The sequence below is a fragment of the Streptomyces sp. NPDC057854 genome, assembly GCF_042797055.1.
GTDB lineage: Bacteria > Actinomycetota > Actinomycetes > Streptomycetales > Streptomycetaceae > Streptomyces.
On sequence record NZ_JBHVMF010000001.1, the window covers coordinates 278,711 to 360,380 of the forward strand.

73 protein-coding genes and 5 pseudogenes (1 of these 78 only partly in view) are annotated in these 81,670 nt (G+C 71.2%); 33 read left to right on the top strand and 45 right to left on the bottom strand.

Annotated elements, in window-relative coordinates:
* The 3 genes from ACFVQZ_RS01255 to ACFVQZ_RS01265 form a co-directional block, all read right to left on the bottom strand.
* Positions 1-409, bottom strand: the 5' portion of a protein-coding gene (locus ACFVQZ_RS01255; RefSeq protein ID WP_383618635.1) for a universal stress protein. The gene continues 494 nt to the left of window position 1, outside the view; 409 of the gene's 903 nt are visible here — the first part of the coding sequence; the start codon lies at positions 407-409; its stop codon lies off the left edge, out of view.
* Between the two features lie 237 nt (positions 410-646).
* Positions 647-910 (bottom strand): DUF1918 domain-containing protein, encoded by a 264-nt coding sequence (locus ACFVQZ_RS01260; protein ID WP_383618637.1) that lies wholly within the window; start codon positions 908-910, stop codon positions 647-649.
* A gap of 310 nt (positions 911-1,220) precedes the next feature.
* Positions 1,221-1,484, bottom strand: a complete 264-nt coding sequence (locus ACFVQZ_RS01265; RefSeq protein WP_030493159.1) for a metal-sensitive transcriptional regulator — start codon at positions 1,482-1,484, stop codon at positions 1,221-1,223.
* A gap of 387 nt (positions 1,485-1,871) precedes the next feature.
* Between ACFVQZ_RS01265 and ACFVQZ_RS01270 the strand changes: the two genes are divergently transcribed.
* From ACFVQZ_RS01270 to ACFVQZ_RS01305, 8 genes and pseudogenes are all read left to right on the top strand, one after another.
* Positions 1,872-3,260, top strand: coding sequence for a rhodanese-like domain-containing protein (locus ACFVQZ_RS01270; RefSeq protein ID WP_383618639.1), 1,389 nt, complete (start codon positions 1,872-1,874; stop codon positions 3,258-3,260).
* An 87-nt stretch (positions 3,261-3,347) separates the two neighbouring features.
* On the top strand, positions 3,348-3,932 hold the full coding sequence (locus ACFVQZ_RS01275) for a rhodanese-like domain-containing protein (protein WP_189947761.1): 585 nt from the start codon (positions 3,348-3,350) through the stop codon (positions 3,930-3,932).
* A 97-nt stretch (positions 3,933-4,029) separates the two neighbouring features.
* Positions 4,030-4,395: a rhodanese-like domain-containing protein gene (locus ACFVQZ_RS01280; RefSeq protein WP_383618641.1), complete on the top strand. Its 366-nt coding sequence runs from the start codon at positions 4,030-4,032 to the stop codon at positions 4,393-4,395.
* Entirely contained in the window at positions 4,392-5,135 is a 744-nt protein-coding gene (locus ACFVQZ_RS01285; RefSeq protein ID WP_383618643.1) for a sulfite exporter TauE/SafE family protein, read from the top strand. The genes ACFVQZ_RS01280 and ACFVQZ_RS01285 overlap by 4 nt, the downstream gene beginning before the upstream one ends.
* Positions 5,136-5,179: 44 nt before the next feature.
* A complete protein-coding gene (locus ACFVQZ_RS01290; protein ID WP_383618645.1) occupies positions 5,180-6,448 on the top strand; it encodes an MFS transporter in 1,269 nt (422 codons plus the stop codon).
* Between the two features lie 254 nt (positions 6,449-6,702).
* Positions 6,703-7,467: a CBS domain-containing protein gene (locus tag ACFVQZ_RS01295; protein WP_383618647.1), complete on the top strand. Its 765-nt coding sequence runs from the start codon at positions 6,703-6,705 to the stop codon at positions 7,465-7,467.
* A pseudogene (locus ACFVQZ_RS01300) lies at positions 7,467-7,730 on the top strand (CBS domain-containing protein); the annotation flags it as partial. The gene ACFVQZ_RS01295 and the pseudogene ACFVQZ_RS01300, both read left to right, overlap by 1 nt.
* A pseudogene (locus tag ACFVQZ_RS01305) lies at positions 7,729-8,472 on the top strand (DnaB-like helicase N-terminal domain-containing protein); the annotation flags it as partial. The pseudogenes ACFVQZ_RS01300 and ACFVQZ_RS01305, both read left to right, overlap by 2 nt.
* Before the next feature lie 762 nt (positions 8,473-9,234).
* Here the strand turns inward: ACFVQZ_RS01305 and ACFVQZ_RS01310 are convergent.
* Positions 9,235-9,843 (bottom strand): nucleoside triphosphate pyrophosphohydrolase, encoded by a 609-nt coding sequence (locus ACFVQZ_RS01310; RefSeq protein WP_383618649.1) that lies wholly within the window; start codon positions 9,841-9,843, stop codon positions 9,235-9,237.
* Between ACFVQZ_RS01310 and ACFVQZ_RS01315 the strand changes: the two genes are divergently transcribed.
* From ACFVQZ_RS01315 to ACFVQZ_RS01325, 3 genes and pseudogenes are all read left to right on the top strand, one after another.
* Positions 9,842-10,549: a hypothetical protein gene (locus tag ACFVQZ_RS01315; protein WP_383618651.1), complete on the top strand. Its 708-nt coding sequence runs from the start codon at positions 9,842-9,844 to the stop codon at positions 10,547-10,549. The genes ACFVQZ_RS01310 and ACFVQZ_RS01315 overlap by 2 nt on opposite strands.
* Before the next feature lie 29 nt (positions 10,550-10,578).
* Positions 10,579-10,932, top strand: a pseudogene (locus tag ACFVQZ_RS01320) (CBS domain-containing protein); the annotation flags it as partial.
* A 73-nt stretch (positions 10,933-11,005) separates the two neighbouring features.
* Positions 11,006-11,695 (top strand): response regulator, encoded by a 690-nt coding sequence (locus tag ACFVQZ_RS01325; protein WP_383618653.1) that lies wholly within the window; start codon positions 11,006-11,008, stop codon positions 11,693-11,695.
* A gap of 1 nt (position 11,696) precedes the next feature.
* Here the strand turns inward: ACFVQZ_RS01325 and ACFVQZ_RS01330 are convergent, their stop codons facing one another.
* From ACFVQZ_RS01330 to ACFVQZ_RS01345, 4 genes are read right to left on the bottom strand one after another with little or no spacing between them, the layout of a single operon-like run.
* Positions 11,697-13,460, bottom strand: a complete 1,764-nt coding sequence (locus ACFVQZ_RS01330) for a GAF domain-containing protein (RefSeq protein ID WP_383618655.1) — start codon at positions 13,458-13,460, stop codon at positions 11,697-11,699.
* A 24-nt stretch (positions 13,461-13,484) separates the two neighbouring features.
* Positions 13,485-16,106, bottom strand: a complete 2,622-nt coding sequence (locus ACFVQZ_RS01335) for a cation-translocating P-type ATPase (RefSeq protein ID WP_383618657.1) — start codon at positions 16,104-16,106, stop codon at positions 13,485-13,487.
* Between the two features lie 7 nt (positions 16,107-16,113).
* On the bottom strand, positions 16,114-16,974 hold the full coding sequence (locus ACFVQZ_RS01340) for a universal stress protein (protein ID WP_383618659.1): 861 nt from the start codon (positions 16,972-16,974) through the stop codon (positions 16,114-16,116).
* A complete protein-coding gene (locus ACFVQZ_RS01345; protein WP_383618662.1) occupies positions 16,971-17,873 on the bottom strand; it encodes a universal stress protein in 903 nt (300 codons plus the stop codon). Before ACFVQZ_RS01345 ends, ACFVQZ_RS01340 begins: the two co-directional genes overlap by 4 nt.
* A 248-nt stretch (positions 17,874-18,121) precedes the next feature.
* Between ACFVQZ_RS01345 and ACFVQZ_RS01350 the strand changes: the two genes are divergently transcribed.
* Together ACFVQZ_RS01350 and ACFVQZ_RS01355 are read left to right on the top strand one after the other, a co-directional pair.
* Positions 18,122-18,745: a CBS domain-containing protein gene (locus ACFVQZ_RS01350; protein WP_383618663.1), complete on the top strand. Its 624-nt coding sequence runs from the start codon at positions 18,122-18,124 to the stop codon at positions 18,743-18,745.
* A 22-nt stretch (positions 18,746-18,767) separates the two neighbouring features.
* A complete protein-coding gene (locus ACFVQZ_RS01355) occupies positions 18,768-19,757 on the top strand; it encodes an Acg family FMN-binding oxidoreductase (protein WP_383618665.1) in 990 nt (329 codons plus the stop codon).
* Between the two features lie 27 nt (positions 19,758-19,784).
* Here ACFVQZ_RS01355 and ACFVQZ_RS01360 read toward each other — a convergent pair whose 3' ends face one another.
* Positions 19,785-20,171: a hypothetical protein gene (locus tag ACFVQZ_RS01360; RefSeq protein WP_383618667.1), complete on the bottom strand. Its 387-nt coding sequence runs from the start codon at positions 20,169-20,171 to the stop codon at positions 19,785-19,787.
* A 20-nt stretch (positions 20,172-20,191) separates the two neighbouring features.
* Positions 20,192-20,552 (bottom strand): annotated as a pseudogene (locus tag ACFVQZ_RS01365) (alcohol dehydrogenase catalytic domain-containing protein); the annotation flags it as partial.
* Between the two features lie 174 nt (positions 20,553-20,726).
* Between ACFVQZ_RS01365 and ACFVQZ_RS01370 the strand changes: the two are divergent.
* The 5 genes from ACFVQZ_RS01370 to ACFVQZ_RS01390 all read left to right on the top strand — a co-directional run bounded on the left by ACFVQZ_RS01370 (position 20,727) and on the right by ACFVQZ_RS01390 (position 24,652).
* Positions 20,727-22,154 (top strand): MBL fold metallo-hydrolase RNA specificity domain-containing protein, encoded by a 1,428-nt coding sequence (locus tag ACFVQZ_RS01370; RefSeq protein WP_383618669.1) that lies wholly within the window; start codon positions 20,727-20,729, stop codon positions 22,152-22,154.
* Positions 22,155-22,245: 91 nt separating this feature from the next.
* Positions 22,246-22,716, top strand: coding sequence for a cyclic nucleotide-binding domain-containing protein (locus tag ACFVQZ_RS01375; protein ID WP_383618671.1), 471 nt, complete (start codon positions 22,246-22,248; stop codon positions 22,714-22,716).
* 12 nt (positions 22,717-22,728) lie between these two features.
* A complete protein-coding gene (locus ACFVQZ_RS01380; protein ID WP_383618673.1) occupies positions 22,729-23,385 on the top strand; it encodes a CBS domain-containing protein in 657 nt (218 codons plus the stop codon).
* Positions 23,382-23,996, top strand: a complete 615-nt coding sequence (locus tag ACFVQZ_RS01385; protein WP_383618675.1) for a CBS domain-containing protein — start codon at positions 23,382-23,384, stop codon at positions 23,994-23,996. Before ACFVQZ_RS01380 ends, ACFVQZ_RS01385 begins: the two co-directional genes overlap by 4 nt.
* The gene (locus ACFVQZ_RS01390) at positions 23,993-24,652 is read left to right on the top strand and encodes a DUF4389 domain-containing protein (RefSeq protein WP_383618677.1); all 660 of its coding nucleotides are present in this window, start codon (positions 23,993-23,995) and stop codon (positions 24,650-24,652) included. Before ACFVQZ_RS01385 ends, ACFVQZ_RS01390 begins: the two co-directional genes overlap by 4 nt.
* Here ACFVQZ_RS01390 and ACFVQZ_RS01395 read toward each other — a convergent pair.
* The 7 genes from ACFVQZ_RS01395 to ACFVQZ_RS01425 all read right to left on the bottom strand — a co-directional run bounded on the left by ACFVQZ_RS01395 (position 24,622) and on the right by ACFVQZ_RS01425 (position 33,912).
* On the bottom strand, positions 24,622-27,321 hold the full coding sequence (locus ACFVQZ_RS01395; protein WP_383618679.1) for a cation-translocating P-type ATPase: 2,700 nt from the start codon (positions 27,319-27,321) through the stop codon (positions 24,622-24,624). The two genes, ACFVQZ_RS01390 and ACFVQZ_RS01395, sit on opposite strands and share 31 nt — an antisense overlap.
* A 235-nt stretch (positions 27,322-27,556) precedes the next feature.
* Positions 27,557-28,093: a flavodoxin domain-containing protein gene (locus tag ACFVQZ_RS01400; RefSeq protein ID WP_383619517.1), complete on the bottom strand. Its 537-nt coding sequence runs from the start codon at positions 28,091-28,093 to the stop codon at positions 27,557-27,559.
* A 54-nt stretch (positions 28,094-28,147) separates the two neighbouring features.
* On the bottom strand, positions 28,148-28,603 hold the full coding sequence (locus ACFVQZ_RS01405; protein ID WP_383618681.1) for an Hsp20/alpha crystallin family protein: 456 nt from the start codon (positions 28,601-28,603) through the stop codon (positions 28,148-28,150).
* Positions 28,604-28,815: 212 nt separating this feature from the next.
* Positions 28,816-29,229 (bottom strand): CBS domain-containing protein, encoded by a 414-nt coding sequence (locus tag ACFVQZ_RS01410; protein WP_383618683.1) that lies wholly within the window; start codon positions 29,227-29,229, stop codon positions 28,816-28,818.
* Positions 29,230-29,469: 240 nt separating this feature from the next.
* Entirely contained in the window at positions 29,470-31,872 is a 2,403-nt protein-coding gene (gene ppsA / locus ACFVQZ_RS01415) for a phosphoenolpyruvate synthase (protein ID WP_383618685.1), read from the bottom strand.
* 169 nt (positions 31,873-32,041) lie between these two features.
* Positions 32,042-33,010: a universal stress protein gene (locus ACFVQZ_RS01420; protein ID WP_383618687.1), complete on the bottom strand. Its 969-nt coding sequence runs from the start codon at positions 33,008-33,010 to the stop codon at positions 32,042-32,044.
* On the bottom strand, positions 33,007-33,912 hold the full coding sequence (locus ACFVQZ_RS01425; protein WP_383618689.1) for a universal stress protein: 906 nt from the start codon (positions 33,910-33,912) through the stop codon (positions 33,007-33,009). Before ACFVQZ_RS01425 ends, ACFVQZ_RS01420 begins: the two co-directional genes overlap by 4 nt.
* Positions 33,913-34,136: 224 nt before the next feature.
* Between ACFVQZ_RS01425 and ACFVQZ_RS01430 the strand changes: the two genes are divergently transcribed.
* Positions 34,137-34,994, top strand: coding sequence for a universal stress protein (locus ACFVQZ_RS01430; RefSeq protein WP_383618691.1), 858 nt, complete (start codon positions 34,137-34,139; stop codon positions 34,992-34,994).
* A gap of 1,414 nt (positions 34,995-36,408) precedes the next feature.
* On the opposite strand, the gene ACFVQZ_RS01435 is transcribed toward ACFVQZ_RS01430, so the two are convergent.
* The 13 genes from ACFVQZ_RS01435 to ACFVQZ_RS01495 form a co-directional block, all read right to left on the bottom strand.
* A complete protein-coding gene (locus ACFVQZ_RS01435) occupies positions 36,409-36,819 on the bottom strand; it encodes a four-helix bundle copper-binding protein (RefSeq protein ID WP_383618693.1) in 411 nt (136 codons plus the stop codon).
* 171 nt (positions 36,820-36,990) lie between these two features.
* Positions 36,991-37,623: a DUF305 domain-containing protein gene (locus ACFVQZ_RS01440; protein WP_383618695.1), complete on the bottom strand. Its 633-nt coding sequence runs from the start codon at positions 37,621-37,623 to the stop codon at positions 36,991-36,993.
* Positions 37,624-37,717: 94 nt separating this feature from the next.
* Complete coding sequence (locus ACFVQZ_RS01445; protein ID WP_383618697.1) at positions 37,718-39,226, bottom strand: ABC transporter permease; 1,509 nt, start codon at positions 39,224-39,226, stop codon at positions 37,718-37,720.
* Positions 39,223-39,900 carry an ATP-binding cassette domain-containing protein gene (locus ACFVQZ_RS01450; protein WP_383618699.1) on the bottom strand — a complete coding sequence of 226 codons (678 nt, stop codon included), beginning with the start codon at positions 39,898-39,900 and terminating at the stop codon, positions 39,223-39,225. The genes ACFVQZ_RS01445 and ACFVQZ_RS01450 overlap by 4 nt, the downstream gene beginning before the upstream one ends.
* A 40-nt stretch (positions 39,901-39,940) precedes the next feature.
* Positions 39,941-40,519, bottom strand: a complete 579-nt coding sequence (locus ACFVQZ_RS01455) for a hypothetical protein (RefSeq protein ID WP_383618700.1) — start codon at positions 40,517-40,519, stop codon at positions 39,941-39,943.
* A 19-nt stretch (positions 40,520-40,538) separates the two neighbouring features.
* Positions 40,539-41,462 (bottom strand): zinc metalloprotease HtpX, encoded by a 924-nt coding sequence (gene htpX / locus ACFVQZ_RS01460; protein ID WP_383618702.1) that lies wholly within the window; start codon positions 41,460-41,462, stop codon positions 40,539-40,541.
* 13 nt (positions 41,463-41,475) lie between these two features.
* Entirely contained in the window at positions 41,476-41,754 is a 279-nt protein-coding gene (locus ACFVQZ_RS01465) for a hypothetical protein (RefSeq protein WP_383618704.1), read from the bottom strand.
* Positions 41,751-42,518, bottom strand: a complete 768-nt coding sequence (locus ACFVQZ_RS01470; RefSeq protein ID WP_383618706.1) for a PspA/IM30 family protein — start codon at positions 42,516-42,518, stop codon at positions 41,751-41,753. The genes ACFVQZ_RS01465 and ACFVQZ_RS01470 overlap by 4 nt, the downstream gene beginning before the upstream one ends.
* 168 nt (positions 42,519-42,686) lie before the next feature.
* The gene (locus ACFVQZ_RS01475; RefSeq protein ID WP_383618708.1) at positions 42,687-43,004 is read right to left on the bottom strand and encodes a hypothetical protein; all 318 of its coding nucleotides are present in this window, start codon (positions 43,002-43,004) and stop codon (positions 42,687-42,689) included.
* 112 nt (positions 43,005-43,116) lie between these two features.
* The gene (locus tag ACFVQZ_RS01480) at positions 43,117-43,833 is read right to left on the bottom strand and encodes a methyltransferase family protein (protein ID WP_383618710.1); all 717 of its coding nucleotides are present in this window, start codon (positions 43,831-43,833) and stop codon (positions 43,117-43,119) included.
* The gene (locus ACFVQZ_RS01485) at positions 43,833-44,105 is read right to left on the bottom strand and encodes a hypothetical protein (protein ID WP_383618712.1); all 273 of its coding nucleotides are present in this window, start codon (positions 44,103-44,105) and stop codon (positions 43,833-43,835) included. Before ACFVQZ_RS01485 ends, ACFVQZ_RS01480 begins: the two co-directional genes overlap by 1 nt.
* 41 nt (positions 44,106-44,146) lie before the next feature.
* Positions 44,147-44,392 (bottom strand): DUF2933 domain-containing protein, encoded by a 246-nt coding sequence (locus ACFVQZ_RS01490; RefSeq protein WP_383618714.1) that lies wholly within the window; start codon positions 44,390-44,392, stop codon positions 44,147-44,149.
* A gap of 60 nt (positions 44,393-44,452) precedes the next feature.
* The gene (locus ACFVQZ_RS01495; RefSeq protein ID WP_383619519.1) at positions 44,453-44,719 is read right to left on the bottom strand and encodes an SHOCT domain-containing protein; all 267 of its coding nucleotides are present in this window, start codon (positions 44,717-44,719) and stop codon (positions 44,453-44,455) included.
* A gap of 200 nt (positions 44,720-44,919) precedes the next feature.
* Between ACFVQZ_RS01495 and ACFVQZ_RS01500 the strand changes: the two genes are divergently transcribed.
* Both ACFVQZ_RS01500 and ACFVQZ_RS01505 read left to right on the top strand, forming a co-directional pair.
* Positions 44,920-47,736 carry a heavy metal translocating P-type ATPase gene (locus ACFVQZ_RS01500; protein ID WP_383618716.1) on the top strand — a complete coding sequence of 939 codons (2,817 nt, stop codon included), beginning with the start codon at positions 44,920-44,922 and terminating at the stop codon, positions 47,734-47,736.
* Complete coding sequence (locus ACFVQZ_RS01505) at positions 47,723-48,160, top strand: metal-sensing transcriptional repressor (protein WP_383618717.1); 438 nt, start codon at positions 47,723-47,725, stop codon at positions 48,158-48,160. The genes ACFVQZ_RS01500 and ACFVQZ_RS01505 overlap by 14 nt, the downstream gene beginning before the upstream one ends.
* 741 nt (positions 48,161-48,901) lie before the next feature.
* Here ACFVQZ_RS01505 and ACFVQZ_RS01510 read toward each other — a convergent pair.
* On the bottom strand, positions 48,902-49,624 hold the full coding sequence (locus ACFVQZ_RS01510) for a helix-turn-helix domain-containing protein (RefSeq protein WP_383618719.1): 723 nt from the start codon (positions 49,622-49,624) through the stop codon (positions 48,902-48,904).
* On the bottom strand, positions 49,624-50,523 hold the full coding sequence (locus tag ACFVQZ_RS01515) for a universal stress protein (protein ID WP_383618721.1): 900 nt from the start codon (positions 50,521-50,523) through the stop codon (positions 49,624-49,626). The genes ACFVQZ_RS01510 and ACFVQZ_RS01515 overlap by 1 nt, the downstream gene beginning before the upstream one ends.
* Positions 50,524-50,922: 399 nt before the next feature.
* Here ACFVQZ_RS01515 and ACFVQZ_RS01520 point away from each other — a divergent pair, with 399 nt between their 5' ends.
* Positions 50,923-51,492: a CBS domain-containing protein gene (locus ACFVQZ_RS01520; RefSeq protein WP_383619521.1), complete on the top strand. Its 570-nt coding sequence runs from the start codon at positions 50,923-50,925 to the stop codon at positions 51,490-51,492.
* 25 nt (positions 51,493-51,517) lie between these two features.
* Here ACFVQZ_RS01520 and ACFVQZ_RS01525 read toward each other — a convergent pair.
* Positions 51,518-51,697: pseudogene (locus ACFVQZ_RS01525) on the bottom strand (DUF1918 domain-containing protein); the annotation flags it as partial.
* A gap of 248 nt (positions 51,698-51,945) precedes the next feature.
* Here ACFVQZ_RS01525 and ACFVQZ_RS01530 point away from each other — a divergent pair.
* The 8 genes from ACFVQZ_RS01530 to ACFVQZ_RS01565 are packed head-to-tail and all read left to right on the top strand — an operon-like array spanning position 51,946 to position 59,626.
* Positions 51,946-52,623 carry a CBS domain-containing protein gene (locus ACFVQZ_RS01530; protein WP_383618723.1) on the top strand — a complete coding sequence of 226 codons (678 nt, stop codon included), beginning with the start codon at positions 51,946-51,948 and terminating at the stop codon, positions 52,621-52,623.
* Positions 52,620-54,422 (top strand): acetate--CoA ligase, encoded by a 1,803-nt coding sequence (acsA, locus tag ACFVQZ_RS01535; RefSeq protein ID WP_383618725.1) that lies wholly within the window; start codon positions 52,620-52,622, stop codon positions 54,420-54,422. Before ACFVQZ_RS01530 ends, acsA begins: the two co-directional genes overlap by 4 nt.
* Positions 54,422-55,486, top strand: coding sequence for a pyruvate dehydrogenase (acetyl-transferring) E1 component subunit alpha (gene pdhA / locus ACFVQZ_RS01540; protein WP_383618726.1), 1,065 nt, complete (start codon positions 54,422-54,424; stop codon positions 55,484-55,486). Before acsA ends, pdhA begins: the two co-directional genes overlap by 1 nt.
* Positions 55,483-56,493, top strand: a complete 1,011-nt coding sequence (locus tag ACFVQZ_RS01545; RefSeq protein ID WP_383618728.1) for an alpha-ketoacid dehydrogenase subunit beta — start codon at positions 55,483-55,485, stop codon at positions 56,491-56,493. The genes pdhA and ACFVQZ_RS01545 overlap by 4 nt, the downstream gene beginning before the upstream one ends.
* A gap of 1 nt (position 56,494) precedes the next feature.
* The gene (locus tag ACFVQZ_RS01550) at positions 56,495-57,829 is read left to right on the top strand and encodes a 2-oxo acid dehydrogenase subunit E2 (RefSeq protein ID WP_383618730.1); all 1,335 of its coding nucleotides are present in this window, start codon (positions 56,495-56,497) and stop codon (positions 57,827-57,829) included.
* Positions 57,826-58,095 carry a phosphopantetheine-binding protein gene (locus tag ACFVQZ_RS01555; protein WP_383618732.1) on the top strand — a complete coding sequence of 90 codons (270 nt, stop codon included), beginning with the start codon at positions 57,826-57,828 and terminating at the stop codon, positions 58,093-58,095. The genes ACFVQZ_RS01550 and ACFVQZ_RS01555 overlap by 4 nt, the downstream gene beginning before the upstream one ends.
* Positions 58,095-58,775 carry a CBS domain-containing protein gene (locus tag ACFVQZ_RS01560; protein ID WP_383618734.1) on the top strand — a complete coding sequence of 227 codons (681 nt, stop codon included), beginning with the start codon at positions 58,095-58,097 and terminating at the stop codon, positions 58,773-58,775. The genes ACFVQZ_RS01555 and ACFVQZ_RS01560 overlap by 1 nt, the downstream gene beginning before the upstream one ends.
* The gene (locus ACFVQZ_RS01565) at positions 58,772-59,626 is read left to right on the top strand and encodes a universal stress protein (protein ID WP_383618737.1); all 855 of its coding nucleotides are present in this window, start codon (positions 58,772-58,774) and stop codon (positions 59,624-59,626) included. Before ACFVQZ_RS01560 ends, ACFVQZ_RS01565 begins: the two co-directional genes overlap by 4 nt.
* Positions 59,627-59,638: 12 nt before the next feature.
* Here ACFVQZ_RS01565 and fdhF read toward each other — a convergent pair whose 3' ends face one another.
* The 3 genes from fdhF to ACFVQZ_RS01580 are packed head-to-tail and all read right to left on the bottom strand — an operon-like array spanning position 59,639 to position 64,325.
* Entirely contained in the window at positions 59,639-62,332 is a 2,694-nt protein-coding gene (fdhF, locus tag ACFVQZ_RS01570) for a formate dehydrogenase subunit alpha (protein WP_383618739.1), read from the bottom strand.
* Complete coding sequence (locus ACFVQZ_RS01575; protein WP_383618741.1) at positions 62,329-64,023, bottom strand: NADH-ubiquinone oxidoreductase-F iron-sulfur binding region domain-containing protein; 1,695 nt, start codon at positions 64,021-64,023, stop codon at positions 62,329-62,331. The genes fdhF and ACFVQZ_RS01575 overlap by 4 nt, the downstream gene beginning before the upstream one ends.
* A 44-nt stretch (positions 64,024-64,067) precedes the next feature.
* Positions 64,068-64,325 (bottom strand): SHOCT domain-containing protein, encoded by a 258-nt coding sequence (locus ACFVQZ_RS01580; RefSeq protein WP_383619523.1) that lies wholly within the window; start codon positions 64,323-64,325, stop codon positions 64,068-64,070.
* Between the two features lie 236 nt (positions 64,326-64,561).
* Between ACFVQZ_RS01580 and ACFVQZ_RS01585 the strand changes: the two genes are divergently transcribed.
* The 3 genes from ACFVQZ_RS01585 (at position 64,562) to ACFVQZ_RS01595 (ending at position 69,600) form a co-directional block, all read left to right on the top strand.
* Positions 64,562-65,776: a nitrate/nitrite transporter gene (locus ACFVQZ_RS01585; protein ID WP_383618743.1), complete on the top strand. Its 1,215-nt coding sequence runs from the start codon at positions 64,562-64,564 to the stop codon at positions 65,774-65,776.
* Between the two features lie 138 nt (positions 65,777-65,914).
* Positions 65,915-66,661, top strand: coding sequence for an ABC transporter ATP-binding protein (locus ACFVQZ_RS01590; protein WP_383618745.1), 747 nt, complete (start codon positions 65,915-65,917; stop codon positions 66,659-66,661).
* Positions 66,662-66,663: 2 nt separating this feature from the next.
* The gene (locus tag ACFVQZ_RS01595) at positions 66,664-69,600 is read left to right on the top strand and encodes an ABC transporter permease (protein ID WP_383618747.1); all 2,937 of its coding nucleotides are present in this window, start codon (positions 66,664-66,666) and stop codon (positions 69,598-69,600) included.
* An 87-nt stretch (positions 69,601-69,687) separates the two neighbouring features.
* Here ACFVQZ_RS01595 and ACFVQZ_RS01600 read toward each other — a convergent pair whose 3' ends face one another.
* From ACFVQZ_RS01600 to ACFVQZ_RS01640, 9 genes are all read right to left on the bottom strand, one after another.
* Positions 69,688-70,206, bottom strand: coding sequence for a flavodoxin domain-containing protein (locus ACFVQZ_RS01600; protein WP_383618749.1), 519 nt, complete (start codon positions 70,204-70,206; stop codon positions 69,688-69,690).
* 121 nt (positions 70,207-70,327) lie between these two features.
* Positions 70,328-70,546 carry a GYD domain-containing protein gene (locus tag ACFVQZ_RS01605; protein WP_383618751.1) on the bottom strand — a complete coding sequence of 73 codons (219 nt, stop codon included), beginning with the start codon at positions 70,544-70,546 and terminating at the stop codon, positions 70,328-70,330.
* A gap of 778 nt (positions 70,547-71,324) precedes the next feature.
* Positions 71,325-71,492 carry a pirin gene (locus tag ACFVQZ_RS01610; protein ID WP_383618753.1) on the bottom strand — a complete coding sequence of 56 codons (168 nt, stop codon included), beginning with the start codon at positions 71,490-71,492 and terminating at the stop codon, positions 71,325-71,327.
* A 735-nt stretch (positions 71,493-72,227) separates the two neighbouring features.
* On the bottom strand, positions 72,228-73,832 hold the full coding sequence (locus tag ACFVQZ_RS01615; RefSeq protein ID WP_383618755.1) for a glycoside hydrolase family 13 protein: 1,605 nt from the start codon (positions 73,830-73,832) through the stop codon (positions 72,228-72,230).
* 118 nt (positions 73,833-73,950) lie between these two features.
* A complete protein-coding gene (locus ACFVQZ_RS01620) occupies positions 73,951-74,826 on the bottom strand; it encodes a carbohydrate ABC transporter permease (RefSeq protein ID WP_383618757.1) in 876 nt (291 codons plus the stop codon).
* A 15-nt stretch (positions 74,827-74,841) separates the two neighbouring features.
* Complete coding sequence (locus ACFVQZ_RS01625) at positions 74,842-75,801, bottom strand: carbohydrate ABC transporter permease (RefSeq protein WP_383618759.1); 960 nt, start codon at positions 75,799-75,801, stop codon at positions 74,842-74,844.
* 129 nt (positions 75,802-75,930) lie between these two features.
* Positions 75,931-77,349 (bottom strand): ABC transporter substrate-binding protein, encoded by a 1,419-nt coding sequence (locus ACFVQZ_RS01630; protein WP_383618761.1) that lies wholly within the window; start codon positions 77,347-77,349, stop codon positions 75,931-75,933.
* 640 nt (positions 77,350-77,989) lie between these two features.
* Positions 77,990-78,586 carry a DUF1349 domain-containing protein gene (locus ACFVQZ_RS01635; RefSeq protein WP_383618763.1) on the bottom strand — a complete coding sequence of 199 codons (597 nt, stop codon included), beginning with the start codon at positions 78,584-78,586 and terminating at the stop codon, positions 77,990-77,992.
* Between the two features lie 166 nt (positions 78,587-78,752).
* On the bottom strand, positions 78,753-81,670 hold a 2,918-nt coding region (locus tag ACFVQZ_RS01640; protein WP_383618765.1), incomplete at its 5' end, for a CARDB domain-containing protein.

Here is an 81,670-nt window from a genome sequence, read left to right on the forward strand (position 1 = left end):
CGACGACGGGGCACGACGCCCGGGCGGCGACGACGAGACCGACCGATCCCAGCAGGAGGTCGCCGAGTTCGCTGCGCCCCCGCGCGCCGACGACCACGGCCCACGCTTCCCGGCCTTCGCCGAGCAGGGCGCGGGCGGCGTCCTCGGCGGCGACGCGGGTGGTGAGGGAGAGCCCGGGCGCCCGTCGCCGGGCGCGTTCCGCGGCCTGGCCGATGATGGTGTCGGCGAGGGCCTGGCCCCACGGCCGGTCGGTGCTCCAGGGAGGCACTGCCCCCTCGTACCGTTCCCACAGTGAGGCGTACACGATCCGCAGGGGACGCCCCTGCCGTACGGCCTCGTCGACGGCCCAGTCCAGGGCCGTCAGAGCCGGATCGGAACCATCGACGCCGACTACCAGGGGGGTTTCCATCCTGCCCACCGCCTTTCGGTCACGTGAGGATCTGTCGTCACGTTCGCACCGGTGGAGGAGAGGGCGACAGGGCCGATCGGTCCACCCTGGTCCGCCCGGTCGGACCGGAGGCTGAAGACCCGTCGCCGTTCCGGCGCCGAACGCGGTGCCGGCCGCCGGTGTCCGTGCGCGCCGGTCCGTCAGGCCGACGGTGCGCCGGCCTGGCCGTGCCCGGTGTCATGGACGCCTCTGTGACTTTCATCGCCCTGGCGCGGCCGTGGGGCCGGGGCGCGAGAAATGCTGGACGCGCGCGTCCGGGCCGGGGAAGACGAGAGTGACCCTCCCGGTGTCGGACCAGCGGACATCGAAGGGCGGGCTGCCGTCCTCGTGGTGCAGTGCCACGATCTCGCCGTCCCGCCCGTCCCCGACGGTGGCACCACCGACGATCAACCGGTCGCCGACGCGGGCCCACAGACCGGCACGGGACCTCTCCGGGCCGTGCCGTGTTCCGGTGCGGTTCATGGTTTCCTCCTCCGAGCTCTGCCGCCGCGGGAGAGGGTCCCGCGGCCTCGTCGCCTTCTCCCACCCTGCGAGCACGCCGGCCGCAGTCCATAGGGGCCAACGGTCCCGGATGGGTCCCGTTCGGCACCCCTGATGAATGAGCCGGTACAACACAGCGGGACCGGTGGGGGGGGCGTCCGCCGGAGTGGCGGAGGAGAGCCGGCCGGGACGGCCGCCGCGGGGCCGCCCCGGCCGCTCGTGGTCTCCTGAGCACTTCGCCGGCTCGTCGGCCCGCGGGCGGGCGTCCCGCGCGAGAACGGCCGGTGCGCGATCACGCGAGGGTGAGGAAGAGTTTCTCCAGTTCCTCCTCGGACATGGGCGGAGTGTCGGAGTCCCCCGCGAGGCACTGCCGCATCCCGCTGGCGACGATCTTGAATCCCGCCCGGTCCAGGGCGCGGGAGACGGCTGCCAGCTGCGTCACGACGTCCTTGCAGTCGCGTCCGGCCTCGATCATCGCGATCACGGCGGCCAGCTGCCCCTGTGCTCGCTTCAGACGGTTCAGGACGGGCCGCATCGACTCTTCGTCCACCTGCATGTGGTCCTCCTTCGCTGATCCCCTCCTGATCGAGGATACCCCGAGGGGTATAGATTCGAGCCGCCGCACGACCCTGCGGACGGGAACCCCACACCCTCGCCACAGGCGACCGGCACCGCACCTCCCATACCCCCCCAGGTATTTGACAGCGAGGATCGCGACCCTTTACGGTCAAATATGTAATACCCCCTGGGGTATCAACCCTTGCGGTGAGCCGGGCGGCCACCCCGGACGCTGGTTCCGTCCGAGGCCCGGAGCCCTGGGCGATATGGAGCCGGAGCACGTCGGCTCGCGCCCGATCACCCCCGCGCACTCACCCCCGACGGGGTCGCATTCGGCCTCGAAAATACCCCCCGGGGTACATGTCGTTCTGTTCCGGAGGTTTCCGTGTTCTTCTCGCAGTACTACCTCGAATGCCTCTCCCAGGCGTCGTACATGATCGCCGACGAGACCACCGGCCGGGCCGTGGTCGTGGATCCGCGCCGGGACGTTTCGGAGTACCTGAACGACGCGGAAGCCCGCGGCTTCACCGTCGTGGGCGTCATCAACACGCACTTCCACGCCGACTTCGTCGCCGGACACCTGGAGATGGCCGCTCGGACCGGCGCGTGGATCGGCTACGGACGCCGGGCCGAGACCGAGTACGAGATCCGCAAGCTGTCCGAGGGCGACACCATCAACCTCGGCGACGTGACGCTGAAGATCATGGAGACCCCTGGTCACACACCGGAGTCGATCAGCGTGCTGGTGTACGAGCGCGCCGAGGATCCCGTCCCGTACGGCGTGCTGACCGGCGACGCGCTGTTCATCGGCGACGTCGGCCGCCCGGACCTGCTGGCCTCGGTCGGGGTGACCGCCGACGAGCTGGGTGCGATGCTGCACGACAGTGTGCAGCACAAGCTGATGGGCCTGCCCGACGCGGTACGGGTCTTCCCCGCCCACGGCGCCGGTTCCTCCTGCGGCAAGAACCTGTCCACCGAACGGCAGTCGACGATCGGCGAGCAGCGCGCCGCCAACTACGCGTGCACGCCCATGAGCGAGAAGGACTTCGTCGCGCTCGTGACCGCCGGGCAGTCCGCGGCACCGGGATACTTCGCCTACGACGCGGACCTCAACCGCCGGGAGCGGGAGCTGTTTGACCCGGCGACCGCGCCGCGGGCGCTGGACACGGCGGACTTCCTGGCCCGGCGTGCGGCGGGCGCGGTGGTGGTCGACGCGCGCGATCCGCAGGAGTTCGCCGCCGGCCACCTGCGCGGCGCGGTCAACGTCCCGGCCGACGGCCGGTTCGCCGAGCAGGCCGGCACCGTCCTGCCGCTCGACGCGGAACTGCTGGTCGTGGCACCGGAGGACCGCGAGGAGGAGATCGCCACCCGGCTCGCCCGGATCGGTTTCGACCGGGTGGCCGGCCACCTGGACGCACCCGAGGAGGCCCTGGAGGCCATGGCCGACGAAGTCACCCCGGCCAGCCGTCTGACCGCCGGCCGGCTCCGCGCCGCGCTGGACGGAGACTACCCACCGGTCGTCATCGACGTCCGCAACTGCGGCGAGCGCGGCGAGAACGGATTCATCGAGGGCGCCCTGCACATCGCCCTGGGCGAGCTGCCCCGCCGTCTCGACGAGATCCCGCGCGACAGGCCGCTGGTGGTGCACTGCGCGGGCGGTCACCGCTCCTCCATCGCCGCCAGCCTGCTGCGCCACAAGGGCTTCGAGGACGTCTCGGACGTCCTCGGCGGCTGGGCCGCCTGGTCCCTGCTCAGCGCGCCCGCCACCGCCTGACCCCGGCGGGTCCGCCACGCACACGTCCCGGTGCGGACTCGCCCCCTTCCCCCTTCCCGTTCATCTCGTCCCCACGGAGCAGTCCTCATGACGACCGACGCCTCTCGCGCCACCGCCTTCACCCCCGCGGCCCTCCAGCACCTGATCGAGACCGGCAGGGGCCCCCGCCTGCTGGACGTACGTACCCCCGGCGAGTTTCGGACGAGCCACATCCCCGGCGCCTACAACGTGCCCCTGGACACCCTGCGCGAGCACCGTACGGAACTGCGCGGGCACCTCGACGAGGACGTGGTGCTGGTCTGCCGCTCCGGCGCCCGCGCCATGCAGGCCGAGCAGGCGCTCGCCGAGGCGGGCCTGCCCAACCTGCGGGTCCTGGACGGCGGCATGACGGCCTGGGAGGCTTCCGGCGCTCCGGTCAACCGCGGCCCACAGCGCTGGGAGCTGGAGCGGCAGGTGCGCCTCATCGCCGGCTCGGTCGTCCTGGTCACCGGCATCACGGGCGTCTTCGTCCCCGGTGTGCACCTGATCGGCACCGCGATCGGCGCCGGACTGACCTTCGCCGCCCTCAGCAACACCTGTGCCATGGGCATGATGCTCTCCAAGCTGCCCTACAACCGCGGCCCGCGCACCGACATCCGCACCGTCGTCGCCTCCTTGCGGAACCCGTCGTGACCGCTCTCTCCCCCGCCGTCCCCACGCCCTGACCGGCGTCCACCGGGCGCCCGACGGCCGCCCCACCCCCGTACGACTACTTTCACGAGGTCCTGTGATGTCCCTGTTCTCCCGAGACCGCACACGCGTCACCGTCGAGGAGGCCCACCGGCGCACCCGGGGCACCCGCGCCTCTGCCGTCCTGCTGGACATACGCGAGCGGGGCGAGTGGGACGCCGGGCGCGCCCCCGGCGCCGTGCACGCCCCGCTGTCCGGTCTGGTCGCGGGAGCGCCCCTGCCGCAGGCCGCCCAGGGGCGGCCGCTGGTGGTGATGTGCCGCAGCGGGAACCGCTCGCGGAAGGCCGTCGAGCTGCTCCGCGCCCGCGGCGCGGACGCGGTGGACGTGAAGGGCGGCCTGCGGGAATGGGTTGCCGCCGGACACCCTGTCGTCGACGGCCACGGTGACGACGGTTCGGTGGCATGACCCCCGTGATCCTCGCACTCGCGGCCGGAGCCGTCGTCGGCCTGGCGCTCGGCGGACTCGGCGGTGGCGGCAGCGTCCTGGCGGTCCCCGCCCTGACCTACCTGATCGGTCTGCCCCCGGCGGACGCGATCACCACCAGTCTGATCATCGTCACCTTGACGTCGATCACCGCGCTGTCCGGGCACGCCCGGGACGGCAACGTGGCCTGGCGGACCGGCCTGCTGTTCGCGGCGGCGGGCATCGTCCCCGCCATGTTCGCCGGGATGGCCGCCGGCCGTCTGCCCCAGGCGGGACTGACCGTCGCCTTCGCGGCCGTCGCGGGGCTCGCCGCCCTGCGCATGCTGCGCCCCGCACGCACCCCGGCCGTGGGCGAGGTGCGTCCCGCCAAGGCCGGCGCCGCCGGCGCCGGACTCGGCGCGGTGACCGGACTGCTGGGCGTGGGCGGTGGTTTCCTCGCCGTACCGGCCCTGGTACGGGTGCTGAACCTCCCGATGCGCCGGGCCGTCGGCACCAGCCTGCTGGTCATCACCGTCAACTCGCTCGCCGCCCTCGGTGCCCGGGCCGGCGCCGGAACGCACCTGGACTGGACGGTCATCGCGCCCTTCACCGCGGCCGCGATCCTCGGCGCCTGGGACGGCAAGCGGCACGCGCGTCGGCTCACCGGCGACGCCCTGCAACGCGTCTTCGCCTTTGTGCTGCTCGCGGTCGCGGCCTTCATGCTCGTCGACGCGTTCGTCTGACCCTCGCGTCGGCCCTCTTCCCTCTCCTCCGCAAGGACGCGCGCATGACCACCACCCTCACGACGAAGCGGCCCGCCGAGCACGCCGTGCGGCTCGGGCTGCGGGAGAACCGGCTCCAGTTCGCGCTTCTCGTCGTCGTCAACGTCGCCGTCGGTGGTCTCGTGGGCCTGGAACGCACCACCGTGCCGCTCATCGGCACCGATGTCTTCGGCCTGACCAGCGACCTGGCGGTCTTCGCGTTCATCATCGCCTTCGGCCTCTCCAAGGCCCTGACCAACCTCGCCGCCGGGGCGCTGACCGCCCGTTTCCGCCGCAGGCAGCTCCTCCTCACCGGCTGGCTGATCGGCGTCCCCGTCCCCTTCGCCCTGGCCTACGCGCCGTCCTGGGGCTGGATCGTCGCCGCCAACGTCCTGCTCGGCCTCAACCAGGGCCTGACCTGGTCGATGACCGTCAACATGAAGATCGACCTCGTCGGCCCCTCCCGCCGCGGACTGGCGACCGGTCTCAACGAGGCCGCCGGGTACACCGCCGTCGGCGTCACCGCGCTGCTCACCGGTTACCTCGCCACCGGCCACGGTCTGCGCCCCGTTCCCGAACTCCTCGGCGTCGTCTTCGTCGCCACCGGGCTGGCCCTGTCCCTCGTCGTACGGGACACCGCCGCACACGTGGCCCTCGAACTGGCCGGGCACGCCGAGCCCCTGCCCACGGGCGAGAAGACCGGCCTGAAGGCCGTCTTCGTCCGCACCTCCTGGCGTGACCGCTCCCTGCGCGGCGCCAGTCAGGCCGGCCTCGTCAACAACCTCAACGACGGTCTGACCTGGGGCGTCTTCCCCCTGCTGTTCACCGACCACGGCCTCGGACTCGCCGCCGTCGGCCTCATCAAGGGCCTCTATCCCGTCCTGTGGGGCATCGGCCAGATCCCCGCCGGCCACCTCGCCGACCGCGTCGGCCGCAAACCCCTCGTCGTCACCGGCATGCTCGTCCAAGCGGCCGGCTTCCTCCTCGCCCTCGCCCTCCTCGACGCTCCCCTGCTCGCCGGTGTCCTGTCCGCCGTGGCCCTCGGCCTCGGCACGGCCCTGGTCTATCCCGCCCTCATCGCCTCCGTGTCCGATCACGCCCATCCCGCCTGGCGCGCCAACGCCCTCGGCACCTACCGATTCTGGCGGGACATCGGCTACGCCGCCGGCGCCCTCGTCGCGGGCATCCTCGCCGACACCCTCGGCCTGAACGCCACCGTCGTGGCCGCCGCCGTCCTCACCGCCGCCTCCGGCCTCCTCGCCGCCCGCTGGATCACCGACCGCACCGAGCCCTGATCCCTGCCGATGCCCGGCCCTAGGGCAGACGGCGCACGCGGCCACGGCCACGGAACCCGCACAGAAACAGCGCCACCCGGCACATCGGAAAAGACGTCAGCTTCCGCGGGCCAGAGTCGGAACCCCGCGAGTACATCGGTCACAGCCCATAGGGCCAATGGCCCCGGAAAGGTCCCGTTCGGCACTCCTGACGCGTGCGCCGGTACCGCAGGGTGGGACCAACGGGGGCATCGCCCCTGCGAAGGAGGGACGTCATGCGGCACCGCACCGTCCTCGAGGTGATGACGCACCGCGTGGTCACCGTCTCCCCCTCCACTCCGTTCAAGGAGGTCGCGCGCCTCCTCGTGGAACACGGCATCTCTGCGGTGCCGGTCGTCGACGAGGACCTGCGTGTCCTGGGGGTGGTCTCCGAGGCCGATCTGCTGCGGGACACCTCCGAACTGCCCTCTCTGCAGGGACGCTGGGCGGGCGTCCGGCTGCTGTCCCGGGAACGGGGTGTTCCCGAGGCGGAGACGGCGGCCGAGCTGATGACCTCGCCGGCCGTCTCGGCACGGCCCGGCTGGAACCTCGTCGAGACTGCCAGGACGATGCACCGCGAAGGCGTGAAGCGGCTCCCCGTGCTCGACGACACCGGCCGGCTGGCCGGGATCATCAGCCGCACCGATCTGCTGCGGCCGTTCCTCCGTGGTGACGCCGCCATTCGGGCCGAGATCGAGCACGACGTCCTGGCCGGCACCCTACGACTCGCCCCCGGCACGCTCGACGTCACGGTCGACGACGGGATCGTCACGCTGACCGGTCACGTCGACGAACGCGCCGACATACCCGTGATCGCCCGGTTGTGCCGCTCCGTCGACGGAGTCGTCGCCCTGCACGAATCGATCGACTACGCCTACGACAACCTGGCGCCCGACGTGGAGCAGCCGCGTCGAACTCCGCCCGCCGGTTCCCGTGACGGCGGACCGGCCGATCGCCCGACGGCCGAGGCGGAGACGCCTGTACACGGAAGGAACGGATGATGCGACACCGCAGGATCGAAGAGCTGATGACCCGCGAAGTGGTGAGCGTCCACGGCGACGCGCCGTTCAAGGAGATCGTGCGGGTGCTGACGCACCACCGCGTCACCGCCGTGCCGGTCGTGGACGAAGCGGACCGCGTGATCGGCGTCGTCTCGGAGGGCGACCTCCTGCGCAAGACGGTCGATCGGACCGCCGCCGGAGACGTTCCCGCCGTGCCGGGACTGGAGGCGTGGGAGCGGGCGAAGGCGGAGGGGACGCGCGCGCCTCCTTCTGACCGCCCACGACGCCTCCCTCCCGGAGCCCGTCCCGACGGTGCTCGCCGAGGCCGACGCGCTCGCCGCGGTCGTGGACGACATCGCCACACGCTTTCCACCCCGCGCCGGCGTCCTGCCCCGGACGTCTGGGTCCCCGCCAGCCGTCGTGCCCGACCACACCGAGGAGGAGGAGGAGCAGTTGCTGCTCGCGACCGCCACCGCCCGCCCCGCCGACATCGAGTCCGTACGGTGGCTGCTGCCCGAGGACTTCACCCAGCCCCTGCACGCCGGCCTGTGGCAGTGCCTCACGACCCTCGTCCGCCGCCACGAGCCCGTCGACCCCGTCACCGTCCTGTGGGAAGCCCAACAGCGCGGTCTCCTGCACGACGGAAGCGAGCCGAGCGACGTACTGCGTCTGCTCGCCGAACCGGCAGGCTCCGTCGAGCACTGGAGCCAACGCGCCCTCACGCGTTCGCTCCTGACCACGGTGGACGGCGCCGCCCGCCGCATCCAGGCGTACTCCGACGACCCGATGAACACACCTTTCCAGCTTGTCGCCGGTGCTCGCCGGGCCCTCGCCGATATCGGCGCAGTCCGTACCCGTTGGCAGCATGCCACCGGCCGGCCGCTGCCCCAGCGAGCGCGGGCCGCGCCCACCACACGCGCGGGACCCTCGACGCGCCGCGCCCCCGTCGTCTCGCCGCCGTCTGCGCGCCCCGCCGCACGGGCCGCCGCCGGCCGAACCCCCTGACCCACCGAAGGACCCGATGCCGTACGCCCCCGCCGACTCCCACGTCCGCTTCGCCCTCCACCCCGACCACCAGCCCGCCGTCATCGCCACCACGACGGGCCCTACGGCCGACGCCGCCCGCTCCCACCTGTACGACGCTGGCTTCCGCAGCACCGGCCCGACCACGATGGTCTTGGCCCGCATCGACCACGAGGAGCCCCACTACACCGCCCAGGCCGCCGAACAGCTCCGGCGGTACGGCTTCACCACCGAGGTCGACCCCGCCCTCCAGGAGGAGATCGACACGGAGTGGACCTGGGCGAACTACTCCATGCCCTGGTGCTCCCGATCGGAGATCCGCGAGGTCGGCGCCGCGGCCCAGCGCATCCACGACGACATCGCCGAAGGCCGCCTGACCATCCACCTGCACGCCGACAACGGTCACACCACCGTTGCCGTCGGCTCGTACGCAACCGGCGTGCGCCGGCACGTGCACCTCCACGGGGAGAACCACCTCCGGCAGGTCTCCACCTCGTACGACACCGAAGCCGAGGCCGTGGCCGAGTTCCACCGGCTCTACTCCGTCGCCGTCCGCCCCGGCCCCGCCCCGCTCACCGACCTCGAACAGACCGTCCGCCGGCTCCTCGCGGGCACGACCCCGTCCACCGCTGAGGAGATCTCCGGGCCCTCGGCCGAACCGCCGGTCGCGGGACCCGGCGAGCACGAGGCGTTCCCTGACCGAAGTCGACACCGCCTGCCCCGTGGCGCGGTAGCCGGCGCCTTCTACCGGCGGTTGCCCGTCCAGACGATCCGCCCGGCGAAGCCCCCTCGCTCGTCGGCCTTCGCGGCGCGCAGCACCTCGAACTGCTCCGGGCTGATGCCGAGGTCGGCGGCGAGCGCGAGCAGCACCTCCGCCACGTCCGCGAGCTCGCCGGGCGCCGCCTCTTCGTCCGCTTCCAGGAACTCGGCGACCTCCTCGCGCAGCTTGTCCCGCAGCCGGGCCCGATACTCCTGAGGGCCCGCGACGTGGGTGACCGGCTCGACTCCCTCGTTCCGGATGATCTCTGGGATCCGGTCGCGTACTAGCTTGCCGATCCTGGGGGCCGCCTCGGCACTCGACACAGGTCTTACTCCGCTCGTTGTGTGGACCGAAACTCTGCCCGATGGAAGTGCGTAACGCACTCCACCGGCCCTGCTGTTCCATATCTGCTGCCTGGGGCCGCAGGTGACGGGCTCACGCGGATCCGCGCGGTGTGGCCGAAGCTGCGCTGGTTGGGGTCGATGAGCGGGGCGAGGGCGACGGGGGCCTGGAGACGCTCGGGGACGGTCGACCCCGGCGCGAGACTGTCCTGTGGGCCAGACTGGTGGTGTCGGATCCGGGGAGGTCTCCATGGATACCCAGCCGAGCGATACCGCGACAGCCGAGCCTCTCTTGCTCGACGCGGCTCTGCCCGAGTTCCGGTTCTCGCGCTTGGAGTGCGCTGTGATCGCCGCCGCGCCGGGCGTCGTGTACCGCGCGGCCCGTGATCTGGACATGCTGTCCATTCACTCGCCGCTGTTCGACGTGGTCATGTGGGCGCGTGGAGTGCCGGACCGAGTGCGCCGTCGGCCCGTGGCCACGCCAGCTTCGATGCGGGTGTCCGACCTGTTCGACACCGCAGCAACCGGTGATCAGGGGGACCTGGAGATCCAACCCTGGGTTGCCCTCGGGGAGCGCGCGGGGCGCGAGATCGCTTTCGGGGCGGTCGGCAAGGTGTGGAAGCCCACCATCGAGTGGCGCCGTGTCGAACCTGGTGACTACGCGGGCTTCGAGGAGCCCGGCTGGGCGAAGATGGCCGCCGCCTTCGTCGTCCATCCCTACGGGGCACGCCGGTCCCTCCTGACCTATGAAGCACGTACCGCTTGCACCGACCCGGCTTCCACCGCGCGGTTCGGCCGCTACTGGACGCTGGTTTCCCCGGGCGTCGGCATCGTGCTGCGCGGAGCGCTGCGGGCGATCGAAGCGGCAGCGGAGAAGGAAGCACTTGAGGAGATGAGTCGTGATGCGTGCTGTGATCGTGTACGAGAGTCTGTTCGGCAACACGCGCGAGGTCGCTGACGCTATCGGCGAGGGCGTGAAGGAAGCGCATCATGTCCAGCCCGGCCGTGACCGTCCATCCCGACGCGACGCTCGCCGAAGCGGCACGAATCATGGCGACGCGGAGGGTGAAGCGCCTGCCCGTGGTCAACGGCGTCGGCATGCTGGAGGGTGTGGTCAGCCGGAGCGATCTGCTGGAGGTGTTCCTCCGTACGGACGCCGAGATCGAGGAGGACATCCGTCACTCCGTCCTCGGCGAGCCGGCCGCCACCGTGGGACTGGATGTGACGGTCGCTGACGGTGTCGCCACGATCGGTGGGTCGCTCTCCGACAGATCGCTGGTGCCGCTGGTCGTCCGCGCCGTGCGGGCCGTGGAGGGCGTCGTCGACGTCCGGATGGATCTCGGCCCCTTGAGGCGCTCCATGACGGACAATCCTTATGGGGGCGGTACCCACCCGACCGACCACAGGGGTCGCCATGACCGATCTGCCGGCAGCCACCGCACCCACGCGGGTATTCCTCGTAGACGATCACGAGGTCGTCCGCCGGGGCCTTCATGACCTGATCGATGACGAGCCGGACATGGAGGTGGTCGGCGAGGCGGCGACGTCGGAGCAGGCGCTGGCCAGGGGTCCGGCCCTGCGGCCGGACGTGGCGGTTCTCGATGTCCGGCTGCCGGACGGCAACGGCATCTCAGTGTGCCGGGAGCTGCGGTCCCGGATACCCGAGCTGGCGTGCCTGATGTTGACGTCGTTCGACGACGAGGAGGCCCTCCTGGACGCGATCATGGCTGGCGCGTCCGGATACGTCCTCAAGCAGATCAAGGGGGCGGATCTTGTGTCGGCGGTGCGGACCGTGGCCACCGGGCAGTCGATGCTGGACCCGGCCACGACCGCTCGGCTGATGCACTCGCTCCGGGACCCGGAGGCAGCCAAGCCGCCGGAGGACGAGCGGCTCGCGGTGTTGTCCGAGCGAGAGCGGTCCGTACTCGAACTGATCGGCGAGGGGCTGACCAATCGGCAGATCGCCAAGCAGCTCTATCTGTCTGAGAAGACCGTCAAGAACCACATCTCCCGGCTGCTCGGGAAGCTGGGCGTGGAACGCCGGGTACAGGCCGCCGTCATCGCCGCGCAGGCCCACGAGCACGACGCCACCGAGGAGGCGTAGCTCAATCGCGCTCGGTCGGCAGCGGGATCCGCCACTCGAGCACCGTGCCGCTGTCGCGCTCCGCCCGCGCGCGGACCGACAGGGTTCCACCCAGCCGCTCGGCCCGTTCGACCAGGTTCCGCAGTCCACTGCGCCTGCCGCCCTGCGCTATGCCCACGCCGTCGTCGCTCACCGTCACTGCCAGCACGCCCTCGTCGGCAACGACCGACACCTCGGCGCGGCGGGCCCGCGCGTGCCGGGCCACGTTGGTGAGGGCTTCACCGATGACCACGATCACCTGTTCGGCCGCCTCAGAGGGAACGTCCGTGTCGAGGAGGCCCTCCATGCGCAGGGCGGGAGCGAATCCGAGTGTGGTCGCGGCCTCGTCCACCGCCTTGGCCACCCGGCTCCTCAGCTTCGGGGCGGTTCCGGGGGTGTCGTGTTCACGGAGCCCGAAGATGGTCGACCGGATGATCTTGATGGTGGCGTCCAGATCGCCGATCGCCCGTCCCAGCCGGTCTACGGCCTCCGGGTGCTCGACGAACCGCCGGACGCTCTGCAGCGTAATCCCCGTGGCGAACAGGCGCTGAATCGCCAGATCGTGCAGGTCACGGGCGATCCGGTCGCGGTCCTCCAGGAGGCTCACCTGCTCGGCGTCACGGCGGCGGTCGGCCAGCTCGAGCGCGAGTGCCGCCTGCCCCGCGAATCCAGGGAGAGCAGTGACCTCCGCCCCTGTGAACGGAGACCGCCCATGGCGCCGCGCAAGGATCAGCACCCCGCTCAGCCGCTCCTTGGTGCCGACCGTGACGGCCACTGCCGGCCCGAACCCCTTCCACCGTTCGGGCTGGACAGTGATGCGCGGCTCGTTCTCGACGTCCGCCACCGTGACCAGGCCGTCCTTCTGTGTGAGGGCGGCGGCGGCCAGAGTTCCCTCGCTGCTCGGCAGGACGACACCTGCGTGCACGTGGGCTCCCTCGCCGCGGGCGAGCGAGCCCCGCAGCTCGCCGCCGTCCCCCACCAGGTAGAAGACCCCCATGTCGGCGCCCGCGATGTCGACGGCCTGCTCCAGCATCCCGTCGAGGACCTCGGTCTCCTCCACGCCGGACAGGAGGGCGCTGGTCAGGTCGGAGCTCGCGGCAAGCCACCGCTGCCGGAGGCGGCCTTCCTCGTACAGGCGGGCGTTCTCGATGGCGATGCCGGCCGCGACGGACAAAGTGGTCACGACGGCCTCGTCCTCGGCGTCGAAGTCGACCCCGCCCCGCTTCTCGGTGAGGTAGAGGTTGCCGAAAACCTCGTCGCGGACCCGGATGGGCACGCCGAGGAAGGTATGCATCGGCGGGTGGTGGGGCGGGAACCCGTACGAGGCGGGATGCTCGGACAACTCGGGAAGCCGCAGCGGTTCGGGGTTGCGGATCAGCTCGCCGAGCAGTCCGTGCCCGGAGGGCAGGTTGCCGATCCGCGCCCTCAGATCGTCCACGATGCCGACGGTGAGGAACTCCGAGAGCTTCTTGTCGTCCCCGATGACGCCCAGAGCGCCGTACTCGGCGTCCACGAGGGTGACGGCCGCCTCCACGATGCCCCTGAGCACCTGAGGCAGGTCGAGTTCCCTGCCTACGGACATGACGGCTTCGAGGAGCCCGTTGAGACGGTCCCTGGTGCCCCTCACCTCGTCGATGCGCGCCTGGAGCTCGTCGAGCAGTTCGTCGAGTCTCAGCCGCGGAAGCTTGCTGTCCGCCGGCACCGGCCGCTCGTGCTCCATCACCACCTCCGGCCACGTCGAGCGCATGGTCCTCGTCTGACGGGCACTTCTTCACGGTAGTTCCCGTGTCCCCGACGCTCCAGCCGGGTGTGTCCCGCGGAAGGCGGTGCGGACGATTCGCGCGGCAAGGAACCCCGCGGGGGCACCAGCCACGGCGATCCCGATGCCCGCCCAGCCGAGCGGTTCGGTCTCCAGGACCGAGCTCAGGAAGGGCACGTAGAGCGCTGCCCCGGCCAGCAGGGCGGAGGCGAGGACGGACAGGGGAAGGAACGGGTTCTCGCGCGTGAACAGCCGGGCGCGGAGTCCCAGGACAACGCCTAGCTGCGCGGCCAGGAGGGCGAGGAAGAGAACGCTCTGCCAAGCCAGGTCCAGCGCCTGAGCACCGAGTCCCGCGCCGAGGGAGGCTGCTGTGACGACAGCGGCCAGGACGAGCAGGCGCTGCCAGGCGCCTCCGCCGAGGATGTGCTGGTCCGGCGGGCGTGGCGGTCGTCGCATCGCTCCCGGGGAGGCCGGCTCCGCGCCCATGGCCACGCCGGTGAGGCCGTGCGTCAGGAGGTTGATCCACAGGATCTGGCCCGCTCGCAGGGGCAGAGGCAGCCCGAGCAGCGGGCCGATCAGCATGACGAGGATCTCGGCCGCGCCTCCGGCCATCCCGTAGACGAGGAAGCGGCGGATGTTGTCGTACACACGCCGTCCCTCGTCGACGGCCGCCACGACCGTCGACAGCTCGTCGTCGGTGAGGACGAGGTCGGCTGCCTGCCGCGCGACCTCGGTGCCGCGTGCGCCCATGGCGACGCCGATGTCGGCTCGGTGCAGGGCGGGGCCGTCGTTGACCCCGTCGCCTGTCATCGCGGTCACCGCTCCCCGGGCGCGCCACGCCTCCACGATGTCCAGCTTCTGCTGGGGGTCCGTACGGGCGAAGACCCGCACCGAGGTGAGGTCGGCAACGCGGCCTGCGGCCACGTCTGCCCCCGTGACGACGTGGCCTTCCGATTCACCGCCGTCGCCCAGCAGAGCGACGTGGGACGCGACCGCCCGAGCCGTCGCCGGGTGGTCCCCGGTGATGAGGACGGGGGTGATGCCGGCTGCCCGGCAGGAGGCGAGGGTCGCCGTGGCATGCGGCTTGGGCGGGTCGCTGAGCGCGACGAGGCCGAGCAGCGCGAGCCCCGACTCCGCCGCGGAGACCGGGCTCGGGATGTCGTTCCGCACGCCCGATGCCACAGCGAGCACGCGATACCCACGGGCGGCCAAGCTCGCGGCCTCCTGGCGGGCCGCCACGAGCCGCTTCGGAGGATCAAGCAGAACGGCCGGGTCGAGTACGGCTTCGGGGGCGCCCTTCAGGCAGACCAGCACCCGGCCCTCCCCGGTCGCGTGCAGCGTGGTCATACGTCTGCGGAGGCTGTCGAAGGGTGCTTCTTCGAGCCGGGGACGGGTCATCGCCAGTTCTGTGGAATCCGGGCAGCCCGCCTTGGCGGCGGCCGTGAGCAGAGCGGCTTCCATGGGGTCACCCAGGGCCGTCCAGCGGCCGTCGGCGGCCCCGTCGTCCGGCGGGCGCAGTGTGGCGTCGTTGCACAGGGCGGTCACGGTCAGGAGCTCCGTCAGGGGTTCGAGCTCGTCCGCTTCCGCGGGCCGCCCGGCGACCAGGACCTCGCCCATGGGTTCGTAACCCACGCCCGAGAGTTCGGCGCTCACCCGCGGTGTCCACACGTGCTGGACGACCATGCGGCCCTCGGTCAGGGTGCCTGTCTTGTCGGTGGCGAGGACGGATACGGAGCCGAGCGTCTCCACTGCGGGAAGCCGCCGCACGAGGGCGTGCCGGGCGACCATGCGCCGTGCCCCGAGTGCGAGTGCCAGGGTGACGACGGCGGGAAGGGACTCGGGGACCGCCGCCACGGCCAGGCTGATCGCGGTGACCGCCATCGTGCCGAGCGGGAGTCCCCGCACCAGGCCGAGGGCGAAGACCAGGACGCACAGGGCGAGCGTCACGGCCGCGAGGACGCGCCCGAGGGCGGCGAGGCGGCGCTGCAACGGGGTCGGCTCGCGACGTTCGTCGAGAAGAGCCGCTAAGCGACCGAGGGCGCTGCCGGCACCGGTCGCCGTGACCACGGCCACGCCCCGGCCACGCACGACGACCGTGCCCGCGCTCAGCGTCGCACCGGCGTCCGCGTCGACTGGCACGGACTCCCCGGTGAGCATGGACTCGTCCACGAGTACCGCGGATGCCTCGGCGAGCTCGGCGTCGGCGGCGACGATGTCGCCCTCACCGACCAGGAGGACGTCACCTGGGACGACCGCCGCCGCCGGGAGGTCGCAGACGGCGCCGTCGCGCCGCACCCGCGCGTGCGGGGCTGTGAGGGCAGAGAGTGCGGCGACAGCGTTGTCGGCCCGGATCTCCTGCGCCACGCCGACGGTCGTGTTCACGAGGACGACCAGCCCGATGACGATCGCGTCAGGATGGTCACCGATCGCGAGGGTCAGCACGACGGCCCCGAGGAGAACCATGATCAGCGGGTCGGTCAATTGGGCCAGAACCCGCTTGTGGAGCGGTACGGGCTTTCTCGCGGCCACCTCGTTGGGACCTGTGTCGGCGAGCCGTCGGGCGGCTTCCTCCTGGGTGAGTCCCGTTGTCTCCCGCACCGGCGCAGGGGCCCGGTGCGGAGCCGACGCCGTCATGGCGCGCTCACCTGGCAGGGACGGTGATCACGGGACAGTGGGCCCGGTGCAGCAGCCCGTGGACGACGGAGCCGACGCGCATCCCGGTGTATCCGCCGCGGCCTCGACGCCCGACGACCACGGCCAGGGCGTGCTCGGCGGCGTTAGCGAGCGTCTCTACGGGGGAGCCGATGGGAACCTCGTGGGTGAGCCGGACGTCGGGATACTTCTCCGCCCAGCCCGCGGTGGTTTCCGAGAGCAGCCGCCGCTCGGCGTGGAACAGCGTGTCGGAGCTGTGCAGGGAGAAGACGGGGGGCTGCCAGACGGCGATGGCACGCAGTGCGCAGCGCCGGAGGTCGGCTTCCTCAAAGGCCCAGGCCAGGGCCGCTCGGGAGGACTCGCTGCCGTCGACGCCGACCACGAGGCAGGGCATCTCCTGCGTGACGTGTTCCGCGTCGCCTACGACGACCACTGGGCAGTCCGCTTTCGCGGTGACCGGGACGACCAGGGAACCGGCGCTCAGGTACTCCTCGGTGCGGCTGAGGTGCCGGGATCCCAGCACGATCATGCCTGCGTCGTGTGACAGTCCGGCCAGGACCCCTGCCGGGAACCCGTCGAGAAGAGAGGAGGCGGCCTCGACACCCGGCTGCCGGGCTTTCGCCCAGGCGAGCGTTGTATGCAGAGCTTCTTTTCCCACCTGCCGCTGTGCAAGGTGACGGGGGGTGTCGTCGACGTGTTGGGTGTCGTGCTGCGGTGGTACTGCGACCACCAGGCGCAGTCCCCGTTCTCGCAGGTGAGCCTCGTCCGCGGCCCAGGCAAGGGCCATGTGCCAGTTCTTGATCGGGTCGATACCGACGACGATGCTGCCGCGATCCGTGGTGCTGGTCATGACGTGCTCCCATGTCCGGGTCCTTGCCGAGGGATGAGCTCCACTGGGCAGTGGGCGTGCTGCAGCAGGGTCAACGTGATCCGGCCGAGCGTCGGTCCGAGGTAGCCGGGCGATCGTCGACCGCCGACGACCAGAAGGTCGGCGTGGTGCGACGCGTCGACGAGAGCTCCGGGAACGCTGTGGCTCTTCTGGCCGTCGGCCTGCACGGTCAGAGTCGGGAACTCCTCCCGGAGCTGGTCCGAGACCGAGGACAGTACGTGTACGTGATCGCGGGCGCTCCCGTTGCCACCGTTGCGCAGCGCGGCCCGTGAGCCGACCGACAGCCCCACATTCCAGATATGCAGGAGCCGCAGAGGCACCTTTCGCAGCAGGGCTTCGCGGGCCGCCGCACGGGCGCAGCCCACGTCGGCCTCGTTCCGGACCGCCGCAAGTACCACGCCGGCCTCGACAGGCTCCGCGGCCCCGTGCACCACGACCACGGGCGTGGTGGCGGCGGCCGCGACCTCGAGACCGACGGATCCGAGCAGCAGCGAGGAGAACCCGCCAAGACCCCGGTGCCCGACGACGATCGTGCCCGTCAGGGCGGCGGCTCGTCGCAGACTCCCGGGAGCTGGGCCATCAGTGAGTTCCTTGACGACCGCCAGCTCGGGATGGCGCTCCGTGATCGCTGCGGCGGTCCGGTCGAGCAGCTCACGCCCTGCTTGCCGGCTCCTGACGATCTCCGCCTCGGACAGGAACGGGACCGGTGTGTCGGTGTCCGCCGCGTGAACAAGACAGAGAGTGCTGCCCCGCAGCGCCGACTCCGCCGCCGCCCACATCGCCGCCGCGTCTGCGGACGGTGATCCGTCCACACCGACGACGACCCTGCCGAGGCCGGAACGGGCTGTGGCTCCGTTCATGGGCTTCTCCTCCCAGGGCCGAGAGACTTCCTTCCACTCTGGCAGCTGGCCTCGGGGAGCCGGAGGGCCGCTGGGGGCAATAACGGGACCAATGGTCCCCGCCCTCGGCCGGGCGGGGTGCGACCCCTGCAATGACGAGCCCGTTCGGTCCTGAGGGTGGACCGTTCGGCCCTCGCAGGCCCCGCGCGCGCGTCGGAGGGTGGTGACGTAGGAAGCACCGTCCGGACCCTCGAACGGGAGGCGCGGTGATGAAGCAGATGAAGGTCGGCGGTCTGATGACCGACAACGTGCTCTCCGCCGTCCCTGCGACGTCGTTCAGGGACGTGGCCAAGATGCTCGCCGAGCACGACATCAGCGGGGTCCCCGTCGTGGACGACGACGACCATGTCGTCGGAGTCGTCTCCGAGAGCGACCTCCTTGCCCGCCACGAGCTGACTGCGCGGGACCTGATGACCACGCCGGCCGTCACCGTTCACGCCGAGGAGACGGTTGCGGACGCGGCACGGCTGATGGTGCGCCGCGGAGTCGAGCGCCTTCCCGTCGTCGACGAAGAGGAACGACTGGTGGGCATCGTGACCCGCCGCGATCTGCTCTGTGTCTACCTCCGCCCGGATGCGGAGATACGGCGCCGCATCCGTGAGGACGTCCTCTCAGATGTCATGGAGCTGCCCGCGGACGCGGTGGACGTGCACGTCCTCGACGGCGTGGTGACGCTGGGCGGCCGCCTCCGGCGGCGGAGTCAGGCCGTGATGCTCGTCGGACTCGCCGAGCGCGTGGACGGCGTCGTCGCCGTCGTGGACCGGCTCTCCTTCCACGAAGACGACACACCTCTCACCTACCCCACCCGGACTCCCCACGACATCTCTTGGTGAGTCACCGCAGACAGGACGAACCGTGTCGACCACCGCCCTGACCCGACCACTCGTGACGTCGCTGATCGAAGACGCCGTCACGGCTCCCTCCATGCACAACGCACAGCCCTGGAAGTTCGTCCACAGGACGGGCGCCGGAGTCATCGAACTGCACGGGGATCCGCTGCGCGCCCTGCCGCGCGAGGACCCGGACCACCGCGCCCTCCACCTCGGCTGCGGCGCCGCCCTGTTCAACCTGCGAGTGGCCGCCGCGCACCGGGGCCTGCGTCCCGTGGTCCGGCTGCTGCCCTCTTCCGATGGCCCGTGGCATCTCGCCGACGTGCGCCTCGACGGTCCCGACGACGCCGACAGCGAACTGGGCGTACTGCATGCCGCGCTGTCGCGTCGGCACACAAGTCGCTTCCCCTTCAGCGAGGAGCGGATCCCCTCCGAGGTGATCGACGGGCTGCGTGCCGCGGCCCTGCTGGAGGGCTGTCGGCTGGTCGTCCCCGGGGCCTGGCACACCGACACCGTCATGGATCTCGTCCACGCCTCCGAACTGTTCGAGGCGGCGGACGAGACCGTGCGGGCGGAGATCGCCGCCTGGACGCGCACGGGTGCGGCCGGGGAAGGACCCGGCACCGAAGGCATCCCGGCGTACGCCTTCGGCCCGAGGCAGTACGACGTGACCTCCCCCGTCAGGGACTTCGGCGCTCCCCGCCGGGTGCCCGGCCGGGTCTCGGCACGGTTCGAGAAGAGGCCGCAGATCGCACTGCTCGGTACCGTCGGCGACACCCGGGAGGAATGGCTGAAGGCCGGCCAGGCCATGCAAAGGATTCTGCTGCAGGCCACCCTCGACGGCCTCTCCACCTCCCTCATGTCCCAGCCGCTGGAGTGGCCGGAGCTCCGTACCGACGCACGCGATCCCGGCTCGACGATCGGCTTCGTCCATATGGTGTTCCGCCTGGGCTACGGGCCCCACGGTCGGGCCACGCCACGCCGTCCGGTCTCCGAGGTGCTCACCTTCGGCTGAACCGTGTCTCACGGACAGAGCCACGGCTCACAGACGGAACCAACGCTCCCGTCCGGGTGCGACAGTGACCCTCCGGTCGCCGGGGAGGACGACGGCGAGCGGACCCTCGGGCGAGGCGGGGACCCGGATGGCCAGCCGCCCGGGAAGTACCCGCAGGCGCACCCCTCGATGACGGCCGACGCACAGGGTGAAGGTGAACCGGGGAATCTCCGCCAGCGGCACCGGAGCGACCCGAAGCCCCTCCGGCCCCGTCTCCAGTCCCGTGATCCCGCATTCGACGAGGTCGACCGTGCCGGCCATCGCGCCGAGATGGATGCCCTCACCTGTCGTGCCGCCCTGGACGTCGGCCACGTCGGCGAGCAGGGCCTCCTCGCAGTAGCGCCAGGCATCGGCACCCATCTGCCGGGCCAGCACCCAATCGTGGACGAGGCTGCTGCCGGTGTCCCGTCGATGGTGTGGCCGAGGACCCAACCGCCTCCGCCGCGGCACTGTCCGTAGCGGCTCTCACGGCAGAAGCGGCACCTGCCGCAGGCGGAGATGCAGGAGATCAAGACGCGATCACCGGGCCGTACCGTGCGGACGTCACCTCCGGCCTCGACCACGGTGCCCACCGCCTCGTGCCCGAGGACCGCCTGGCGTCACCTCCGGCACGTCCCCCTTGAGGATGTGCAGGTCCGTGCCGCAGATGGTGACGACGTCGACCCGGACGATCACATCGGCAGGGTCCTCGATGCCCGGATCGGGTGTGTCCTGCCAGGCGATCCGGCCCGGCCCCTGGAAGACGAGAGCCTTCATGGCGCTCACCTGCTTCCTGTCGCGCGGCGCTGCGGTCCTCGTCCACCAGGCTCCGCAGAGCCTTCCGTCGGCACATGAGCCGGTCGGCCCCCGAAAGGGGCCCGCTCGGACCTCCGGACCGGGCCGGTCCGAATGCGAAGGTGGAGACCGGTCCACTCCGAAGGAGGGCTGACCATGTCCGAGGCAGCCCCGAACGCCGCTCCCACCGCTCCGCGGCCCGCACTGCTCAGTTTCCTGGGCGGTGTGGGGACGGTCACGGGAAGCAAGTTCCTGGTCGAGAGCGACCATGCGCGGATCCTCCTCGACTGCGGTCTCTTCCAGGGTTTCGCGACCTTGCGACGCCGCAACTGGGAACGGTTCGCCCGCGACGCCGCAGACGTCGACGCCGTGGTCGTCACCCATGCCCACCTGGACCACTGCGGCTATCTGCCACGTCTGGTCCGGCAGGGCTTCCGGGGACCGATCCTCACCAGTGCCCACACCGCCCGGCTCGCCGGAATCGTGCTGCGCGACAGCGCCCGCCTCCAGATGGAGGCCGCCCGGCACGCCGATGAGCACGGCTGGTCCAAGCACCGCCCGGCCAAGCCTCTCTACGACGACTCCGATGTGGAGAAGACCCTGGCGTTCCTCGACCCGGTCCCGGTCGGCGAGGACGTGGAGATCATGGCCGGCACACGGCTGACGCTGCACCACGGCGGGCACATCCTGGGGTCGGCTTGGGCCCACCTGACGCTGGAGGACGGCCACACCCTGGCCGTGTCCGGGGACCTGGGGCGGCCCGGGCACCCACTTCTGCTTCCGCCCGAGCCGTTCTCCGGTGCCGACGTGCTGCTGATGGAGTCCACGTACGGCGACCGGCGCCACGACCAGGAATCCGCCCGGTCGGGGTTCGCCGCCGTGATCGCCCGGACCCTCGCCCGGAGCGGCACCGTCGTCATCCCCGCCTTCGCGATCGACCGCACCGAGGTCGTCCTGCACGAACTGACCCTGCTGCGCGAGACCGGTGTGCTGCCCCGGTCGGTCCCCGTGTACGTGGACAGCCCCATGGCCCTGGCCGCCCTCGACGTGTACCGGGATGCGGTGCGCGAGCGGTCCACAGAGCTGCGGCCGGAGATCCTCGCCGAGGGAGAGGCCGCACTGAGCCCTGCGCCGTTCCTCGCCGCGCGTACAGTCCAGGAGTCCATCGAGATCAACGAGGTCAGGGGACCCGCCGTCATCGTCTCCTCGGCCGGCATGGCGACCGGCGGTCGTGTCCTGCACCACCTGCACCGGCTGCTCCCCGACCCGCGAAACGCGGTCGTCGTGGTCGGCTTCGCCGCGGCCGGCACCCGGGCGCGGGACCTCGTGGACGGTGCGCGGACGCTCAAGATGTTCGGCGAGTACGTACCCGTACGGGCCGAGGTCGCCGACGTCCCCCACTTCTCGGCCCATGCCGACGCCGGACAGATCATCGGCTGGCTGCGCGCCGCCCCTCCCCCGCACACCACCTACCTCGTCCACGGCGAACCGGCCGCGTCCGAGGCGCTGCGCGACCGCATCGACCACGAACTGGGCTGGACGGCCGTCGTGCCCCGCTCGGGTGAGGCCGTCCTGGTCCGCTGACGGGGGCCCTTTGGCCCCGGGTGGGACCTGCGCGGCCCTCCCGGACGGCACCCGACCCGGGCGAGCCTGTGGGAAAGGGCTGGAGGACCTCATGACCACCACGAGGACGCTGCTGAACGAACTCGCTCCCGAGGCGCGTGACCGGCTACTGGAGCACGCTCGCCCGGTGCAATTCCCCGCCGGGACACGTATCTTCCGCGAGCGGCAGCACGCCGACCGCTTCTGGATCATCGAGACTGGCCGGGTCGAGCTCGACATGCACGTCCCCGGGCGTCGCAACGCCGTCGTGGACACCCTCGCGTCCGGCGCGCTCCTCGGCTGCTCCTGGATCATGCCCCCGCACCTCTGGCACCTCGGCGCCACGGCGACGACCGAAGTCCACGCCCTCGAGTTCGACGCCCAGGCCGTCAGGGAGCTGTGCGCGAAGGACGCGGCCGTCGGCGAGGCGGTCTTCGCGTGCGTCGCCGCGGCGATGGCGCGGCGACTGCTGTCCACCCGCGACCGCCTGCTGGACGACCTCATGCCGCGTCTCGGCGCGGAACCCCTGGCCTACGCCCGATGAGGAGACAGAGTCATGGCCACCCAGCCGTTCACCGTCGCCGACGTGATGACCAAGAAGGTGGTCGCCGTCCAGCCCGGCGCGGAGTTCAAGGAGATCGTCGCCGCCATGGAGCGGTGGAAGGTGACCGCCGTACCGGTCGTCGAGGGCGAGGGCCGCGTCGTCGGCGTGGTCTCCGAGGCCGACCTGCTCCTCAAGGAGGAGCTCCACGACCACCGCCTCGGTCTCGTGGAGCAGATGCGGCGTCTCGACGCCACGGCCAAGGCGGGCTCTCACCGTGCCGAGGAGCTGATGACCTCGCCCGCTGTTACCGTCGCCTCCGGTGCGTCCCTGCCCCAGGCCGCCCGCCTCATGGCTGCCCATCGCGTGAAGCGGCTACCGGTCGTCGACGCGAGCGGCGTCATCCAGGGGATCGTGAGCCGGTCCGACCTCCTCAAGGTCTTCCTCCGCCCGGACGAGGATCTCGCCGCCGAAGTGCGCCGCGACGTCGTCGAGCACCTGTTCCCCCTCTCTCATCGTCGGGTCGAGGTCCGTGTCGATGCCGGAGTGGTGACACTGTCGGGCGAGGTCCGCGACAGCGCGCTCATCCCGCTCGCAGCTCGTCTCGCTCGCGCTGTCGAAGGCGTCGTGGACGTACGGTGCGCACTCACAGCCGAGGGTGACGGGCGATGAGGCACCGCAGCGTCGCGGATCTGATGACGCCCACGGCGGTCAGCGTCGTACCGGGCACGACGTTCAAGGAGATCGCTCGGCTCCTGGACGAGTTCGACATCACCGCGGTGTGCGTGGTGGACGGGTCGAACCGGCCTCTGGGCGTGGTCTCGGAGGCGGACCTGGTACGCCGCCGGGCCGCCGGGGCCCGGCTCGACACCGCGGGCGCGCTCATGTCGAGCCCCGCCATCGTCGCCCGACCTGAGTGGAGCGTGGTGCGGGCCGCCCGCGTGATGGACCGGGCGGGGGTGAAGCGCCTGCCCGTGGTCGACGACGAAGGGCAGCTCGTGGGCGTCCTGAGTCGCAGCGACCTCGTCCAGCTGTTCCTGCGCAGGGACCGTGCGATCCAGGAGGAGATCGTCGAGGACGTGGTCACCCACACCTTGGGGCTGAGCCCGTCCGCCCTGTCGGTCGAGGTGGTGGACGGCCGGGTCACGCTCAGCGGCACGGTGCGGCGCCGGAGCCTCGTACCGGTGATTCTCAGGCTCTGCAACAGCGTCGACGGTGTCGTGGGGGTCGTCGACCGGCTCACGTACGAGGACGACGACCTGCCGCAGGAGGGACGATCATGAACACCCCGAGCACCCCGCACGCCCCCGTGGCGGTGACGGCCGAACTCGACAGCCGGCTGTCCCGCTGGCTGTGGCTGGTCAAGTGGATCCTGGTGATCCCCCACTGGATCGTGCTGTTCTTCCTCTGGATCGCCTTCCTCGTCGTGACGGTGATCGCGTTCTTCGCCGTTCTGTTCACCGAGCGCTTCCCACGGGGCCTGTTCGACTTCAACCTGGGTGTGCTCCGGTGGTCGTGGCGGGTCTCGTACTACTCGTACGGCGCGCTCGGCACCGACCGCTACCCGCCCTTCAGCCTCGGCCCCGAACCCGGCTACCCGGCCCGGCTCGACATCGCCTACCCGGAGCGGCTCTCCCGCTCGCAGGTGCTGGTCAAGTGGTGGCTGCTCGCGATCCCCCACTACCTGGTGATCGCCTTCTTCACCGGCGGGACGGAGTTGCACTGGTGGAGCGGCGGCCTGATCACGCTGCTCACGCTCATCGCGGGCTTCGCCCTGGCCTTCACCGACCGGTACCCGCGCGATCTGTTCGCCCTGATCGTCGGGCTGAACCGCTGGGTCCTGCGCGTCGCCGCTTACGCGAGCCTCATGACGGACGCCTATCCGCCGTTCCGTCTCGACCAGGGTGGTCACGAGCCGGTCGTGGGTGCCGCGCGCTGACGGCGCCGCCTGGCGCGCCGGAGCTCGTCCGTGCCCCACACCAGGACCGGGAACGTCGCGATGAGCAGAACGACGTCCAGGGGGAGGGCGGCCGTGCCGAAGAGGTGCTGGAGCGGGGGCACGTAGACGAGGGCGGCCGTGAACGCGAGCTCGAAGGCGATGCCGGCGAGCAGCAGCGGGTTCGAGAACACCCCGATGTCGCGGAGGGCCGCGTGGTCGGTGCGGGCGGCGAAGGCGGTGCCGACCTGGCAGGTGACGATGCCGGCGAAGGTGGCCGTCGTGGCCGTCACGTAGGCGTGGTGCAGGGGGCTGCCCGCGCCCGTGGGATCGCCCGGCTGCCAGCCCGCGCGCCAGAGCACGTAGAAGAAGCCGGCCATGACGAGGGCGGCCGACGCCAGGCCCAGGTAGCCCCAGCTGCGGACGAGCATGTCGCGGGAGATCACACCCTGGTGCCGTGGCCGGGGCGGCCGCCGCATGACGCCGGGCTCGGAGCGTTCCCGGCCGAGGGCGAGGGCGGGCAGGGTCTCGGTGCCGAGGTCGATGGCGAGGATCTGCAGCACGGTGAGGGGAAGGGGCACCGCGCCGGCGGAGAGAGCGAAGACGAGGAAGGGCACGATCTCCGGGGTCGCGTGGGCGAAGATGTAGACGATGAACTTGCGGACGTTGTCGTAGACGCGACGCCCTGATTCGACGGCGGTCACGATGGTGGCGAAGTCGTCGTCGGTGAGCACCATGGTGGCGGCCTCGCGGGCCACGTCCGTGCCGGAGCGGCCCATGGCCACCCCGATGTGCGCGCGGTGGAGAGCGGGGGCGTCGTTGACGCCGTCCCCGGTCATGGCGACGATCCGGCCGTGGGCCCGCAGGGTGTCGGCCACCTTGAGTTTCGTCTCGGGCGAGGAGCGGGCGAAGACGATCTCGTCGTCGTCTTCCACCAGGAGCCGGTCGAGCTCGTCGTCGCGCAGCGACTCGGAAGCCGCGACCACGTGCAGGCGAGGCACTCCGATGCCCACCTCCCGGGCGATCGCGGCGGCGGTTGCTCCGCTGTCCCCGGTCACGATGTGCACGCGCACTCCGGCCTCGTGGCAGCGACGGACGGCCTCCGCCACCTCGGAGCGCGGCGGGTCGTACAGTCCGACCAGACCGAGCAGTGTCAGTCCCGATTCGGCGTCCTGGCGGCGCGACGGCGGCTCCGCGCCCGACGGCAGGTCGCGCACGGCGACGGCGAGGACCCGCATGCCGCCCCGGGCCAGCTCCTCCGCCGCCGAGCGGGCCGCGTCCGTGGCGGAACCGGGGAGGACGCGGGCCAGGACCGCTTCCGGGGCTCCCTTGGCGACGATCCGCAGGCGACCCGTCGCCTCGTCGTCCTGCACGACCGACATCAGCCGCAGTCGCGGATCGAAGCGGAACAGTCCGTGCCGTCCCGCGTCGCGCCGGGAGAGGTCGACCGGGGCTCCGTGGTCGGCGGCCCCGGTGACGAGGGCGGCCTCGGTCGGATCGCCGTGCAGCTCACCTTCCTCGTCGCGGGTGACGGTGGTGCACAGGGCACTCGCCCGCACCAGTTCCTGCGCCCAGGCCCCTGGTTCCGCTCCGTGCTCCGCGGTCCAGAGGGCTCTCAGACGCATGCGGTTGCGGGTCAGCGTGCCGGTCTTGTCCGTGCAGATGACGCTCGTGGAGCCGAGCGTCTCCACCGCGCTGAGTCGTTTCACCAGGGCGCCCTCGCGGGCCAGCGCGCGGACGCCGACGGCGAGGGCGAGCGTGATGGTCGGGAGCAGTCCTTCGGGGACGTTGGCGACGAGGAGCCCGACGGCGAACATCAGGGAGTCGGTCACCGGCAGTCCGACAGCCACTCCGACGACGAGGAAGAGGGCTCCCATTCCCGTGGCGACTCCGGCGATGAGCCAGGCGACCTTCTTGACCTGTCGTTCCAATGGGCTCGCCTCGCGCCGGGTCCGCTGGCTGAGGGCGGCGATCCGGCCGATCTCGGTGTGGTCGCCGGTGGCGAACACGATGGCCCGGGCCTGACCCTCGACACAGGTCGTCCCGCTGAAGACGAGGTTCGGCTCCTCCAGCAGAGAGGCACCGAGGAGCCCGGCCGCGGCCATGCGTTCGGCGGGAACGGACTCCCCCGTGAGCATCGACAGGTCGACTTCCACTCCGCCCTCGGTGATGCGCGCGTCGGCCGGTACCTTGTCGCCCTCTTCCAGGAGGACCACGTCGCCCGGTACCAGGTCGCGGGCCTCCACGGTGAGGGACCGGCCGTCGCGCACGGCGAGGGCGCGCTCCGGCAGATAGCGGGCGAGGGTCTCCACCGCCCGCTCCGCCTGGCGTTCTTGCAACAAGGCGAAGCCCGCGTTGACGGCAATGACGGCCAGGATCGCCCAGCCGAGCACTCCGAGGTCCGCGACGAAGGCCAGCGCGGCGGCGGCCCAGAGCAGCAGGGCGAGGGGGTGAACCAGCTGTCCGACCAGCTCCCGCGCGAAAGAGGAGCGGGCCTTGCGCCGAACCTCGTTGGGTCCGTGAACGGCGAGCCGGCGGGCGGCCTCGCGGGCGGACAGCCCGTCCGGCCCGGTGGCGAGTTCCCGGCGCAGCCTGGGCAGGGGCTCGCTGGGGTCGAAGGGCAGCGCCCCGGTGGGCGTGGCCCCCCGGCCGGTGGCGGCGCGGTCAGTCATCGTCGGTCCCCGGAGCGCTTCCCCGCCGGAGCCGACCGGACCACACGGGCTCGACCCGTTCCCACTCCTGTTCCCAGACCGCGAGCCGACGGGTCTCGGTCCGCCGTCGTGCGAGGACGAGAACGCCTGCCCCGATCGCTCCGACGGAGGCTGCGGCGACGCCGCCGCCTGAAAGTGAGGTCGGCGGCGCTGCCCGGAGGGCGGGCGGGGGTGCCGTTGTCGTCCACCCAGATCGTCACCGTGCGATCCCGGGGCGTCCCGGGAGGGACGTGGATGGTGCCGGACCGACGGACGTGGTCGGGCTGTTCCCAGACCGCGGGTGCGAGCGCACGCGGTGTCGACCCGTGCCGGGTGGCGGCGGTCGGGTTCTCGGCCGGCCCGGTGGTGGTCGCCCGCACCCGGTGGCGGTGGGCGGCGAGTTCACGATCTGCCTCGGCACCGGCGCTCCACAGGCTCGCGGCGGCCACGGCGCCCCCGAAGGCCATGTGCCCCCGGGCGCCGAGTTTCTTCGTCCGGCGGGCCATGCCGGTATGTCGTGCTGCTCGGCGGAGCTGTCGATGGGCCCGCTGCTGAAGAACCAGACGGGCCGATGGCGGAGCTGCTCGGCGTTGCGCCGGGCGCACCGGCACGCCTCGCCGTTCCAGTGCCCGGCGTAGAAGGCCCCACCGAGGACGACTCGGTCGTAGCCACTGACGTCGGAGACGGTGTCGGCCGGCAGGCCGACGGCCTCGAAGCCGTCGGCCCGGAGCGTCCGGCCGATCTCGTCGGCGATCCCCCCTGGTCGCGCCGTACTCGCTCCCGTACGCGACCAGGACTTGCTCGGGACTCACGACGTGGCTCCTCCGGGCGGGGTGCGGCCTCGCTTCACCGGGATGGTGCGTGCCGCGCCGGTCTTCTCCTCGGGCATCGGAACGCGGATGGCGAGGATGCCGTCCGCGTACGACGCCTCGACGTCGTCGGCCGGGATCGTGGCCGGGAGACGCACGGTCCTCCGGAACGATCCGTAGCGGAACTCCGAGTGCTCCTTGTCCTCCTCGCTCTCGCTGTGCTCCGCACTCACCGTGATCAGGTCGTCGTCGACGGTGATGGTGAAGTCGTCGGGGTCCATCCTGGGCAGTTCGGCCCGCAGCACGTACCCGCGGGCGCCGCTGGTCACCTCCACGGGGATGGAGTGTGCAGCCGTCGTGGGCCGCCAGCCGGGCAGCCCCGGGAACTCCCGGTTGAACAAGTCGTCGAAGTCGGGGAAGAGGCTGTGCCTGCGTTCCACCTTGCCTCCGGCCATTGTTCTGCTCCTCGTTCCGGAGCCCAGGACGGTCGCCGTGGGCCCGAGTCGGTGCGGGCGGGCGGTGGACCGGGTGACGGGGCCGGTCCGGCTCCGTCACCCCATCGTCCGCCCGCGAGGTCACGTGGCGCAGCGTCCAAGGGGGCCGTCCGACGGGGCCGAACGGGCCGTACCTGGACCGACCGGCCCATCGCGCCGCGACTCCGACGCCGTCAGCGGCAGATCTCCTCGACGAAGTGGCCCACATGTTCCTCCGGCAGGTGCCTGGCGAGGTCCGCCTCGCTGATCATGCCGACCAGGCGGTGGTCGTCGATCACGGGTACGCGGCGAACGCGGTGCTCCTGCATGGTGCGGAGCACCTGTTCGCTGCCGGCGTCCGCGTCGACCGTGATGGGCTTGCCCTGGGCGAGGAGTCCGGCCGTCATGTGGTGGGGGTCCTTGCCCTTGGCGAGGCACTTCACCACGATGTCCCGGTCGGTGATGATGCCGTGGAGCCGGTCGTCCGGCCCGCAGATGGGCAGCGCGCCGACATCCAGTTCGCTCATGCGGCGTGCGGCGTCCATCAGGGACTCGTTCTCCTGCACGCAGCTCGCTCCGGTGTGCATGATTTCCCTCGCGGTCGTCATGGCCGCGTCCTCCTTTCAGGCCCCCTGCTCGCGATCCGGCCGCTTCGCCGCCGGTTCAGAGGAAGAGCGCCGACACCCTGACGGTGTGCACGGGGCGCTGCTGGCGCCCGGTCGCCCCCTCCGCGGGCGGCCGGTGGTCCCCGGGGCGGCCCCGCCGCCTGCCCGTGGCCGCCTGTCGACCGAACTCGGCCGACGGCCCGGTGTCCCGGGTGCCTCGGTGCCGTGTCTTCCTGGGCATGGTCACTCCTCCCTTCGTCCGGCGCCCCTCTCCATCGTTGCCTCCGCATGGGCCACGTGCCGTTTGACAGCGGCGAAGCTGTCCGGTGCCACGGAGATGGAGTCGAGACCCGCGTGGACCAGGATCGCGGTGAACGCCGGATCGTCGCTGGGCCGCTGTCCGCACAGTCCGACAGCTCGGGCAGCCGTGTGCGCGCGGGCGGCGAGGGTCCGGATGCTGCGGACGACGGCGGGATCCCGCTCGTCGAAGACGTGGGCGAGGGCCTCCGAGTCACGGTCGACGCCGAGGGTGAGCTGGGTGAGGTCGTTGCTGCCGACCGAGAACCCGTCGAAGCGTTCCGCGAAGTCCTCGGCGAGGATGATGTTGGCCGGTATCTCCGCCATCACGTAGACGCGCAAGCCGTTCTCACCCGGTACGAGTCCCTCCTCCGCCATCACCGCGAGCACCTTGTCCGCCTCGCCGAGGGTCCGGCAGAAGGGGATCATGACGACCACGTTCGTCAGTCCCATCTCCTCGCGGACCCGGCGCAGCGCCCGGCATTCGAGGGCGAACCCCTCCCGGTAGCCGGCGCTGTAGTACCGGCTCGCGCCGCGCCAGCCGATCATGGGGTTGGCCTCGTCGGGTTCGAAGGGGCGGCCGCCGAGGAGCTTGGCGTACTCGTTGGTCTTGAAGTCGCTGGTCCGTACGACGACGGGTGCGGGCCAGCGGGAGGCGGCGATCCGGGCGATGCCATGGGCCAGACGCTCGACGAAGTACTGTCCGCGGTCGAGGTACCCCTCGGTGTGCCGGTCGATCACGAAACGATCATGTGGATCGAGCCGCTCCGGATGCAGCAACGCCATCGGATGGACCTTGACCTGATGGGCGACGATGAACTCGAGACGCGCGAGACCCACCCCGTCGGCGGGGAGCCGCCACCAGCGGAACGCGGCCGAAGGATCGGCCAGGTTGAGCATCACCCGGGTGCGCGTGGAGGGCAGCTCCGCGAGGTCGGTCAGGATCTCCTCGTACGCGAGGAGGCCGTCGTGGACCCTTCCTCGCTCGCCCTCGGCGCACGAGACGGTCACGGGGCCGCCGTCCCGCAGGACCCGGGTGCCGTTGCCGGTTCCGACGACGGCGGGGACGCCGAGTTCGCGGCTGACGATGGCCGCGTGCGAGGTGCGTCCGCCGTGGTCGGTGACGATCGCCGACGCTCTCTTCATGACCGGCTCCCAGTCGGGGTCGGTGATTCGGGTGACGAGGACCCCGTCCTGCGGGAAGCGGTCGAGGTCGACGGGGGTGTCGAGGGCGACGACGGGGCCCTGACCGATCGCCTCGCCGACCGCGATGCCCTCAACCAGCGGTTCACCGGGAACGACGGTCAGCCGGCACCGGCGCAGGGTCGTGGACCGCCGGCGGGACTGCACGGTCTCAGGGCGTGCCTGGACGATCCAGAGTTCGCCGGTGAGGCCGTCCTTGGCCCATTCGAGATCCATGGGGCAGCCGTAGTGCTCTTCGACGGCCGCCGCCCACGCGGCGAGCTCGCGGATCTCCGCATCGGCGAGGACGCGTTGGTTCCGCTCGGCGTCTGGGGTGTCGAGGGTGCGGGTCATCCCCGTGTCCGCGTACACGGTCTTGAGTCGCTTGCTGCCGATCCGCACATCGATCACGGGGTTCAGGGCGGGGTCCTTCATGCTGGGCTTGAACACCGTGTACTCGTCGGGATCGACCTGGCCGCTGACGACGGTCTCGCCCAGGCCCCAGGCGGCGCTCACCACGATCACCTCGGGGAAGCCGCTCTCCGGGTCGAGGGTGAAGGCGACCCCGGCCCCGGCGAGGTCGGAGCGGACCATGAGCTGGACGCCGACGGAGAGGGCGACGGCCATGTGGTCGAAGCCCATCCGCTCGCGGTAGTCGATCGCCCGGTCGGTGAACAGGGACGCGTAGCAGCGCCTGCACGCCTCCAGGAGCCCATCGGCACCACGGACGTTCAGGTACGTCTCCTGCTGCCCGGCGAAGCTCGCCTCGGGGAGGTCCTCGGCCGTCGCGCTGCTGCGCACGGCCACCTCGGGCGTCTCCCGGCCACTCTCCTCGGCAAGCCGCTCGTACCCGGTCAGGATGGCGTCCCGCAGCGGCGGGGGCAGTGGCTGCGCGAGGAAGAGTGAACGGATGGCCGCCCCCACCTCGTCGAGCGGGGCCCCTTGGTGCAGGCGGTCGATCTGCCCCTCGACGGCGTCGCGCAGGCCGCGATCCGCGAGAAGTTCCTCGTACGCCTCGGCGGTGGTGGCGAAGCCCGGTGGTACGCGTATGCCGGCGGCGCCGAGCCCGCTGGTCATCTCTCCCAGTGAGGCGTTCTTGCCTCCCACCCGGCCGACGTCCGAGCGGCCCAGTTCCGTGAACGGTACGACGCGTCGCGTCGGTCCCATGTCATCCTCCGTGGTCTCGGGCGTCCTCAGTACGGGAGCGGTCGGCCGGACGGGGTCCGCAGATCGAGGGGAATCGGCCTGCGGGGCTGCCGGGGCCGGGGGCTGATCCGGATGCGCTGCATGGTGCTCACCTCTCCGGGGAACCGGCGGACGGACCGGGGCCGTCCTCTCACCCGACCGTCCCGCGGGGAGGCCGTAGCGGCCCAGTGCCGAGCGGGTCAACGAGCCGGGGCCGGTCGGTCGTACGGGAACGGGACCGGTCGGCCCATGCCGGGTCGCCGATCCGCCCCCCGCGCTGCGGGAAGGGGACGGTGATCACCGGGCACATGGCGCGGTGCAGCAGGCCGTGGACCGTCGGCCCCAGCCGCATGCCGGAGTACCCTCCTCGATCTCTTCGGCCGACGATCAGGGCGAGGGACTCCTGGGACGCCAGGGCGAGTTGCTCGACCGGGTGACCCCGGAGGACCTCTTGGGAGACGGCGACGTCCGGATACCTGTCCGCCCACCCCGCCACCGACTCGGCCAGCAGCCGACGGCGCTCGGCCAGCCCCTCGTCCACATCGTCATGGGCGAGGAGGGAAGGGGGCCAGACCCAGACGGCGCGCAGTCGTGCCTCGCGCAGGCTCGCCTCCTCGGCGGCGAAGGCGACCGCGGCCTGTGAGGAAGGGCTTCCGTCCACGCCGACGACGAGGGTCGGCGGGTGTACGGCGGTGTGCTCGGGCACGCGGACCACGACGACGGGGCAGGCGGCCCGCGCGGTGAGCGGGACGACCACGGAGCTCTCGCTGAGCACCTCGGCCGCCCTGCCGAGCCGGCGCGAGCCGACGACGACGAGGGCGGCGTGCGCCGCCAGATCGCGGAGCACGGTCGCCGGCACGCCGTTCACGCGTTCCGTCGCGGTCCGCAGACCGCCGTGGAGTTGCCGTACGAGGTCCTCCGCATTGGCGATCGCCGACTCCGCGCGCAGGCTCAGGGCGCTCTGGTGGGCGAGCGCGTCGTAGGGGAGCCCGTTGTGGGCGGGCGGTACGGCGACGACCAGACGGAGCGCCAGTCCTCTTCGTACGGCCTCGTCGGCAGCCCACACGAGAGCGGGGATCGATTGCTCCCGGGGGTCGACTCCGAGCAGTATCTCGTTCACGTCTCCTCGACCCGGGTGGCGAAGGCGGGTGGGACGATCTCCACCGGGCAATGGGCGTGATGGAGCAGGACGTGGGCCACGCGCCCCAGAGAGGGGCCTGCGCCCAGAACTCGGTGTTCTCGGCCCATCACGAGCAGATCGGTGTGGGCACTCGCCTCCACCAGGATGCCGGGCGTGCTCGTGCCCGTCTCGACGTGATGGCTGACGTTGAGCCCGGGATAGAAGTCGCGCACGCGGTCGGCGAGCGCCTTGACCTCGTGCACGCGCTGCCGCGCGATCTCGTCGAGGTCGTCCAGCATGGTCGCGACGCTGCCGATGTGGGTGAGCACGTTCCAGACGCTCACCAGTCGCAACGTCGCCTTGCGGGCGTCCGCCTCGGCAGCCGCGACGAGCAGCCAGCCGACGTCCGAGGCGCCGTGGACGGCCGCCGTCACCGAGCCCGACTCGGGGCGGTCGCTGTCACCACGGACGACGATCACGGGCGCCTCGGCGCGGGCTGCCACTCCCAGACCGACGGAGCCGAGCAGGAGGGTCGAGAAACCGCCGAGCCCCCTGTTTCCCACCACGATCGTGCCTCCGTGGCCGGCGGCCGCCCGGAGGCCGGCGACGGGCTCCCGGCGGCTCAGTTCCTTCGTGACGACAAGGTCCGGAAAGCGCTCCTGGACCGTGCTCGCGGTCTTGATCAGCAACTCTCGGCCCGCTTCGCGTACCGCCTGGATCGTCTCGGCATTGGCGAAAAGGACCCGGCGGTCGGTGTCGTCGGCATGGACGAGACGCAAGCTCCGCCCCCGTCGGTCCGCCTCGGCGGCGGCCCAGAGCAGGGCCGTGCGCGCGGAGGGGGACCCGTCGACTCCCACGACGACGTCGCCGAGCTCCGGTCGAACGGGGATCTCACTGGTCATGGTTCCTCCTCCGGGGTACGCCCGGCGCTCGGGAGCACGTCCCGAGGGGCGACACTCCCACGCTGACACCGTGGTGGCCCTCCCGGGGATGGGCCGTTCGGCCCCGATCGAGACCTGCCCGGCCCTGCTGCCGGGAGGCCGGGGGCACCAGCCTGAGATTCGGGATGTTCTCTCCCGTTCGGACCACACACGGTACAGAGCGGACACGGCTGAGGAGGCATGTCATGACGGCCCAGGTCACCGTCGGTATCGACGGTTCGCAGGAAAGTCTCACCGCCGTGAACTGGGCGGCGACGGCGGCGGTGTTGCGCGAAGTGCCCCTCCGGCTGGTGCACGTGGAGGAGTGGCCGAACACCCCTGAGGTGCCCCTGGCGTACGCCCGGTCCTCGGCCGAGCGGGCCGAGGCTCTCCTGCGGGACGAGGCGGACCGCGTGCGGAAGGACCATCCCGACCTCGAGGTGCTCACGGAGCGTGCGCGAGGCCGGGCGGCCGAGGAACTGACGGCCGCCGCGAACGAAGCGGATCTGACCGTGCTCGGATCGCGTGGGCTCGGCGGCGTCATGGGCTTCATCGTGGGTTCGGTCTCCCTCGCCGTCGTCGGCACGGCGCGTCGGCCGGTCGTCCTCGTGCGCGCGGAGGACGCCCCACCGGCTCCCGAAGGCGGGATCGTGGCGGGCGTCGACATCTTCCATCCGTGCGAAGCCCTGCTCGCGTTCTCCTTCCACGAAGCCGCCCGCAGGGGCATGCCCCTGCGGTTCCTGCACAGCTGGACGCTTCCCGCCTCGTACGGCTACGCGGCCGTCATGGACCCGGGGATCGGCGAGGAGCTGGGCGGCCACCTCCTCGGGGGTCTGGAGGACCTGGTGGAACCGTGGCGGAAGCGGTATGCAGGTGTGGACGTGGCGGCCACGGCGGTGGTGGGCTCGCCTGCCTACCAGCTGGTCGAGGCGTCGCAGACTGCGCAACTCGTCATCGTGGGACGACGGAGCCGGAAGGTGCCCCTCGGCGCGCATCTCGGCCATGTCGCCCACGCGGTCATCCACCACAGCCCCGCGCCGGTCGCCATCGTCCCCTTGGCGTGAACGGAGGGTGGCGGCTCCGCCACCGGCCGCACGCGCACGGACGCCTTCCCGCTCGGCATTCTACGGATGTCGGTGACTGATGGAAGGCGCGTAGCGGTCGGGAGCGGCATCGTAGGCCGTAGCGCGCTGCCGCGCCGGCGAGCGAGCCGGATGGTGGGACGCCCACATGACACGGCACTGGAAGAAGACCCCGCGCGAAGCGCAACGCGACACAACCATCGCTGACCTGCGCCGAAAACTGACCGCGAAGACCCAGCAGTGCACTCTCCCGGAGAGACAGCTCCCAACAGCGGCCGTCACCATCGCAGCCATTGCCGCGACAACGGAGCCCTCCGAGACGAACTCAGCGAGCGGGCCACAACCGTCTCGGTGTTGGCATCGGCCTCCAGCGCATGAGGGCGAAATCCCCCACTGCCGTGTTGAGGGTCCGCACCGTGCGGGGCATGCGGCCCGTGGCCTCAACTGAACGACAGGCCCGCAGGGAACGGGCGAGGCCGCAGAACCGGGCCTCGCCGTTCGCCGACTATCAGTGAGCGTGGCCGTCGCTGTGGGCCGGCGGCGTGGCAGCCGACGTGGGCGGGACAGAGGTGACCGGCTCCTTGCGATCGGGATGAACAGCCCGGATCTACACCTGCTGCACCACTGAGCTGAGGGAACTGCGCAAGGGTGGGAGGCCGGAGGACCACGTCGGGGCCCACGGCTGGGCCTTGCCCTCCCCAGAGGCGGAAGTCTGTCCTGCGAGAGGATCGGGGTGCGGACCGGGCAGCTCACAGCCTTGGTACGGGTGGGGCGAGGCACACTCCTCGGCAGGATGGGAGTCCCCGTGGCCGTCGCCGCCTCGATCGGGTGCCCAGCCGTCGTGGTGGTGGCTGTCGTCGGTGCTGATGGGCGTCGGCTGGGCCACTGCGGCGCCGCCGGTGACGTGCGCGGAGGCACTGTCTGCTCCGGCAGCGTGGTTGTAGAGGAAGGCGAACAGCAGAGCGGCCAGCCACAGCAACCGCAGCGGTCCGGCCGTTCGACGGGACCGCGGCGCCCTGAAGAGAGTCCGAGCCGTCACCACGTCGTGACCCTACCCGGCGCCCGAGACGCCCTGTCCAGCAGCCCCGTTGTCGATCACACCGAGCAGCGGGCTCGGCGCGTTCAGAGACCGAGCGCAGGCCGTCGCACGGGGACGGCCGGAAGGCCAACGGCGGCGCGCGGGTCGATCCGGCGGCGATGGCGGGATCCGAAGCCTGCTCAGCGGGGCGGCACCGTGCGGCACCGGCTGAGGCGGCGACGACGACGACATACTTCCGTTTCTACGCGCCGCCTTCCCGGCGTCGAAGCCGGGTCTGTGTGACCCGCTACGGGCGCGCCGCCGGCGCGCGGTCCATGGCCCGCTTCGCCCAGCGCGGGGGCATTGTGACGCCTCCGGTCAGCCGAGGGCGCCGAGGAGTTCGTTGCACGCCTGCTCGCAGGAGCCGCAGGCTTCGGCGCACACGCGGCAGTGTTCGTGCATGTCGGCGTGGGAGGCGCATTCGTCGCCGCACGCCTTGCAGGCCACGGCGCATGCCTGGAGGATCGCGCGGGTGATGTTGGCGTCGTAGCCGGTGTGGCGCGAGAGGACGGATGCGGTGGCGTTGCAGATGTCGGCGCAGTCCATGTCGGTACGGATGCACTTGGTCAGGTCGCCGACCATGCCCTCGGACAGGCAGGCGTCCGCGCACGCCGTACACGCCTGTGCACAGGCGATGCACCGCTCGATGCAGTGGGTGAGCTTGTCGCGGTCGGCCTCGCCGAGGTCGGCGGGGTAGGTGGCGAGCATGTCCTTGACGGTGCTGGACATCGTTGCCTCCTTCGCCCGGGGCCGGCGGACCGGGACGGGCCGCCTCACGAGTCCCGGATCCTCCTTCCAGCTAACGCCCCTCGGCGCCATCGTGCCCGGTCGCGGCGCCGCCGCGACCGGGAGTGTCTTCCGTGTTCGCCGCATAGGTCCTGCCGCCTGCACCCCGCCGGGTCAGTTGGTGCCGAGCATTTCCCGCATGTGTGCGATCTCCGCCTTCTGGGCGGTGATGATGTCGTCGGCGAGTTCCTTGGCGGGGCCGTAGGCGCCTTCCTTCTTCTCGGTCTCGGCCATGGCGATGGCGCCTTCGTGGTGCTTGATCATCTGGGTCAGGAACATCGTGTCGAAGGCTTTGCCGGAAGCGCCCCGCATGTCGTCCATCTGCTGGTCGGTCATCATGCCGGGCATGGACGAGGCGTCGCCGTGGTCCATCCCGTCCATGCCGTCCATGCCCTGAGGGACCTCTTCGCCCCAGGCCGTCAGCCAAGCGGACATCGTGGCGATCTCCGGCTCCTGGGCTTTCTTGATCTCTGCGGCGAGGGTCTTGACGTCCCTGGAGGCGGCCCGGGTCTCGGCCATGTCGGCCATCATGACGGCCTGGCGGTGGTGCGGGATCATGCCCTGCGCGAAGTCGACGTCCGCCTGGTTGTGCTCGCCGGCCGGGACTGAGACGGACGTGGTGGGGCTGGGAGAGGTGGCGGCGGAGCCGTTGCCGCCGTCGCCGCAGCCGGCCAGGACGAGCGCGGAGGCGGCGACGGCTGCGGCGACCAGGGCGGTACGGCGGTGCAGGGGGCGGGTGGTCTTCATGCGTTGGCTCCTCGGATGGAAGGGGATCAGGACATACCTGTACGCGCTGGACAGCTCCTGTAGGCGGGTGCCACGCCGCCGAGGCGTTCGCTGGTCATGACGGCCGGCTGGTGCGGGCCGGGGTGATGGCGTGGCGGAACAGTGCGGTGGCGGCGAGGGTGAGTCCGGCCGGCCAGGCCAGGGCGATGAGCAGGGAACCGGCTTCGTCGAAGCCCGGGGTGACGGCGGCGTCGATGAGGACGCGGGTGGAGCCGTAGCCAGGCAGGGCGTGCGCCCAGCCGGGTGGAACAGGGCGGAGCATCGGGCTCTGTTCGATGCCCAGATCGATGAACGGCAGCAGGAAGGCGATCAGCACCCCGCCGACCCGGCCGAACAGCGCGCCGAGGAGGACGCCGACCAGGCCGTAGGTGAGGGCGAGCAGGACGTTCGCGGCGATGTAGAGGCCCCATTGGCGGGCGTCGAAGACGGTCGCGGTCACCGCGAGGGAGGCGGCGGTGGCCAGGAGCGCGCCGAGGACGACGACGGTCAGGCGGGAGGCGAGCAGGCTGCCGGTGCGGAACCCGGCGATGGCGAGGCGCTGGTCGCCTGTGCGGGCGTTGAGGATCGTGAAGAGTCCGGCGAGGGTGGCAAGGGAGGCGGTGGCGATGGGTGCCATGGTGCCGCCGTGGATGTCGGGCAGCCACGCCTGCTGGACGGTGGTGCGTCCGCCTTCGCGGACGGTCAGGGACGTGGACTCCTCCGGGGTGGTGGCCACCGCGAGGAGGACGAAGACCGTCGGCACCGCGATGAGCAGCACCCACAGCACCCGGTTGCGGCCGGCCTCCCGGAGTCCCGCGCGCACCCCCGCGGCCAGTTGGGCCGCGGCCGAGCCGGGCCTGGCGCGGCGGCGAGCGCGGGCCGTGCGGCTGGTGGCGGTGATCACCGTCCAGCTGACAGCGACGGCTGCCGCGGTCCAGGCCAGGGCCCAGCCGAGATCTCCGGGCCGGCCGCTGTGGCCGGAGGGGACATCGACCATCCACAGCGTCACGAAGTGCGTCGGGAGCACCCGGGTCGCCGCGCGGTCCGCCGCGCCCAGGACGGGGCCGAAGAAGACGTCCAGGATCCACACGAACAGCACCAGCACGGTGCCGTTGAGGGGGCTGTTCACCGTCGCGCCGATCAGCGCCCCGATGGCCAGGTAGATCACCGCATACATCAGCGTTCCGGCCAGCACCCGCCCCGGATCATCGCCGAGGCCGGTGCGCAGCTGAAGGGCCAGCAGCGCCGCAGCCGCGGCCGTCACCGCCAGGACCAGGCCGGCGGCCATGCGCGCGGCCACCAGTCGGTGGGGTGCCAGTCCGGCGAGGATCAGCCGGCGATCAGTCGCGCGCGAGGCGCGCATCTGGAAGTACATGGCGATTGCTGCGATGAATCCCGCGGCCCAGCCGGCAGTTGCCGTCTGCACCGCAGGCCCGCCTGTGCCGCCCAGCAGTTCGGCCGCGTCCGCCAGCGGGCGTGCGGCCACCACCACGAACACCACCGGCACGAGCACGAGGACGAGGAGGTTCACTGGCGTCCGGGCGGACTCGATGACGAAACGCCAGGTGAACGGCAGGACGGTCATCGGTGCACCGCCCTCCCTTCCCGCAGTTCCACGATGCGGTCGAAGCGTTCTTGGTCAGTGACGAAGTGGCTGATGATCAGCACCGAGCGGCCCGCCTTGCGACGCTCGGCGACCAGGTCCCAGAACTTCAGGTAGGTGTCGAAGTCGAAACCCGCGTACGGCTCGTCCAGAAGCAGCACCTCGGGATCGGCCAGGAGCGCCAGGCCCAGGTTCAGCTTGGCGAGGGTGCCTCCGGACAGCTGGTCCGCGCGGGTGCCGGCGTAGCGTTCGAAGCCGAGGGCGGCGTAGATCTCCCGGCGCGAACGCAGCTCCGCCTCGCTCGTCATGGCGTAGGCGCGGCCGAACAGTTCGAAGTGGTCGTCGCAGGTGAGGCGTTCGTAGACGACCGGTTCCTGCGGGCAGTAGCCCAGACGGCCGGCGTGGGTGATGGTTCCGGCGTCGGCGGCGAGCGCCCCGACCAGGATCTTCATCAGAGTGCTTTTGCCGGAGCCGTTCTCGCCGACGATGCCGACTACCTCGCCCGGGGCCAGGGTGAGGTCCACGCCTCGCAGCACCGGCGTGGTGCGGCGGGCCGGCCACGGACCACGTCGGTACGCCTTCTCGATGCCGGCCGCCGCCAGCACCGGGCGGGCGGTTCGCGGGTCGTCACCGGAGCGGGGCTGGGGTTCGTTCACGTTGTCGCCTCCCCGGCTCGGGTGGGCCGGTTGCGTCGTGTCACAGGCCGGGGGCGCCCCAGAGCGGGAACCAGCGGCTCAGGTCCTGCTCGATGCGCAGGTCGTCTTTGAGCACGGCCTTGACCTGGAGTTCCAGCGGGTTGTCGCGTTTGTTGCCGGGGATCGGGGCGAAGGGGTAGAAGGTGCCGCGTTTGTACAGGTAGACCAGGGCGAGAGGGCGCAGTTCGGCGTCGTGGAAGGCGACAAGGGAACACAGGAGGTGCGGGCCGAAGCCGCTTTCCTGGAGGGAGGTGTTGACCGCATGGAGGTCACCCACGAGGGCGGGCACGTCGTCCGGTGGGCGGCGGGAGAGCAGCCAGGAGTATCCGTAGGTGTCGCGGCTGAACTCCACCGGGGCACCGCCGCGTTCGGAGTCAGCGGCCAGGAGAGCCCGTACCTCCTGCTGGACCTGGGCGAAGGCTCCGCCTTCGATCGCCGCGAAGCAGACCGAGCCCGCACCGGTCGGGGTGAAGCCGATGGCGGCCTGGAGGGTGATCGCCGCCGAGGGCAGGGCGAAGAGCTGGTCCAAATCGGGCCGGACCGGCTTGCTCCGGCCGAACAGCACATCCCAGAAGCCCATGGGCCACCGCTCCCTTCTCTCACTCCGTGCCCGGCTCGCCGCCCGCCTCGCCGAGCTGTGCGGAGAGTTCCGCGAGCGCCTCCAGCCGGTGTTCCAGGGTGGGGTGGGTGGAGAACAGGTTCGCCGCCGCGGTGCCGGGCCCGAGGGCGGGGGTGAAGAAGAACGCGTTGAACGCCTGGGCGGTCCGCAGATCCTGGGTGGGGATGCGGGCGATGTCGCCGCTGACCTTGGTCAGTGCCGACGCCAGGACGGACGGCTTGGCGGTCAGCATGGCCGCGGCCCGGTCGGCGGCCAGCTCGCGGTAGCGGGAGAGGGCCCGGATGAGCAGGAAGCTGACGGCGTAGACGAGGGCCGAGACCGCCATCACCGCCAGGAAGACGACGGCGGTGTTCTGGTCGCGCTGGCTGCGCCCGCCGAACAGCTGGGAGTAGAAGGCGAAGCGGACGATCAGCCCGGCGATGACGCCCAGGAACGAGGCGATGGTGATCACCGCCACGTCGCGGTGGGCGACGTGGGAGAGTTCGTGGGCGAGGACTCCTTCGAGCTCCTCGGTCTCCAGGCGGCGCATGAGGCCGGTGGTCACGCAGACCACGGCGTGGTCGGCATTGCGGCCGGTGGCAAAGGCATTGGGCAGATCCATGTCGGAGACCGCGACCCGGGGTTTGGGCATGTCCGCGCTCGCGCACAGCCGGTCCACGACCCCGTGCAGCTGCGGCTGCTCCTCGGGCGTGACGAGCCGTCCGCGCATGGCGTACAGGGCGATGCGGTCGGAGTACCAGTACTGGGCGCCCAGCAGGGCGGCGGCGATGACGACCACCAGGACGACGGACTTGAGCAGCACGATCAGCGCGGCGATGAGCGCCACGTAGAGCAGGCCGAGCAGGAACATGGTGACGGCCATGCGGGCGGTCAGCTGCCGGTCCGGCTCGAAACGGCTGCGCATCGCCATCACCCCGTCAGCCTGGGATCAGGCCCTCGTCGGACAGCAGCTCGCGCACCTGCGGCAGGCTGGTCGTCTCGTCGGGCAGCACCAGATCCGACGGGGTGATCCGCTCGTCGGGGAGCGGTGTGCCGAGGCTGCGTACGGCGTCCAGAAGCGCCGACAGGGCAGACGCGAACGCCGTCTCCTCACTCGCGTCGGCGGCTTTCTGCAGGGCGGAGTCGAGTCGGTTGAGCTGTTCGAGGTGCTCGTCGGCGATGTCGTACTGGCCCTCGCCGAGAATCCGCATGATCATGACTTCTTCTCCTGCTCCGGCCGTTGTGTACCGGCTTCCACCGCCTGTGGAGCGGATCCCGCCGGCAGCTGTGCCTTCATCCTGGCCAGTTCGAGCTCCACGTCCTGGTCCGCGGTGACGCGCTCCAGCTCGGCCTGGATGTCGTCCCGGCCGGCCGGGAGGGTGGCGTCGTCCAGCGCACCGGAGGCGATCAGTTCGTCCAGCGCGCCGGCGCGTGCCTGCAGCTGCTCGGTTTTGTCCTGAGCACGCTGCATGGCCAGGCCCACATCGCCCATCTCCTCGCCGATGCCCGTCACGGCCTCGGTGATCCGGGTCTGGGCCTCGGCTGCGGTGTAGCTCGCTTTGATGGTCTCCTTGCGGGTCCGGAAGGCATCCACCTTCCCCTCCAGGCGCTGTGCGGCGAGCGTGAGCTTGTCCTCCTGCTCCTTCAGCGACGTGTGCTCGGCTTGAAGGTCGGCGATCTGCCCGGCGACAGCGGTACGGCGGGTAAGGGCCTCGCGGGCCAGGTCCTCGCGCCCGGCGGCCAGAGCCTGTTCCGCTTGGCCCTGGAGTTTGTCGGTGGACTGCTGGAGTCGGCTGAGCTGGAGTTCGACCCGCTTGCGGCTGGTCGCCACGTCGGCCACCCCGCGCCGCACGCGTTGCAGCAGCTGCAGCTGCTGCTCGTAGGAGTAGTCCAGGACCTCGCGCGGGTCCTCGGCCTTGTCCAGGGCCTTGTTCGCCTTGATCCGGAACAGGGTGGTGATGCGTTGGGTGATGCTGGTCATGGTGACCTCCTTGCTGGCCGGGCATCCGTCGGGTTCGCGGGTTCAGCCCCCCCCTGGCGCGCGGCCACCGGCTCGCCCGCTGGTCACCGACAGCCGAGCACCACTTCCATTGTCTGGGCGTGGGTCCCGCGTGGCAGTTTGATCGTGTGCCGTGCGGCCTTGTGCTGGTCACGCTCTGCTCCCGTTATGAGGTGCCGCTCGGTTCGCGGGGATGTCCCGGAGGGTGTCTGCCGTGGCGTACACCAGGGCGGAGGCGATGGTGGCGGCGCCCCACAGTCCCCAGGCAGCTGCCGGCGTGTCGGTGGCGAGCAGAGCGGGAAGGGGCAGGACGCCGACGACCGAGAGGGCGGCGGCGGTCCGGCGGATGGTGCGGGCCAGGTCGCGGGCGTCCCGCCGATGGTGCCGCTTCAACAACACCGCGCACCCTGCGGTGACAACGACCTGGACGGTGATCAGCACCCAGATCAGGAGAACGCCGGTCGTCATGACGACCGCCTCCCGCCTGGGTGACAAGGCCGTAGGGGTCGCCCGGTGCGGTCCGGCGCAACCACCCTGGCTGCGGCCACGAGCGCCGCCAGGGAGGACACGGGCTTGCCGGTCATCGGGGGACACCCCTGGAGCCACTGTGGCGTGCGGGCGGCGGGACCGGTCCGCGCCTGGCCTCGTCTCGTCCCTCCGGCCTGCCACGGTGCCGGGGACGCCTGGGCCAGAAGGCAGAAGTGCGAGCGGCGTAGGCCGTCCACTCCTCCCCGAAGCGGGCGGCGACCTCGCGCTCCTCACCCCGCGCCAGCCTCATGTACACGTACACCAGGACCGGGAACATGATCAGGGTGGGGATGGTGGGCCACTGCAGCAGGAACCCGATCATAACGAGCAGGAAGCCGTCGTACTGCGGGTGGCGCACCCAGGCGTACAGGCCGGTGGTGGCCAGCCGGTCCTCCTGCGCGGCTTCGTGCAGGACCTTCCATGCGGCGGCGATCAGCCAGAACCCGACACCGATGGCGACGTAGCTGGCTAGGTGGAACGGACTGAGGTGCGGGTCGCCGGACCAGCCGGTGAGGTCGTTCCAAAGGTGCCCGCCGGCGTGGGTGTCCTTCAGCAGCGGGAAAATACTGCCGAGCCAGCTGCCCAGCAGGTAGATCGTCAGCGGGATGCCGTACATCTCGGTGAACAGCGCGACCATGAACGCGCTGTAGGCGCCCATCGCCCGCCAGTCCCGTTTCGTCTTCGGGTGGAAGAAGCTCGCGGCGAACAGGATGAACAGCGCGGTGTTGAGCACGACCAGGGGCCACAGGCCGTATGCGGCGTCAGCCATCACACCCTCCTCGCGTCGTCCCGGGTGGCGGCGGTCCGGCGCCGGCCGTGAGCGAGAGTGGTCATCCGTTGCTGGTAGGTGGCCTGGTCGATCCGGTCGTGCAGGCGCAGGCCGACGCACCACCGTTCAGCGTCCTCCAGGGCCGCCCGCTTGCCCTTGAGGCAGGCCATGGGCGGGAAGCGGCTCTCGTCGGGCGTGATCAGGCGCGCGAGCTCGTAGGCGATCCCGGCCAGGATCAGTGCGCCGGTCACGATGGCTGTCAGCGCACTCATGGCGTTCACCTCGCCATACCGCTGTGCAAGGGCCGGCCCGGTCAGAGCCGACCGGATCCGGGGTGCTGGTGGTGGTCGTGCTTGCGCATCGGGTCGCGCTCGTCCATGGACTGGTCGTCGCCGTGACCGCCGCCGTGCATGCCGCGCATCATGAAGAACATCATCAGCGGGCAGACGGAGACGACGGCCAGGAGAGCGAGCGTGCCCACGGGCACGCCGAGCGCCAGCGCGCCGACGAAGGCGATAGCGAGCGCGACCGCGTACAGACCATAGTTCTTGTTGTTCATCACGGCGCCTTCTTCCCGAGACAGCCGGTCCCGGCCCCGCGCAGTCGTGCGGGCCGGGGGTCAACGCTTCGTGTGTGGGCCGGAGGTGTGCAGCGCGTCCAGGCGCCGCCGGTAGTCCTCCTCGTCAATGTCGCCGCGGGCGAACCGCTCCGCGAGCAGCTGGTCGGGCGAAGGCGCGGCAGGGCTGCGGGTGGGCTCGGTGGCGCGGCTCAGGGTCCGGAAGAGCAGGACGGCGGCTGTGATGATCAGGGCCCAGAGCGCGATCATGCCTGCCGACATCGCGAACCAGCCCCAGCCGCTGACGTCGTGGTCGAACCAGAACATCATCACGATCACCTCCCCGGTGGCCCGGACCGCGGGGCTGCGATCCCGCTGGCCGCCCGGTCGTTCACCACCATGGTCACCTGCTAGCGGCGTGCGATGCAGGGCCACGTGGGCCCTCGCTGGTGGGCCGGTCAGCCCCTACCTGGTACGAGTAGCGCGAGAGACGCTGGAAGGGAGCGCACACGCAAGGAGGGCGATCTGCCATGGGTGTCGCTGACGTCGTGGTCGTGATCCTGGCCGCTGCCCTGATTGGAGGACTGGGCTGGTTCTTCTTCGGTCCTCGCAAGGCCCGCACCGCACAGCTGGAGGGCGGGGTGCAGCGGGTCGAGGTGAGGGTGCGGGGCGGCTACAGCCCTGATGTCATCAAGGTCCGCCAGGGGGTGCCGGTGGAGCTGGTCTTCGACCGACAGGAGAGCGGGGAGTGCACCAATCGGGTCGTCTTCCCCGACCTGCGGGTCAGCGCGGGGCTTCCGGCGTACGCACGCACCACCGTGCGGCTCAGCCCAACCGACGTCGGCTCTTTCGGTTTCGCCTGCGGCATGAACATGATCCACGGCACCCTGCTGGTCGAACCCGCGGATGGCCCCAGCGCCACCGAGGCCACGCCGGGCGGCGAAGATCAGGGCGAGGCTGCCTCCCCTGCTGACGGACAGCGGCTGGGCGAAGGCAGTGGAGCCGAGGCGGAGGCGGCCGAGGCCGCCGAGCGGCGCGCGGAGATCTCCGATCTGACCCGCCGGGTTGCCGTCGGCGCGGTACTCACGCTGCCGGTGCTCTTCGCCGTCATGGCTCACGAGCTGTTCGGCGCGGACTGGGTGCCGGGCTGGCTGCTGAACCACTGGCTGCAGCTCGCGCTGATCACGCCGGTGATGTTCTACACCGGGTGGCCGATCCACTCCACCGGCTGGCTGACCCTGAAGCACCGCGGCGCCGACATGAACTCCCTGATCACCCTGGGCACGACGGCCGCCTACGGCTACAGCCTGCTGGTCACCCTCGCCCCCGGCCTCCTGCCGGAGGACGTACGCGAGGTGTACTTCGAGGCGGTCGGGGTGATCCTCACCCTCATCCTGCTCGGCCGGCTGCTGGAAGCCCGCGCCAAGGCCGGCACCGGCGAGGCCATCCGTTCCCTGCTGGGCCTCCAGGCCCGCACCGCCCGCGTGATCCGCGACGGTACCGAGGCGGAGATCCCGGTCGAGGGCGTCGCGGTCGGCGACGAAGTGCTGATCCGGCCCGGAGAGAAGGTCCCGGTCGACTCGGTCGTGCTGTCCGGATCCTCGGCGGTGGACGAGTCGATGGTCACCGGCGAGCCGATGCCCGTGACGAAGCACGCCGGGGACACGGTCATCGGCGCCACCGTCAACACCACCGGCTCCCTGCGGGTACGGGCGAGCAAGGTCGGGGCTGACACGATGCTCGCGCAGATCATCCGCCTCGTGCAGCAGGCCCAGGCGTCCAAGGCCCCCATCCAGCGCCTTGCCGACAGCGTCTCCGCCTACTTCGTGCCCGCCGTCATCGCCATCGCCGTCGCCGCCTTCGCCCTCTGGTACACCATCGGGCCGGCCCCGGCGCTCACCCTGGCTCTGGTCTCCACCGTCGCGGTGCTGATCATCGCGTGCCCCTGCGCGCTCGGCCTGGCCACACCCTTGTCCGTCATGGTCGGTACCGGCAAAGGCGCCCAGGCCGGCATCCTCATCCGCTCCACCGAGGCCCTGGAAACCGCCCACAAGCTGGACACGATCGTGCTGGACAAGACCGGCACCGTCACGGCAGGCAAGCCCGTCCTCACCGACGTGCACACCGCCGACGGCTTCCAGAAGACCGAACTGCTGGCCCTGGTGACCGCGGCCGAGGCCGACAGCGAGCACCCGCTCGCGGGCGCGATCGTTGCTGGCGCCCGCGACCGCGGCCTCACCCCACCTGCGGCAAGCGCCTTCGCCTCGGTCACCGGCAAGGGCGTGAAGGCCACCGTCGACGGCCACACGGTCCTCGTCGGCACCGCCCGGCTGCTCGCCGGTGCCGACATCGACAGCGCCCCCCTCACCGAGGTCGCCGCCGGCTTCTCCGCCGAGGGCAAGACACCGGTCCTGGCCGCCGTAGACGGCCGGCCCGCAGGCGTCCTCGCCGTCGCCGACACCATCAAGGACGACTCCGTCCAGGCCATCGCCGCCCTGCACCGGCTCGGCCTGGAGACGGTCATCATCACCGGCGACAACGCCCGTACCGCCGCCGCCATCGCCGCGCAGGTGGGCGTGCGCCGGGTCCTGGCCGAGGTCCTGCCCGAGCACAAGGCCGACGAGGTCCGCCGGCTGCAGGCCGAGGGCCGCACCGTGGGCATGGTCGGCGACGGTATCAACGACGCCCCTGCCCTGGCCGCCGCCGATGTGGGCCTGGCCATCGGGACGGGCACCGACGTGGCCATCGAGGCCGCCGACATCACCCTCATCTCCGGCTCCCTGACCGGTGTCGTCACCGCCGTCCGGCTGTCTCGGGCCACCATGCGCAACATCCGGCAGAACCTGTTCTTCGCCCTGATCTACAACGCCGTCGGCGTGCCGCTCGCCGCGGGCGCCCTCTACCCGCTGTGGGGCATCCGCCTCAGCCCGATCATCGCCGCCGCCGCGATGGCCCTGTCCTCCCTGTCGGTGGTCACCAACGCCTCCCGCCTGCGCCGCTGGCACACCACCCCGCTGCCGCCCGCCGCGGCGGCAGCGGTCGAACCAGGGGCCGAGCCGCGGACGGAGACACCGGCCGATCACGCGCCCCAGCCCGCCACGACGCCGGAGGGCGAAGTGAGCGACAAGCACCCCAGCCACGACCATCCACACGAGTCCGCCACTCCTGTCACTGACCCTGTGTGCGGCATGCAGCTCAACCCGGAGACCGCCGCCGAGCGGCACGTGATGGACGGAGAGTGGTACTACTTCTGCTCCGCCGGATGCGCTGCCACCTTCTGCTCCGCCCCGGACCGCTACCGGGCAGCTGCGGCGCACGGCACGCCACGAGGAGATGAGACCAGGTGACCACCATCTCCGGCCCCACAGGTACTCCGGATCCGGCACCGGGGCGGCCCCGCACGGCTACGCCGAGCACAAGTCCGACCATCTCGCCCGGCTGCACAAGATCGAAGGCCAGGTGCGCGGGCTGCTCCGCATGGTGGGAGAGGTCCGGTACTGCCTCGGAGAAGTCCACGGACGCGTTTGGGCGCACTGCAAGCTCTCCGACGGGCTCGGCCAAGACAACCAGGCGGAGGCGACGGCGACCGTGCCGCCCACTGGGCACGTGCCGCCGTCATCGCCCTGCTCACTGCGCTCACCGTGCCGGCCCACCAGGAAACGGCGGCCGTCAGCTCCCATGCTGAACCGTCAGCCCCGCACGCCGGACACCGCATGTCCAGCACGACCTCCTCACCCGCTACCACCGAGCCCCACGCGGAGCCCGCGCTGAGCGGGCTCATCCACGGCGCCACGCGGGGCACGTGTCTCTCCGGGTCGGGAGCCTGGTGTGGACCCGGTTCGGTGGCTCATGCATGGGGCGAGGGTTCGTGAGGCGTGGCCGACTCATCCCGTCACGGGCGGATCGACCTGAAGAAGCTCCTGTGCGACCGTGGGCGATCGGCGAAGACCAGATGAAGGTAGCTGCCTCTGCCGCCCGTCTCGAAGTTGCGTTTTCCTGTACAAGTGGCTTCCTGCATCGGTCATCGCGGCGCTGGGACGGTTGCGGGCGGGGCAGGCTGCGGGGTTGATCACGCCTACGGACGCGGCGATGCCTTCGCCTACCTCACCGCTTACGACGTCCACGCCACGAAGTTGTTCGGCCGCATCGAAGAACGCACCGGCATCGTCCCGTTCATGAACCCGGTTGCCCACGTGATGAAGAACCAGGAGCCCTGCGCAAGCGCCAAGCGCGTGTTCTGGGTCGTCGACAACCGCTCCTCCCGAAGCGGTCAGAAGGCGGCCGGTTGGCTCACCGCGGCGTTCCCGAACACGGCCATGGCCCCCCTACGGCGCCGACCACTAAGCGGCCTTCGACCTGAGCAGACGCCGGAGCCGCCGGTCGTCCTCGACATGCGGGACAAGGTCGCCGACTTCCACCTCAGGGCGGACCCCGAGCGCGCCGAACGCGCCAGGCTCACGTATGTCTGCGGCGCCCGTCGCAGCGGATTCGAGCCCGCCCGGCACTCAGAGATCACCGACGGGACGGCCCTTGATCGGCTGACCCGGGCGCCGTGCCGGGCGCACCCGGCACACGGATACGGCGGCCGGTCACCCGGCGCGGCGAGAGCGTCACCACGGTGTCCCGCCCGTCCCCGGCCCACGGCCCCGAGTGGACGGCGTCCCTGACCCTCCGTGCCGCCGTCTCGTCCGACACCGTTCGCACCGGACCGACGAGGAGCACGCTCCAGCCCTGGCTGAAGGCTTCGTCCAGGTGGTCCTCCTCGAAGGCGACCTCCGCGCCGGCCGCCGAGGCGCGCGTGAGGGACGAGTCCGCGGTGGTCAGGAAGACGATCTGCCCGTCGACGACCTGGTAGTTCACGGGGATCACCATGAGCCCGTCCCGTCCTTCGACGGCGATCCTGCCGACGCCGTGGTCGTCGAGCAGCTGCCAGCACTCGGCCTCGTCGATCTCCTCCATCCGTGGCCGGTACCCGGCGCGGCCTCCTCCGGGCGCGCGGTCCGCTGTGGACCCGGTGAGATCCTGGACGGTGGTCTCCAGGGCGTTCGCGAGCCGGATCAGAAACTCGATCCCCGGAGTGGGCACCCGTTCCTCCACGTAGGCGATGAAGCCAGGGGTGGAGCCGGCCCGGTCGGCCACTTCCTCACGGGACAGAGCGAGTTGGGCGCGCCTTGCCGCGACGCGGCGGCCGAGGTCGCTCGTGGCGTGGGGGGCGTGCCGGTCGGCTGTGTTCATCACGGCTCTCCTTCCGTGCTCTCGAGACGCCGCTGGGGTACGACGGCGACGGGACACGTGGCATGGTGCAGGGCGCGGTGGGCGACCCTGCCGAGCTCCAGACCGACGAGCCCGTCCCGACGCCGGGCCCCGACGACCAGCAGGTCGGCGGCCGCGGAGCGCTCGGTCAGCACCCTGTGGGCGGGGCCCTCGAGTGTGGCCCTGCGCAGGCGCACCCGGGGATGTTCGGTCACCGCGGCCTCCAGGGCCTTGTCGAGCAGTTCGGAGGACTGTTCAACAAGGTGGATCGCGCGGTTGCCGCTCAACAGCGGGTGGTCGATCGGTTCGTGGGCCGGCCGTCGCCAGGTGCGGACGACGTCCAGCTCCGCGTCCCGGGCTGCAGCCTCACGGAAGGCGAAACGCACGGCGGGCGAGTCCACGTCGTGCTCTCCGACGCCAAGCAGTACACGTCCATGGCGCGCCTCCAGGGCGTGCCGATCCCCTCTCACGACGACGACCGGGCAGTGAGCCCGGGCGGCCACGATGAGGCCGACGGAGCCGAGCAGAAGGTCGGCGAACTCGCCGCGCCCGCGGGATCCGACGACGAGAATCGCTCCCTCCTGCCCTTCCCTCAGCAGCGCGGTGGACGCGTCCTCGGCCAGGACAGCAGTGGTGAGGGGCAGATCGGGTGCGCGGCGCCGGGCGCGTTCGGCCGCGATGCCGACGATGTTCTCGGCGAGGATCTGGCCCGACGGCCGGTCCGTGGCCCAGGTCGGCACGACTCCCTCGTACCGCTCCCAGAGCGAGGCATGGACGATCCGCAGCGGAAACCCATGCCGTACGGCTTCGTCGACCGCCCAGCCCAGTGCCGTGAGGCTGGGGTCGGACCCGTCGACTCCTACCACCAGGGGCGATTCCATCGCGCCCACCGCCTTTCCAGGTCGTGGGGTGGCCTGCTGCCACGCTCACACCGGCTGCATGAGCCGGGTAGGGCCGGTCGGTCCCTGGCTCGGCCCGCCCAGACCACTTGGGGAGGCGGCGCGATGACACGACAGGAGGAGGGGCCCATCCGCTTCTCGCGGATCCTGATCGCGCGGTGCACGGCTCGAAACCGCTTCCCCGCGTCCCTGGAACGGGCCCCTCCTCGCTTTCAGGAAAGCACCGGCCAACCGTCCGGGCCAGGGCTGGCCGGGTCACGACGTGCCCCTTTCGGCCCTTGTCGCCCGCCACCCGGCGGCGACACCCTCGCAGGAACAGGATTCGGGGCGCAGACGTACCGGAGGCCGGTCATGAAGCACCCACGTACCGTCGACGACGTGATGACCCACGCGGTGGTCTCCGCCAGGCTCGACGCACCGGTCAAAGAAGTCGTCCAGTCCATGCGGCGCTGGGGCGTGAGCGCGGTTCCCGTGCTGTCGGCCGAGGGGAGGGTGGTCGGCGTGGTGTCCGAGGCGGACGTACTCGGCAAGGTTCCGGGAGAGGACGGCGACGGGGCGGGTCCGGTGACGGCGGGCAGTCTGATGTCGGCGCCGGCCATCACCGTGCCGCGCGGCGCCACGATCGCGGGGGCGGCGCGGCTGATGGGGCGTGGGCGTCTCAAGCGGCTCCCCGTGGTGGACGAGGAAGGCCGCCCAATCGGTGTCGTGAGCCGGGGCGACCTGCTCAAGGTCTACCTACGCTCCGACGCCGAGCTCGCCGAGGACGTGAGGCACGAACTCCTCACACACCTGATCGCTGAAGGCGACGCCGCACTCACCGTACGGGTCACGGACGGGGTGGTGACGCTCGCCGGGCGCCTGCCACCGTCCGTATCCCCGGATCTGGCCCTGCGCCTCACCCGGGCGGTGCCCGGCGTGGTGGACGCGGCGGCGGAGTTCACGACCGCGTAGCGGCCTTCGTGTCATGCGGCGGAAAGTGCTGGACCCGCGCGTCCGGGCCCGGGAACACCAGGGTGACCCTGCCCGTGTCCGACCAGCGGACGTCAAAGGGGGGAGTGCCGTCCGCGTGGTGGAGCCCGACGATCTCACCGTCACGCCCCTCGTCCCCGACCGTGGAACCGCCCACGATCAGACGGTCGCCGACGCGAGCCCACAACCCTGCTCGGGGTATCTCCCGGCCCTGCCGTGTCTCAGTCGCAGTCATGCTCCTCGCCTCCCGGCCCGAGCGACCGGCCGCGGCCCTCCCGAGACCGGTGCTCACGCCTTCCACCATGCGTCCCGATCGGCCGCTCGTCATGGGGCCGACCGTCCCGGAGGGGGACCATTCGGCACTGCCCGCGGGCCGACTCCGCGCAGCAGGGTGAGATCTACCGGGGCCGCCTCGTCCCGTGAAGGAGGACCGTCATGCAGCACCGTACGGTTTTCGAGGTGATGACCCACAACGTGGTCACCGCCGCCCCCCAGACCCCGTTCAAGCAGATCGCCCGGCTCCTCGCCGAACACGACGTCTCCGCGGTCCCCGTCGTCGACCCCGACCGACGGCTGCTCGGCGTGGTCTCGGAGGCCGACCTGCTGCGGGCCACCGCCGAGCTCCCCGACCTGGAGGGGCGTCTGGCAGGCGTCCGGCTCCTGTCCCAGGAGCGAGGGCTGCCCGACGCGGAGACGGCCGCCGAGCTGATGACCTCGCCGGCCATCACCGCGCAGCCGGGCTGGAACCTCGTCGAGACGGCCCGGACGATGCATCGGAAGGGAGTGAAGCGGCTTCCCGTCGTGGACGAGACCGGTCGGCTCGTCGGGATCATCAGTCGCAGCGACCTGCTGCGGCCCTTCCTGCGCAGTGACACCGCGATCCGTGACGAGATCGAGCGCGACGTCCTGGCCGACACTCTGCGCCTCGCTCCCGACACGATCCGTGTGACCGTCGATGACGGAGTCGTCAGGCTCACGGGCCGAGTCGACGAACGTGCCGATGTCCGCGTGATCGTGCGGCTCTGCCGCTCGGTCGACGGAGTGGTCGCCCTGCACGAATCGATCGAGTACGCCTACGACAATCTCGCGCTCGACGTGGAGCCACCGCGATGAACGCCCTGTGGTCGGCGCCGGTCATGCCCGACTACGACAGCGCCCGGGCCACGTTCTCCTGGCGATGCGAGCGGTCCCGGCTCGCCGGGCTTCCGGACGGCGGCATCAACATCGGATACGAGGCGGTCGACCGGCACCTGCGTGAGGGCCACGGCGATCGCGTCGCGCTGCGCTGCGTCGACCGCGACGGCTCCGTGGCGACGGTGACCTTCGCCCGGCTCGGGGCCGAGAGCTCCCGCTTCGCGCACGTGCTGGAGACGCTCGGCCTGGAACGAGGCGAGCGGGTGTTCACCCTGCTCGGCCGCCGCTTCGAGCTGTACAGCACCGTCTTCGGAACGCTGCGTTCCGGGCGAGTCCTGTGCCCCCTGTTCACCGCCTTCGGTCCCGAACCCGTCGCACTGCGCATGGAGCTGGGCAACGCCCGGGCGCTGGTCACGACCCGGGAGCTGTACGAGCGCAAGGTGGCCCCGGTACGGTCCCGGCTTCCGCACCTGCGGCACGTCCTTCTCCTCGACCCCGGGGCCGACCCGCCCCAGGACACGCTCTCCTTCCCCGCGCTCACGGACGCCGCGCCGGACGAGTACACGGTGGGGCCGACCGATCCGGCGGAGCCGGCGCTGCTGCACTTCACCAGCGGTACGACCGGCACTCCCAAGGGCGCGGTGCACGTGCACGAGGCGGTCCTCGCCCATCACGTCACCGCCGCCTACGCCTTGGACCTGCACGAGGGTGACGTCTTCTGGTGCACCGCCGACCCCGGCTGGGTCACCGGCATGTCGTACGGCATCATCGCCCCGCTCACCCACGGGGTGACCACCGTCGTCGACGAAGGAGACTTCTCCCCCGCTCGCTGGTACGGGATCCTCGCCGACCAGCACGTCACCGTCTGGTACACGGCTCCCACCGCTCTGCGCATGCTCATGCGGGCCGCGCCGCGCAGCGGCGACTCGACACCCGCCGCGCACTACGACCTCTCGTCGCTCCGGTTCGTCGCGAGCGTCGGCGAGCCGCTCAATCCCGAGGCCGTGCACTGGGGACGGGAAGCGCTCGGGCTTCCGGTCCACGACACCTGGTGGCAGACCGAGACCGGTGCCATCATGATCGCCAACTTCGCGGCCGATCCGGTGCGGGCGGGGTCGATGGGCCGACCGCTTCCGGGCGTCGAGGCCGCCGTTCTGGCATGCGGCCAGGACGGCCGGGCCGCGGTCACCGACGGGCACGTCCAGATCCTCCAGGAGCCGGGTGCTCAGGGCGAGCTCGCTCTGCGGGCGGGCTGGCCGTCGATGTTCCGCGGCTACCTCCACGAGCCGCAGCGTTACGAGGCGTGCTTCGCTGACGGGTGGTACCTGACCGGCGACCTGGTCAGCCGCGACGCCGACGGCTGGTACTGGTTCGTGGGCCGCGCCGATGATGTCATCAAGTCCGCGGGGCACCTCATCGGGCCGTTCGAGGTGGAGAGCGCGCTCATGGAGCATCCGGCCGTCGCCGAGGCTGGTGTCATCGGCCGCCCTGACCAGCTGGCGGGCGCGATTGTCAAGGCGTTCGTGCTGCCGCGCCCAGAGTATCCGCCCGACACCGAACTGCGGCGGGACGTCCTGGCGTTCGCCCGTCGGCGCCTCGGGCCGGCTGTCGCCCCCCGCGAGATCGAGTTCGTCGAGGATCTGCCTCACACCCGTAGCGGAAAGGTGATGCGCCGCCTGCTGCGGGCCCGCGAACTGGGCCTGCCCGAGGGCGATGTGTCGACGCTGGAGACACCCGAACCGGCCGGAACGGCCAGGCCCTCAGGGAAGGAGCCGTGATGGCCACCGCACATGGCGGCACGTCCGCCAGGACATCACAGACGAAGCGGCCCCGTCGCACTCGGGGACCCGCGACGCCCGCCCTCTGCCCCGCGGCGGCCCACGACCTGGACCTACTGCGGCAGATGCTGCTCATCCGGCGCTTCGAGGAGCGGTGTGTCGAGCTGTACAGCGCGGCGGCGATCCGCGGTTTCGTCCACCTCTACATCGGCGAGGAGGCGGTGGCGGTCGGCGTGCACCAGGCGCTCGACGAGGCGGACGCGGTCGTCTCCACGTACCGCGAGCACGGCCACGCGCTGGCCCGTGGGGTGCCGCCCGGGGCCGTGATGGCGGAGATGTACGGGAAGGCCACCGGGTGCAGCCACGGCCGCGGCGGCTCCATGCATCTCTTCGACGCCGGCCGCCGCTTCTACGGCGGAAACGCGATCGTCGGCGGTGGCCTGCCGCTCGCGGCCGGTCTGGCCCTGGCCGACCGGATGCGCGGCGAGTCCGGAGTGACCTGCTGCTTCTTCGGTGACGGAGCCTTCGCCGAGGGTGAGTTCCACGAGACCGCCAACCTGGCCGCGCTCTGGGGGCTGCCCGTGCTCTTCGTCTGCGAGAACAACCTGTACGCGATGGGGACGGCCCTCGCCCGCGAACACGCCCAGACGGACCTGGCGATGCGGGCGGCGTCGTACGGCATGGCGGCCTGGGCCGTCGACGGCATGGACGTACATGCCGTGGAGAAGGCGGCGCGCGGAGCGGTCGAGTCGATTCGGGCCGGCAACGGACCGCACTTCCTGGAGATGCGGACGTATCGCTTCCGCGCGCACTCGATGTACGACCCGGACCGGTACCGTCCCAAGGACGAGATCGAGGAGTGGAAGAAGCACGACCCGGTCACGGGACTCGCCGAAGGCATGCGCAAGGCCGGCTTCCTCGACACGGACGCCCAAGAGGCCCTGGACCACGAGGTCATGGAGGCGATCGACCGAGCTGTCCGCGCGGCCGAACAGGCTCCCGAGGAGCCGACCGAAGATCTGCTGCTCCATGTCACGGGCCGACACGAGGAGGTTCCGTCATGAGCACGCGTACGCGACCGCGGGCGCATCCCGACGACGGCACCATCACGTACAGGGAGGCCCTTCGGGAGGGCTTGCGCGAGGCGTTGGCGTCGGACGACCGGGTCTTTCTGATGGGCGAGGACGTGGGCCGCTACGGCGGATGCTTCGGCGTGAGCCTCGGCCTCCTGGAGGAGTTCGGCCCCGATCGTGTCCGCGACACCCCTCTCTCGGAGTCGGCGTTCGTCGGAGCAGGGATCGGCGCCGCACTGGCGGGGATGAGGCCGGTCGTGGAGATCATGACGGTCAACTTCAGCCTGCTGGCACTCGACCAGATCCTCAACAACGCCGCCACCCTGCGGCACATGTCCGGCGGACAGCTCGGTGTGCCGCTGGTGATCCGCATGACGACGGGTGCGGGACGGCAGCTGGCCGCTCAGCACTCCCACAGTCTCGAGGGCTGGTACGCCCACATCCCCGGCCTTCGTGTCCTGGCGCCGGCCACGATCGACGACGCCCGCCATCTGCTGTCCGCCGCGCTGACCGACCCCGACCCGGTGCTGCTCTTCGAACACGGCAGCCTCTACAACGCGGCGGGCACGCTCGACCCGGCCGTCCACGAGGTCGACCTGGACCGTGCGGCCGTCCGCCGCGCGGGCGACGACGTCACCGTCGTCGCGTACGGCGGCTGCGTGCCCAAGGCCCTCGAAGCCGCAGAGGAACTGGCGGGCGCGGGGATCAGCGCGGAAGTCGTCGACCTGCGGTCGCTGCGGCCCCTGGACGACGCCACGATCATCGGCTCGGTCCGGCGGACCCACCGGGCCGTCGTGGTCGACGAGGGATGGCGCAGCGGCAGTCTGTCCGCCGAGATCGAGTCGCGCATCTGCGAGCAGGCGTTCTTCGACCTCGACGCACCCGTGGAACGCGTCTGCAGCGCGGAGGTCCCCATCCCCTACCCCCGCCGGCTGGAGGAGGCGGCGCTCCCCCAGCCGGCAGGAATCGTGGCGGCGGCACGCCGGGCGGTGAGCTGAGATGGCCGAGTTCACGATGCCCGCACTCGGCGCCGACATGGACGAGGGCATGCTCTCCGAGTGGCTGGTGCACCCGGGTGACCGCGTGACGCGCGGCGACGTCATCGCGGTGGTCGAGACCGCCAAGTCCGCGATCGAGGTGGAGTGCTTCCACAGCGGCACGGTCGAGGCCCTCTTGGTGGACGAGGGCACCACCGTGCCGGTGGGCACACCGCTGGCACGCATCGGCACGACCGCCGAAAGCCCGCCGGCCGAAATCAGTCCGCCCGAGAGCCGACCGGCCGAAAGTCCACCTGCCGAGCCGCCATCGACACCCCTGGTCCGCCGACTCGCCCAGGATCGGCACGTCGACCTCGCCGTCGTCCACGGTTCGGGCCCTGGAGGCAGGATCACTCGCGCAGACGTGGAGCACGCGGAACCCACACCGGCACCGGCATCAGAGCGCGACAAGACCGCGCCGACGACACGGCGGGTGAAGCCAGTGAGGGGCGACGACTCGGCCAAAAGGCGTCCCGCTTCGCTGCGTGTGAAGGCTTCTCCGCTCGCCCGGCGGCTGGCCACCGAGTTCGGCGTCGACCTCGCCGATGTGACCGGCACTGGTCGGGATGGCACCGTCCGTGCGGATGACGTCCGTTCAGCCGCGGCCGCCGAGGGCGCGCAGCGGCCGGCCGTCCCGGACATGGCGCGGGCGGCCACGGCCCGGCTCATGAGCCGATCCAAGCGGGAGATCCCGCACTTCTACCTCGCCACGACCGTGGACATGGCAGCGGCCGTGGAATGGATGCACGCCCGCAACCGCGAACTGCCGCTCTCCGCAAGGCTGGTACCCGCGGCACTCACGTTCAAGGCCGTCGCGCTGGCGGCACGGAAGGTGCCCGCGCTGAACGGGTACTGGGTCGACGACGGCTTCGTTCCCTCGGAGGAGGTACGGCTGGGCGTCGCGGTCTCCCTCCGAGGCGGCGGCCTCGTCGCACCCGCCCTCGCCCACGCCGACACACTCTCCGTGGCCGAGGTGATGGCGACGCTCAAGGACCTGGTGGCACGGGCACGGGGCGGCCGACTCCGGGCGTCCGAGACCGTCGACCCCAGCCTCACCGTCACCAACCTCGGCGACCAGGGCGTCGAGGCCGTGTTCGGCGTCGTCTACCCGCCGCAAGTCGCACTCGTCGGCCTCGGCAGGATCGTCGAGCGGCCCATGGCCGTGAACGGCCTGCTGGGAGTACGTCCCGTGCTGACAGCCACGCTCTCCGCCGATCACCGAGCCGCCGACGGCGCCACCGGCGCGCGTCTCCTGACCGCCCTGGACCGGCTCCTACAACACCCGGAGGAACTGTGAACAACGAACAGGCGAAGGCGTTCGTTCGGCAAGCCGTGCAGCGCGTCGTCCCCGGCGCCGACTTCACAGGACTCGATCCCGGCGTGTCCCTCCGGGACACCTTCGAGATGGACTCGCTGGACTTCCTCGAGTTCGTGGAAGCGCTCGCCGAACTCAGTGGGAGGGAACTCACCGAAGACGATTATCCGGCCCTCGTCACCTGGGACGGCTGCGCCGCTCGCCTGGTGGCCGGAGCGGGTGCGTCCGCGCAGGGAAGGAGCGGGTGATGCGACACCGCAGGATCGACAAGCTGATGACCCGTGAGGTGGTGAGCGTCCGCGGCGACGCGCCGTTCAAGGAGATCGTGCGGGTGCTGTCGCAGCACCGAGTCACCGCGCTGCCGGTGGTGGACGGAGAGAACCGGGTGATCGGAGTCGTGTCGGAGGGCGATCTGATGCGGAAGACGGCCGACCAGGCCGCCACCCCGGGAGACATGCCGGGCGTGCCGGGTCTCGAGGCGTGGGAACGAGCGAAGGCCGAGGGAACGCGCGCGGAGGAGCTGATGTCCGCACCCGCCGTGTGCGCCCGCCCCGACTGGACCGTGGCGGAGGCGGCCCGGCTCATGGAGGTCCAAGGGATCAAGCGGCTCATCGTCGTCGACGACGAGGATCACCTGGTGGGCATCGTGAGCCGCCGCGACCTCCTGGGCATCTTTCTCCGCCAGGACGACGAAATCCGCCGGGAGATTGTCGAGGACGTGCTCGGTGACACTCTGGGTCTCGACCCGACCTTGATCGCGGTCGACGTGCGAGAGGGGCGTGTCGACCTCACCGGGAAGCTGCGCTTCCGCGGCATGATCCCAGCCGTCGTGCGCATGTGCGCAACGGTCGACGGAGTGGTCTCGGTCTCCACGACCCGTCTCACCTACGACATCGACGACACCGTACGAGGAGGTGGACGATCATGACGCACGGCATCGTGGTCGGCCTGGACGGAACTGATCAGGCGAACGCCGCCGCGCAGTGGGCCGCGGAAGAGGCGGTGCTGCGCGGCACCAGGGTGCACCTGGTCCATGTGAAGGAAACTCCGCCGGATGTCCCGCTGCCGCTCGCGGCGCGGGAGCCCGACGAGGCGTGGGCGGAGGATCTGCTCGCCCGCACGGCGGCCGGGCTGCGCGAACGCCATCCGGATCTGTCGGTGACTACCGGGCTGTTGCCGTCGGAGCCCGTGATGAGCCTCGTCGCCGCGGCCGAGCAGAGCGATCTGCTCGTCCTCGGCTCCCGCGCACTGGGCGGTACGACCGGATACCTGATCGGCTCGGTCGGGATGACGGTCGCCGGTCTCGTCGAACGACCCGTCGTCCTCGTACGTGCCCTCGACACGTCACCTCCGCAAGGACCCGTCGTGGTCGGCGTCGACCTCCGGCAACCCGTGGACACCGTTCTGGGATTCGCCTTCGAGGAGGCGGCACGGCGTCTTGCCCACGTGCGGGTCGTCTACGCGCAGCAGCTGCCCGTGTACGCGACGCTCGGCCCCGCCATGGTCCCGGACATCCGGCTCGCCGTCGCCCCCGAGATCCAGCGTTCGCTCGACGATCTCCTCGAACCCTGGCAAGCGAAGTTCCCCGACGTGGCCGCGAGCGGGCGAGTGACGATCGGGTCGGCCGGCCAGGAGCTGGTGCACACCGCCGCGGAAGCGGCTCTTGTGGTGATCGGTCGGCGCACCCGGGGTTCGGCGCTGGGTACACACATCGGCAGTGTGGCCCACGCGGTACTGCACCACAGTCGGTCACCGGTCGCTCTCGTCCCCCACGGCTGACCTCGGAGCCGATCAGTCGTCGGATGCAGCCGGCAGCAGCCGTACCGCCGTGACCTTGTACTCCGGACACGAGGTCACGGTGTCGGCGTGCTCCGAGGTAAGGGAGTTGACGCCGCTGGCCGGGAAGTGGAAGGCGCAGAAGACCTGCCCCGGAGCGAGCTCCGTGCCGACGCGGGCGACGAGTCGCGCCTGTCCGTGGCGGCTCTCGACGGTGACGGGGGTGCCGTCCCGCAGTCCGTGCCGTGCGGCGTCCTCGGGATGCAGGTCCAGGCGGTCCTGCGCGTCGAGGAGGAGGTTTCCGCCGCGCCGGGTCATGCTCCCGGAGTTGTAGTGTGCCCAGCGGCGCCCTGTGACGAGTACGAGCGGATACTCCTCGTCCGGCGCCTCGCCGGGCGGCAGACAGGGGGCCGCTGACAGGTGTGCGCGCCCGTCGGGAGTGGCGAACTCCTTGCTGTACAATGTGCGTTCGCCCGGCTGATCCGGTGCGGGGCAGGGCCAGGGCACGGCCCCCTCCCGGTCGATCCGCTCGTGCGAGAGACCGGCGAAGAGAGGCGTCACACGTCCGCACTCTGCTAGGGCCGCCGCCGGGGTGGGGCACCCCAGGCCGGCCCCGAGGGCATCGGCGACGGCGTGCACGACCTCGAAGTCGGAGCGTGCTGCTCCGGGCGGAGCCACCGCCTGCCTGACACGCTGGAAGCGGCGGTCGAAGTTGACGAAGGTCCCGTCCTTCTCCAGCCAGGAGGCCACGGGCAGGACGACATCGGCGTGGTGGGCGGTCTCCCCGAGGAAGAGCTCGTTGACGACGACCAGCGGGCAGGCATCGAGGGCCTCCGCGACCCGTCGGCTGTCGGGATCGGTCGCACACACGTCCTCGCCGATCACCCACAGCGCCCGCAGCCGGCCCTCCCGGGCCGCCGTGAACATCTCGGGGATGCGCATACCCGGCCGCTCGGGGACCGGTCGCCCCCACACCGCCTCGGCGCGAGCACGGGCCTCCTGGTCGGTGACACGGCCGTAGCCCGGCAGCAGATCGGGCAGGGCGCCCATGTCGGAGGCGCCTTGGACGTTGTTCTGACCGCGCAGGGGGCTGATGCCGAACCCGCGGCCGGTGCCTCCGACGGCGCCGCGCAGGATGGGCAGGTTCGCCAGGCTCCGGACGCCGTCGGTGCCGTGCAGGTGCTCGGTGACCCCGAGCCCGTACAGGACGGCCGGCCGCTCCGCGCGGCCGTAGAGCCGGGCGGCCTTCCTGATGTCGTCGGCGGAGACGCCGGTGATCTCGGCGACCCGCTCGGGCGGGTAGTCGGCCAGCAGGTCGGTGAGTGCGTCCAGTCCGGTGGCGCGTTCGCGGAGGAAGCCCGGGTCGGTCATGCCTTCGTCAACGAGGACGTGGGCGAGGCCGTGGAAGAGCGCGACGTTCGTACCGGGGCGCGGACGCAGGTGCACATCGGCATGGCGGGCGAGACCCACGGCACGTGGGTCGGCCACGATCAGGGAGGCACCCGAGAGCGCCCGCTGCAGGAGGCGCGCGCCCACGACGGGGTGGGCTTCGACGGGGTTGGCGCCTACGACCAGGAGGCAGTCGGCCGTCTCGACGTCGTCGAAGGGGTCGGTGCCGCCGGCGCGTCCGAAGGACGCGGTGAGTCCCGCGGCGGAAGGGGCGTGGCAGAGGCGCGAGCAGTTGTCGACGTTGTTGGTGCCGATGACGGTCCGCAGGAACTTCTGGACGAGGTAGTTCTCCTCGTTGGTGGCACGGGCGGAGGAGATCGCGGCGACCGCGTCGGGGCCGCCGTCCCGTACGGCGGCGCGCAGCCCCTCGGCGACCCGGGCGATCGCCTCGTCCCAACCGGCGGGCCTGAGAACACCGTTCTCACGGACCAAGGGCTCGGTGAGACGTTCGGCCGAGCCGAGGTATCCGTGGGCGAAGCGGCCCTTGACGCAGGCGTGGCCCTGGTTGACGGGCCCGTCCCGGGCGGGAAGCACGGCGGCGACCCGGTCCTCGCGGACGACGACGTCGAGGGTGCAGCCGACTCCGCAGTAGCCGCAGGTGGTGCGCACGCTGTCTGCGGGTGTCCGCCGGGAGGTGAGGCCCTGGCCGGGTCCGGGCTGGGTGATCGCCCCCGTGGGGCAGGTGTCGACGCAGCCGCCGCAGGACACGCAGTCGGAGGCGACCCAGGGGCCGCCGGTGCCCGGGGCGACGACCGTGTCGGCACCGCGCCCGGTGAGGGTGAGAGCGAACGTCCCCTGTACTTCGGAGCACATCCGGACGCAGCGCCCGCACGCGATGCACAGGTCCCGGTCGAGGTGGACGTACGGGTGGCTCTCGTCCCGCCCGCGCGCGGGGTCACCCGCCGCCGTGTCCGCCGGGATTCCCAAGGACTGGCACGCCTCGGCCAGTTCACTGTGCGCGCTGTCGGCGAGTGCGTGCGGCGGGAGCGCCGAGGCGATCAGGGCTACCGCGTCCCGGCGCAGGTTCCGCAGGCCCTCGTCGGCGGTGTCGACGGTGAGGTCCACAGTCGCGGGTGTGACGCAGGCGGCGACGGTCCGGCCGTCGGCGCGGACCAAGCAGGTCCGGCAGGAGCCAGCCGGCCGGAGGCGGTCGTCGTGGCAGAGGGTGGGCAGGTCGGCTCCGGTGGCGCGCACGGCGTCGAGCAGCGTGGCTCCGGCGGGAAGTTCGACCGGGACGCCGTCGACCTGGAGCCGGATCATCGGCCCCATCCTTCCAGGGCGGGCCCGTAGGCGCGGGCGAGGCTGCGGACGGCGGCGGGGACACGGCGGCCGAAGGCGCAGAGACTCGCCTCGCTCATCAGCCGCGCCATGCGCTCGTACGTCTCCCCCGGCCCGCCCCGGTCCTGCGCGAGTTCGAGCCCTCGGCGGGCGCCGACCCGGCAGGGCGAGCAGGCTCCGCAGCTCTCGTCGGCGGCGAACTCCCAGATGTGGCGGAGGAGTTCGTACGGATCGGTGTCGGCGTCGAAGGCGACCATGCCGCCGTGGCCGAGGGCGGCGCCGTGCGCGGCGAGTTCGGCCGTGGTGAGCGGGACGTCGAGGGCGGTCCCTGCGAGGAAACCGCCGAGGGGCCCGCCGATCTGGAGGGCGACGAGCTCGCGCCCGGCCTTGAGGCCACCGCCGAACCGGGTGACGATCTCGCCCACGGGAGTGCCGAGTTCGACCTCGTAGGCCCCGGGCCGGGCGAAGCGTTCGGACAGGCAGATCAGTTTGGTGCCGGTCTCGTCCGGTACGCCGCGTCGGGCGTAGGACGCTCCGCCGTGGGCGACGATCCAGGGCACGGCTGCCAGCGTCTCCACGTTGTTGACCACGGTCGGCCTGTCCCACAGGCCGTGGTCCGTGGGGTAGGGGGGCCGGGGGCGCGCGCAGCCGCGAGCGCCTTCGAGACGGGCGATGAGGGCGGTCTCCTCGCCGGAGACGTAGGAACCCGCTCCTTCGACGACCTCGACGAACGGCCGCGGCCCTGCTGCCTCGGCCGAGGGGGCCAGATCGCCGGCCTCCGTCGCGCGTTCCACCGCCCGGCGCAGCCGGGCCACGGCTCTCGGGTACTCGGAGCGCACCAGGACGGTCCCGCGCGCGGCGCCGCAGGCGAAGCAGGCCAGGGCGAGTCCCGCGAGGACGCGCTCGGGGTCCTCCTCCATGAGCAGCCGGTCGGCGTACGAGCCCGGGTCGCCTTCGTCCCCGTTGGCGACGACGACGGTTCCCGGCTTCCCCGCCGCCGCGGCCCACTTGTCGGCCACCGGGAAACCGGCGCCGCCCCGCCCGCGGAGTCCGGAAGCGGCGGTCTCCTGCCGTACGTCGTCGGGCCGCAGTCCGGCCACCGCCTGGCGCCACACGTCCCAGGCGCCCTGCCCTCCCAGGATCCCGGTGAGCAGGACGGGCGCCCCGGTGGTGTCGGCCGCGGGGATGGCCGGCGTGCGCGGTTCCGTCCGCCCGCGGAGCTGGTCGGCCAGGTCCGGGCCCGTACGGGGCAGGGTGCCGTCGAGGGCGGCGGGTCCCGCGTAGCAGTAGCCGAGGCAGTGCACGGTCTGCAGCGAGGTCGAGCCCGCCTCGTCGACCGTGCCCGCCATCATTCCGAGAGCGCGCTCCACCTCCGCCAGATGCTCCCCGCCCCGCGCGGCGAAGCACGCCGTCGCCGTGCACACCCGCACATGCCGCTCCCCGCGCGGGGCGGCGAGATCGGCGAAGAAGGTGGCGGGGCCGAGCCCCGCGGCGGCCGGGAGTCCGGCTGCCTCCGCGACCTGGGGCGCCCATGCCCCGGGCTCTTCCGGGGTGCCTGATCTGGTCCGCTCCAGCGCGGCCGGCAACAGCCCGCCGCGCCCTCCGTGCCGAGCGGTCAGCTCACGGAGCGCGTCGGGGCGTCGACCCGGCTCCCCGGGCATCCGACCGGCCATGGTCCCAGAGTGACCGGCCGCGCCCGCGCCCGCATCCCGACCGGTCACGGTCCCCCGCTGCGCAAGGCGGTCAGGCGTCGGCGGTATTCCTCCTCGTCGATCTCACCGCGCGCCAGTCGCTCGCCCAGGATCTGCTCGGCCGACTCCGCTGGGCCGAGACCCCGAGGCCGCTGCGCGGCGCGGTCCAGTGAGCGGAGGAGCATCACCGCGACGGTGATGAGCAGCCCCCAGAACAGCACCATCCCGGCCGACATGGCGAACCATCCCCACCCGTTCATGCCGTCGCCGTACCAGAACATCATCGCCACTCACACTCCCGACGGCGGACCGGCAGGTGCCGGACACTCCTGCCTGCGGCCTGTCCGTGACTCCACCGTGCCCTGCCCATCACTCCCCGCACAGGGCCGACCGGCCCATACCGTGGGGCCGCACGATCACGGAAGGGAACGAGTGGCCCCTGTGACCGGGATCCTGGCGGCGGGAGTGTGGGAAGCGGAGGGCGCACGCCGCCCACGCGGATCACTGCCGGGAGGTCACGATGGTCCGGAACACGGGGAGCCGACCGGTCGCGGACGCGCCGCAACCGTGGCAGATGCTGATCCTCGCCACCACCGGGTTCGCGCTCTGCTTCTGGGCCTGGGCCCTGCTGGCCCCTCTCGGCCCGCGGCTCCGGGACGACCTCGCCCTCAGCTCCTTCGAACAGTCGCTGGTGGTCGCCGTGCCCGTGGTGGTCGGCGCGCTCGGCCGGATCCCGGCCGGGGCACTGACGGACCGCTGGGGCGCGCGCCGGGTCTTCCCCCTCGTCGCGGGGCTGACGATCCTCCCCGTTTTGTACCTCGGCCACCTGGCTGACTCGCTGGTCGAGGTACTCGTAGGCGGCTTCCTCCTCGGGCTCGGGGGAACGGCCTTCGCCGTCGGCGTGCCGTTCGTCAACGCCTGGTACCCACCCGAGCGGCGGGGCGTCGCCCTCGGAATCTTCGGCATCGGCACCGGCGGTACGGCCCTGTCCGCGTTCACCACCGTCCAGCTCGCCGACGCCGTCGGGCGCGCCTTCCCCTTCGATCTCGTGGCCGCCTGCCTCGCCGCGTACGCCGGAGTGGCCTGGTTCCTGCTCCGCGACCGTCCGGGACGCGCGACGGCGACGGGGTCGATGGTGTCGCGCACGGCGCTGGCCATGCGAACGCCGGCCACCTGGCAGTTGGCGTTCCTGTACGCAGTGTCCTTCGGAGGGTTCGTCGCGTTCAGTGTCTACCTGCCGACCTACCTCAGCCGAGCCTACGAGCTCGGCCGCTCCGACGCGGCACTGAGGACCGCGGGATTCGTCGTCCTCGCCGTGGCGATGCGGCCGGTGGGCGGCTGGCTGTCGGACCGTACCCACCCCGTCCCCGTACTGACTGTTTCGTACGGTGTCGTTTCGGTGTGCGCCCTCATCGCGGCGTTCGAGGCGGACCTGGTCCCGGTGGGAACAGCGGCCTTCTTCGGCATGGCCGCCGGCCTGGGCGCCGGATCCGGGGCCGTCTTCGCGCTCGTCGCACGTCTGGTTCCGGCCGAGCGGGTCGGCTCGGTGACCGGAGTGGTCGGTGCGGCGGGTGGTCTCGGAGGCTTCTTCCCACCCCTTGTGATGGGAGCGGTCGACAGCATCGCCCACGACTACACGTGGGGGTTCGTCCTCCTCGCCGTCACCGCGACGGCCGCGGGCAGCCTGGCCGCCACCGCTGTCCGCAGACGCGCCCGAGCCGCCGCAGACGTCTGACGGCGGACGCCTGACCGCGCCGATGAACAGCGTCGGCGGACCGCTCGGTGCGACCTTCCCGGCACCCCGGAGATTGGGCCCTTCGGCCCCTTCTCGGGCCTGGGTGGCCGTAGCGCAGCGCTTCCTCCGGAGGTTGGGATGGAGAGCATGAACACCGACCGGGCACTCCTCGTCGCCACCGGCGTCAGCAAGATCTACCGGACGGGATCCGTCGCGGTCACCGCCCTGCTCGACCTTGATCTCCTCGTGCGCCGGGGCGAGTTGGTGGGTGTCATGGGACCGTCCGGTTCCGGAAAGACCACGCTGCTCAACTGTCTGTCGGGGCTCGACGACATCGACGGCGGCCGGGTGGAGGTCGACGGCCACGACCTGTTCGCCATGTCAGACGCGGCGCGCACGGAACACCGGGCCCACACCATGGGCTTCGTCTTCCAGGCGTTCAACCTCATCCCGGTCTTCTCCGCCGTGGAGAACGTCGAGCTACCCCTGCTGCTCGTGGGCACCCGGCCGCGTGAAGCGCGGCGCAGGGCGCTGGACATGCTCGACCGGGTGGGCCTCGGTCACCGAGTCGAGCACCGACCGAGCGAGATGTCCGGCGGTGAACAGCAGCGCGTGACCATCGCCCGCGCCCTCGCCGGACGCCCGGCCATCGTCTGGGCGGACGAACCGACGGGCAACCTGGACAGCGCGATGGCCGACCAGATCATGGACCTGCTGTGCGAGCTCAACCAGGACGAGGGCCAGACGATCGTCCTGGTCACACACGACAGCGCCATCGGCGCACGCGTCCCCCGACTGATCCGGATGCGCGACGGGCAACTGGTCGACGACGTCCGCCAGGCCGTCACCGCCCCGACCGCGATCCGTGACATCCCCATGGGCTGACCATGTACCCGAACCTTCTCGTCCCGCTGCTCACCGCCCTGGCCCTCGCCCTCGCGGCCATGGTGCTGGTCGCCTTCCGACAGCCGGTGTCACGCCGGCTGGCCTTCCGGCAAGTCGCCCGCCGGCGCACCGAGGCAGCGCTGGTGATCGGCGGATCGATGCTCGGCACGGCCATCGTCATCGGCGCCCTGGTCGTCGGTGACACCTTGAACTTCTCCGTACGCCAGGAGGCGTACCGCACTCTCGGGCCGGTGGACGAGCGCGTCGTCGCACCGCCCGGGCCGACCGGGCGCGTCGTCACCGAAAGACTGGCCGGCCTGGCCGGCGATCCCGATGTCGACGGTGTCCTGAATGCCGGGGCCGCGCAGGCATCGGCCGTCAGCGGTGCCGGTGGCCGCGAGGTCGCCGAGCCGCGCGTCCTGGCCTGGCAGATGGACTTCGACGAGGCATCGCGGTTCGGCGCGGAAGGGGGCGACTCCGGTCTCGGCGGACCGAACCCGAAGCCGGGCCAGGTCGTGGTCAACGAGCCGCTGGCGCGGTCCCTCGGCGTGGGAGCCGGTGACCCGATCACGGTGTACCTGTTCGGCGCACCGCAGACGTACCGGGTCGAGCGTGTGGTCCCGGAGCAGGGCCTGGCCGGTGTGGGCCTCGGTGGCAGGCTGAACCGCGACGTCTTCCTGCCCCCGCAGGCCCTGGACGCCGCCGCCCGGGCCGCCGGCAAGGAGCCGCGCTCGGTCACCTTCGTGTCCAACCGAGGCGGCGTCGAGAGCGGCGAAGCCCTGACCGACCGCGTGACCGCCGACATCCGGCAGGCGCTGGGCCCGCTCGCCGGCCAGACGTCGATCGAAACGCCGAAGCACACGGTCCTGCGGGACGCGAAGCAGGCCGGGGACTCCCTCGGAGCCCTGTTCCTCATGATCGGCAGCTTCAGCATCATCGCGGGCGCACTGCTGCTGGTGAACATCTTCGTCATGCTCGGCGAAGAGCGGAAATCCCAGATGGGCGTGGTGCGGGCCGTGGGAATGAAGCGCTCGCGGCTTGTCGGGTCCTTCACCCTCGAAGGAGCGACCTACGCGTTGCTGTCCGCACTGCCGGGCGTGGCCATCGGAGTGGCCGTCGGCTGGGGCGTCGCCGTGGTGGCCGCACAGATCTTCCAGGGCTGGTCGGTCGGTGGCAGCAGCATCCGGATCGCGTTCGACGTCACCCCCACCAGCGTCCTCAACGGGCTGGCCATGGGCCTGCTCATCGCCTTTGCCGCGATCCTCGCGACCAGCGTGCGCATCAGCAGGTTCAACATCATCGCCGCGATCCGCGATCTCCCCGCCACGCCCGGGCAGGGTCCACGCCGCCGTCTGCTCGCGGTCTCCACCACTCTGGCCGTCCTGTGCGCGTTCGTGGCCGTCCCGGCCGTGGCGCGCAGCCAGCCCGACGCGACGTACCTCATGCCGGCGCTCGCCCTCGCCTTCGCCACCCCGGCGCTCCTGCGCGTGCTCCCCCGTCACACGGTCACCACCCTGGTCGCCGGAGCCGTACTGGCCTGGACTCTCCTGGCACCCGTCATACGACCCCGGATCTTCGACACACCCTCGATGTCCGTGTACGTCATCCAGGGCGCCCTGGCCGCCTTCTCCGCCGTGGTGCTCGTCAGCGACAACCAGAAGACACTGCTCCGCCCCGTACGGCGACTCCTCCAGCGCCCGACGGAGGGCGGCCTGGCAGCCCGCCTCGCGGTCGCCTACCCCCTGGCCAAACGGTTCAGGACCGGCGCGACGCTGGTGATGTACACCCTGATCGTCTTCGTCCTCGTCCTCCTGACGGAGATCTCGGGCATCCTCCGCGCCGGCGTCGACGGCGTCGTCGCCGATGCCACCGCCGGATACTCCCTGCGCTTGGACTACAACCCCCAGGTCGCCGGCGACCGACTCGTCCCCGATCTGCGGGCCGGTCCGTCGGCCGCCGGGATCTCCGCCGTGACACCGCTGCTCAACGCCACCGGACGGGCCACCGATCCGGGTGGCCGCAGCCCTCAACCGCTGGACACCGCCGTCGTCGGCGTACCGGACGGGACGATCACCGGCATCACGTTTCGGGAGCGGCTGCCCGGTCTGGCGGACGACCCCGCGGTATGGCGGGCCCTCGCATCCGACCCCCGCTACGTCGTTCTCGACGGCTTCTTCGGCAGCACCGGCGGCCCCGCCGGCGACTACTACGACCCCGGCGACACCCTCGCCCTGACGGATCCCCGGACGGGCCGCAGCGAACAGAAGGTCATCGCCGGCGTGCTCAGCAACGGGTTGGTCTTCTACCCGAGCACCGGCGCCAGTTCCACCACCTACCCCGTGGTGATGAGCGAGCAGGCCACGCGCGAGCTCTTCGGCACCCAGGCACAGAACGCCTCCGCGCTGGTGAGAACCAGCCCTGGCACCGCACCCGACGCGTTGGCAACCCGACTGCAGGGCGAGCAGCTGTCGTCCAGCCTGGTCGCCACGCCCATCGAGTCGGACATACGCCGCCAGTTCGACTCCAGCACCGCCTTCTTCCGCCTCATGCAGGGCTTCCTCGTCCTCGGCCTCGGCGTGGGCATCACCGGCCTCGGTGTCGTCATGGTCCGAGCCGTACGCGAACGCCGACGCACCATCGGAATCCTGCGGGCCCTCGGCTTCCGGGCGCGGACCGTGCAGCGGTCCTTCCTGTGGGAGAGCGCCTTCGTCGCGGTGGAGGGAATCGTGCTCGGATCCCTGCTGGGCGTACTGACGACCTGGCTAATGTACAGCAACAGCGCCGCATTCGAGGGCCTCGAAGGCGGGTTCCCCATCGAATGGACCAGCGTCGGCGGCCTGGCGGCAGCCACCTTCGTCGCGTCGCTCCTGGCCACGATCGGACCAGCACGACGCGCGGCCGCCATCCGCCCGGCCCTCGCGGTCCGCGTCACCGAATGACGGGCAACCCAGGACAGCTCATCCAGCCAACCCAGTGGTAAGGCGCCGCCGTCACGAAATCCACTTTCCCAGCGCACCGCCGCCTCGTCACGTACCGAGCTCCTGGGCGATTTCGTCCGCCCAGGCGTCGATCGCCGCCCAATCCCGGTGGTCCCCGTAGCGGCAACCGAGCAACCGGAACAACAAGGCACCCTTCCGGTCGAGGTGCTCGCGCCGGATCACGCCAGAGAAGCGCCGATGGTCCCGAGGACGGACGACCTCGACGAGAGCGGCGATGCGCGGCTGCACTTTGCGTTCAGCAAGTCGGCGCAACGGCCCGGGCAAGGCGGCGGCCATGCCGACGCTGAACATCCACGTCGGCTGATCGCCTATGCGATCAGCGTTGTTCCTGACGAACCCCTCCGCCGCGGGCAGCCAAGCGCCGTCATGGACCGCGCTGCCCAGCACAAGCGCGTCGCCCGGCGAGGGCCACTGCCTGTCGGAGGACGCGGGCATTGCCCGGATCTCCACATGGTGTCCGTTCAGGCGCAATCGCTCACCAATGCGGTCGGCGATCTCCTGCGTGGAGTGATGCTCGGACGCGTAGAGGACCCGAACGGAGACCATTGCAGTTCACTGCTCCGCGCCGGGAGCCCTGTACCGGACTTGCCCGGCTCTGCCCAGGGCATCCAGTGTTTCGTCGACGGTCAGGAGAACGGTTGTCTCGAACGAGCTGAGCGCGCCGCCTCTACTGATCGCCAGCGCCACCGCAGCCATGGACACGTTGTCGGGGAGCCTCCCACAGGTTGTAGCCGTCATGCGTGCCGAAGGCGTACCAGAAGCCGTGGAGCTTCCCACCGACGGACTCGATGTACGACCGAGCGGCCTCGGCGCGGTCCTCGGGATGCCCGATCAGCCTCGCCCAGGTCTCCGGCGTGTAGCTGAACCTCGACAGATAGAGCGGCATCGGGTCTCTCCTTCGTTTCCCCCACGGATGCCCGCGCTGGGGTGGAGAGCCGCAGGATAGGCCCGCAGATCCCCCGAAAAGCGGGCACACTCTCTCGTGGCGCGCTGGATCGAGGCATGCTCCGTGGCGACCTGTCGGCCCGCCTCTCGCTTGTGTGCCCTCTCGCCGCCGCCAGGGGCCATCGGTCAGAGGTCCACTCCGCCCCGACCAAGATCCGGGCCATACGCGGACCAGCCGCCTGCAGACTGATCAAATCGTGGCCGTTTCCGCTGGTCAGCGGCCACACGAGGCGTGTACCACCAGCACACGAAGAAGCTGTTGGCGAGCGACTCGCCGCATCCGCCGCTTCCGTTGCGGTTCGCCGACGTCAGGAGGCGCGACGCCTGTACGCGCTCTTCCACGGCCGAGACCTGTGCGGGAGCTTCCTGTCGCAGACAGCGGGCATGGCTCTGAGGGCACCCGCGCGGCCCGTACGGCCGAGCAGGCGGTCGGCCCGCGGATGACGAGCGCCGCTCCTGCTCCGCCCCACGTTACCCACGCTGGACCACCCTGCGCCGCACCATCGAGAGAACTGACTTGCCGTCAGAAAAGTCGGCAAAAGGTCAGCGTTCAGCTGACCGGACCCGCTCGTACACGAGCACACCCTGGAAGCACACCAGCCGACTGCGCGGCTGCGGGAGGGGCTGCGATACCCCCCCTCCCGCAGCCGCGACAACAAACCACGGGCAGGACCAGGCACCTCCGCCCCTGCATCGATTCGACGCGGAAAACCCCCAGCTCAGCGCACCCGAACCCGCGCCTTCAGCTGGGCCGCCGGGAGCTCGGAGGCGTCCAGACGGTCACCGTCGTAGCCCTTGACCTCGCCGAGGCGATCGCTCGCCATCCAGTCCTCCCTCGCCTTGCGGATCTCGTCGTCGGTGCGGCCGACGAAGTTCCACCACAACATGGCCACCTATGTAGCGCCGCGAGAGAGATCGCACTGAGTGACGCCGGCTCCAAGCAAAGAGCTTCCGGTTCAGGGTCGGAACTCGCCGGCCTCCGGCCCGAACCAGCACGCTCAACTCCCGTGCTGGTTCCGTGCTGGTTCTCGCCGCTCACAGCGCGAAAAGACGCAGGTCCTAGCCCTGATCGAATGAGTTGTCGTACCACTCGATGGTGGTGCCGATGAGGCTCGCGGCGACGATGCGCTTGATGGATCCGGGAGACGTGGGGGCGGGTCTTGCGGCGGCCATGTGCACCACTTCCGAGCGAGTGACGGGGACGGTGTTCGTGTCGCCACACCGTAGAAACCCGCTGGTCACGCGTGTATGTGGCTGCACACCATAGTTCGGCGGCCGAAGGTGCGGCCGACCACCATGCGGAGGTCCTCCGAGGCGGGCGAGCACCTTCCGGACAGCGGTGTGCCCCCGCCGCAGGAGGGCGTCGGTCAGGGCTGCTTCTGCCCCGGTTCGACGACGGGGTTCTCACTCCGGTGCTGGTTCGGTGCTTACCTGAAACCGCACGTCAGCCGGATCCTCACCGGCCTCGACATCACCAGCCGGGCTGCTTTTCGCCGGCGTGGCCGTCGCCCCCTCGTCCCCCTGGGGGGCGGACGTACGACGCCGGCCACGGCCGACCGGCCGGCACACCGGGCGTCCCGCCGTTCGCGGCGTGGTCGGCGTTCCGTCGGTCGGCGGCGTGGTCAGGTACGCAGCCAGACGGCGGTGTCCGGGGGGAGGGTGCCGTCGGCGGGCAGCTCGTCGCTGGCCAGCAGGACGGCGGTGTGCGGCGGGAGGGGTGCGGGGCGGCCGGAGAGGTTGACGACGCAGAGCAGGTTCTCGGTGCGGGCGAAGGTCAGCACTCCCTCCGGCGACGGCAGCCATTCCATCGGGCCGTCGCCGAATCCGGTCTCGCTCCGGCGCAGCCCGAGGGCGGTGCGGTAGAGGGTGAGCATGGATCCGGGGTCGGCGGCCTGGCGGTCGACGGCGTATCCGGCCCAGTCGGCAGGCTGTGGCAGCCAGGGTTCCGTACCGGCGCCGAATCCGTACGACGGGGCTTCGGCTTCCCAGGGCAGGGGGACGCGGCAGCCGTCGCGGCCGGGGTCGACCCCTTCGGAGCGGAAGTGCATGGGGTCCTGGATGCGGTCCAGCGGGATGTCCGCCTCGGGCAGGCCCAGTTCCTCGCCCTGGTAGAGGTAGACCGAGCCGGGGAGGGCCAGGGTGAGGAGGGCGGCGGCGCGGGCGCGACGGGTGCCGAGCTCCAGGTCGGAGGGGGTGCCGAAGCGCTTCTTCGCGAAGTCGAAGCCGGTGTCCTCGCGGCCGTAGCGGGTCGCGGTGCGCGTCACGTCGTGGTTGCAGAGGACCCAGGTGGCGGGGGCGTGGACGGGGGCGTGTTCGGCGAGGGTGGAGTCGATGGCGGAACGGAGCCGGTCAGGGTCCCAGGGGCAGGCGAGGAAGTTGAAGTTGAACGCGGTGTGGAGTTCGTCGGGGCGGAGGTAGCGGGCGAAGCGTTCGGCGTCGGGGAGCCAGACCTCGCCGACGAAGACGCCGCCGTACTCGTCGGCGATCGCCCGCCAGGAGCGGTAGATGTCGTGGATCTCGTCGAGGTCGATGTACGGGTGGGGGTCGACGCCCTCGGCGAAGTCGCGGAGCTCGGGGTCCTTGGTGAGGAGGGCGGCGGAGTCGATGCGGACGCCGGCGACGCCGCGCTCGAACCAGAAGCGCAGGACGTCCTCGTGTTCGCGGCGGACGTCGGGGTGGGCCCAGTTGAGGTCGGGCTGTTCGGGGGTGAAGAGGTGGAGGTACCACTCGCCGTCGGGGACGCGGGTCCAGGTGGTGCCGGAGAACTGGGACGGCCAGTCGTTGGGCGGGAGTTCGCCCTGCGCGCCGCGGCCGGGCCGGAAGTGGAAGCGGGCGCGCTCGGGGCTGCCGGGGCCGGCGGCCAGGGCCTCGCGGAACCAGGCGTGCTGGTCGGAAACGTGGTTGGGGACGATGTCGACGATGACGCGCAGGCCGAGTTCGGCGGCCTCGGCGATGAGCTTCTCGGCCTCGTCGAGGGTGCCGAAGGAGGGGTCGATGGCGCGGTAGTCGGCGACGTCGTAGCCGCCGTCGACCATCGGTGAGGCGTACCAGGGGGTGAACCAGACGGCGTCGACGCCGAGTTCGGCGAGGTAGGGCAGTCTCGTCCGGACGCCCGCGAGGTCACCGGTGCCGTCGCCGTCGCCGTCGGCGAAGCTGCGTGGGTACACCTGGTAGATGACGGCGTCGCGCCACCAGTCGTCGGTGCGGGGCGGATGAGGGGCTGCCACGGGGCGTTCCTTTCGGGCAGGGCGGTTCTTCGCCGCCGGCCCTGACAGCGGGGCGGCGGAGGGGCCGGCGGCGAAGGCTTGTGGGGTGAGGGCCTGGGGCGGGCGGGGCGGGGGCTGGTCAGCCCTTGAGGCCGCCGGCGGTGAGGCCGCTCATGATGTTGCGCTGGAAGACCAGGAAGATCAGCAGCGTGGGGATGGAGGCGATGGTCAGGGCGGCGATCAGGACGTTGACCGGGACGCCGTTGGAGAGGGAGTAGATGCCGACGTTGAGGGTCTGCTTCGACGGGTCGGGCAGGGTGAGCATCGGCCAGAGGAAGTCCTTCCAGACACCGACGACCGCGAAGATCGAGACCACGCCGAGGATCGGGCGGGAGATCGGCAGGACGATCGACCACAGGACCCGCAGGGGCGAGGCCCCGTCCATCGACGCGGCGTCGAGGAGTTCCTTGGGAATGGAGTCGAAGAAGCGCTTCAGCAGGAAGATGTTGAAGGCGTTGGTGACGGCCGGCAGCCAGATCGCCCAGGGGCTGTTCAGCAGGTTGCGTTCGATGACCGGCACGTCGAGCACGGTCAGGTACTGCGGCACGACGAGGACGGTCGCCGGGATCATCAGCGTGGCCAGCATCATGCCGAGGATCGCCTTGCCGAGGACGGGCCGCAGCTTCGACAGCGAGTAGGCGGCGGCGACGTCGAGGACCAGCTGGAAGGCGAGTGCGCCGAAGGCGTAGTAGAGGGTGTTGAAGAGGAGGGTGGCGAGGTCCATGACCTCCCAGGCCCGTGTGTAGTTCTCCGGCTCGAAGGTGCCGGGGACCAGGGTGGGCGGGGTCTGGATGACTTCCTGGGCGTCCTTGAAGCCGCTGGAGACGAGCCAGTACAGGGGGCCCAGGAAGACCAGGGTGAACAGCAGGGTGACGGCGGCGAGGACGGCCCAGTAGAGGGCCTTGCCGCGGGGCCTGGCGAGGACGGCCGGCGAGATGAGCGTGCGTGTGGACATGGCTGGTCTCCGCTCCTACTCGTCCTCGGCGCGGCTGAGCCTGACGTACACCGCCGAGAAGCCGGCGAGCAGGACGAGCAGGAGCAGGCCGAGCGCCGCCGCGGCACCGTAGTTGTTGAAGTTGAAGGCGTATTGGTAGATGAGGTAGACGACGGTGGTCGTGGAGCCCTCCGGGCCGGCGCCGCCGGTGAGCAGGAACGGTTCGACGAAGACCTGCATCGTGGCGATGACCTGCATGAGCGCCATCAGCGACAGGATGAGACGGGTCTGCGGGATCGTGACGTGCCAGATCTTGCGGAGCAGGCCGGCGCCGTCGAGCTCGGCGGCCTCGTACAGCTCGCCGGGTATGGACTGGAGCGCGGCGAGGTAGATCAGGGTGGCGCCGCCCATGTTCATCCACGTGGAGGCGATGACGACGGCGAGCATGGAGATGTCCGGGTCCTGGAGCCACTGCTGCTCGGGCAGGCCGATCGAGGTGAACAGCTCGTTGAGGAGGCCGTAGCCGGGGTCGTACAGGTACTTGAAGAGCAGGACCGAGGCGACCGGCGGCAGCATGACGGGCAGGTAGACGAGCAGCCGGAGGTAGCCCTGGCCGTGGTGGAACTCGTTGATGACCACCGCGACGAGGAAGGGCACCGCGAAGCCGAGCAGCAGGGCGAGGAGGGTGAAGAGCGCGGTGTTGCCCCAGGCCTGCCAGAAAGCCGGGTCGTTGACGACCGTCACGAGGTTGTCGAGGCCGACCCAGGTCGTGCGACCGCCTTCGGTCTTCTGGAAGGCGAGGAAGAACTCCCGGACCATCGGGTACCAGGAGAAGACGCCGAAGCAGAGGACCGCGCCGATGAGGAACCCGTGGGCGGTCACGTTGCGCCGCAGGGCACGGGCGAAGCCGCCGGAGGCGGGTGCGGGTCGCGTCCCCCGCGGTGGGGCGGGGCGGGCGGGATCCGCCTTGCTCGGGGTCAGGCTGGGGGCCGACATCGTCGCTCCTCGGTACTGTCTGCCGGTTCTGGAGCCCGGTCGAACGGGCTGATGGGGCGGGGCGGGCCCGGAATCTCCGGTCGGCCCCTCGGGGTGGAGGCGGGCGGTCCGCCGCCCCCACCCGTCCGGTCACTGGTTCGCGAGGACCTGGTTGACCTGCGCCTCGGCGGTGGAGAGGAGCTTTTCGATGTCGGCGTCCTTGTTGGTGAGGATGCCGGACATGACGTTGTCGAGGATCTTGTAGACCTCCTGCGCCTTGGGCGGCTCGGCCTTGCCGGCGACCGGGTTGTCCATGAAGCTCTTGAAGTTCTCGACCGGCATGGTGGCGTGCTCCACGCGGGCGGCGTCGTCCTTCGTCTTGGACTCGTTCAGCCAGAAGTTGGGCTGCGGAATGCCGACCGGGAGGCCGTCGGCCTTGGTGCGGGCCCAGTCGAACTGGCCCTTGCCCACGGTGAGGTTCTTGAAGTTGAGCCAGGCGACCGCGGCCTTGATCTTGTCGGGCGAGATGCCCTTCTTGACCATGTAGTTGTTGCCGCCGGCGAGGGTGTTCTTGCCGCCGGGGATCGGCCCCATGCCGAAGTTCTCGTACTTCGCGCCCAACTGCTGGACCATGTAGGCGATGTCGTCGGGGGCGGCGAGGAACATGCCGAGCTTGTCGGTGGCGATCTGCTTCTGGAGGTCGCCCCACTTGAGCAGCTGGGTCTTGCCCATGCTGTCGTCCTCCCAGCGCATGGCGTGGAGGTTCCTCGCGACCTGCTTGCCGATCTCGTCGTTGAAGGCGGCCTTGGTGCCGCTCGCGTCGACGACGTCGCCGCCGAGGCTGTACATCTGGGCGGTGAAGTGCCAGCCGCCGGTGTTGCCGGCGGAGTACTCGCCGAAGCCGGCGACACCGTTGCCGAGGCCGGCGATCCTCTTGGCGGCGGCGCGGACCTCCTCCCAGGTGCGCGGCGGCGTGTCGGGGTTCAGGCCGGCGTCCTTGAAGAGCTTGCGGTTGATCAGCAGGCCCATCGTGTAGTTGCTGGTGGGCAGGCCGTACAGCTTGCCGTCCTGCTTGAGGGAGTTCAGGACGTTCGGATCGATGTCCTTGAGCGCCGGGACGGTCTTCGGGGTGACGTAGGCGCTGATGTCGGCTGCGCCGTCCTCGGCGAGGACCTGCGGCAGGTCGGTGAAGTAGGTGTAGAAGACGTCCGGCTGCGACTTGGCCTTGAGCATCGCGGTGAAGCGCGGGGGCTCCAGGCACTGGCCGGGGGTGGAGCGGCCCTCGATGGTGACGCCGGGGTACGTCTTGTTGAACTCGGCGACGTCCTCCTTCCACTCCTTGAGCTCGGCCGCCTTCGCCGCGGGCGGCATGCAGTCGATCGTGAGCGTCACCTTGGTCTTCGGGTCCAGCGGCAGCGTGGGATCCGAGGAACCGCTCTGCTGCGTTCCACCGCCGCTGTCGTCGTTGCTGCTGCTCGTGCCGCAGGCGGCGAGCGCGGTCAGCGACAGGGCGGAGACGAGGGTGATCGCGGCGGCACGGCGGCTGCGACGGAGCCGGGCACTTCTCATGAGTGGACCCCTTCGGGCATGAGCGAGGAGCGGTACGTGAACGTGAGGTCACCCCAGCGCCGTTGGCATCGCGGGGTGCGGCACACTCAACCACCACCAACAAGTGAACGCAAGATCTCGCGTTCGTTTCGTAATTGCACGACAGGACCGCGCATTCGCGTGGTGACCTGAGCGCAGAGTCGCGACATCGGAAGGAAGGCGGAGTCACCGGAGGCGGTCTCTCCCGATCCCGCCCCGGGGAACCTGCCTATCGAGCGTCAGGGCTCCCCCACCGGCTGGAATTCGCAGGCAGTTCCCCAGGAAACCCTTTCGAGGAGACCCGCCCTTGCGCACAGGTCTGCCGCCGCGCCGCCCCACGGCATGCGGTGTACACCTGGGGCGGTACGCGCGTCTCGCGGGCGGTGCGCACGGGAGTGGCCGGAGGCTGTACGCACTGCCGCCGTGCCGGGCCGTCTCGCGAGACCGCCCCCGGCTGTCGGCCTGTTCGCCGTCACACGGCGCCGGAAGACGGAGGAAGCCTGCGAAGGCTCCCCCGGCGGGAACCTCTGCCCGCGTCGGCCGTCTCCCTCTTCTTTCCTCGCCCTTCGTCCGAGCCCCCTCGCCCCTCCGGGTCGGCGCCCGACGGCACGCGGACGGGCCGCTACGGAGTCTCGTGCAGGCCGGTGTCGGCCGGACCGAAGGCGAACCGCGTGAAGCGGACCCGCAACCCCTCCCGCTGCGGCGAGCAGCAGAAGGGTCCCGCCGTCGCGATCGCGTCCGGCCGCATGTGCGCGAGGCGGATCATCCGCCAAGGGCCTTCGCCGGCGCGGGCGCGGATGGTGAGCGCGTCTCCGGAGCGGCTGACCCGCACCGTGACCGGCTTGCCCGCCCACTCGGGGACGGGGGCCAGCGACCAGTCGGAGGTGTCGTGCGTGACGACCGCGCCGAGGTGCGGCACGCCGTCCGTCGCCTCCACGCCCGCTTTCACCCAGGTTCGCTCGTCGACGCGGACCATGGCGCCCGCCTGGTCGTACAGGGTGGTCAGATCGGCTTGGAACGTCACTTCGACCGCGTTGCCCACGGGGAGGGGAGCGAGCAGGGCGTGCCCGCTGTCCCGGACGAACCCGTAGCCGGTACGGCGCCAGAAATCACTTTCACAGGCTGTGCTCACCACCAGGTCCCCTCCCTCCGGTTCCGCGCTCGGCGGAGGGTTGAGCCACGTGGCGTCGCTCCACGGAAACGGTTCGGTGCCGGTCATGACCGTCATTCTCCCTGATGCGTGGGGCGGAGTGCGCGGCACGCGGGCGCCGTCGGAGAATGCGTGTCAGGCGCGCCGTCCGCGCTCCGGTACGGGGCCGGCGCGGTACCCCTCGGGGGAGGTTCCGCGCCGGCGGGTGTCTCCGGCAGACGCCGGAGGGAGGGGGCTACGGGTTGATGTTGATCTTGAAGGTGGGGGTGGTGTTGCGGATGTCGACGGCGTTGCCGCTCATCCGCAGTCCGTTGAAGGTGACCTCGCCGACGGCCGGACCCTGGCCCGACTCGGGCATCTCGTTGGCCCAGAGGCCGAAGCCGGACTTGGCGTCCCAGGCGTCGCCGCTCTTGCGGGCACCGGTGACGGAGATGTCGGTGAGGACGGTGTCCGTGATCGGGAACTGCGGCTGCCCGCCGACGTAGTTCGTCTGGAACATGATGCCGCTGTAGGTGGGGTCGACGATGTCGACGTGGTTCACCCGGATGCCCTGGAACACCTTGGAGGCGGAGAAGAGCCACATGCCGGGGAAGGTCTGGTTCCCCCAGAAGTGGCCGCCGGAGCGGACGATCGAGATGTCCTCCAGCGTCGTCGGCTCGGTTCCGAAGCCGTTCATCGCGTAGCCGAAGTCCAGCGAGGAGATCGTGACGCCGGAGTAGACGAGGGTGTCGGCGATGTGGATGTTGCGGAAGGTGTTGCTGTAACCGCCGTAGACGGCCACGCCCGCCGCCCGCCAGGTCAGCGTGCTGGTCAGGTTCTCGTAGACGTTGTTCTTCATGTCGGCGCCGCCGGCGTCGATCGCGGAGAACAGCGCGAAGCTGTCGTCACCGGTCGCCCGGGCGTCGTTGTTGACGACGTGGTTGTCCGTGGAACCGTTGGTCATGTTGATGCCGTCGGCGAACATGTTCCGGATCCGGGAGTTCTTGATCGTGATCCGGTCGGTGTTGGCGCCCCAGTAGAGGCACACCATGTGCTCGGTCCAGATGTCGTCGATCTCCATGTCGGTGACGTTGGCGAAGTCGAAGACCTTGCCGGGACCGTCGATGCGCGAGGTGTAGTTGCCGAAGTAGGCGAAGCCGCGGAAGGACGAGCCCTTGGCCGCCGCCTCGGCGCGGAAGCCCACGTCGGTGTTGTTCTGCGCGGCCGGCGCGTGGAACTTCGTGTACCAGGGGCCGGCGCCCACGACCTGGACCGGCTTGCCGTAGACCTGGAACTTGCTCGACGTCTGGTAGTCGCCGGGCGGCAGGTAGACGCCGACGAGTCTGCCGGTGGAGTCCATGCGGACTCTGTCGAGCGCGTTCTGGACGTCCTGGTGGCCGAAGCCGGCGGGGACGGCGTACGCGGCCGGGTCGGGGTTGGCGACCGGGGCGACCTGCTCCAGGTTGACGAAGTCGATCGCGTAGTTCGCCGCGGTGTTCGCGGCGTCCTTCTGGAGCCGGATCCTGCTGCCCGCCGGGACGGTCTCGCCGAGCATCAGGTGCGCCTCGTCGTAGATGTGGCGCGGTCCGCCGGCCGACGGAGCGTTCTCGGGGGCGGTCTCGGCGCCGTACAGCCACGCGTACTTCGAGGTCACCGGCAGGGCCTTCCTGAACACGCCGTCGACGTACACGTTGATCGTCGAGTCGGTGCCGCCCCCGCCCGGGGCGTCCGGGATCGAGAAGCGGGTGACCAGGGTGTTGGTGGAGGTCCGGGTGGTGAACTCGACGTACTCGCCGGTCGCGTCGAGGTTCACCGCCTTGCGGCCGGACGCCTCGCCCGCGATGTCGCCCACCGTGCGGTTGGGTCCGACGACGGTCGCTCCGCCGCCCGGGGTGCCGTCCTCCGCCTCGTACATGTCGTACGGCATGTTCGCGCCGCGCCCGACGAACAGGGCCTGGGAGGCGGTGTTGTTGGCGCGTTTGACCGGCAGTTCGCCGGCGTCGTCGGCGAGGACCGTGCGGACGGTGTACGAGCCGTCGGCGGCGGTCCAGGAGCCGAGGGTGACCTCGGTCGAGGCGCCGGCGGCGAGGCTGCCGCTGTAGGAGCCGGTCAGGGTCTTGACGGTGGCGCCCTGTTTGTCGACCAGGTTCAGGGTGACGACGTGGCTTCCCGACGAGGTGGCCTGGTTGCCCTGGTTCTTCACGGTCGCCTTGAAGGAGACGATGTCCCCGGCGGAAGGGCTGGACGGGGTGGTCGTGACCGAGGCGGTGACCACGTCGGGGCTGGTGACCGCCTTGACCACCAGCGGGGTGGGGCTGGTGTGGGTGTTGTTCGTCTCGTTCTGCTCGACGACCGCGTTCGCCTCGTCCGCGACCGCGCTCAGCTCGTACGAGCCGGCCTCCCGCGCTCCGATGGAGGCGCTGACGGTGGTCTGCGCACCGGCCGCAAGGGCGCCGACCTGGGCGGTGGCGACCTTGGTGCCGCCGAGGCGCAGGGCGACGGCGCTGGCGGGGGCGGCGGCCGGGCCGCTGTTGCAGACCGTGGCGCCGACCGTGATCGTGTCCGACTCGACCGGGGCGGCCGGCGTCGTGGTCAGGCCGGTCACCTCCAGGTCCGGATTGGGTGCGGGCACTCCCATGACCTGGAACTCCGCGAGCTGACCCGCCGGGGAACCGGAGTTGGCGGTGAACCTCAGCTGCACGTCGGCGACGCGGGCGGTGACCGGGACGGTCACCGTGTTGCCGCCGGCCGGGTCGAAGGTGTAGCTCTTCGCGGCGACCAGGCTGGTGAAGCCCGCCGCGTGCTGCTCGCGGCCGAGGACCTCGACAGTCTGGTTGCGCGCGCCCCATGCGGTGTCGGGATTGAGTTTCAGGACGAGGCGGTCGAGGTCGGCGTTGGCGCCGAGCTTGACGGTGAGGGTGTTCGGGTAGCTGCCGCCGGCGCCCTCCCAGTAGGTGGCGGTGTTGTTGTCGTTGGCGTTCGCCGCGACGAAGCTGTGGACCGTGGAGGAGGCGCTGATCGCCTTGCCGACGGCCAGGTTGGATCCGGCGGAACCGCTGCCGTTGCGGGTGACGGAGTTGCTGTCGGCGGACTGGTTGCCGGCCGCGTCCCTGGCCCGCACGCGGTACGTGACCGTCTGGCCGGCCGGGCGGCTGTCGGTGTACGTGGTGACGT

Coding starts and splice junctions, on each gene's coding strand:
- ACFVQZ_RS01590 (WP_383618745.1), top strand. CDS start 65,915: ATGGAGAGCATGAACACCGACCGGGCACTCCTCGTCGCCACCGGCGTC.
- ACFVQZ_RS01330 (WP_383618655.1), bottom strand. CDS start 13,460: ATGCGCTCGACGTGGCCGGAGGTGGTGATGGAGCACGAGCGGCCGGTG.
- ACFVQZ_RS01290 (WP_383618645.1), top strand. CDS start 5,180: ATGACCACCACCCTCACGACGAAGCGGCCCGCCGAGCACGCCGTGCGG.
- ACFVQZ_RS01500 (WP_383618716.1), top strand. CDS start 44,920: ATGGGTGTCGCTGACGTCGTGGTCGTGATCCTGGCCGCTGCCCTGATT.
- ACFVQZ_RS01470 (WP_383618706.1), bottom strand. CDS start 42,518: ATGACCAGCATCACCCAACGCATCACCACCCTGTTCCGGATCAAGGCG.
- ACFVQZ_RS01520 (WP_383619521.1), top strand. CDS start 50,923: ATGACCCACGCGGTGGTCTCCGCCAGGCTCGACGCACCGGTCAAAGAA.
- ACFVQZ_RS01440 (WP_383618695.1), bottom strand. CDS start 37,623: ATGAAGACCACCCGCCCCCTGCACCGCCGTACCGCCCTGGTCGCCGCA.
- ACFVQZ_RS01620 (WP_383618757.1), bottom strand. CDS start 74,826: ATGTCCACACGCACGCTCATCTCGCCGGCCGTCCTCGCCAGGCCCCGC.
- ACFVQZ_RS01350 (WP_383618663.1), top strand. CDS start 18,122: ATGAAGCAGATGAAGGTCGGCGGTCTGATGACCGACAACGTGCTCTCC.
- ACFVQZ_RS01600 (WP_383618749.1), bottom strand. CDS start 70,206: ATGGTCTCCGTTCGGGTCCTCTACGCGTCCGAGCATCACTCCACGCAG.
- ACFVQZ_RS01550 (WP_383618730.1), top strand. CDS start 56,495: ATGGCCGAGTTCACGATGCCCGCACTCGGCGCCGACATGGACGAGGGC.
- ppsA (WP_383618685.1), bottom strand. CDS start 31,872: ATGGGACCGACGCGACGCGTCGTACCGTTCACGGAACTGGGCCGCTCG.
- ACFVQZ_RS01530 (WP_383618723.1), top strand. CDS start 51,946: ATGCAGCACCGTACGGTTTTCGAGGTGATGACCCACAACGTGGTCACC.
- htpX (WP_383618702.1), bottom strand. CDS start 41,462: ATGCGCAGCCGTTTCGAGCCGGACCGGCAGCTGACCGCCCGCATGGCC.
- fdhF (WP_383618739.1), bottom strand. CDS start 62,332: ATGATCCGGCTCCAGGTCGACGGCGTCCCGGTCGAACTTCCCGCCGGA.
- ACFVQZ_RS01635 (WP_383618763.1), bottom strand. CDS start 78,586: ATGACCGGCACCGAACCGTTTCCGTGGAGCGACGCCACGTGGCTCAAC.
- acsA (WP_383618725.1), top strand. CDS start 52,620: ATGAACGCCCTGTGGTCGGCGCCGGTCATGCCCGACTACGACAGCGCC.
- pdhA (WP_383618726.1), top strand. CDS start 54,422: ATGGCCACCGCACATGGCGGCACGTCCGCCAGGACATCACAGACGAAG.
- ACFVQZ_RS01395 (WP_383618679.1), bottom strand. CDS start 27,321: ATGACTGACCGCGCCGCCACCGGCCGGGGGGCCACGCCCACCGGGGCG.
- ACFVQZ_RS01410 (WP_383618683.1), bottom strand. CDS start 29,229: ATGACGACCGCGAGGGAAATCATGCACACCGGAGCGAGCTGCGTGCAG.
- ACFVQZ_RS01625 (WP_383618759.1), bottom strand. CDS start 75,801: ATGTCGGCCCCCAGCCTGACCCCGAGCAAGGCGGATCCCGCCCGCCCC.
- ACFVQZ_RS01275 (WP_189947761.1), top strand. CDS start 3,348: ATGACGACCGACGCCTCTCGCGCCACCGCCTTCACCCCCGCGGCCCTC.
- ACFVQZ_RS01455 (WP_383618700.1), bottom strand. CDS start 40,519: ATGGGCTTCTGGGATGTGCTGTTCGGCCGGAGCAAGCCGGTCCGGCCC.
- ACFVQZ_RS01335 (WP_383618657.1), bottom strand. CDS start 16,106: ATGACGGCGTCGGCTCCGCACCGGGCCCCTGCGCCGGTGCGGGAGACA.
- ACFVQZ_RS01390 (WP_383618677.1), top strand. CDS start 23,993: ATGAACACCCCGAGCACCCCGCACGCCCCCGTGGCGGTGACGGCCGAA.
- ACFVQZ_RS01405 (WP_383618681.1), bottom strand. CDS start 28,603: ATGGCCGGAGGCAAGGTGGAACGCAGGCACAGCCTCTTCCCCGACTTC.
- ACFVQZ_RS01310 (WP_383618649.1), bottom strand. CDS start 9,843: ATGGAGACCTCCCCGGATCCGACACCACCAGTCTGGCCCACAGGACAG.
- ACFVQZ_RS01545 (WP_383618728.1), top strand. CDS start 55,483: ATGAGCACGCGTACGCGACCGCGGGCGCATCCCGACGACGGCACCATC.
- ACFVQZ_RS01575 (WP_383618741.1), bottom strand. CDS start 64,023: ATGGCCGGTCGGATGCCCGGGGAGCCGGGTCGACGCCCCGACGCGCTC.
- ACFVQZ_RS01595 (WP_383618747.1), top strand. CDS start 66,664: ATGTACCCGAACCTTCTCGTCCCGCTGCTCACCGCCCTGGCCCTCGCC.
- ACFVQZ_RS01295 (WP_383618647.1), top strand. CDS start 6,703: ATGCGGCACCGCACCGTCCTCGAGGTGATGACGCACCGCGTGGTCACC.
- ACFVQZ_RS01260 (WP_383618637.1), bottom strand. CDS start 910: ATGAACCGCACCGGAACACGGCACGGCCCGGAGAGGTCCCGTGCCGGT.
- ACFVQZ_RS01515 (WP_383618721.1), bottom strand. CDS start 50,523: ATGGAATCGCCCCTGGTGGTAGGAGTCGACGGGTCCGACCCCAGCCTC.
- ACFVQZ_RS01445 (WP_383618697.1), bottom strand. CDS start 39,226: ATGACCGTCCTGCCGTTCACCTGGCGTTTCGTCATCGAGTCCGCCCGG.
- ACFVQZ_RS01560 (WP_383618734.1), top strand. CDS start 58,095: ATGCGACACCGCAGGATCGACAAGCTGATGACCCGTGAGGTGGTGAGC.
- ACFVQZ_RS01375 (WP_383618671.1), top strand. CDS start 22,246: ATGACCACCACGAGGACGCTGCTGAACGAACTCGCTCCCGAGGCGCGT.
- ACFVQZ_RS01630 (WP_383618761.1), bottom strand. CDS start 77,349: ATGAGAAGTGCCCGGCTCCGTCGCAGCCGCCGTGCCGCCGCGATCACC.
- ACFVQZ_RS01605 (WP_383618751.1), bottom strand. CDS start 70,546: ATGCCGCTCTATCTGTCGAGGTTCAGCTACACGCCGGAGACCTGGGCG.
- ACFVQZ_RS01385 (WP_383618675.1), top strand. CDS start 23,382: ATGAGGCACCGCAGCGTCGCGGATCTGATGACGCCCACGGCGGTCAGC.
- ACFVQZ_RS01510 (WP_383618719.1), bottom strand. CDS start 49,624: ATGAACACAGCCGACCGGCACGCCCCCCACGCCACGAGCGACCTCGGC.
- ACFVQZ_RS01585 (WP_383618743.1), top strand. CDS start 64,562: ATGGTCCGGAACACGGGGAGCCGACCGGTCGCGGACGCGCCGCAACCG.
- ACFVQZ_RS01475 (WP_383618708.1), bottom strand. CDS start 43,004: ATGACGACCGGCGTTCTCCTGATCTGGGTGCTGATCACCGTCCAGGTC.
- ACFVQZ_RS01370 (WP_383618669.1), top strand. CDS start 20,727: ATGTCCGAGGCAGCCCCGAACGCCGCTCCCACCGCTCCGCGGCCCGCA.
- ACFVQZ_RS01610 (WP_383618753.1), bottom strand. CDS start 71,492: ATGTTGTGGTGGAACTTCGTCGGCCGCACCGACGACGAGATCCGCAAG.
- ACFVQZ_RS01285 (WP_383618643.1), top strand. CDS start 4,392: ATGACCCCCGTGATCCTCGCACTCGCGGCCGGAGCCGTCGTCGGCCTG.
- ACFVQZ_RS01340 (WP_383618659.1), bottom strand. CDS start 16,974: ATGACCAGCACCACGGATCGCGGCAGCATCGTCGTCGGTATCGACCCG.
- ACFVQZ_RS01265 (WP_030493159.1), bottom strand. CDS start 1,484: ATGCAGGTGGACGAAGAGTCGATGCGGCCCGTCCTGAACCGTCTGAAG.
- ACFVQZ_RS01490 (WP_383618714.1), bottom strand. CDS start 44,392: ATGAACAACAAGAACTATGGTCTGTACGCGGTCGCGCTCGCTATCGCC.
- ACFVQZ_RS01480 (WP_383618710.1), bottom strand. CDS start 43,833: ATGGCTGACGCCGCATACGGCCTGTGGCCCCTGGTCGTGCTCAACACC.
- ACFVQZ_RS01435 (WP_383618693.1), bottom strand. CDS start 36,819: ATGTCCAGCACCGTCAAGGACATGCTCGCCACCTACCCCGCCGACCTC.
- ACFVQZ_RS01465 (WP_383618704.1), bottom strand. CDS start 41,754: ATGATCATGCGGATTCTCGGCGAGGGCCAGTACGACATCGCCGACGAG.
- ACFVQZ_RS01280 (WP_383618641.1), top strand. CDS start 4,030: ATGTCCCTGTTCTCCCGAGACCGCACACGCGTCACCGTCGAGGAGGCC.
- ACFVQZ_RS01380 (WP_383618673.1), top strand. CDS start 22,729: ATGGCCACCCAGCCGTTCACCGTCGCCGACGTGATGACCAAGAAGGTG.
- ACFVQZ_RS01425 (WP_383618689.1), bottom strand. CDS start 33,912: ATGACCAGTGAGATCCCCGTTCGACCGGAGCTCGGCGACGTCGTCGTG.
- ACFVQZ_RS01580 (WP_383619523.1), bottom strand. CDS start 64,325: ATGATGTTCTGGTACGGCGACGGCATGAACGGGTGGGGATGGTTCGCC.
- ACFVQZ_RS01325 (WP_383618653.1), top strand. CDS start 11,006: ATGACCGATCTGCCGGCAGCCACCGCACCCACGCGGGTATTCCTCGTA.
- ACFVQZ_RS01505 (WP_383618717.1), top strand. CDS start 47,723: ATGAGACCAGGTGACCACCATCTCCGGCCCCACAGGTACTCCGGATCC.
- ACFVQZ_RS01485 (WP_383618712.1), bottom strand. CDS start 44,105: ATGAGTGCGCTGACAGCCATCGTGACCGGCGCACTGATCCTGGCCGGG.
- ACFVQZ_RS01315 (WP_383618651.1), top strand. CDS start 9,842: ATGGATACCCAGCCGAGCGATACCGCGACAGCCGAGCCTCTCTTGCTC.
- ACFVQZ_RS01565 (WP_383618737.1), top strand. CDS start 58,772: ATGACGCACGGCATCGTGGTCGGCCTGGACGGAACTGATCAGGCGAAC.
- ACFVQZ_RS01430 (WP_383618691.1), top strand. CDS start 34,137: ATGACGGCCCAGGTCACCGTCGGTATCGACGGTTCGCAGGAAAGTCTC.
- ACFVQZ_RS01345 (WP_383618662.1), bottom strand. CDS start 17,873: ATGAACGGAGCCACAGCCCGTTCCGGCCTCGGCAGGGTCGTCGTCGGT.
- ACFVQZ_RS01495 (WP_383619519.1), bottom strand. CDS start 44,719: ATGATGTTCTGGTTCGACCACGACGTCAGCGGCTGGGGCTGGTTCGCG.